The following is a 99493-nucleotide window of genomic DNA, read 5'->3' as shown; positions in this document are numbered from 1 at the left end:
GATGTGCCGCCGTGGGAGGACGATCAGGTCCCCTATGGCGACATGGACGCGCCCATGCCCGAGGACGAGCTCCTCAACGCGCCGGCCGGCCCCGCGCGCTCCTCGCAGCCGCATCCGGCGGGGGCTCCCCGTCCGGCGGCGCGCCCGCAGGCGGCATCGGTGACAGCGCAACGCCCGGCGCCTCCTCAGGTCGGCATGCCGCAGCCTCAGGCTGCGCCGCGCCCCGCGGCCTCCGCGCAGCCTGCTGCGCCTATCTCGGCCCAGCCGGCTCCTGCGCCGCGCCCTCAGGCGTTCGCGGCTCAGCCGGCGCCTTCCTGCGAGGGTGCTCCGCAAACCCCCGACGAGCTGCGGGCCGTGCTGCAGGCGGGCTTCGGCGGCGGCGTGACGTTCGAAGAAGTCAAGGAATAGCGCACATCCGGGCCCGCGCCCGGTACAATGCAATGGTTTGAAACCCGTACATTCGCGATTAGAACAGGAAACGATATGGGACGTAAAGGCGGATTCCCCGGCGGCGGCATGGGCAACATGGGCGCTATGATGAAACAGGCTCAGAAGATGCAGGTCGAGCTTGCCCGCGCGCAGGAGGAGATCAAGGACATGACCTTCGAGGCCTCCGCCGGCGGCGGCATGGTCAAGGCGGTCGCCCAGGGCGACAACAGCCTGGTCAGCCTGACCATCGACCCCGAGGCGGTGGACCCCGAGGACGTGGAGATGCTGCAGGACATGATCACCGCGGCCGTCAACGAGGCGCTACGCGGCGTGGCCGAGCTGGGCGCCCAGCGCATCAACGCCGCAACCGGCGGCATGAGCATCCCCGGCCTGATGTAGGGAAGCGGTTCCGTGCAATCGGCTCCCGCAATCCAAAAACTGCTCGATGAGCTCGAACGCCTTCCCGGCGTGGGCCCGAAATCGGCGCAACGTATGGCGTATTGGATCTTGAACTCCGATCGCGCCACGGCGCTGCGCTTGGCGCAGGCCATCGTGGAGGTGAAGGACACGGTGCATTTCTGCAGCCGTTGCTTCAACTACGCCGAGGACGACCTGTGCGAGATCTGCCGCTCGACCAGCCGCAACCAGCAGCTGCTGTGCGTGGTCAGCGAGCCGCGCGATATCCCGCCCATCGAGCGCACCGCCGTGTTCCAGGGCGTGTACCACGTGCTGGGGGGCGCCCTGTCGCCTATGGACGGCATCGGGCCCGATGACCTTCGCATCCCCCAGTTGATGCAACGTCTGGGCAGCGAGGACATTCGGGAAGTGGTGCTGGCCACCAACCCCAATGTGGAAGGGGAGACCACGGCCGCCTATCTTGCGCGCCTGATCAAGCCCCTGGGTATCAAGGTCACGCGTCTTGCCAGCGGCTTGCCCGTGGGCGGCGACCTGGAGTTTGCCGACGAGGTGACGCTCGGACGGGCGCTTGAGGCAAGGCGCGTGCTGTAGCGCAGTCTTCGTTGCATGCGTTTTCCGTAGCGCCAAAACCCAGGGGAACGAACCGGGCCCCGCAGCCGAACAGCTGCGGGGCCCGCATGTTTCGCCTGATGACGGCGTTTTGGCATAGAAAAAGGGATTCCGCCCCCTCCAAAAAACGGAATCCCTTCTCTTCCTTTTAACGAAGCCGAAGCTATCGAAAAAAGCAAATTCATTATAGCAATCTCTTCACGGAATATCAATAAAATCTATCAATCATAAGCACTTCGTTAGACGGAGCGCATGGAATGCCCGGGTCCGGTCTTGTGCGCGGGGCGTGCGTCGGAAAGCGCGTGCTATACTTTTTCGCACGAAAGGATATGCGCATGATCAAGTTCCCCAGTCCCGCGGTCTCCATCGTCGGGCGTCATAATTCCGGCAAGACAACCCTTATCGAGAAGCTCATCGCCGAGCTGGTCGGTCGCGGTCTGGACGTGGGCAGCGTCAAGCACCACAGCCATGTCGGGTTCGATATCGACATCCCCGGGAAAGACTCGTGGCGGCATCGCCACGCCGGCGCCAGCGAGACGGTTATCGCGGCACCGGGCCAGATGGCGCGTATCCAAACCACCAATGGGGAAGCGGAGTGCGCCGATATCGTGGCGAGCATGCCCGGCCACGACGTGGTGATCGTCGAAGGTTATCGCAAAAGCGGCCTGCCCACCATCGAGATCATGCGTGCCGGCAACAAGGCCGATGCCCGAACTGCCGAGGTGTTCGCCGAGGGCGCTCGCAAGGGCTGGGCGCTCGGCACGGATTTCACCCAGTTCGGACGTGGCTCCATGCCCTATGCGGCAGAGGTCCATCCCGATGATCGCCCCGTGGCGCAGCCTTTAGGCCAGACCGAGGAGGATCGTCTCGCGCGTAGCAATCCCGACCATGCCGACATCTCCAACAAGATGCCCACGGCCGCAACGGTCGCGGTGGTCACCGACATCCCGCTGGCCGCCGAAGCCGCTGGCATGTACGGCATCCCGGCGTTCGATATCAACGATGTGGCAGGGCTCGCGGATTTTCTTCAAGCGAGCTTCGCGCGCCCGCGCGTGTCCATGGTTATCCAAGCCGGCGGCGAGAGCCGCCGTATGGGCCGCAGCAAGGCCACGGTCCCGTTCTGCGGCCGACCGCTCATCTGCCGTTTGATCGAGCGGCTCTCGCCGGTGGCCGACGAGCTCATCATCACCACCAACGAGCCGAAGGAGCTTGCGTTTCTGCAAGAGCAGTATCCCGAACTTGGCATCCGCTTCGAGTCCGACGTCATCAACGAGCGTGGCGCGCTGCCGGGCCTTTACACGGCCCTTCGCTGCGCCCGCAACCCCTATGTGGCGGTTGTGGCTTGCGACATGGTGCTCGCATCGCCGTCGCTCGTGGTCGCCGAAGCGCTCGAGATGACCAGGACGGGGGCGGACGTGGTCGTGCCCGTCAACAAGCACGGCTTCGAGCCGTTTCACGCGATCTACCGCCGCTCGGGCTGCTTGCCGGCAGTGCGAGAGGCGCTCAATGAGGGGGAGAAGCGCGCCCAGGTGTTCTTCAACCAGGTAAACGTGTGCGAGTTCCCGCAAAAGAAGGTGCTTGAGGCCGAGCCTATGGGCGGGTGCTTCATGAACGCGAACACGCCTGACGAGCTGGCAGCGCTCGAGCGCATCATACAAGATCGCATCGAGTGCGAGTAGCGCCATGCGAAGCGCGTGACCGACCCGCGCCGATTTCGCGCAGATTATGAAGCGAAACCGATGTGCGCGCAGCGGTCGTGCGCTAATCTTCGCCGCGGTATATACGCGCGGGAGTAAATGAGGGGGAAGGCGAATGCCGAACATCGCAGACATCATAGAAGTGGCCGAGGAGCTTGAGGACAAGGCCGTCGTGCCGGCTTCGAAGCGCTGCGTGGCCGTGCGAAACCGCAACGCCTCATGCCGCAAGTGCATCGATGCCTGCCCGGCCGATGCCATCAGCGTGCACAACAACGTGCTCAGCGTCGACCACAAGGCCTGCGTGGCGTGCGGCGCCTGCACGGTGGTTTGCCCCACCGAGGCCTTGATTCCCGTTCGCCCTGCCGACGAGGCGCTTGAACAGGCGGCGGCAGAGGCCATGGCCTCCCTTGATGGGCGTGCGGTCATCGCTTGCGCCCGCATCGCGTCGAAGGGCCTGGCCGATCCGCACAAGTTCGCCGAAGTGCCCTGCCTGGCGCGCGTCGACGAAAGCCTGCTGCTCGGCTTGGCGGCGGTCGGCGCCAAGGACATCGTGTTGGTGGACGGGTGTTGCAAAACGTGCAGGTTCAGGGCGACCTCGCCCGGCGTGGACGAAACCATCGCTTCCGCAAACAGCTTGATGCAGGCGCAGGGGGCGCCGGCAATGGTCTCCCGCGCGTCGGAGTTCCCCGAAGGGTTGGCGCTCAAGAACGCGAACAGCCTGCTCGGCGAGGCTCGCCGCGGCTTCTTCACCAGCGCAACTTCGTGGACGGCCAGCGCGGCGGGCAAGACCGCCGAGATGGTCATCCGCAAAAACCTTGGCATGCAGGCCAAGGAAGCCACGCTGCGTGAGCAGCTGGGGGCGGGCGCTTCGGGCACGTTGCCCCAGTTTCAGGAGCGGCGCCGCAGCCAGGTGCTCGATGCCATGGACCGTTTGGGCGAGCCTGTGGTCGAGCAGGTCGAGACGCGCCTGTTCGGCAGGGTTGAGATCGACGCCTCCGTGTGCAACTCGTGCGGCATGTGCGCGGTGTTCTGCCCTACGGGCGCGCTCAGCAAAAGCCCCATCAAGCCCAGCCCCAACGCAGACGGCACGCCCGATGGCGGCAGCTTCCTGGAGTTCTCCTGTGCCGAGTGCGTGCAATGCGGCCTGTGCCTGGATGCGTGCATGAAGAAGTGCATCTCGGTAAGCCCGCAGGTGCGCACCGCCGAGCTGTTCGACTTCGAACCGCGTTTTATTTATCTGCCGAAACCCCAGGCCAGACCGGGAATCTTGTCGAATTTCAAGCGATAGGCGCGCATTCGGCCGCAATTTTTGAAAAAAGTCGTCGCGGATGCCGGATGGTTATGCTAATATATTCCCCGCTGCGAAAGCAGCAATCGGGATGTGGCTCAGCTTGGTAGAGCGCTGCGTTCGGGACGCAGAGGTCGCAGGTTCAAATCCTGTCATCCCGACCATTGCATGGTCAAGGCTCGGTGTTCGCACCGAGCCTTTTTCGTGCAACTGCGCATATCCGTTGGAGTGCTGCGCAAGCGCGTGTGCTTTTCATCGAAGGTGCGTCGGCAAGCTGCGGTTATGTTAAAGTACGCGGCGTTGCATATCAAGGCCCGATGCCCGGGCTGGGACGAGTACTTGGAGGACACATGAAATTTCTGGGAATGGGCGTGCCTGAGCTTCTGATCATCCTCGTGGTGATCCTGCTTATCTTCGGCCCGAAGAATCTGCCAAAACTCGGTAGCGCTCTGGGCAAGACCGTGAAGAACCTGCGCGAGGGCATGGGCGATTCCAAGAAGGCCGAGGAAGAGGCTGACGAAGTCGAGGTCGAGGAAGACGACGAGGACGCCGCCAAGAAGAAGACCACCGCTGCCCGCAAGAAGAGCGAGTAGATCGCAGCTTCACAAGGTTGGTACGCGGTATGCGCAACGGGCTGCGGCCCGGCGCATACCGCTTTTTTCGTATAGATAGGTGAACAACATGGCTGACAACTACATTCTTACCCCCGAGGGCAAGCAGCAGCTCGAAGAGGAGCTGCATTATCTGGAAACCGAGAAGCGCGCCGAGGTGGGCGAGCGCATCAAGGTAGCGCGCGAGTTCGGCGACATCTCCGAGAACTCCGAGTACGACGACGCGAAAAACGAGCAGGGCATGCTCGAGGCGCGCATCGCCGAGATTACCCGCATCCTGGGCGAGGCCACCGTCGTGGCAACCCCGAAGCGCTCCAACTCCGTGCACATCGGCTCCACCGTCACCGTCGACATGGGCGGCCGTGAGCGCGTGTTCACCATCGTGGGCGCCGCCGAGGCCGACAGCCATGCCGGCAAGATCTCCAACGAGTCCCCGGTGGGCGCTGCGCTGCTGGCCCACAAGAAGGGCGACGAGATCGAGACCACCGGCCCGACCGGCCGCGTCATCAAGATGAAGATCGTCAATATCGAGCACTAGCAAATTTGCAAGTCCCGCTTGCCCGCAGGCAAGCGGGACTGCTCGACGTTGCGGCTGTCTGCACCGCGTCGCTTGCGCATTCGGTTTCACGGACAAGGCCACGGGCCTATGCCCGCATGCTTCGGCAGAACCCGGCGTACCGCAGCCGCTCTCGCTTACTCAACCAAATCCCTGTACTTAGAAGGGCTTTCCCATGAGCAATACCCCTGAAGTTATCGAAGACGATCCCATCGAGGTGCGCAAGGCCAAGCGCCAGGCCATGCTCGATGCGGGCCAAAACCCCTATGGCCATGCGTTCGACTACAGCCACCATCTGGCCGAGCTCGAGCAGCTCTACGCGCACCTTGAGGACGGGGATTCCACCGAGGACCTGGTCAAGGTCGCCGGCCGCATCATGTCCAAGCGCGTTCAGGGCAAGATCGCCTTTCTGGGCCTGCGCGACGCCACGGGCGACATGCAGCTGTTCTGCCGCATCAACGAGCTGGGCGAAGAGGCCTTCGGCCGCCTGAAGGATCTTGATGTGGGCGACTGGATCGGCGTCGAGGGCGCTATGATGCGCACGCGCCGCGGCCAGCTCTCGGTTGCCGTCTCGTCCTTCGAGCTGCTCAGCAAGTCCATCCGCCCGCTGCCCGAGAAGTTCCACGGCCTGGCGGACAAGGAGACGCGTTATCGCCAGCGCTATGTCGACCTGGTCATGAACCCCGAGGTCAAGCAGGTCTTCGAGAAGCGCTTCAAGATCGTCGCCGCCATCCGCCGCTACATGGAGGACCAGGGCTTTTACGAGGTGGAAACGCCGTTTCTGCACCCCATCCTGGGCGGCGCGAACGCAAAGCCGTTCGTCACGCACTTCAACGCGCTCGATCGCGACTACTTCCTGCGCATCGCCACCGAGCTGCCGCTCAAGCGCCTGCTCGTAGGCGGTTTCGAGAAGGTGTTCGAGATCGGCCGCCAGTTCCGCAACGAGGGCATGGACCCGTATCACAACCCTGAGTTCACCACCATGGAGGCATACCAGGCCTTCTCCGACCTCAACGGCATGATGGACCTCACCGAGGGCTTCATCAAGGCGGCGGCTGAAGCCGCTTGCGGCACGCTCAAGGTCAGCTACCAGGGCGTCGACATCGACCTGTCCGGCCAGTGGCCGCGCGAGACCATGTGCGGTCTGGCAACGCGCTATGCCGGCGAAGAGGTCTCCTTCGACCGCAGCCGTGAGGACCTGGTGGCCATCCTGGAGAAGAACGGCGGACACGCCGAGGACGCCTGGGGCAAGGGCAAGCTCATCTCCGAGATCTTCGAGGCAGTGGCTGAGGAGAAGCTTATCCAGCCTGTGTTCGTCACCGAGCATCCGCTGGAAATCTCCCCGCTGGCCAAGAAGCTGCCGAACAACCCCGAGCTCACCGAGCGCTTCGAGCTGTTCATCTGCGGCCACGAGTACGCCAACGCCTTCAACGAGCTCAACGACCCGGTCGACCAGGCCGAGCGCTTCCGTGCGCAGGTCGAGGCCAAGGACATGGGCGACGATGAGGCCATGGGATACGACGCCGACTACATCCGCGCGCTCGAGTACGGCATGCCTCCGGCAGGCGGCGTGGGCATCGGCATCGATCGTCTGACCATGCTGCTCACCGATTCTCCGACCATCCGCGACGTGCTGCTGTTCCCGCACATGCGCGACGAGGCCCCTGCCGGCGCCAAGCCCGCCGCACGTTCGGCCGCTCCGGTCGAGCAGCCTGCCGAGGAGCCTATCGACTTCTCCAAGGTGGTCGTCGAGCCGCTGTTCGCCGACGAGGTGGACTTCGACACGTTCAGCAAGTCCGACTTCCGCGCCGTGAAGGTCAAGGATTGCGTGGCCGTGCCGAAGAGCAAGAAGCTGCTGCAGTTCACGCTTGACGACGGCACGGGCGCCGATCGCACCATCCTGTCCGGCATCCACGCGTACTACGAGCCGGAGGAGCTGGTGGGCCGCACGCTCGTGGCCATCACCAACCTGCCGCCGCGCAAGATGATGGGCATCGCCTCCTGCGGCATGCTGCTGTCTGCCGTGCATGAGGAGAAGGTCGACGACGATACCACCGAGGAGCGTCTGAACCTGCTCATGGTTTCCGACCGCATTCCGGCCGGCGCCAAGCTGTACTAAGCCGCGCATCATCGCATAAACACACGAAGGCCCGCCTGGGTGATCCCGGGCGGGCCTTCGTGTGTTTGGAGGCAGATCGGTCGGGGAGGGGCAGTGCTCGAACTGTTCGGGCTTAGCGGATGGGAAAGCGTTAAGGCCTGCGGCCTACGAAGGGTATCTTGGGAATCGTGCCTGCCCGGTTGTCGCGAAAGGCAAGGCGAAGCAGGGCGCGGGGTATCCGATACGCCCCTGCGGCGATGATGCTTCGCTCAACGTCGCTATGCCGAACGCGTCTATTGTGGTACGGTCCCATCTTCGCGCCTCAATGCGTTTTCCGCGTCCTGTTTCGCGAAGTGCTCCATGGCAAGCGTTCGGATCGTGGAGATGACGGGCACGCCCAAAAGCACGCCCAGAAGGCCGAACAGCGATCCGCCGGCGATAACCGCCACGAACACCCAGATGCTCGGCAGGCCCACCGACTGTCCCACCACGTTCGGGTAGATGAGGTGTCCCTCGATCTGCTGGAGGATCACCAGAAACACGATGAACTGCAGGGCTTGAACGGGGTCTTGCGACAAGATCATCGCCGCACCCATGATGCCGCCTATCCATGCGCCGGCGAATGGGATGAGCGACGACACGCCCACGATAAGGCCGATGGAAGCCGCATAGGGGAACTGCAGGATGGTGCCGCCGATGGCGCACAGGGCGCCTAAGATTACCGCCTCGATGCATTGCCCGCGGATGAAGCGCGAGAAGCAGTCGTTGGTGATGCTGCATGCGTGCAGCACGCGGCGGCGCAGGTCCTCGCCGGGGATAAAGCTGGCCGCGCGCATGGCGCCGGCGTGCACGCGGTCCTTGTCAAGCAGCAGATACAGAGCGAACACCATGCCCAGCAAGATCGAGAGCGTCAGATGGGCCACCTCGCCGCTGGTCTGTGCCACGATACGCAGCGCCTGGTCGGTGCCGCCCATGGCGTCCAGGGCCTTTTGCCCGATGGAGTTCCAGGTGGCGTTGTCCAAGATCGGGATGGCCTGCGCACCGGGAAGGTTCGCGATGGCCTGCGACGCCATGGCCGCAGCTTCCGATACGCCGGTGATGATGGCGGCGCCCACGGATTTGAACTCGCCGCCCACGAACGAGGTCAGCGCCGCAAGCGCCAAGGTGACGGCGGTGATGGCCAGGATGACGCAGATGGGGCGGCGGGTTTTGATCGCGAGCGCGTTGTTGGTATGGGGGAACCAGCGCGATTCAAGCGCCGCCGCTATGAAGTTCAGCAGATATGCCAGCACCGCGCCGATGGCCAGGGGCTCAAGGGCGGACCAGACGGTTGAGAAGATGGAGCATAGGCCGTCGAATCGGGCGACGGCCAGCGCCGCCACGGCAAGGGCGGCGACAAGGATAAGGGCGTAGCGTATGGTGTGCCTGTTCATGCGATCCTGTCGGTTGAAGGGGGATGGGTCGCGCTGTTGCGCGTTTCGCAATAAGTATAAGCGTGTGCGTCGGTTAAGGTATCGTGCTTGCGCGCTTGTCGACCTTTCGTGAAGAACCGCTTGCGAAATCCGGGTGAAAAGGGGCAAAAGGGGTCAAATAGCGCTTCCGGTGTGTGCGGATTGCACGTAGCAAGGGCAACGGGCGTTGTGCGGCTCCGGGCTACTTTATTATGTATACGATACGTAAACGGCTTAGCAGTCCATTGACGGGAGTGCTAACATGAATAACCGAGACCATAATCATATGCCGCGAGAATCGAGGCTTCATGTCATTTGAGAAGTTCACGGACAAGGCGCGCAAGGTGCTCGTCTTGGCCCAGGACGAGGCACGCGCCCTGCATCAGCCCTATGTGGGCACCGAGCATATCCTGCTGGGCCTCATCCAGGAAAAGGACGGCCTTGCCGCCCAGGCCCTCGAGCGCCTGGGCGTGGCCTATGACGCCGTGGTGAAGGGCATCCGCGAGGTGGCCTCCATCGACGAGGGCGCCGACGTGTCCGGCCATCTTTCGTTCACGCCGCGCGTCAAGCGCGTGCTCGAGAACAGCCTGCGCGAGGCCATGCAGATGGGGCAGAGCTATATCTCCACCGAGCATCTGCTGCTCGGCATCGTGCGCGAGAACGAGGGCACGGCGCTCGACGTGCTTTCGCGCCTTGGCGTGAAGGGCGACGACATCCGCACCGCGCTCAACGATTTGGTGGGCCAAAGCCCCGTGTACGCGGGCCGCAACCCCTTCGAGGCGGCCGGCACCGTGCCCGACAGCGCCCTGAAGGAGTTCGGCACCGACCTTACGCAGAAGGCGCGCGACGGCAAGCTCGACCCGGTCATCGGCCGCGCCGGCGAGATCGAGCGCGTCATGCAGATCCTCTCCCGCCGTCAGAAGAACAATCCGCTGCTCATCGGCGAGCCCGGCGTGGGCAAGACCGCCGTCGCCGAGGGCTTGGCGCAGCTCATCGTGTCCAACCAGGTTCCCGATATCCTGCGCGGCAAGCGTTTGCTCACGCTCGACGTGTCCGCCCTTGTGGCCGGCAGCAAGTACCGCGGCGAGTTCGAGGACCGCTTGAAGAAGTGCATCAAGGAGGTCAAGGACGCCGGCGACATCATCTTGTTCATCGATGAGATGCACACGCTTATCGGCGCGGGTTCTGCCGAGGGCTCCATCGATGCCGCCGCCATCCTCAAGCCGCCGCTGTCGCGCGGCGAGATCCAGGTCATCGGCGCCACCACTATCGACGAATATCGCAAGCACCTGGAAAAGGACAGCGCCCTCGAGCGCCGTTTCCAGCCCATCACGGTCGGCGAGCCCAACGAGGAGCAGGCCCTGCGCATCATGGAGGGGCTGCGCGACCGCTACGAGGCGCATCATCAGGTGCATTTCACCGACGAGGCGCTTCAGGCCGCCGTCACGCTGTCGGACCGCTATATCCAGGATCGTTTCCTGCCCGACAAGGCCATCGACGTTATGGACGAGGCGGGCGCCCGCATGCGCATCCGCAACATGACCTTGCCCGACGAGCTGCGCGAGATGGACGACAAGCTGCGCCAGATCCGCTCCGATAAGGACAAGGCCATCGCCGAGCAGGACTTCGAGCGTGCCGCCAAGCTGCGCGACCAGGAGTCCGCCGTGAAAGACGAGCGCGCCGCGGCCGAGAAGAAGTGGGCCGAAGATTCCCAGAAATCGGTGCATCAGGTAACGGCGCAGGACATTGCCGACGTCGTCTCCATGACCACCGGCGTTCCCGTGTCCAACCTCACCGAGGCTGAAACCGAGAAGCTGCTGCGTATGGAGGGCGTGCTGCACGAGCGCGTCATCGGCCAGGAAGAGGCCGTGACCGCGCTATCGAAGGCCATCCGCCGCAGCCGCGCCGGTTTGAAAGACCCCAAGCGCCCCGCCGGCAGCTTCATCTTCCTAGGCCCGTCGGGCGTGGGCAAGACCGAGCTGTCCAAGGCGCTCGCCGAGTTCCTTTTCAGCTCCGAGGACGCGCTCATCAGCTTCGACATGTCCGAGTACATGGAGAAGCATTCCGTCAGCCGTCTGGTCGGCTCGCCTCCGGGCTACGTGGGCTTCGACGAGGGCGGCCAGCTCACGAAGGCCGTGCGTCAGCGCCCGTATTCGGTGGTGCTGTTCGACGAGATCGAGAAGGCGCATCCCGATGTGTTCAACATCCTGCTGCAGATCCTCGAGGAAGGTCGTCTGACTGACGCCCAGGGTCGCACGGTCGATTTCCGCAACACGGTCATCATCATGACGTCCAACGTCGGCGCCCGCGAGATCTCCGCGCCCACCACGCTCGGCTTCAGCCCCGAGGGCAAGGCCGGCCTTTCCGACAAGGAGATCAAGTCCCGCGTCATGGGTGAGGTGAAGAAGCTGTTCAGGCCCGAGTTCTTGAACCGTATCGATGAGATCATCGTGTTCAAATCCTTGACGCAGGAGCAGATCGTCGAAATCGCCAAGCTCATGGTGGCCGACCTGCGCGAGCGCCTGATCGCCCAGAACATGACCATCAACCTTACCGATGATGCCTACAAGCTCATCGCGAAGGAAGGCACCGATGCCGCCTACGGCGCCCGCCCGCTGCGCCGCGCCATCCAGCGCCTGCTGGAAGACCCGCTGTCCGAAGAGCTGCTCGAGGGCAAGTGGACGTCGGGATCGGTCATCCAGGCAAACGTTTCCGAGGACGGCGAGAGCCTTGCGTTCGTCCCCGGCACGGGCTCCATCCCTGCGCCGCGCAAGCACGACAACATCGCGCGCGACGCCGAGCTTCTGCTCACGAACTTCGATCTGGGCCACGCCGGCGTCTCCGGCTCGGGCGGGTCGGCAAGCGGCGGCGCTGCGGATTAAGGTTCTGGTTGTTCCCGCTGCGCCCTGCCTGGGCCTGCCGGGGAAAGCCTGCCACGCGCTCTTTTTCCATACAGCGCGTAGCGTGCCTGCGAAAACGCGGCAGTTGCTTTAGAATGTAAGGCGGTCCCGAAAGGGGCCGCCTCATTTGTTTTCGACGGAAAGAGGAAACCATGCCCAAGACCGTTGACCCGGTGTTCTCGTCTTCGGTGCTCGCCGCGGCCGATCTGGCCACGGCGCTCGACATCGATGCGCTCACGCAATCCTTGGCCGGCCTTGAGGGCAAGGTCGACAAGAACCCGAAGACGGCGGCCATCATTTTGGCCGGCGGCACGGGCGAGCGTTTCGGCAAGGAAGGCGGCAAGCAGCTGGTGGAAATCGGCGGCAAGCCGATCCTCACCTGGTCGGTCGAGGCCTTCGACGCCGTAGGCGACATCGGCCTCATCGTCATCGTCTGCCCGGCCGAACGCCAGGGCGAGTACCTGAGCAAGGCCGTCGACCCCTTCTCGTTCGCTACGCCCATCGTGGTCGCCGCGGCGGGCTCCACGCGTCAGGAATCAGCGTTTTCCGGCCTTGAGCTGGTGCCCGAGGAGTTCGAGTACGTGGTCATGCACGACGGCGCCCGTCCGCTCATCTCGGCCGACCTGATCGCCCATACCATCGCCACCCTCAAGGGCAACATCGACGCCGACGGCGCCGTGGTGGCCCATCCCGCCATCGATACGCTGAAAGTCGTGGAAAACGGCGTCATCGTCGGCACGCCCGACCGCAGCGTGTTCTGGAACGCGCAAACCCCGCAGGTGTTCCGTGCGGGCATCTACCGCCGTGCGCACGCCTCGGCGCTCTCCGACGGCTTTGTCGGCACCGATGACAGCTCCTTGATCGAGCGTCTCGGCGGCCGCGTCCTTGTGGTAGAGGGCAAGCGCGACAACATCAAGCTCACCGTTCCGGAGGATTACCTCATGCTCGTGGCCGCCGTGCGCGAGCGTTATCTCAAGCAGAAAGGCGAGCAGGAGCAATGAGCTTGGGATTCAGCGCCCTGCGCATAGGGCAGGGCTATGACGTGCATAAGCTGGTCGAGGGCCGCAAGCTCATCATCGGCGGGGTTGATATTCCGCACACCCTGGGGCTGCTCGGCCACTCCGACGCCGATGTGCTGGCGCATGCCGTGGCGGATGCGCTGCTCGGCGCCATCCGCGGCGGCGACATCGGCAAGCTCTTCCCCGACACCGATCCCGAATGGGAGGGGGCCGATTCCATGAAGCTGTTGGCGGCCGTTGCGGACAAGGTGCGCGAAGAGGGCTACCAGATCATCGACGTCGATAGCGTCATCGCAGCTCAGGCGCCGAAGATGGCGCCGCATCGCCAGCAGATGCGCGAGAATCTGGCAGCCGCCATGGGCATCGCTGTCGACAATGTCGGCGTGAAGGCAACCACCACCGAGCACCTGGGTTTCGAAGGCCGTCAGGAGGGCATCTCCGCCACGGCCGTGGCCCTGCTGGCGCGATGTAGCTAGTTCGGGCGCGGTTTTCGCGACGCCCGGCCCCTTCGCAGCCTTCGTCAACCCGCCGCACCATGCGGCATGCACATAGAACAGGAATGCAAATGCTTAAGATCTACGACACCAAACTTCGCGAGAAGGTGCCTTTCGAGTCGCTCGAGCACGGCAAGATCGGCATGTACGTGTGCGGTCCCACCGTGTACAACTACATCCATATCGGCAACGCCCGTACGTTCGTCAGCTTCGATGTCATCCGCCGCTATCTTTCTTGGCGCGGCTTCGACGTGAAGTTCGTTTCCAACATCACCGACGTCGATGACAAGATCATCAAGAAGGCCAACGAAGAAGGCCGCAGCGCAGCCGAGGTTGCCGCTGAATATTCGCAGGCCTTCCTTGACGACATGCACGCCATGAACGTGCAGGACCCCGATGTGCGACCGCGCGCCACCGAGGAGATCCCCGAGATGATCCAACTCATCCAGGAGCTCATCGACGGCGGCCATGCGTATGAGGTCGAGGGCGATGTCTACTTCAGCGTGCGCAGCTACGCTGATTACGGCGCGCTGTCCGGTCGCAACATCGACGAGATGGAAGGCGGCCATCGCGAGCTGCGCGCCGACGGCCAGGGTCTGGAAGACCGCAAGCGCGACCATCTCGACTTCGCGCTGTGGAAGGCCGCCAAGCCCGGCGAGCCTTCTTGGGAAAGCCCGTGGGGCCAGGGCCGTCCCGGCTGGCACATCGAGTGCTCGGCCATGTCGCGCAAGTACCTGGGCCTGCCTTTCGACATCCACGGCGGCGGCGCCGACCTGGTGTTCCCGCATCATGAGAACGAGCGCGCCCAGTCCGAGGCCGCATGCGGCTGCACCTTCGCCAATCACTGGATGCACAGCGGCATGCTGCAGATCAACCACGAGAAGATGAGCAAGTCGCTGGGCAATTTCCTGCTGTTGCGCGACATCCTCAAGACCACGTCCCCCGATGTGCTGCGTTTCCTTATGCTGCAAACGCATTACCGCAGTCCGCTCGATTTCTCCGACGAGCGTCTCGACGAGGCCGCATCCGCGCTTTCCCGCATCGAGAACGCCGTGCGCAACCTTGATTGGCAGATGAAGAACGCCCAGGATGTGCCCAGCCCGCTTGACACCCAGGCTATCCTGAAGCAGGCGAAGTCCACGCGCGTCGAGTTCGTCCTGGCCATGGACGACGATTTCAACGCTCCGCGCGCACTGGGCGAGGTGTTCGATCTGGTCGGTTTCGCGAACACCCAGATCGCCGACAAGACGCTTTCGCTCTCCGACGTTCCCGCCGTGCGCGATCTGCGTGAGACCATCACCACGCTCATGCGCGTGTTCGGCGTGGAGGTTGCTCCCCAGGATTGGGAGGACGCGCAGGGTGATGCGTATCCGGCCGAGGTCGTCGACCTGGCGAAACAGGTTGCCGGCTACGAGGGCTCGGATGCTCATGAGGCTGTCGACGCCCTGCTCGATGCCCGTGCCACCGCGCGTGCCGAGAAGAACTGGACCGTGGCCGATGCCGTGCGCGATGGCCTTACGGGGCTGGGCTTCACCATCGAGGACACCCCCCAGGGCGCTCGCGTCAGCTACGACCCCTCCGAGGGCAAGTAGGCTGAAACCGACGTTGCGGGCCGCTGCGCCGCTTCGTTCCCATTCTCAACCTTGCGGGCGTGGCCGAAAAGCCGCGCCTGGTCTGGCCTGACGTAAGATTAGTTGCGCCGGGCCTAGGGCAAAAGGTGCCGGACTTGCCGTGCGGCGTCCGGTTGGATGGGCTCGAGGCCGCGCGGCGGCTTTCGTGTTTGTGCTGGATCGATTTCTACGAAGATTGCTGCCGATGACTGACTTTTCAACAATCGAGCTTCTTGCGCCTGCGGGCGGCCGCAGCCAGCTGGAGGCCGCCGTTCGTTTCGGGGCGGGTGCGGTATATTTGGCCGCCGACAGGTTCGGTATGCGCCAACGTGCCGAGAACTTCACGCTTGACGATATCCCGTCCGCCGTCGCCTTTGCGCACGCGGCGGGCGTAAAGGTGTACGTGACGGTGAACACGCTTATGAGCCAAGCCGATATCGCCGCCTTGCCGCCATATTTGGAGGCCCTTGACGCCTCGGGCGCCGACGCACTCATCGTCAGCGACCTTGGTGCGTTTTCCCTGGCGAAACGCTATGCCCCGCATATGGAGCTGCATGTGAGCACGCAGGCTTCCGTGATGAACGCCGAAGCTGCGCGCGCCTGGCACGATCTGGGCGCATCGCGCGTGGTGGTCGCGCGTGAGATGAGCGTGGAAGATATCGCCGAGCTGCGTGCGCAGGCGCCGCGCGATCTTGAGATCGAGGCGTTCGTGCACGGCGCCATGTGCATGGCCTTTTCGGGGCGCTGCATGCTGTCTGCCGCCATGACGGGGCGTTCGGGCAACAAAGGCTATTGCGCGCAGCCGTGCCGATGGAGCTATGCGCTGGTGGAGGAGAAGCGCCCCGGTGCCTATTACCCCATTGAGGAGGATGTGCGCGGCACCTATGTCATGAACGCGCACGACCTGTGCATGATCGAGCATCTCGATGAGTTGGCGCAAGCTGGCGTCAGCTCGTTTAAGATCGAAGGCCGCAACAAGCGCGCGTTCTACGTGGCAACTGCGGTGCATGCCTATCGGTCGGTCATGGATGGCGCCAACCCGTCCACGGTCATGTCCGATCTGCATGCCATTTCGCATCGCCCCTATGGCACCGGCTTCTATTTCGGCCAGCCAAGCCAACGCCAGGAGCGCGACGGCTACGACAAGGATTACTTACATGCCGCCACAGTCACCGCATGCGGCCCGGCAGGGGAGGGCGGGTGGCGCATCGAGGCCACGTGCCATAACCGTTTCCGCGAAGGCGATGAACTCGAGGCGCTTTCTCCGCGCAAGGCTATTGCAACGGCGAAGGTGAGGGGTCTCACCTGGTTGGTGCAGCCAAGCGAAGATCGTCCCAACCCGTCTCCCGAGCCCGTGCCGGTGGCGAATCGCACCATGGAAACCTATGCGTTCACCAGCGATATCGCATTGCAACCGGGCGATTTGCTGCGAATTCGCGTGGATTCCGCCCCCCAGGGTGCTCAGGAAGTGAGGTCGTGAGCGGCTCCGAGACGGCGACGGCACCCGCGGTGGAGGCGCCCAGTCGCGCTCGCGGCAACCTTATGATCTTGGTGTTGGCGCTCAGCTGCTTCGTGTTCGGATGCGCCTACCAGTACATCTTGGGCGTGCCCGATCAGGTCGCGCAAATCGCCGGTATCGATCTTTCCCAGGTCAGCCTCATGATGGGCGTCTATGGCGTGTGCAACGCCATCGGCACGCCGCTTCTGGTCATGGCGCTTACCTCGCGCGGCCCGAAAACATTGCTGCTTGTCAGCCTCGCGCTTATGGCGGCGGGCATGGCCATTTGCGCCGCCACCCCCATCTATCCCGTCATTTTGACGGGCCGCGCCGTCATGGGCGTTGGCAACGGCACCTTCGCGGCAACCGCCTACATCGCGGCAAGCCGCATCGCGGGTCCTTCGCGCGCCGCCTCGGCCATGTCGAATGTGGCGCTGGGCTTCAGCGCATCCTTCGTGTTCGCGCTTCCCGCCGCGCGCATGCTGCGTAACGTCATCACCTGGCAGCAGGCGTATTGGGTGCTCGTCGTCGCGGCGTGCATCGCGTTCGCGGTCATAGCGCTCGTCGTGCGCGTGCCTGAAGCGCCGCACTCGCCGGCAGAGCAGGGTCGTCGCAGCACCGATGCGCTCCGCGTGTTCCGCAACCCTTGCGTGGTGCTGCCCTTGATCTGCACCGTGCTCATGTTCGTGGGGTATGCCTCCATGAACACCTATATCACGCCGTTCATGGAAAGCGTGCTTCCTCAGCCTGAGTGGGTAAGCGGATCTCTGTTCGCGTTCGGGCTGATGAGCATGATCGGCTCGAAGGCAAGCGGCTGGGCAGCCGATCGCTTCGGCTCGGCTTCGGCGGTCATCGGTTGCGTGACGCTTCAGGCGGTAACGCTTGTGGGACTGGGGCTTGTCACGGGGTCGTGGCCCGCGGCGCTGGCGGCGGCGTGTATATGGACAGGCATATCCTGGGGATTCCTGCCGGCACAGAATTCGTTCATCATGCTCAACGCCGGGGATGAGGCGGCGTTTGCCGTCAGCTTGTCGAACTCATCGTTGCAGCTCGGTAGCGCGCTCGGGTCGTTCGCCGCGGGCGTGTTCATCACCTGCATGCCGCTTCTGGCGATGCCGTTCGTCTCCGCTGCCTTTACCGCTTGCGCGGTGGCCGCCGAGATAGCGGCATTGCGCCTGTCCCGAAAGCCGCGCCGCGCACGGTAAGGCGAAAGGTTCCGCTGTTTTCGGTATTCCGCATCCGTTCGGCTGTTTAGCGTGCAAAGCGCGTGCGCGGTAAAGTCGGTAGCTTGGCTCGTGCGATTCCTTTGTCCGTTCGGCGGTTTAACAGACAAGCGGTTTACGCGCCGGTGTAATATATGCTCAACAGATTCGATGCAGGGGTGCCCGGCGGCAACGTCGGCGCTGAGAGGGCGCAAGCCTAACCCTTTGAACCTGTCCAGGTAACGCTGGCGTAGGGAGCATCTCTCGTGCACGGACGAGGGCGCCATCTTCTACGGTAGCGTCCTCGTTTTTCGTTGCATAGGAGAGAATATGATCGAACAGAAACAGCTCGAAGCATCTATCGCGAAAGCTGCCGCCGACGTGCGCGCCAACAATCCCCTCGCCGGGTCCATCACCAACACCGTCACCATCGATTTCGTGGCCAACGCCCAGCTCGCCGTCGGTGGCTCGGCTGCCATGGTTTATCTGCCCGACGAGGGTGAAACCCTGGTTGCCGCAGGCGGCGCCGTGTACCTGAACATGGGCACGTTGTTCCCTATCTACGAGGAAACCATTCCGCGTACGGCGGCAGCGGCGCAGGCCGCCGGCAAGCCGTGGGTGCTCGATCCGGTGGGAATCGGCATCGGCAGCCTGCGCACCAAGCTGCTGTCCGAGCTCAAGCAGCATAAGCCCGCCATCGTGCGCGGCAACGCCTCCGAGATCATCGCGCTCGCCGGCCTGTGGGGTCTCGAGGGCACGGCCGACGATCTTTCGCGCGCCCGCGGCGTCGACACCGCCGATACGGTGGAGGCTGCACGTGCGGCGGCTATCGCGCTGGCTCGCTATACGGAAGGCGCCGTTGTCATCTCCGGCGAGTCCGACCTGGTCACCGACGGGCATTCGGTCGTCATCAGCCATGGCGGCAGCGCGCTTATGGGCAAGGTCACCGGCTTCGGCTGTTCTCAGGGCGGCGTGCTTGCCGTATACGCTACGCAAACTGATCCGTTCACGGCCGCTGTTGCCGCGGTGAACCACTACAATCTGGCGGGTGTCGCGGCTGCAGCCGCCGCCGATGCTCCGGCAAGCTTCAAGGTGGCCTTCATCGACGAGCTGTTCCGTGCAACCCCCGAGGCGATTGCCGGCAACTCCATCGAGATCCAGGAGGCGTAGCATCGTGAACACGCTGGTTGCCGTGGCCATCGCCCCGTTCGGCGTGGGCGATGAGCTTGCACCCGAGGTGGCCGAGGTGGTTCGCGTTATCCGCGAATCGGGTCTGCCCAACAAGACCTATTCGATGTTCACCGAGATCGAAGGCGAATGGGACGAGGTTATGGCCGTGGTTCGCAACGCCACGTTCGTCTTGGCTCAGAAGGGCATCCGCACTGAGGTTATCCTGAAGGCCGATGTGCGCCCTGGGTTCGAGAACATGATGGAGCAGAAGGTTCGAAGCGTCGACGCGATCCTTGAAAGCGACGTCGCCGACGGAGATGCCGAAAAGGGGGAATAGCATGAGCATGCGAGATAATCTGGATATTTCCGCATATCTGGTCCTGGGCCCGGAAAACACCTTGGGTAGACCCGTTGCCGACGTGGTTGCCCAGGCCGTCGCGGCAGGGTTCACGTGCGTGCAGGTCCGCTCGAAGGAGTGTTCGGCTCGCGAGCTCATCTCCTGCACGGCCCAGGCATCCGAGGTTATACGGCAGGCCGGTGCGCAAGACCGAGTGGCGCTGCTCATCGATGACCGCTTGGATGCGGTGTACGCTGCCCGTCAGCAGGGAATAAAGGTTGATGGCGTGCATGTTGGCCAGACCGATATCCCCGTCGAGGCGTGCCGCGCCCTGCTCGGCCCTGATGCGGTGGTCGGCCTTTCCGCTCGCGCGGATGAGATGCTCGAGTACGTGAAAACCGCCGACATGTCGCTGGTCGATTATCTGGGCGTCGGCCCGCTGCATGAAACGCCTACGAAAACCGATTGCGGTTTGGCGGCCGATGGCACCATTATCACGAAAAGCCTTGAGGATTTGGCGGCGCTTCATCAGGCAAGCCCGGTTCCCATCGTTGTTGGCGGGGGAGTAAAGGTGGCTGACATCCCAGCCGTTGCGCAAACCGGCGTCGACGGCTTTTTCGTGGTATCCGCGGTATGCGCCGCGCCCGACCCGCATGCAGCTGCTCAAGAACTCGTGCAAGCATGGAACGCAGCGAAGCAAGCTAGCTAACGCGAACTGGAGCAAATGCAATTAAGGCCCGCTCAATCGAGCGGGCCTTACCTATATATATGCGTTGGAAGCGGTGCGCTCCTTGCGAACGAAATGCCTCTTATCGCGTTAGCGGGGCGTGTGGGTTCAGGCATGAAAGCCAGTGAACCTGTTGCTTTGGTACGATGGCGGGTTTTCCATCGAAAGCGACCGTCTGCTCAGGGCGTTCGGCTTAATCCTGCAGCAGCTTCTCCGCGTACGCCAGCTTCACGCAGCAAACGAACACGTCGAGCGCTGCATCCAGCTCCTCGACGGGCGGCAGGCTGGGGGCGATGCGGATGTTGCTGTCGGCCGGGTCCTGCTTGTAGGGCCAGGTGGCGCCTGCGCCTGTCATGGTGACGCCGGCGTCTTTGGCAAGCTCCACGATCCGCTTCGCGCATCCGGTGGGGGCATCGAACGAGACGAAGTACCCGCCGCGCGGCTTGCTCCAGGTGCAGCCGCCGATATCGCTTAGGCCCTCGGACAGCTTGCGGTCCACCAGCTCGAACTTGGGGCGCAGGATGGCGGCGTGCTTGGCCATATGCTTCGCCAGGCCTTTACCATCGTGCAGGAACTTCACGTGACGCAGCTGATTGAGCTTGTCGTGGCCGATGATCTGCGGGCTCATATGCGCCTTCATGTCCGCGATGTTGGCGCTGCTTGCCGCCATTGCCGAGATGCCCGCACCGGGGAAGGTGACCTTGCTGGTTGAGGCGAACTTGAAGCAGCGGTTGGGGTTTCCGGCATCATCGCAAGCGCGGCGGATGTCGAGCAGCTGATCTTGCTGCGCCGCGTCGTCGCTCAGGTGATGGATGCCGTACGCGTTATCCCAGAAGATACGGAAGTCGTCGGCCGCGCAGGGCATGCCGGCCAAGCGGCGCACCACCTCGTCGGAATAGGTTGCGCCGCTGGGGTTGGAATATTTCGGTACGCACCAGATGCCCTTGATCGAAGCATCTTCGGCAACCAGGCGCTCCACCTCGTCCATATCCGGGCCGTCCTCGTTCATAGCAACGGGAATCATCTTGATGCCGAAGGCCTCGGTCACGCCGAAGTGCCTATCGTATCCGGGGCAGGGGCACAGCCATTTCACTTCGTCGAGCTTGCACCAAGGCGTATGACCCAGCGTGCCGAACATCCAGCAACGAGCCATGGTGTCGTACATGATGTTCAGGCTGGAGTTTCCGAACACCACCACATGTTCGGCGTCATCGTCGAGCATAACGGCCATAAGGCGCTTCGCCTCGGGAATGCCGTCGAGCACGCCGTAGTTTCGGCAGTCCGTGCCATCTTCGGCGGTGCAGTCGTCGACATCGACGATGCACGTGAGCATGGGCATGCTCAGGTCAAGCTGTGCGCGGGAGGGCTTGCCGCGCGCCATGTTCAGAGCCAGCCCCTTCGCCTTGAAAGACTCGTATTCGCGGGTGAGCGCATCGCGCGTTGATTCCAACGCTTCGTGGGCAAGCTCTGCGTAAGCTGGCATCGTGGTGCATCCTTTCGCCGTTTGCGGGGTAAGAACAATCGAAAACACCTACCTGAGGTAGGCAAAGTCAAGTATAATCCCAGCGTCAATGTAAACAATCGACCGGCCGTTAAATGCGTCCGTTTCCCGGATTTCGGCGATGCCGGCTGGAGGGCCGTGCGGTTTGCCTGGGGGATGGGCTTGAAAACGGCATAAGGGGCGGGCACAGAACATGGAATCGAATGATTTGCTGGTCGTTTTGGCCATGGTTGTCTACTTCGTCGTGGTGCTGGCGGTGGGCTTCTCCTACGCCAAGCGCTCGAACTCCTCTACCGATGAGTACTTCATCGGCGGTCGTAAGGTGGGCCCGTGGTTCACTGCGCTTTCCGCCGAGGCCTCCGATATGTCGGGCTATCTGCTCATGGGCATCCCCGGTCTTGCTTACTTCTTCGGCGCCTCCGAGGCCATGTGGACCTGCATCGGCCTTGCTATCGGCACGTATTTGAACTGGCTGTTCGTGGCCAAGCGCCTGCGTCAGTACTCCGAGCGCGTGCATGCCATCACCATTCCGGCCTTCTTCTCCAACCGCTTCCATGATAAGAAGAACATCCTGTCCACGGTTGCAGCGGTCATCATCTTGCTGTTCTTCTGCGTCTATACGGGCAGCTGCTTCGTCACCTGCGGCAAGCTGTTCCACACGCTGTTCGGCATCGACTATGCGGCCATGATGATCTTCGGTGCCGTGGTGGTGTTCGCTTATACGCTGGTGGGCGGGTATCTTTCGGTTGTGGCAACCGACTTCATCCAGGGCTGCTTGATGTTCTTCGCGCTTGCCGTGGTGCTTATCGGCTCCATTGCCTCCGTCGGCGGCGTCGATGTGACGGTGGCCTTCCTGCAGAACATCCCCGGCTTCTTGAACGGCGGGCAGCTCACCACGCCCATTATGGATGCTGCTACGGGCTTGCAGGCGGTCCAGGGTGATCAGCCGCTGTTCGGCGAGCCTACCGATTTCGGCATCCTCACCATCATCTCCACCTTGGCTTGGGGCCTTGGCTACTTCGGCATGCCGCAGGTGCTCGTGCGCTTCCTGGGCATCCGTTCTGCTGAGGAGGTTCGCCAGTCGCGCATCATCGCCGTGGTGTGGGTCGTCATCTCCATGGTGTGCGCCCTGTGCATCGGCTTCATCGGACGCGCCATGCTGCCCACCTATTTCGGCACCAATGCGGCTGCTGAGAACATCTTCATCGTGATCGCCCAAATGATCCTGCCCGCCTTCATGTGCGGCGTGGTGGTGTCCGGTATTCTTGCGGCTTCTATGTCCTCTGCTTCTTCGTATCTGCTCATCACTGGTTCCTCGGTTGCCGAGAACATCTTCCGCGGCATCATCAAGCGCGATGCCACCGATCGTCAGGTCATGATCGTTTCCCGCATCACGCTGGCCGTGGTCATGATCATCGGCATCGTCATCGCCCTTGATGAGAACTCCGTCATCTTCCGTGTCGTCTCTTATGCCTGGGCGGGCCTTGGCGCATCGTTCGGCCCGCTTGTGCTGTGCAGCCTGTATTGGCGCCGCACGAACCTGCCCGGCGCGCTCGCGGGCATGCTCGGCGGTGCGATCACGGTGGTGGTTTGGCATAACCTCATCAAGCCGCTCGGCGGCGTGTTCGGCATCTACGAGCTTCTGCCGGCTTTCATCGTCTCGCTTCTCTGCATCTTCGTGGTCTCCAAGCTCACGGCAGAGCCCTCGCAGGAGATTTACGATGAGTTCGATCACTACACCGAGGCGCGCATGGATGAGGATGTGAATCCTACGGCTGCATAGCCGTACGTGGCGCATATATAGGTATCCAAACGGGGAAGGGGGCTTCAGGTTTCCTTCCCCGTTTCGCGTTTTCGGGGATCTGCGTAAAAGCATACGCATGAACTGGTTTTATGAACGCATGCACACAAGCGTTTTTCCTGCAACCGTTCTCCGTGCTATCATATGCGATGCTAATGCCCGTAATCACAGTACCTAAGCTCAATCTAGGAGGTTCTTGGATGAGCCAATCTATAATCGATCTCAGCAGGCGAGCATTCATCGGCGGCGCAGCAGCGCTTGGCGCCACGTCGCTTATCATCCCCGAGTTCGCGTTTGCTGAAACGGCCGCCGAGAAGCAGGCCGAGGCGGATGCCGTTCGCAATCAGCTGGTCGGCTTGCAGGCCGATCTCGAAACTGCCGGCGAAAACTACTATGCCGCTCTTGACGAGCAGGAAAGCGCCCAGCGCTCCATGGAGGAGCAGCAGGTTAAGATCGACGAGACCACTGAGGAAATCGAGGGTCTGCAAGATCGCCTGAGCACGCGCGCCCGCAGCATGTACCGCTCCGGCTCCACCACGTTCATCGATTTTCTGCTGGGTGCTTCCTCTTTTGCCGAGTTCACGCAGAATTGGGAGCTGCTGAACCAGATCAACGCCAACGACGCTGATCTGGTCGACCAGACCAAGGCCGCTCGCGAGCAGCTTCAGGCGGCTAAAGACGAATTTGCGCGTCAGGAGCAGATCGCTGCCCAGAAGGCTGCGGAATGCAAGCAAATCCACGATGAGGTTCAGGTCAAGGTGCAAAACGCCACCGATCTTATGAACTCCCTTGACGAAGAGGCGCGTGCCCTGCTTGAGCAGGAGCAGGCTGCGGCCGCTGCCGCAGCGGCTGCCCAGGCACAGGCAGAGGCGGAGGCTGCAGCTGCAGCTGCCGGCGGTAACGGCGGCAGCAACCAGGGCGGCGGAAGCAACGATGGCGGCAACCAGGGCGGCGGCAACGATGGCGGCAACCAGGGCGGCGGCAACCAGGGTGGCGGCGGCAATGATGGCGGCGGAAGCACCATCGTCTATCCTGGCGGCGGCTCCGCGGGAGACAATAGCGCCGCGTATTCCTACGCTTGCTCGCGTATCGGTTGTCCGTACGTTTGGGGCGCCGAGGGACCTGATTCGTTCGACTGCTCCGGCTTGGTCACGTGGGCATATCGTCAGCTTGGCATTGAACTGCCGCATCAAAGCGAGGCTCAGATGGCTCGTGCTACTCGAGTGGTATCCGTCAGCGAGGCGCGTCCGGGTGATGTTTTGTGGCGTTATGGCCACGTGGGAATCGCCGGCGGCTACGGCGGAACTCCCTATGTGCATGCTCCCACGTTCGGCGCATGTGTCCGCAATACCGACTCGCTTTCGTGGTCGAACTTTACGAACGCACTGCAGTTCTAGAAGATACAACCTCATGTGCATGCAACCGAGGGAAGGCAAAGGCCTTCCCTCGGTTTGTATTTAGGGTGCATCGTGGACAGGCGATATATAGGAGGAGTAGCCGTGTCTTCAATCGAACCAAAGCAACACCATGCTGAAGGCAACGACCGTCCGCTCGGGTTTTTCGTTCTCCCAACAGTGCCAAGCAGCAACATACCTAAAGCTGAGCAGGGGAAATAGCAAATACCGTGCGAGCAAGGCCGAAGCAATCCTGTAGAAGAAGTTCCATCTTTCAAAAAAAGTTGAAAAAAGGGGTTGCCACAACGTCTACTATCCCGTAATATACTACCTCGCTTGCGGAGCTCACGACAGCGAGCTTCGAAGTGGAACGCCTGCTGGAAAGCCGAACAGCTTACAGCAACGGGTGATAAGTATTCAAAGCTTTGCGAAGGTTTGAAGAGGATACACCCGGGGCCGTGTAAAGGGTTGACACGGTTTCTCAGCTAGCGTATGATTCCACTGCTCGCGCGTTCGGGTTCTCACCGATCCGCAAGCAGGCAGCTTGATAAATGCACATGAATTAAGCAGCGAAACATGGGCGTGTGCCCGAGTGGTTAAAGGGGACGGGCTGTAAACCCGTTGACTCTGTCTACCTAGGTTCGAATCCTAGCGCGCCCACCATCTTTCGCCTGTGTAGCTCAGTCGGTAGAGCACTTCCTTGGTAAGGAAGAGGTCGTCGGTTCAAGTCCGATCGCAGGCTCCAGCTTTTTGGCGGTGTAGCTCAGTTGGTTAGAGCACACGGTTCATACCCGTGGCGTCACTGGTTCGAATCCAGTCACCGCTACCAATACATACACTGCGCCCGATTTATCGGGCGCTTTATTTTAGATTCGTTTCGCGAAAGCGATCCTTATAAGGAGGATGAAACATGGCTAAGGAGAAGTTCGAGCGTTCCAAGCCGCATGTTAACATCGGCACCATCGGTCACGTTGACCACGGTAAGACGACGCTGACTGCTGCTATTTCCAAGACGCTGTCCGAGAACGACGGCTCCCATGGCACCGCTCACGCTGACTTCACCGCCTTCGAGAACATCGACAAGGCTCCCGAGGAGCGCGAGCGTGGCATCACGATCTCCATTGCTCACATTGAGTACGAGACCGATAAGCGTCACTATGCTCACGTTGACTGCCCTGGTCACGCTGACTACGTTAAGAACATGATCACCGGTGCTGCCCAGATGGACGGTGCTATCCTGGTTATCGCTGCTACTGACGGCCCTATGGCTCAGACCCGCGAGCACATCCTGCTCGCCCGTCAGGTTGGCGTTCCCTACATCGTCGTGTTCCTGAACAAGTGCGACATGGTCGACGACGAGGAGCTCATCGAGCTCGTCGAGATGGAGACCCGCGAGCTTCTGTCTGAGTACGAGTTCCCCGGAGACGACATCCCGGTCATCCGCGGTTCTGCTCTGAAGGCTCTGGAGGGCGACAAGGAGTGGCAGGACAAGGTCTGGGAGCTCATGGACGCTGTTGACTCCTACATCCCCACGCCGGAGCGCGACGTTGACAAGCCGTTCCTGATGGCTGTCGAGGATACCATGACCATCACCGGCCGTGGTACCGTTGCTACCGGTCGTGTCGAGCGTGGCGTTCTGCATGTGAACGACCCGCTGGAGATCGTCGGTATTAAGGAGACCCAGAACACGGTCTGCACCGGCATCGAGATGTTCCGTAAGCTGCTCGACGAGGCTCAGGCTGGCGACAACATCGGCTGCCTGCTCCGTGGCATCAAGCGCGAGGACATCGAGCGCGGCCAGGTTCTCTGCAAGCCTGGTAGCGTGACCCCGCACCAGAAGTTCGAGGGCCAGGTCTACATCCTGACCAAGGAAGAGGGCGGCCGTCACACCCCGTTCTTCGATGGCTATCGTCCGCAGTTCTACTTCCGCACCACCGACATCACTGGTGTTGCTCACCTGCCCGAGGGCACCGAGATGGTTATGCCTGGCGACAATGTGACCATCACCGCTGAGCTGATTCACCCGGTGGCAATGGAGGAAGGCCTCCGCTTTGCTATCCGTGAGGGTGGCCGCACTGTTGGTTCTGGTCGAGTGACCAAGATCATCGCTTAGTTTTAAGCTGCAGTGTTTAAAGGGCCCGCTTTCGGGCGGGCCCTTCTTTAAGATTCATGTGTATGCGTTCAAGCTTGTTTGAATACGGCTTATAAGGAGAGTTCATGCGCACGATGGTTACCTTGGCGTGTACGGAGTGCAAGCGCCGTAACTACACGACCAAGAAGAACAAGCAGAACAACCCTGATCGTATCGAGTTGAAGAAGTATTGCAAGTGGTGCCAGAAGCACACGCTGCATAAGGAAACTCGATAGTTTTCAGAGGTTAGCACGGGCATAGGCCAGTAGCTCCAATTGGTAGAGCGGCGGTCTCCAAAACCGCATGTTGGGGGTTCGAGTCCCTCCTGGCCTGCCAGCTCGAATAGCGAGCAGCTTGTAGTCAGGTTGCTAAATTGATCAGCAGCTTGATGCCAGGCTGCTTGTTTGGCGTTTAGAGGTAAAACGATCCCTAAAGGAATCAGATGGCTAAGAAATCAAAAACTCAGCGTGCGAAGGCCTCTGCCGCTCGCGCCGCTCGCAAGGAAGCTCGTCAGGCCGAAGCTGCTGCTGAGGCATTGAAACAAGCTCAGGGCGAAAGCGCTGATACCGAAGCTCCTAAGAAGAAGCTGTTCGGTAAAACTTCTCAGGCTGCTGATTCTGCAAAAGACGCCAAGCAGAGCAAGGCTGTTGAAAAGAAGGCCGAGAAGAAAGCTGCTAAGCCTAAGAAGAAGCGTTTCCAGTTCCTCAGGGATGTTAAGGCTGAGATGAAACGCGTTACTTGGCCCAGCCGTCAGGACGTTCTTCGTTGGAGCGTTGTGGTAGTTGCCGCACTTCTCTTCTTCGGTATTTATGTTGCTGTTCTTGACAATGGCATTATCACGCCGCTGTTGTTTTTGATTTCCGGATTGGGGGCTTAAGGCATGTCGAAGAAATGGTATGTGCTTCACACCTACTCCGGCTATGAGAACAAGGTGAAGACGAACCTTGAAACCCGCATCGAAACCATGGGTCTTGAGAACAATGTCTTCGCTATCGAGATTCCTACGGAGACCGTTACTGAGATTAAAGAGGGCGGTCGTCGTAAGGAAAGCGAAAAGAAGGTGTTTCCCGGTTACGTGCTGGTTCGTATGGAACTCGATGATCGTAGCTGGGCTGCTGTTCGCAATACTCCCGGTGTTACCGGTTTTGTCGGCGCCGATAGTAAGCCCGCGCCGCTTACTCGTGACGAGTACAACAAGATTATGAAGCGTACTAGTCACGAAGCCCCGAAGAAGACCTCAACTAATCTTGAAGCAGGGCAGGCTGTCAAGGTTGTTTCCGGTCCTTTGGCCGAGTTTGACGGTGTTGTTTCGGAGGTTATGCCTGATGCCGGTAAGGTGAAGGTCATGGTTTCGATTTTTGGTCGTGAAACCCCGGTGGAGCTTTCGTTCGATCAGGTTTCCTGCATATAGAATGGTCTCTGCAGTTTTAAGGCGTGCCCGCGTGGACCGGGGCTTCTCATTCCTTAGGCTGTGAAGATATATAGTGCAAAAGCATTTTGAAAGGTAATTAGAATGGCTGAGAAGAAAGTTACCGGCTTCGTTAAGCTGCAGATTCCTGCTGGCGCTGCGAATCCGGCCCCGCCCGTCGGCCCGGCTCTGGGTGCTCAGGGTGTCAACATCATGCAGTTCTGCCAGGCGTTCAACGCTCAGACGCAGGAGCAGAAGGGCACCATCATCCCTGTTGAGATCACGGTGTACGAGGACAAGTCCTTCACCTTTATCTGCAAGACCCCGCCGGCGGCCGTGCTGATCAAGGAGAAGCTGGGCCTGAAGTCCGCTTCCGGTATCCCGCAGCTGAAGTTCGTGGGCACCCTTACCCAGGATCAGCTTCGCGAGATCGCTGAGATCAAGCTCCCCGACCTGAACGCTAACGACATCGATGCTGCTATGCGTATCGTTGCCGGTACCGCTCGTTCCATGGGCGTGCGTGTCGAGGGCGTCGAGATGAAGAAGACCTACGTGCCTTCTAAGAAGCTGGCCGCTATCCTCAGGGGCGAGGCTTAAGAATTTCGCATCGTTTGATGCATTAGATTTTGGACAGTGGAAGGGCTTTGCGTTAGAAGCCGCATAAGCTCGCTACGAACCACGAAAGGAACTATCATGGCAAAGCATTCCAAGGCTTACCGCGCTGCTGTCGAGAAGATCGGCGATGCCACCTACGCTCCGCTTGAGGCGTTTGCAATGGTGAAGGAAGTCGCAACCACCAAGTTCGATCAGACCATCGAGGCTCACTTTCGCCTGGGTATCGATACCCGTCAGGCTGATCAGCAGCTGCGTGGTACGGTCTCCCTGCCGAATGGCTCTGGTAAGACCGTCCGTGTTGCCGTCTTCGCTGAGGGCGCTGCAGCTGACGCCGCTCGTGAGGCTGGCGCTGACATCGTTGGCACCGACGAGCTGACTGCTCAGATCCAGGCTGGCGAGTTCAACTTCGACGCTGCCGTTGCTACTCCTGATCAGATGGGCAAGGTTGGCCGTCTGGGCAAGATCCTCGGCCCCCGCGGTCTGATGCCGAACCCGAAGCTCGGCACCGTCACCCCGAACGTTGCTCAGGCTATCAAGGAGCTCAAGGGCGGCCGCGTGGAGTATCGTGCTGACCGTTATGGTATTGCTCATGTCATTATCGGCAAGGCCAGCTTCACTCCCGAGCAGCTCGCTGAGAACTACGGCGCTGTTTACGACGAGATCCTGCGCATGAAGCCTGCTGCTGCTAAGGGCAAGTACGTTAAGTCCGTCAGCGTTTCCGGCACCATGACCCCGGGTGTTGCTGTCGACTCTTCCGTGAACAAGAACTACACGGTTGCTGCTGAATAAGCATCTCAGCCATTTCAGCTTATAAGGAGCGGTCCTTCGGGGCCGCTCTTTTCGTATACTCAGAACAGTTTAGAGAGGCATGCGCGTTCCTCGATCGGCTAATAACAAATGCAAACATCCCATGCAATGATGATGCCTACGTATATGATGTGCGCCTAGTTACCCATTGTCTACTCTTGTATCGGTTGCTGATTATGCTGGAGATTATTGTCAAGAGGTTTGTGCACAAACTGCATGCATGTGCTGCGAGCTGGATGAGACTAATGAAAGCCTCTATCATTCGAGTGCGGTAGGCGGGAATCGGCAGAGTGCTGGCTTGGGTGCGGATTTGCAGCTCATTGATGAGTCGAGAGTACACGGTTTGAGCCAATACTGTTTTAGGTGCGGCGAGTAGGCTATTAGAAATTTGGTTGCGGGATCATAGCGTTATAGCTAGCAAATAGGTTTGATACCATTGACTTGTTTGCAGATTGCAGATTGCAGATTGCAGATTGCAGATTGCAGCTGTTGAGGCTATTGGGTTAGGAGCATAGGTCATGTCGGTTATCTTGAAGTCTCCTGGTGAGATCGAGGCTATGAAGGCTGCAGGGCAGCTTTCCGCCGAAGTGCTGCGCAAGGTAGGGGAGTTGGTAAAGCCCGGCGTCTCTACTTTGGAGCTTGATGAGTTCGCCGAAACCTATATCCGCGAGCATGGCGGTATTCCGGCATTCAAGGGGTATGGTGGATTTCCGGGGACGATCTGCGCATCGGTCAACGAGCAAATCGTTCATGGCATTCCCTCGAAAAAAGTTGTGCTTCGAGACGGCGATATCCTTAGTGTTGACACCGGTGCAACTGTTGATGGTTGGGTTGGCGATAACGCCTGGACGTTTGCGGTTGGGAAGATCTCCGAGCAAAAACGAAAGCTCCTCAAGGTTACCGAGGAATGCATGTGGGCAGGTTTGGATTGCGCTGTCGCTGGCAACCATTTAGGCGATATCGGCCATGCTGTGCAGTCGATTGCCGAGAATGCCGGGTTCGGCGTAGTTCGTGAGTATGTTGGCCATGGTGTTGGCAGAAACATGCATGAAGAGCCGAACGTCCCTAATTATGGACACAGGCATTTTGGTATGAAGCTGCAGGTTGGTATGGTGCTGGCTATCGAGCCTATGATCAATATGGGAACAAGAAAAGTGCTTCAGGGCAAGGATGGGTGGCTGGTAAGCACGCGCGATGGTATGCCCAGCGCGCACTTCGAGAAGATGGTCGCCATTACCGAAGACGGACCTGTGATTCTCACCACCGAACCAGACCATAGGCGTCCTCTGTAGCAAGTGCCCAAGGTATGCATAGTAAAGGGGTGCAGCGTGCATATGTGCTGCATCCCTTAGCTTTACGGGAAGAGAATTGGCAAGGCCTTCTACTTCAGCTGCTTTCCGTTCGTGTCCCAGTAGAACCGCTTGAACTTGCGAATCTGGTTCAGGTGCATGATCTTCGCCCACATATTGTGCTTGAAGGAATCGGGCGCGTAATGCAGCGGGTAGGGCTCATCGGTGGCCTTCAGGGCTTTCAGCGCCTGAGTAAGGCGCTCCTGGTTATCCATGCTGCGTTTGAGCACGTAGGCAGGCACGCAACAGTACAAGAACGGGTTATAGGCCTCGTGGTACTCCACCGGCTGGCCCATGACGAACTCACGCACGATCAGCTCGACGAAGTTCTGCCCGCCAAGGCTCATGTAGTAGGTGTTGCGCCCGCAGCGAGTGTTCACCTCGAAGAAGCGGAAACTGCCATCACGGCTGTCGTACTTGATGTCGAAATTGGCAAAGCCGCGATAGCCCACATGCGACAGGAAACGCTTGGCGCAAGAGATGATGGCCTCCTCGCGCTCTCCCATGATGCACAGCGGGTTTCCAAGCGCGGTGGGGTCGTGATCCTGCAGGCATACCACGCCACCGGCGACTACGCGCAGGTCGCCGGAGGCGTCCGAGAACGTGGTGAGCGTGCGGATGGCGTCGTCGCCGCCGGGGATGAAGTCCTGCAGCACCAGAAGGTTGTTGTAGTCCGACGTACGGATGATGCGCCAAACCTGCGCAAGTTCTTCGGGGCTTTCGATCTCATAGATCTTTCGCCAGCCTTCGATGGAGGGCTCGGCGTCTTGGAACTGTGCCGAGTTGGAAGGTTTGGCGATCAGCGGGTAGGGGAACTCGCTGACGGGAAGCTCGTCAGGGCCGTTGCCGCAGTCGAAGTACCAGGTTTTCGGGAACGGGATGTCAAGCTCCTCGCAGATCTCGTAGAAGCGCCGTTTCTGCGTGATGTCGTCGAGCAGGGGAAAATCGATGTACGGGACCACGTAGCCAAGGTCCTGCAGGCGTTGCTTGCCCTGCGAGAGCATGCGGGCGTGGCAGTCATCGCAGCCCAAGATGAGCAGCGTCTTCTCCGGATGCGCCCCATGAACATCTTGGGCGATGCGCTCAAGCGCGTTGTATAGGCCTTCCTGCTCATGGATGTGCGGCTCCAGGCGATAGTCCGTGAAACGGCTTTCAGAGAGCATCTTGATGTTTTGCGTGGCGAGCACGATGGTGCTTTCGATACCGAAGGCACGATGCAGCTCGCGCACGTAGCTGTATGCAAGGATGTCGCCGCCTACCACCACCGGTTGCAGCAGGCGCGCCACATCCTCGGTGCGGGTGATAGGTGCGGGATCGACGTGTGCGGTCATGAAATCTCCTTTGAGATCCGATAACGTATGCAGCCTTGCATTATCGCACACGCCGGCAACTGCGCGTAGGCGTGACGCGCGTTTCGTGGAAAGTGCCCATAGGGCGGGTCGGTGGCGTATGATGAGCAAATGCATAAACGCCGGTCGGCGAACCTGTAAGAGAAGGAGCTTTCCAAAGCATGTGCGGATTCGTGGGATTCACCGCCGTTGATTTCGACGAGGGCGTCAATCGCGCCATCGTCAAGGACATGGCGGATCGCATTATCCATCGCGGCCCTGATGATGAGGGCTTTTTCGTAAACGATGATGTGGCTATGGGCTTTCGCCGCCTGTCCATCATCGACCTTGAGGGCAGCCACCAGCCCATGCAGAACGCCGACGGCAGCGTGACCGTCACGTTCAACGGCGAGATCTACAACTTCCAGGAGCTGCGCGCCGAGCTTGAGGGCATGGGCTATCAGTTCAAGACCAACGGCGACACCGAGACCATCGTGCACGGCTACGAGGCTTGGGGCACGGGCGTGTTCGAGCGCCTGCGCGGCATGTTCGCCATCGCCATTTGGGACGCTAAGGAAAAGCAGCTGGTGCTTGCGCGCGATATCTTCGGAATCAAGCCGCTGTACTACCAGCATGAGGGTAATCGTCTGATCTGGGGCAGCGAGATCAAGTCCTTCCTGGCACACCCGCGCTTCAAGAAGGAACTCAACCGCGAGGCCCTGCCGCAGTACCTGTGCTTCGAGTACATGAACGACTCGCAGACCATGTTCAAGGACGTCCATAAGATGACGCCCGGTCATTTCATGGTGCTCAAGGACGGCAAGGCCACCATCGAGTGCTTCTACAAGATCACCTACAAGATCGATTGCTCGAAGGGCCTTGAGGAATGGGCCGACATTATCAAGGACACGTTCGACGAGAGCGTGCGCGCTCATGAGATCGCCGATGTGGAGATCGGCAGCTTCCTGTCCGGCGGCATCGACAGCTCGCTGGCGGCGTACTGCATGGGTCAGCATCATGACGAGGGCGTGAAGACGTTCTCCGTGGGCTACGACATCACCGGCAGCGAGGAGCAGCGTGACAAGGCCGAGAACGCCGGCTTCAAGATCAAGCTGGACGAGCTCAAAGATGCGCGCGAGTTCGCTGAGTGGTCGGGGCTTTCCAACAAGGACGTGCAGGTCACGGCCAAGGAGTTCTTGGATATCGTTCCCACCGAGCAGTATCACATGGATGAGCCGCTCGGTGCGCCGTCGGCCATTCCGCTGTACTTCGTCAGCCAGCTTGCCTCCAAAGAGGTGAAGGTGGTGCAGTCCGGCGAGGGCGCCGACGAGCTGTTCGGCGGCTACTGGATCTACCACGACCAGTACGAGTTCTCCAAGTACTTCAAGGTGCCCCGTGCGCTGCGCGCGGCCGGCGGCGCGGTTGCTCAGAAGCTGCCGCCGTTCCACGGACGTCACTTCGCCATGCGCGGTTCGGGCGGCCCGGAGAAAAGCTATCAGCGCGCGTGCATGAACTATATGTGGGACGAGGTCCCCAACGTGCTGAAGGGTTACAACGGCCCGTGCAAGCCGTGGGAATGGTGCAAGCCGCACTTCGACGAGGCTGCGGTGCAGACGGGCGGCGGCGACGTCATCACGCAGACGCAGTACGTGGACATGGTCTCCTACATGCCCTATGACATCTGCCTGAAGGCCGACCGCATGTCCATGGCGCACTCCCTTGAGCTGCGCGTTCCCTTCCTGGACAAGAAGGTGCTCGATGTGGCCCTGCAGTTGCCCACCGACTGCCGCGTCACCGACGAGCATTCGAAGTACGCGCTGCGCCGTGCGGCGGCCCACCTGGGCTTCCCGCAGAAGGTGGCGGACATGCCCAAGCAGCCGTTCATCACGCCGCTGACCGTGTGGCTGCAGACCGACCTGTATTACGAGCGCATCAAAGAGGCGTTCACCAGCCCCGCTGCGCACGAGTTCTTCAACGTGGACTACCTGATGAAGATGCTTAACGACCATCGCAGTGCCGATTTCAGCACGCAGGAGGGCCGTTCCAAGCTCAAGATGATGCGCATCTGGAACGTGTACTGCTTCCTGTGCTGGTACGAGGTGTTCTTCGGCGAGACGTCGAAACAGTACGCCCCGAAGACGCAGGTGGCGTAAACGGGTCTGCGCGTGAGCGCGTTGATGCGCGGGCGTGCGGGCTCATCGTTGGGAATGGGCAGATAGTGCTACGTCCCCAATGTGTCCATTTGCATAGTGGAATGAGAAACGGCCGCGGATGGTTCCGCGGCCGTTTACGTTATGAGGAGTACGCCCGTTTGAGAAGGGCTATTTGTCCCAGGCGATGAAGGCCCAGGTGATCACGCGGGGGTTGCGCAGACGCAGCGCCTTTTGCACGCCGCCGTGGCCGTCTGGCGATCCGGCGTGCTCGTTGGGCACGAGGTTATCGTTGAGCCAGGCGTGCAAGCGCACGTAGGCGGCTTGGCGCTGCTGCTCGCCGACGACGGCGCCGGCGGCCCCGTCGATCATGCGGCGCAGGCTTTCTGCAGCCTGCTCGGGGGTGTCGAAGGAGTCGTTGCGCTCGGAGCGGATGAAGTCGACCTGGGGGAGGATTCCTTCTGCGGCCAGGATGTTGATGGCGTACAGGTAATCGGGGCACAGCGCGTCCTTGAGCCCGAGGTCTGCCATGATGCGCTCGTCGGTACGGGGACTCGAGCCGGTGGTCAGCGTGATGCACACGCGCCGGCGCGCGATGTCGGTGAGGCGCAGCAGGCTGTCACGCAGGTTGGCGGTGGCGATGCTGCGCGAGGCGGTGCACACGTCCACCATGCCCGGGCGCACGCCTTTGGCCGCCCAATCTTCCTCCCAGCTCAGCTGCATGGGGAAGACCGTGTGGACTTCGGTCTGCTTAAGCGCTTCCGACATGCGGTCGAGCATGCCGCGCGAAAAATCGGCAGCGACCACTTTGTGGCCGGCCAGCCCGAGCGGCACGGCAAGGGCTCCGGTGCCGCATCCCATGTCGAAGACGGTTTCCCTAGGCTGGATATCCGCCAGCTCGATGAAACGTCGAGCGTAAGCGCTGGGTTCGGTGCTGGTTGGGAAGGTGCGGGAGCGGGAGTCCCAGTAGGAGGGGTCGTCGGCCTTGCGGCGCGCCTGTTGCAGAGCCATCCATTCCGCGTTCCAATCGGTGGTGGTGAGCTTCGGGTTGAACGGCTGCACGTTGATGGCGGGTTCGGTGCCGATTTCATTGGCTGGATCGCTCTCGCCGAATGGCCCGGTGGATGCCGGGGCCTGGTCGAGCCGGCTGCTGCCCGTTTGGTCGGCGGATGTGCCCGCGAGGGCGCGGTGGGAGCGCTCCGCCTGTTCGAAGGAAGAGGCGGGTTCGGACGTGTTCTTTCCAGCCATTTTGAGCATCCCTTTCACGAAACGGCCTGGCGGCCGATATATTCGTTAGCATGTATTCCCATAGTATCCGATTGCGGGGCTTGCTATGCGAGGGCCGGGCAATCGTTCTCAGATAAGGAGCATACCATGCACGTAGAGCTGCTCTACCATACCCCTGATCCGGAGCGCGCTATCGCCACGGCCGCGCGCCTGTGCTATGCGCCCGTAGGCGCTGCCGAGCTGATGGAGACCATGCCGCCCGAGCGCATCAAGAGCGTGCTTACCACCATCATGTCCTCGGGGCATTTCAGCACCCTTGAGCATGCAAGCTACACGTTCGCCGTCGACGGCGTGTCGCGAGCGCTCACGCATCAGCTCGTGCGCCACCGCATCGCCAGCTTCAACCAGCAAAGCCAGCGTTATGTGAAGTTCACGGGCGATGTGGCGGTGGTCAAGCCCGAGAGCATCGCGGGCAATGCCGAGGCATCCGAGGCGTTCGACAAGGCAATCCAGGCTGCGGTGGACGCCTACCATGCGCTGCTCGAGGCGGGCGTGCCCGCCGAAGACGCGCGCTATCTGCTGCCCAACGCCGCGGAGAGCAAGATCGTCATCACCATGAACGTTCGCGAGCTGCTGCACTTCTTCAGCCTGCGCTGCTGTAACCGTGCTCAATGGGAGATCCGTGACATGGCGCATCGCATGCTGGAGTTGGCGCGCCCCACGGCTCCGTTCATCTTCGCCGACGCCGGCGCGCCGTGCGTGCGCGGTACGTGCCCGGAGGGCAAGATGACCTGCGGTAACCCGTATCCGAAAGTCACGCGTGAGTAACGTGGCGAAACTTAAGAGCGATCTTTCCCGCGCGTTTTCCGAGGACGGCGCGCGCAAGACGCACGTGGGCGGCCAGGCGCTGCTCGAGGGCGTGATGATGCGCGGCAAGTACAACTGGGCCGTGGGCGTGCGCGAGCCGGATGGCGGCGTGTACGAGGAATCCCATGACCTGGCAAGCGGCCGTGCGAAGAACGGCTGGATGTATTGGCCGTGCGTGCGCGGCTGCCGCGCCATGGTGGAATCGCTGGTGCTGGGCTACAAGGCGCTGGAAATCGCCGCGCTCCATGCGTTCAACGAGGACGAGGAAGACGAGGCCGATTCAGCCTCTACGCAGCGAGCGAAGGCGACCGGCTCTGACCGAATGGCTGCGAAGGCTGCGGCTTGCGAGCCTGCGGCGAAGTCCGACGGAGATGCGGTGTTCGGCAAGAAGGAAATGGCATTCTCCATGGTGCTGGGCCTGGTCATGGGCGTGGTGCTGTTCATCGTGGCGCCGGCGTTCATCACGAACCTGCTGGTGGGCGAGTACGATGCGCACACGCTGGCCTGGAACATCGTGGATGGCCTTTTGCGAGTGGCCGTGTTCGTGTTCTACATTTGGCTGATCGGGCGCATGAGCGATATCAAGCGCATGTTCGGCTATCACGGCGCCGAGCATAAGACCATCCACTGTTACGAGCATGGGCTGCCGCTCACCCCGGAAAACGCGCGGCAGTTCCCGCGGCTGCACGTGCGCTGCGGCACGGCGTTTCTGATCATGGTGATGATCATCGCCATTTTGGTGTACACCGTCACGCCGCTCAACACGCTCATCTCGGCGTGGGGCGTGCCCGACGGCGCCCCGAAGCTGGCGCTCGTCATTGCGGCGCGTATAGCGCTGATGCCGGTGATCGCGGGCATCAGCTACGAGATCACCGTGCGCTGGGCGGGTAGCCATCCGGAAAACCCGCTGGTGAAGGTGGTGCTGTGGCCGGGCATGCAGATGCAGTACCTGACCACCAACGAGCCCGACGACGGCATGCTCGAGTGCGCCATCGCCGCCATGCAGCAGGTGCTTGAGCGCGAGGAGCTTGAGGCAGCGAAAGCCGCTGCCGCTGCCAGGGGTGCTCAGGCGTAGGCGGGACAGGTTGTTATAAGCGAAAGGGAAGGCGGCTTGCGAGGGGATCGCAAGCCGCCTTCTGTATGTTGGGCGATGTTAAGGATGGTCGCCGGCAGCGAACGGGGCAGGTTACGGGAAGCCCCGATACGCAAAGTTGCGTCTGGGAATTTGGTGTTAGGGACCTCCGGCTTCGGCTCGAAGGCGCTCGCGCTCGCGCTCGACCAGGGTTTCGGTTTGTGGGGCGCAGGCTATGGATCTTGAGCGGAAATGCGATGCAGGCAAAAGGAAGGCCCTTCCCAAGATGATGCCCGGGAAGGGCCTTCAAGCTTTCGGTTGCTGCTACTGAAAAGGTTTCGCGCCTTTCATGCTGCGTCTACCGGTTCGCGCAGGCGATGAGCGGGAGGTATTGCTGCGCGGCAGCTGGGACGGCAAGGTCGATGCTTTGGCCGTACGCGCTGATGGTGACGTAACCGGGGTTGTTGTACGTGGTAAGCGTGGCCGGGACGCCCGCGGCGGAACCGGACACGGTGCTAGCGGGCACGGCGTTGGCGGGAAGGTCGGCAACCTGCCAATCCTTGATGTCGAGGTTCTCGATGCAGGTTTGCACTTGCGCAGATGAGATGCCCGTGGCGTTGGCGATGTCCCAGGTGTGGGCCAGAAGCGCATCGGAAACGGCGTCTTTGACGCCCGACGCGTCGATAGCGGAGTTCATGGCGGTGGTTTTGGCGTTGCTTGCGGCGTTGGCAACCGGGGCTGCGGTGGATGTGGCGGGCAATAACGCGTTTGCGCAGCCTATGCCCACGCAAACGACCAGAATGCTCCCAAGGCAAACTCCCAGTGCTTTTCGTACCATGCGACGCTCCCTTTCCGCCCGATGGGCGGCCTCCATGTTGCTACGTACGGGCAGGATGCCGTCGGTGATGCTGTGATACGGCGATTGCGCTGCGAAGATGCGGCGGTTCGACGGCTCCTTGATGCTAAGGTTACGCGAACGCGGGCGGCGGGGGCCTAGGTTCTCGAAACCATCGCGGTTCCTTCGCGCTCTGCCGACGAAATCAACACGCATTCTGCAATTTCGCGGTATCGTGGTGTAGAAGGCGGCGGGTTTTGCGTCGTTTGGGCCGCGTGCGGGCGGCTCGCGCGGAATCGCAAGCTCATCTTCGCCGTCAATCGTGTATAGTACCCCCTGCGCCGACCGCGACGTTTCGCCGCGCGGCGCTACTATCCCCGCACACGTAAAACTACGAATGGGGCAATCGTGTGAACGAGCAGGCCCAAGGGTGGCCGGAGCAGGCAAGGAGGGTGCCGCATGAAGCTGGTGGTGACCGAGAAGAACGACGCGGCGACGAAGATCGCGGCGTTGCTGGGTGTGAAAAAGCCTAAGGCCGACAAGGTGTATTCCACGCCGGTGTACCGGTTCGAAGTGGACGGCGAGGAATGGGTGACCATCGGCCTGCGCGGTCATATCTTAGAGCCCGATTTCACGCCTACTCTTATATATAAGAAGCGCGGCGGTTGGCGTGGCGTCACTGCGCAGGGCGAGGCCATTCCGGCGCAGCTGCCCGCAAGTTTGGCGCGCCCGCCGTTCAAAAAGAAGAAGCCCTTTATCGAGGATGGCGTTGAGCTGAAGGCGTGGAAGATGGGCGCCTTGCCGTATCTAATCTACGCGCCTATCGAGAAGCTCCCGAAGGAGAAGGAGATCATCCGCAGCCTGAAGAACCTGGCGAAGAAGGCGGACTCCATCGTCATCGCGACCGACTTCGACCGTGAGGGCGAGCTGATTGGCTCGGATGCGCTGTCGTGCATCCAGGAGGTCAATCCCACGGCGCCGGTTTCCCGTGCGCGTTACAGCGCCTTCACGAAAGAGGAGATCACGCACGCGTTCTCCAACCTGGTGGAGCTAGACACGAATCTGGCCTCGGCCGGTGCATCCCGTCAGGACATCGACCTGATCTGGGGTGCGGTGCTCACGCGCTACCTCACGCTGGTCAAATTCGCCGGCTACGGCAACGTACGCAGCTCCGGTCGTGTGCAGACGCCCACGCTGGCGCTGATCGTGGCGCGCGAGCGCGAGCGCTTGGCGTTCATCCCCGAGGACTACTGGGTGATCAAGGGCGCCTTCGACGCCGGCGCCGCTGCCGGCCCGACCGCCGGTGACGGCGAGCTTGCCTTCACGGCGCCGCACTCCACGGCCCGCTTCAAGGACGAGGCGGCGGCGAAAGCGGCCATGGCCGCTGTGGCCGGCGCGGCAAGCGCCACGGTGGCGGCGGTGGAGAAGCGCACGCGCAAGCAGCAACCGCCCGTGCCGTTCAACACAACCAGCCTCATGGCCGCGGCATCGGCGGAGGGCCTTTCGCCGGCGCGCACTATGCGCATCGCCGAAAGCCTGTACATGGACGGCTATATCTCCTATCCGCGTGTCGACAACACGGTGTATCCCAGCTCGCTCGACCTGGCCGAAGTGGTGAAGACCATCTCGGGCAACCCGGCGTACGCCCCGTATTGCCAGCAGCTGCTCTCCGCTGGCGAGTTGCATGCCACGCGCGGCAAGAAGGAGACCACCGACCATCCGCCTATCTATCCCACGGCCAAGGCCACGCCCGACGACCTGGCACCGGCCGATTACAAGCTGTATAACCTCATCGCACGCCGATTCCTGGCAACGCTGTCGGATGCGGCCGTAGTCGAGGGCACGAAGGTCACGCTCGAAGTGGGCGGCGAGCATTTCGCGGCAAAGGGCGACGTGCTGGTGACGCCGGGCTATCGCGCCATCTACCCGTACGGCATGAAGAAGGACGAGCAGCTGCCCGCCATGAGCGAGGGGCAGCAGATCGCCTTCAACGGCGCCGAGTGCACCAAGAAGCAGACCGAGCCGCCGGCGCGTTACAGCCAGGGCAAGCTCATCCAGGAGATGGAGAAGCTGGGCCTGGGCACGAAGTCCACGCGCCACAGCATCATCGAGCGCCTGTACACGGTGAAGTACATCCAAAACGACCCCATCGAGCCCAGCCAGCTGGGTATGGCGGTTTGCGACGCCCTTGATAAGTTCGCCCCGCATATCACGCATCCGCAGATGACGGCCGAGCTGGAAGAGGAGATGGACAACATCGCCGAGGGCCGCAACACCAAAGACGCGGTGGTCACCAACAGCCGCAACCTGCTCTCCGAGCAGCTTGCCAACCTGCTGCCGCATTCCGAGGAGGTCAAAGACGCCCTGGCAGACGCCGTGGCGGCCGACGCCTACGTGGGCAAATGCCCCAAATGCGGCAAGGACCTGCAGATCCGCGTGTCCCAGAAGACGCGCGGCATGTTCATCGGCTGCGCCGGCTGGCCGGATTGCGACGTCACCTACCCGCTGCCGAAGGGCAAGGTGGAGGCGCTGCCCGATCCGTGCCCGACGTGCGGCATGCCCCAGGTGAAGGTGACGGCGTTCCGCTCTAAGCCGCGCACGCTGTGCATCGACCCGAACTGCGAGACGAACAAGGAACCCGACGTGGTGGTGGGCGAGTGCCCGAAGTGCGCCGAGGCCGGCAAGAAGGCCAAGCTCATCGCGCAGAAGAACCCGCGTACCCTGAAGCGCTTCATCCGCTGCGAGAACTACGACGAGTGCGGTGTGGGTTACCCGCTTCCGCAATACGGCGCCATCACGGCCACCGATGAGGTTTGCGAGCACTGTGGCGCGCCCATGGTAATCGTCACCACCACGCGCGGTCCATGGAAGCTGTGCCCGAACTTCAGCTGCCCGGGCAAGGAGATCGAGGCCGAGAAGAAGGCTGCGGCCAAGGAGGCCAAGGCGGCTGCGAAGAAGGCGCCGGCGAAGAAGGCCGCCGCCAAGAAGCCCGCGGCGAAGAAGACGACTGCGAAGAAGGCTGCTGCGGCGAAAACCGAGGAGCCGGCAGAATAACGGTTCGCGCATGGAGCGGACGCTCCGCTGAGCCTGGCGTATGACGAGATAGGCCCCGGAACGATGGTTCGTTCCGGGGCCTATTTGCGCTGATGTAGGTTGCGATGTCGGGGGCGGCAAGCCAGCCTAGATATCTTCGCCGTTCTCGATGGCGCGATAGAGGTCGCGGCCAGCCGTGTCGACGGCCACGAAGACAGGGAAGTCGTCGAGCATGATGCGGCGTAGCGCCTCGGTGCCCAGGTCGTCCCAAGCCACGGTCTCGCTTGCGGTGACGTGCTTGGCAAGCAGCGCGGCGATGCCACCGACCGCCGCGAAGTACACGGCGCAGTTTTCCACGCATGCGTCGATGACCGCCTGATTGCGCTTGCCCTTGCCGATGCACGCCGCGATGCCGGCTTGCATAAGCTGGGGCGTGGCGAAGTCCATGCGGCTTGCCGTGGTGGGGCCCACGCTGCCGAGTGGGCGGCCGGCAGCGGCGGGGGTGGGGCCGGCGTAGAACAGCGTCTGGCCCGCCAGCCCGAACGGCAGCTCGCCGGTATGCTCGAGCGCCTCGAGCGCACGGGCATGGCCTGCATCGCGCATGGTGTAGCAGGGGCCGGTCAGGCGCACTTCCTGGCCGGCTTTCAGATTCGCCAGTTGGGATTTGTCCAGCGGCAGGTTCAAACGTACGGGTTCGCTCATTTCCCCTCACCCCAATCGATCAGCTCGATGGATGCGCTGCGCATGGCTGAGCAGCCCATGTTCACCGCCACGGGCAGCGCGGCGATATGGCACGGCGCGGTTTCCAGGTGCACGGCAAGGGCGGTCGCGCCGCCGCCGAGGGCCGCCGGGCCGATGCCCGTGGCGTTGATGGCGGAAAGCAGCTCGGCCTCGCGCTCGGCGGCCCGCGGGCTTGCGGCGGGGGCTCCCACCTCGCGCAGCAGCGCGTGCTTGGCCAGGCCCGCTACCTTGTCGAACGTGGCGCCCACGCCCACGCCCACGATGAGCGGCGGGCAGGCGTTGGCGGCCTTCTCGCGCACGCAGTCGAGCACGACCTTCTTCACGCCCTCCCAGCCGGCGCCGGGCGCGAGCATGACCACGCGGCTTGCGTTGTCCGAGCCGCCGCCTTTGAGCAGCACGTGCAGCGTGGCTCCTCGGCCGGGGCGCAGGGCGATTTCCGCGAAGGCCGGCGTGTTGTCGCCGGTGTTGGTGCGGTCGAGCAGCGCGTCGGCCACGACGCTCATGCGCAGGCGGCCGTCGGTGTAAGCGCGCGCCACGGCGTCGTTGACGCCCGAGAGGATGTTGCCGGGGATGAGCAGCTCCTCGCCGACCTCCAGGCGCACCCAGCAGGTGCCGGTGTCCTGGCAGATGGGCACGCCGTCCTCCTGCCCGATGCGGGCGTTTTCCAACAGGCAGTCCAGTACGGACTGCGCACGCGGCTGCGTCTCGTCTTTGCGGGCTGCCTGCATAGCGGCAAGCACGTCGGGGCGCAGGTGCGTGGCGCAGCGGCGCACGGCGCGGTACACGGCGTCGGCCACGGCGTCGGCGGTGAGCGCGCCTGGCTGGGCCGCGGGCATGTTCTCGTCTTCCACGTTGTTCCTTTCCCTTATGATGCGTGCCCCTATTGTGCGCTATGCGATGGCCCGGTGCGGGAATTCCACGCAATCCGGGGAGCGGGGCGGGGGTTTTCGCGTGATTGCTTGCTGTGAAGGGGGGCGTGCGCCCGTATCGCCGTGAACGAGTGTGAAGCCCGCCGCGTATCGCTTTGCGTTTTCGTTCTCCTCCGTCGTTGCTTTTGCCAGGCGTATCGCGTGTTGCAAATGGCCTGCCGCGCATCGGGCCTTGCGCCGATGACGCGGCCTGAAGGCTTGGCTGCCCTCTTTCCGTATTCGCTTGCCTAATCTTTGCACGCCCCCAGCTCATCGGGCGAAACACACCTCATGGGCGTTTTTCGGGGAGAGTGCGCGCGGTGGGCGGGCGGCAAGGGTCAAGGGGTATAATCCCTAGTTGGACATACGTTTTCGCAAGGAAGCGGGAACGCTCACGCTAAGCGGCGCCGCCGGCGCCGTGCATAGGGAAAGGTGCATGGAGCAGCATGGATATCGCGCAGGAATCGTTGCGTTTGCATGAGCAGTGGCAGGGCAAGCTGGAAACCGTCCCGAAGATGAGGATCGAAACGCGCGAGGACCTGGCGCTGGCCTACACCCCCGGCGTCGCCGAGCCGTGCCGCAAGATCGCCGAGAATCCTTCCGATGCGTACAAGTACACCATGAAGGCCAACACCGTGGCCGTCGTCTCCGATGGCTCGGCCGTGCTCGGCCTGGGCAACATCGGCCCTGCCGCGGCCATGCCCGTTATGGAGGGCAAGTGCGCGCTGTTCAAGACCTTCGGCGGCGTGAACGCCGTCCCGCTGTGCCTTGATACCCAGGACGTCGACGAGATCGTCGAGACCGTCAAACGCCTCGCCCCCAGCTTCGGCGGCATCAACCTCGAGGATATCTCCGCGCCGCGCTGCTTCGAGATCGAGCGCCGTCTGATCGACGAGCTCGACATCCCCGTGTTCCATGACGACCAGCACGGCACCGCCATTGTGGTGCTTTCCGGCGTCATCAACGCGCTTCGCCTGACGGGCAAGCAGAAGGAATCGTGCCGCGTGGTGGTCAACGGCGCCGGCTCGGCGGGCATCGCCATCGCCAAGCTGTTGCTCAACTACGGCTTCAGGAACCTTATCCTGTGCGATAAGTGCGGCATCATCAACTCGCGCTCCGAGGGCATCAACGAGGTTCAGCGCGCCATGCTCGCCACCACCAACCTTAACGATGAGGAGGGTACGTTGGCCGACGCCATGCGCGGCGCCGACATCTTTGTGGGCGTCTCCGCCCCGGGCATCGTGTCCGCCGACATGGTGAAGTCCATGAACTCCGACGCCATCCTGTTCGCCATGGCCAACCCCACGCCCGAGATCTTCCCGGACGTGGCCCGCGCCGCCGGCGCCCGCGTGGTGGGCACCGGCCGCTCGGACTTCCCGAACCAGATCAACAATGTGGTGGCGTTCCCGGGCATCTTCAAGGGCGCCCTGGAGTCGCGCGCCACGCGTATCACGGAGCAGATGAAGCTGGCCGCCGCCGAGGCGCTCGCCGCGCTCGTCTCCGACGATGAGCTGAGCGAGGACTTCATCATGCCCGAGCCGTTCGACCCGCGCGCCGTGGAAGCCGTGGCTGCCGCCGTGGCCGGCGCCGTGCAGGGATAGCAACGTGGCCGATATCCGCAACACGGGCATCGTGAGCGAGGTGCCGATGATGCGCGAGGGCCGTCCAGCTTCGGGCGCCCCGGTGCACCCGGCTGCTCCCACGAAATCCCCCGATCAGGGGCTTTCCGCAGAGCAGGCGCCCGAGCGCGGCGTGTTCGTCACGTTCGAGGGCGGCGACGGCGCCGGCAAGACCACCCATATCCGCTTTTTGGCCAACGCCCTTTCGGCTATGGGCCGTGAAGTCGTGTGCCTTCGCGAGCCCGGCGGCACCGAGGTGGGCGAGCAGCTGCGCGGCGTGGTGTTGAATCCGGCGAACTCCAACATATGCGATGGCTCCGAGCTGCTCATATTCGAGGCGGCCCGTGCGCAGCTGGTCAGCCAGGTCATAGCCCCGGCGCTTGAGCGCGGGGCCGTGGTCCTGTGCGACCGCTTCACCGATTCCACCGTTGCCTACCAAGGCTACGGGCGCGGGCTCGACCGGGCGTTCGTGGAAGCGGCGAATGCCTTTGCGTGCCAGGGCATCGTGCCCGATCGCACCATCTTGCTGGTGGCCGACAGCGCCGCCGAGGGCCTGGAGCGCGCCACGCGCCGCGCCGGGGCCGATCGCATGGAGCGAGCCGGCGAGGATTTTCATGCCCGCGTGAACGCGGCGTTTTTGGAGATTGCGGAAAAGAACCCGCGCCGCGTGCGCCTGGTGCGCTCGAACGGGCGCAAATCGCATACGGCCGTGCAGGTGTTCGCCCAGCTGGCGGACCTGTTCCCGTGGATGGGCGATTTCGTGCGCGCCAACGAGGCCTACTTCGAGCGCCTCGACGTGCACCGCACCCACGAGGGGCGCGTGGATTACCGTGAGGATTCCGCATCGGCGCCTCGCGCGGAGCGTTCGGGCAAGGAGCAGCAGTAGCGCTTATGGCAGACGCATTCGAGAACATCTTGGGCCAGCCGCAGGTGCGCGAGTTCTTGCGCGCCACCGTGGCATCGGGGCGCGTCAGCCACGCGTACCTGTTCTGCGGGCCGGCAGGCTCGAACAAGACGCTTGCGGCGCTCGCCTTCGCTCAGGGCATCCTGTGCCCGAAAGGCCCCAAGGGCCCACGCGGCGGCAATTGCGGCGCTTGCGACACCTGCGGGCGCATCATGCGCAAGAAGCACCCGGATGTGCGCATGTTCGAGCCCGAGGGCGCTGCCGGCTATCTGGTCGAGCAGGTGCGCGGCATCGTGGCCGACACGGCCTTGGCGCCCATCCAGGCAGATCGCAAGGTCTACATCCTCGATCGAGTGGACCTGCTCGGCGTGCAGGCGGCCAACGCGTTCCTGAAAACGCTCGAGGAGCCGCCCGCCGATGTGGTGCTCATCCTGCTCGCGCGCACCCGCGAAAGCGTGCTGCCCACCATCGTCTCGCGCTGCCAGGTGGTGCCGTTCCGCACTATCCCGGTTTCCGAGGCGGCGGGCATCGTGGTGCAGAACTCGGGCGCAAGCCTCGAGCAGGCGCGCGTGGCGCTGCAAGCCTGCGATGGCTCCATCACCCGCGCGGTGGAGTTCCTGAAGTCCAACGAGCGCTTGGAGTTCCGCGCCCGGGTGCTCGAGGTGCTGGCATGCCTGCGCCGCGCCGACGATTGGGACGTCATCGGGTTCGCCGCCGACTTGGTGGTGCGCGTGAAGCTTCCGCTCGACACCGTGCGCGCCGAGCAGGAGGCCGAGCTCGCCGAGAATGCCGACTTCCTGGCGAAGTCGGCCATCCGTCAGATCGAGGCGCGCAACAAGCGCCAGCTCACGGCCAAGACCGCCGAGTCGCTGCGCCAGCTCACCGGCATCACCCGCTCGTGGCTGCGCGACATCATGGTCCAGGCCGCGGGCGCGTCCGATCAAGTGGTCAACGCCGACGTCAGGCCCTCCATCGAGGAAGCCGCGGCGCGTACCGACGCCGCGCGTGCCGCCGCTGCTATCGCGGCCGTGCGCCGCTGCGACGTCGCCATCTCTTATAATGTATCTCCTGAGACGTGCATCGACGCGATGCTGCTCGAGGTTCGCGACATACTGTACGGCCGTGCGCTGCCCAATGCGGCGCCGCGGGCGTATGCCAGATAGAAAGAAGGAGCGCCATGGTCCGCATAGCGCCTGTCAACCTGCCCTACAACCCTAAAACGCTGTGGTTCGATGCGGGCGAGCTGGAACTGCACGCCGGATGCGACGTCGTGGTCCAAACCGCCCGGGGAACCGAGTTCGGCCATATGGGCGAGCCTGCGTTCGAGGCAACGCCCGACCAGGTCAAGAAGCTGAAAACCCCTTTGAAGCCCGTCTTGCGCGTGGCTGATGACGAAGATCGCGCCAAGCAGGCCGAGCTCGAGGCCCGCGCCGCTGAGGCGCTCCCCGTGTTCAAGGAGCTTGCCGCGAAGGCCTCCGAGGAGATGCGCCCGGTTTCGGTGGAGTACCTGTTCGACGGTGACAAGGCCGTGTTCTACTTCGAATCCGAGAACCGCGTCGACTTCCGTGAGCTGGTGCGCACGCTTTCATCGCGCCTGCATGTGCGCGTCGACATGCGCCAGATCGGCGTCCGCGACGAGGCGCGTATGGTGGGCGGCCTGGGCCATTGCGGCCAGGAGCTGTGCTGCAAGCGCCTCGGCGGCGAGTTCTGCCCGGTGTCCATCCGCATGGCCAAGGAGCAGGACCTGTCGCTGAATCCGCAGAAGATCTCGGGCGTATGCGGCAGGCTCATGTGCTGTCTTCGCTACGAATATGATGCCTATAAGGATTTCAAAAGCCGTGCGCCGAAGAAGAACGCCCAGGTGGAAACGCCTGATGGCGTGGCGAAGGTAGTGGACCTGGATGTTCCGCGCGAAGTGGTGTCGCTGCGCATCGAGGGCGAGAAGCCCGTGCGCGTCCCGCTTGCCGACTTCGATGCACCCGAGGAGGGCGCACGTCCGAAGTGCGTGGGGTGCGAGGCTTGGGAACGTGCTTTGAGCGAACAGCCCGGCGATGCCTTCGGCGCCGCCGCAGCGCTGGCCACGCCGCAGCTGTCGGGCAAGGACAAGCTTGCCGACCGCGCTGGCGTGCGTCACGTCCCGGGCGGCAAGAAGGCCGACGGCGCCGGCGAGGCCAAGCCCGGTCGCTCCAGCAGGCGCGGCCGCGGCAAGGGCGAGCGCGCAGAGCAGAAGGCCGCCGAATCGCAGCCCGCGCGCAAGCCACGTCGCCGCCGCTCCACCAAGGTGTCGGGCGGTGCCGCTCAGACCGGGGAGAACCAAGCTCCGCGCACCGATTCCGCCCAAGCCGCAAACGCAGCGCCCGCCGGCAAGCAGCAGGGGCAGGGCGGCAAGCAGCCCAAGGAAGGCCAGGCCAAGCGTCGCGGCATGCAGCCGAGCAAGCGCCGTGGCCAGGGCGGCAAGGACGCCAAGCAGCAGAACCAGGGTGGCAAGCAATCCGGATCCGCCCAGCAGGCGGGCAAGCGCGGCCAAGGTCCCAAGGGCGGTGCCGACGCGCAGCGCGGCGGCAAGCCCGACGGCCAAGGTCCCAAGCCCCGCGTGCGTCCGGGTCAAAAGTCGTCGGGCCTGGCTCAGGCCCCTCGTCCCGACCAGGGCGGCCAGCGCAAACAGCGCGAAGGCGGCCAGGAAGGCCAGGCTCCCGGTCAGCATCGCCGTGCGCGCCGCCGCAGCCATAAGGCCGCAGGCGCCGGCGAAGGCCAGGGTGCCCCGCAGGGCAACTAGCAGCATTTCGCGCCCCCGCTTGGGCAGAAAGCGGGGGCGCCTGCGTCAGGAGGTATCAACGTGCACGGGGAAAACGGCCACGAGCTGCTCACCGATCTGTATCAGCTGACCATGGCACAAGGGTATTGGGAGACGGGGCAGGGCGCCACGCAGGCGTGCTTCCATGCGTATTTCCGCGACTATCCCTTCCGCGGCGGCTACGCCATCGCCTGCGGCATGGACCAGCTTGCCGAGCTCATCGAAGGGTTCGCGTTCAGCGCCGAGGATGTTGAATACTTGGCAAGCCTTGATGCGCCCGGCGGGGGCAGGTTGTTCAAGCCCGCGTTTCTGGAGTACCTGCGCACGTTCTCGCTGCGCGTTGACGTCGATGCCGTGGCCGAGGGCGCCGTGGTCTTCCCGCATGAGCCGCTCGTGCGTGTGATGGGGCCCATCATGGATTGCCAGCTCATCGAGACGGCGCTTTTGAACTGCGTGAACTTCGAAACGCTTATCGCCACCAAGGCCGCTCGCGTGTGCTTGGCGGCTCACGGTCTGCCCGTCGCCGAGTTCGGCCTGCGACGCGCCCAGGGCGCTGGCGGCGGCATGTGGGCAAGCCGGGCTGCGGTGGTTGGCGGCTGCGCGTCCACATCCAACGTGCTTGCGGGCAAAACCTACGGTCTGCCGGTGTCGGGCACGCATGCGCACTCGTGGGTCATGTCGTTTCCCAACGAGCTCGAGGCCTTTCGCGCTTACGCGCGCGAGTTCCCGCGCAACTGCGTGCTGCTCGTGGACACCTACGACGTGGAGCAGGGCATCCGCAACGCCATCACGGTGGGCCTTGAGATGCGCGCCCGAGGCGAGCGCCTGGCGGGCATCCGCATCGACTCGGGCGACCTGGCCTGGTTGGCGAAGATGGCGCGCCGCATGCTCGATGAGGCCGGCTTGGACGATTGCGGCATCGTGCTGTCCAACGACCTGGACGAATACACCATCCAGTCCATCTTGGACGAAGGCGCTCCCGTGAGCAGCTGGGGCGTGGGCACCAAGCTTGCCTGCGCGTTCGACCAACCCACGCTCGGCGGCGTGTACAAGCTTTCGGCGACGCGTGCCCCGGGGCAGGCTGAGTGGGTCGATCGCCTGAAGATCAGCGAGTCAGCGGCGAAGCTGACGGTGCCGGGCGTGCTCGACGTTCGCCGGTACTACAACGAAGATGGCACGATCGCCGGCGATATGGTGTTCGATGTGAACTCCGGTGTGGACGAGGGCCAGGTCATCGTGGACCCGCTCGACTCCATGCGCCGCAAGAAGCTTGCGGGCAAGCGGTTTTCCACGATGCTCGAGCCCCTGGCCCGCAACGGTCAGGTGGTGCTCGACGCAAACGGCCGCAGCGCCATGGAGGCGCAACGGCGGTGCCGCGAAGGCCTGGCCTGTTTGGACGAAAGCCAAAAGCGCATGCTCAACCCCCATACCTATCCGGTGGGCTTGGAGTATGGTCTTTGTGAGCGCCGCCGTGCGCTTGTTGGCAAGCTTCGCGGTATCGCGTAGGGTTGAATGTAATGTACGCGCGCTTCGGTCGCGCTTTCGATAGGGGGATTCATGATCAGGATCATCACCGATTCCGTGTCTTCGATCACGCAGGAGATGGCCGCCCAGCTTGATATCCAAGTGGTCACGCTGTACGTGAACCGCAACGGCAGGGAATACGAGGATGCAACCATGGACTTGGATGCGTTCTATGCCGATATCTACGACATGGTGGATGATATCCCCACGTCAAGCCAGCCTTCCCAGCATTTGCTTGAGGAGGTGTTCGAGGATGCGGCTCGCGCCGGAGACCAGGTGTGCGGCATCTTCATCTCCACGGGCCTTTCGGGCGCCTATGATGGCGCCTTGCGCGCCATCCGAGCGGTGGCCGCGCGCAACATCGGCTTCAAGTGGGAGCTGATCGACTCGCAGTCGTGCGGCTTCGACGAGGCGTTTCCCGTGCTCGAGGCTGTGGCCGCACGCGATGGGGGCGAAGATTTGCGCGGCGTGGCCCAGGCGGCCCTCGATGCCATTGAGCGCACCCGTTTCCTGTTCACGCCGGAAAGCTTGACGTTTCTGCAGAAAGGCGGGCGTATCGGCGGTGCGGCGGCGCTTTTGGGCAACCTCATCCAGCTGGCGCCCGTGCTTACCGTGCGCGATGGGTCGCCGGTCGCCTTCGCCAAAGTGCGCACGCGTAAAAAGGCCTTGGACAAGATCGTGGCGGCCATGAAGGCCGATATCGAGGAGCATGGCTTGCGCGATGTGGTGGTGCATTACATCGGTGATAAGGCCCCGGCGGTGAAATGGGCGCACGAGGTCATCGAGCCCATGCTCGGCCGCAAAGTCAGCGTGTTGCCGGTAAGCCCGGTGGTGGGGCTGCACGTGGGCCCGGCCGTCGGCGTCGCCTATGAATGCGCGCATGCCATATCGGGCAAGCTGACCGGGCCGAAGGCGGCCCTGACCTGCGCTTCCTAGGCGCGAAGCGAAAACCCGTCCACCGCCTGCGGGCGCGGGCGTTCCAACGAAAGGAGATGCATGGAAGCCCAGCCGAAATGCAATCTGATCATCGACTCCTGCTGCGACCTCCCCTTCGAGGTAATCGACCGTCCCGGCGTGCAGCTGCTGGAGTTTCCCTATATCGACGAAAAGGGCGAGCATAGCGACGATCTGTATCGCACTATCACGCCGCATGAGTTCTACGAGGGCATGCGCGCAGGTTCGCAGCCGTCCACGGCGCAGGTGCCTGTGACGGTGTTCCATGACGTGTTCTCGAAGGCCATCGAAAGCGGCGTTCCCACGGTGTATCTGAGCTTCACCAGCGGCCTTTCCGGCAGCTTCAATACGGCGGTGATGATGCGCGACCAGTTGATCGCCGAGCACCCCGAGGCCGAGCTGTACGTGGTCGACACCTATCTGGCATCGGTCGCCGAGGCGCTTCTGGTTTACGAGGCGCTCAACCAGCGCGACAACGGCATGACGGCGCGCGAGCTGGCCGCGTGGGCCGAGGAGGCGCGCTACTTCGTCGACGCCGAGTTCATGGTCGACGATCTGGAATCGCTGCGCCGCGGCGGCCGCATCCCCAGCACCGTTGCCTACGCGGGCGCGAAGCTCGATGTGAAGCCGCTGCTCAACATCAGCATCGAGGGCAAGCTTGCACTGACGGGTGTGGCGCGCGGGCGCAAGAAGGGCATCAGGCAGCTGGCCGAGTACTGCTCGAAGCGCATGACCGATCAAATGCCGGGCCGTTGCGTGGTCATCGGCAACGCCGACTGCCCCAAGGACGCGGCGCGTCTGAAGGAGCTGCTGGCGAAAGAGGACGACAACCTGCTGTTTTTGGAAAGCAGCATCGGGCCGGTCATCGGCAGCCATGTGGGGCCGGGCATGCTGGCCGTGGTGTTTTGGGGAGGCGATAGGCGCGAGGAGCTTTCAGTGGCCGATCGCATCGCCCGCAAGATCAAGAAAGAGGGTTAAGCCATGACGAAGGCTTTCGTGTTCGCTGGAAACGATACGGTAGGGAATATGGTGGTCGATCGCCTGTGCGGCGCGGGCTGGCAGCGCGTAGGCGATGCGGGCGCCGCCGACGCCGTCCTCACCTACTTCACCACGCAAACCGCGCTCGAGGACGCGTACTTCGGCGATAACGGCATCGTCCAGGGCGCGCGCAAGGGCACGCTGCTCATCGACCTTTCGTGCACCACGCCCACCTTCGCACGCGAGCTCAACGCCATGGCCTGCGTTGCCGACCTGGTCGCCGTCGAGGCGCCGCTCGTGGTCACCGACGTAGCCGTGCCCGATGCGTTCGCGGTGCGAGAGAATCTGGGCTGCTTCGTGGGTGGCGAAGAGGACTGCGTCGAGGCGGCGCGCGAGGTGCTCGACCTGCTGGTCGCCCACGTGACTGACGCTGGCGGCCCGGGCTCGGCCCAGCTTGCCCGCGCCGCATACAGCCTGCAGGCGACGGCGCAGCTGGTCGCCGCCGTGGAGGCCGATGCGCTGTACCACGCGGTGCGCACGTCCTCCGACATGGGCGAGATCGCCGGCATGCGCGCCGGCGCGATCACGCCGGCCGGCGATGCGCTGTTGGCCGCCGTCACCGATGGCCGTTTCGACGGCACCTACACGGTGGAGATGCTCATGGGCGAGCTGACCGCGGCCCTGACCACCGCCGACGATGCCGACCTTATCCTGCCGCAGGCAGAGGCCGTCCAGCGTCTGCTGGAGCTTCTGGCCATCATCGGCGGTTCAGACAAGGCTCCCTCGGCGTTGTCGCTGGTCTACCGCGAGGAGGATGCATGCGCGAAGGAGGGTCTGGACTGGACCCGCGCCGAGCAGACGTACGGCGATCATGATCACGACCATGACGATGAAGCCGACTGGGACGACGATTTCGGCGATGCCGGCATCATGGACGACGACGGCATGACGGGCGCCTATCCCGGTTTTAATTAGGCGTCTTGCCCGTAAAGGGCGATCGAATGACGCATGAGGGCCCGCAAGGCGGTGGCCCGGCTGCTTGGAAGGGCGCAATTGCCGACGCATGCTGCCCGTTGCGTGCCGGGTTGCGCATTGCGGGCCCTTTTTGATGGTGTGGACGATTGCGCATTTGCTTGATCTGAGCGATGCCGCAGCCGTGCGCCGCAGAGCCGGGTTGCGCGATGCGGGTCCGTTTCGTCGGCTGGGCGGCTGGGCCGTCGATTGGCGGGGCGAGCGCTACGTCGCAGCAGGCAGTGGCGCGTGCGGGCGGTTTTCGACGCGCAATCGCGTAGAGAAGCGGGGAAGGGTCTGCTATGGAGTTCGAAGAATCGTTGGCTTGCTGCCAGCTGTGCCCGCGGGCGTGCGGCGTCGACCGCGCTGCCGGCGAGCGCGGCGTGTGCGGGGCCCAAGGGGAGCTGGTGGTTGCCCGCGCGGCATTGCACATGTGGGAGGAGCCGTCTATCAGCGGCTCTCGCGGCAGCGGCACCGTGTTCTTCTCGAACTGCCCGCTGCGATGCGTGTACTGCCAGAACCAGGTGATCGCCGATGGGCGCGCTGGCGTGCCCGTTACGGTGGATGACGTGGCGGATATGTGCCTTGACCTGCAGCACCAGGGGGCGTTGAACGTCAATTTCGTCACGCCGACGCACTATTCGCCCCATATCCGTGCTGCCGTAGCCCGTGCCCGTGAGCGTGGTTTGGCGCTGCCCGTGGTGTGGAACACCTCGGGGTACGAGACGGTGCAGGCCGTGCGGGACAACGTCGGCACGGTGGACGTGTACCTGACCGATTTCAAGTATTGCTCGAGCAGCCTTGCCCGCCGTTACTCCGCGGCACCCGATTATCCCGAGGTGGCCATGGCGGCGCTTGAGGAGATGGTGCGTTGCGTGGGTGCTCCCGAAGGCGACGAGGTGGACGGGCAGCCGCGCCTTACGCGCGGGGTGGTGGTGCGCCACCTGATGCTGCCCGGCGCCTTGGAGGATTCTAAGCGCGTGGTGCGCACGATATGGGAGCGTTTCGGAAACGATGTGCTGCTGTCGCTGATGAACCAGTACACGCCGGTGCTCGCCGATGCGGCGCAAGCTGGGGATGCGTGGGTGCAACACCAGCTTCAGCGCTGCCCTGAGCTGGGCGGACGCGTATCTGATGGCGAATACGAGGAGTTGCTGGACTATGCCGATTCGTTAGGCATCGAGGATTATTTCTGGCAGCAAGGGGGTGCGGCGAAGGACAGCTTCATTCCCGCATTCGATTTGACCGGGGTGCCGCGGTAATATCGCACAAACGTTCTTGACCACGAACAAGCGTACGAGTATAGTATGTGTCTACTACACGTACGGATGTTTGTGGAAAGGACTAGCCATGGATGTGCAGGAGAAGCTGGAGATCCTCGCCGATGCGGCGAAGTACGATGTCGCCTGCACGTCGTCGGGGTTGCAGCGCGGTTCGAAGGCCGGCTATGTCGGCAACGCGCTCGGCGCCGGATGCTGCCACAGCTTCACGCCCGATGGGCGGTGCATTTCGTTGCTCAAGGTTCTCATGACCAACGTATGCGTATACGACTGCGCGTATTGCGTTAACCGTTGCAGCAACGAGGTACCCCGTGCAGCGTTCACGCCCGAAGAACTGGCCGATCTCACCATGGCGTTTTACCGCCGTAACTATATCGAAGGGCTGTTCCTCAGTTCGGGCGTCATCGGGTCGCCCGACCACACCACCGAGCTTATGATCCGCACGCTTCAGCTGCTACGCGACCATCACCGGTTTCGCGGGTATATCCACGCGAAGGCAGTGCCGGGTACCTCGCCGGAGCTCATCGATAGGCTTGGCCATCTTGCAGATCGCATGAGCGTGAACCTCGAGCTGCCCAGTCAGACAAGCTTGAGCTTGCTATGTCCACAGAAAACAAAGCAGCGAATCATAGCCCCTATGCGTCAAATCCGAGACAACATGGCGCAGGACCGCGAGTCTCGCGGGATATCGCGTCGAAGCGCAACGTATCTGCCTTCCACCCGTCCGAAGGAGCGGGGGCGTGCGTTCGCGCCGGCAGGGCAGTCCACGCAGATGATCATAGGAGCCACGCCTGAAACCGATTTCCAGATTCTCAACCTGTCGCAGGCGCTCTATAAAACCCTGCAGCTCAAGCGTGTGTTCTTCAGTGCCTATCTGCCGGTAAGCTCCGATGAGCGCCTGCCGCAGAACGTTGGGGTGCAGCTGAACCGTGAGCACAGGCTGTATCAGGCCGATTGGCTGCTGCGCTATTACAAATTCGATGTATCGGAAATCATCAGCGCCAGTGCCCCGAACCTGGAGATGGATGTGGATCCGAAAGCTGCATGGGCGGTAAACCATCTGGATTTGTTTCCGGTGGAGGTGAACACGGCGCCGTTGGAAGTGTTGCTGCGTGTGCCGGGGATAGGGCCACGTGGGGCCCGTTTGATCTTGCGAGCACGACGCACAACCTGTTTGCGGGAAGGGGAGCTTCGAAAGCTGGGGATCGCGTTCAAACGAGCACGCTATTTCATCACCTGCAACGGGAAGTATCAAGGAAACGGGGTGGAGTTTTGCCCCGATGCTTTGCGGGCGCAGTTGGCAAGCCCCATCGAAGGCGGCCGTCATGGCGCTCGCTCCGGCAAGGTGCTGCCCGGTCAGCTCAGCTTGTTTGGGTCCGAGGTCGGGCGCGCTGCCATAGGCGCGGGGGATAAGGCCACCATGCCGGCAGGTGGCGCGATCGGGGCGCGGCAGCTGCAGGGGCCGGCGGCTGCCGAAGTCGCTGCGGTAGCCGACGGGGTCTTCGGCTGGCAGCACGCGTTGCAGGGCCGGCAGAAGGTGCCCGCATGAGCGCGGATGCCATGCTGGAGCCGCTCGGCAATGTCGCGTATGTGCATGACGGCACCACAGAGGGGCTGCTTTCGGCTATTTTTCAGGCGTATGCGCTTCATGAGCAGCCCGAGGACTTTTCGAGCAAAGCAGGGTTGCAGCCTCGGTTGGGGCAAAGCGTGCGATATATCGAAACCGATGCGGCGCTGGCATCGCGCGTTAAGGCGGTAATCGTGCGAAAGGCAGGGCGGGATGCTTGGGATGCGGTGTTGCACGCATCGCTGTCAGATGATCCTTCGGCTGGTGTTGCGGTATACCGGTTCGTTCGGCATGTCATGGCGCGGCCTGCCGCTGCGAATGCCGGTTTGATTCGCAATATGGCTCACCCTATCGCCGGTCCCGTTGCCCGACTTAACCGTTCGGTGATGAATGAGCGGCACCTCATGCTGCAGTTCCTGCGTTTCGAGCACTTTGAAAACGGCATATGGTTCGCAAAATGCAACCCCAAGGCCAATGTGGTGCCGTTGCTCATGGGCTGGTTTGCGGGTCGGTTCAACACCGAGCGGTTCGTCATATACGACGAGGTGCATCAGGTTGCGGGCATCTACGATGGTGCAAATTGGTATATTGCGCAAACCGATGAGGTGCATCTGCCGCAGCATTCCGATGAAGAGGCCGCAATGCAGGCGGCGTGGAAAGGTTTTTACGATGCTATGACCATCTCAGCTCGTTACCACCCGGAGCTTCGAAGGCAGTTCATACCGAAACGGCTGTGGCGAAATATCGCGGAGCTGCATGATGAGGTGGCGGATGGAAATGCGAAAAGCGCATTGCCTGCTGTTGCAATACCTTCGGGAAGACGGCTGTAAACCGCGATCGCACACGTGAACGATTGACCTTCTGCTGTCGTAACGCCTCTGGGTAGGCGCGCGGGAAAGGCGCTCGGTCGGAGGGGCGTTGCTTTCGAGATGCCGCCGATGCCGGTCATCGGCGGCAAGACTCTCGCTACAGTGTACGTGCCGCGTTGTCCGGGTCGATCGACATGCTCTGGAAACGCTCCTCCATATACTGATTGTCGAAGTGATCGTCAATGAAGCGGGAGATGGCGTTATCGGGAGCGACGCCGGCCTCGCGCTGATACCAGCGGTCAAGCGACATCAAGGTCATGCCGCAGTCCACAATCATCAATGCGGCGCATACGGTGGTCAGCGTATACCGCCAGTTCCAAGGGATGCGGTTGACCAGTCGCAGCATCCAGGGAAGGCATAGCTTCACCCAGAACAATCCCAACACGCCCCACATGGCCATGAACATGCCGTTGGTGCGGCCGTCGATGGAAAGGAACGTTCCGGTGTAGTCCCAGGCAACGATGCCGAAGGCGAATTGCATGAACCAGCTGACCGCATATTCAAACGCCCCGCCGATCACGGCGCTCACCAGGAAGATCACGGGAAAAGGCGCTTTGTGGAAGCGGTTGAGCGCCATAGTCATCAGCATCGCGCCCACGCCGTAGATGGGACTAAAGGGCCCGAACAGCAATCCGGCACGGTCCTCGTAAACGCCAGGGTCCACTACCAGCACGTGATACACGGTTTCGATAACAAGACCGAGCACGCTGCACACCACGAATATCCAGAACAGGTTGAAGAAGTTCAGGGTGATGTAACCGCGTCCGGTGGGATCAAGGCCGAGCGTGCCGTCCTCTGCTTGCTCCCTGGTCTCCATGTCGCGCAGCTTGCGGCGCAGCTCACGCTCGCCGGCGAGCGCGGGGTCGAGGTAGGACTGCATGACGATCAAGAACACCGCCACCACGGCATGGGGGATGACGTTGGCTCCCAGGCCGTTGAGCATGATGGAGCAGATGATGATGGCGGCCAAAATGAATATCATGGCCTCGGTGCCATGGGCGGCATGCTTGCGTTTGTTCCGCAGCAAGCGGATGCCGAAGATAGCGAACATGGTTGCTAGCGCCGTGTACAGCATCGTTTCCACCACAAAGATGACCACGGTTGCGGTGGAGGCTTCGACATCAAGGCTGCCGGACGTGAATGCCAGCACCATGGTTACGATGGTGATCGTCAAAAGCACCGCGGTGGCTCCGCCTGCAGCAAGGCACAGCACGCCGAACACCTTCACCGCCAAGGGGAGGCGTTTGCGATCGATGGCGTCTCGGTCGGCTCGGTAGCGCTTTTTCACCATGGGAGAGGGTGTCGCGTTAGGGGAAGTTTTTTGTTCGTCGTTAGTCATGAAACTCCAAAAGGGATATCGCGTTCGCAGGATGGCGGGTTCTTGCCGCGAACCAGTATAACCAGATACCAGCGATAGTTTGACAAGAGCGGTTAACAGTTCGGTTGCGATGCGAATTTAAGACCATCTGTGCTTTTCTCGCATGAGCAATGATAGACACGGGACGGTGGTTCTGCGAAATGTGCAAGAACTTATGGAAGGGAGGTTCTTCCATCTTCTTCTCCTCACATGCGGGCGCGTAACGTGTCCAGCTATATCTTGGCGTTGGTGGTTGTACCTTTTATGGGATAGGCTTTGAGAATCCGGGTTGTTGTCGTACAATGGCCCGACACGCATTTTTGTGTGCCGGCATGACGCAATGGTAGCGTAGCAGTTTTGTAAACTGCCTGTTGCAGGTTCGAGTCCTGTTGCCGGCTCCATCGTTACGTCAAGGCCATCGCTTTCCTGCGGTGGCCTTTTTGCTACACGTTGTTCGAGTGTTAATCCGCGATGACGCGGCGCTGGTTGGGGGGGATCTGGCCCTTATCGTGCTGTTCACGGGGTCGTCGGCGGAAACCATCGCCTATTTCAAAGACCAGGGCGTGCGCGTGCTTGTCATCAGCGGCGATGATCCACGCACCGTTTCCGGCATCGCTGAAAAGGTGGGGGTGGAAGGCGCCGATCGCTACGTCGATGCCACCACGCTGAAAACCGAATCCGAGGTGGAGCGAGCGTTAACGTGCGACAGCGTGTTCGGCCGCGTGAAACCTGAGCAAAAGAAGCAGTTCGTTATAGCGCTGCAGAAGGCAGGTCATACCGTTGCCATGACAGGCGACGGCGTTAACGATACGCTGGCGCTTAATGCCGCCGATTGCAGTGTGGCCATGGCGGCAGGCTCGGATGCCGCGCGCAACGTGGCGCAGCTGGTGCTCGTCGACAACGACTTCGCCAGCATGCCGAAAGTGGTGGCCGAGGGGCGGCGTTCCACGTGCTTTACCTGAAGCTCGACGCGCAACATGCTGCGCGTATCCGCAAGTCGGAATAGGGGATTCCCGGTTGGGGCGTGGACCGTGATGCGCATCGAGCGCGGCGGCTCCTTGCCTGCGGACCATGGAAGCCGCTTTGGTCGAAGCAAGGCGGCGGCATAGGCTTAGCAGCTTGATTTTATGAAGGGCGTGTGCGGACCCTGTGTGCAAATGGGGCGATTCGGCCTGTTAGCGGTCGTATATCGGTGTAAACGCCGCTGTTCGCGCGACAAACGAGCCGCATGCCGCTATACTTCTTTAGGTTTGAAACGTTCCGCTTACAACGAACCTACAACTACAGCACATGCGCGCGGGACGTTGCCTGATGCCGCACGGGCATCTGGGGGCGCCGAAGGCGGCGTCTAAGGTCGGCCGCGAAGCGAGTGCGGCCCGTAAAAGGAGCAAAGGTGCTAGATCAGTTCTTCTCGCATATCTCGTTCGTGGACATATTCAACTTCTGCGTCTTCTTGGCGTTCACCATCTGCTATACGTATCAGCTTTACTACGTGTTCGTGGTGCTCACCCGCAAGCCCAAGCAGCTTGTAGCGAAGAAGAACCACAAGTTCGCCGCCGTCATCAGCGCGCGCAACGAAAGCGCGGTCATCGGCCAGCTCATCCACTCGATCAAGGTGCAGAACTACCCGAGCGAGCTTATCGACGTGTTCGTCATCGCCGACAACTGCACCGATAACACTGCCGAGGTCGCTCGCGAGGCCGGCGCCATCGTGTTCCCGCGTTTCAATACCGAGCAGGTGGGTAAGGGTTACGCGCTCGATTACGGCTTCAACGTCATCCGCAGCCAATATGCCGATCGCGGCTATGAGGCGTATTTCGTCTTCGACGCCGACAACGTGCTCGACGTGAACTACTTCCGCGAGATGAACAAGACCTTCGACAACGGCGCCGTTGCATCCACCAGCTACCGTAACTCCAAGAACTACGACAGCAACTGGATCTCCGCCGGTTACGCCGTGTGGTTCCTGCGTGAGGCGAAGTTCCTCAACCAGGCTCGCCTGACGCTCAACACCAGCTGCGCCGTTTCCGGCACGGGCTTCTTCGTGTCCGCGAAGATCATCGAGCGCAACGGCGGCTGGAAGTGGCACCTGCTCACCGAGGACATCGAGTTCTCCGCCAACTCCATCCTGGAGGGCGAGCGCATCAGCTACACGCCCACGGCCGTGCTCTACGACGAGCAGCCTGTCACGTTCCGCGATTCCTGGAACCAGCGTTTCCGTTGGGCGAAGGGCTTCTACCAGGTGTTCTGGCACTATGGAGCACGACTGGCCAAGGGCATCGCCACCAACCCCAAGGGCAGCCGCTTCGCCTGCTACGATATGCTCATGACCATCGCCCCGGGCATGCTGCTCACCATCATCAGCGTGACGTTCAACGCCATCATCATCGCCCTGGCGGCGGCTGGCCTTATGTCCACGGGCGTCATGGTGGCATCCTCGGTGTCCTCGATCTGCTTTTGCCTCATGAACTACATGGTGTTCATGTTCATGTTCGGCGTGCTGACCACCTTCGTGGAATGGGATTCCATCCACTCCACCACGGGCAAGAAGATCCGCTACATGTTCACGTTCCCGTTCTTCATGCTCACGTACGTGCCCATCGCGTTGGTGGCGCTGGTGAAGAAGTGCAACTGGAAGCCCATCAAGCACTCCATCAACGTGGACGTGCAGGAGTTTGCCGAAAGCGAATCCCGCCGCGAGCGCGCCTAGCGCGCAACGGCGAAATAGCGTACGAAATGGGAAGGCGGCCTTGGGGCCGCCTTCCTTGCGTGGCGGGCGGGATTCAACATGCGCGGGCGCGTTCGCTAGACACGGGCGAACACCAGGCAGTGCAGCTCCACCGCACCCGCCGCGCGCAGGGCGTCGCAGGCCGCGTTCATGGTGGAGCCTGTGGTGCAGACATCGTCTATGAGCAGGATGCGGGCGGGCACCGTGGCGCCCGGCAGCGTCTGGAAGCGCCCCTGCAGGTTGTGGATGCGCCCGCGCCGTCCGAGCGCGCGCTGGTCGAAGGTGCGAGGCCGCGCCAGCGCCTCGACCATGGGGATCCCCGCCATGCCGGCAACGGCGCAGGCGAGTTCGCGGCCGTGGTCGAAGCCGCGCCGGCGGCGTGCGGCGGCGCTCGCGGGTATGGGCGTGGCCGTTGCGCCGGCAAGCCATGCGGGGGGCACCTGGGGAAGCATGAGCCGCGCCATCTCGGATGCCAGTCGTCTTTCCCCGGCGTCTTTCCAGGTGCGCACGATGCGCGCCGCGCCTTCCTCGAACGACACCGCCGCCGCCATGCCGTCGAACGCCGGCCGCGTGCGTCCTTGCGCCGCGAGCATCACCTCGTTGCACTCGCAGCACTGCAAGCGCCCGAACGGTGCACCGCAGCGGGGGCAGGCGCGCCACCAGTCCACGTACGCGAGCGCCATCCGGCAGGAATCGCACAGAACATGCCCAGGCGCGTCGCAGATCGCGCATCGCGTCGGCCATACGGTCTCGGCCAAGGCCTCCGCGGCTTCGGCGGCTATCGGGGCGCAGGCCCCTGCTATGTTCGACAGCATTCCCATGCTTTGAAGCGTAAGCGCGTCGTCTTGCGAAACCCTTGCGGAAAACGCGCCGCGAAACCCTCCGCTCCTTGCGTATCTGATACACTACTAAGGCTTCTTTCGAGTCTGTAGTTGCGGGCTTTCCACGAAGGCCCTAGTCCATGGCAGATGCGGTCGAAAGGATCCACGTAAGTCCCGCGGCGCGTCCGCGAAGGCGAGCACGGCGTATCCTAGAGGTAAGACGCACCCTCCGTTTATACGAGCGGCATACCGTCGCGACGGGGGAGAGGGTGGCGCGAAAGCCAAGCCCCGGTGCGCGAGTGTGGGGTCGAAAACTAGGTCAGTCGGAAGAAGCTTGTTCTCATATGCACGAGATGGAGGAAGTCGGAACATGAAGCATCTCAAGCGCTTTGCCGCATGCTGCGCCGCGGCCGTCTGCTGCGCCGCCATGCTGCTGCTTGCCACCGGTTGCCAACAGCAGCAGGAATCGTATACGCCGCCCGAGGCAACGCCTTCGGTCAGCAAGCCCGTCATCGCCCAGGAAGGCATCCTGCGCGTCGGCGTCAACGCAAACAACGCGCCTTTGGCAGGCCAGCCCTCCTCTTCCACGAAGATCGTCGGCATCGACGTCGACATGGCGGCCGCCCTGGCCGACCAGCTCGGCCTGAAGCTCGAGGTCGTGGACGTTTCCACCGACGCCGCCGGTGCGCTCACCTCCGGCAAGGTCGATGTGGTCATGGGCGTGAACAAGTCCGATTCACCTAGCTTCTGGACTTCCGACACGTACCTGCCCACCGCCGTGGCGCTGTTCGCCCAGTCCTCCAACTCCACGGTGCCGGCGAACTCCGCTTCCACCAAGATCGCCGCGCAGGTGTCCTCCAACAGCGCCTGGGCCGTCACCAATGAGTTCGACAACTCCACCATCACCACCACCGAGGACCTCAAGAGCGCCTTCTCCGCGCTCGAGTCCGGCAAGGTGCAGTATGTGGCAGCCGACGCCGTTGTGGGGTCCTATGTCTCCAACAACGCCGGCATGGACGTTCACATGGTCGCGCTTATGCAGCAGGCCAGCGGCTATTGCGTAGGCGTGCTCGATGGCAACACCCAGCTTAAGCAGGCCGTTTCCAACGCGCTTTCCGCAATGAACTCCAACGGCGTGTCCTCGATCATCCAGAAGAAGTGGCTCGGCACCACAATGGACCTTTCCGGCATCAAGCTGACCGCCGGTGCCTCCGACGATGGGGATGACATGAGCAAGGTGCTCAACTCCGCCAACGCGGCTATCGGCACGCTCACGGGCAACACCGGTTCCAATACCAACAAGGCCGACTCCGACAACAAGACTGCTGGCACGGATTCCGACAGCAAGACCAGCAACTCCGATTCCGCTAGCAGCTCCGCTGATTCCAGCAGCACTAGCGACTCCAGCGCTTCGAACGGCGCCGCAAGCACCGCTTCGAACTAACGGTCGCAAGCTGCAGCCGGCTTCATCTTCAATCAAGGCCCTCGCAATTGCGGGGGCCTTGCTGTACCGGATGGCGCTTGCTCGCGAGGGCCTTGCCGTCCGTAGCGGCGGCCTGCACCGTGCTGGGCCGCTGCCATCGCGAAGCTTTGCGGTGCCGGCCGCGGTCCTCACATGCGCGCCGGCTATCAGGCCAGCGACGTTTTGCCACGCGCCTATGGCGAAAGCGTGCAGCCTTCCAATGGCGCTTGACCTGAAGTTAGCTTCTAGTGCTTCAATGGTTGGGAATTAACGACGGTCCGCGTTTAGCGGGCGGGAAAGGAGCGGGCTTATGGAACCGCAGCAGGTCCTGCACATGCTCGAGCAGGTGGCATCGGGCTCGGTAAGCCCGATCGATGCCCAGCGAAGCCTTGCCGACCAGGGCTATTCCGACCTTGGTTTCGCGAAGGTCGACACCGATCGCGCGCGGCGCACGGGCGCTGGCGAGGTGGTCTACGGAGCCGGCAAGACGGCAGATCAGATCGCCGGTATCTGCCTGGCCCTGCGCGATGCCGGTCAGGCGTGCGTGCTCGTCACCAGGCTTGAAGCGCAGAAGGCGGAAGCGGTGCGGGCTGCGCTGCTCGTTCGCGACCCGCAGGCTGCGGCGGCATTCGAGTATCGACCCGTTCCTCAGCTGGGCTTGCTCGGCGCGCCGGCAAAGCCGACGCGCGATAGCTACATCGCGGTGGCGTGCGCGGGTACCAGCGACCTGTACTGCGCCGAGGAGGCGGCCGTTACCGCCGAGGTGCTCGGATCGCGCGTGGTTCGCCTGTATGATGTGGGGGTTGCGGGCATCCATCGCCTCCTGGCGCATCGGGGGGACATCGCAGGCGCCAGCTGCGTAGTGGCCGTGGCGGGCATGGAGGGGGCGCTTGCCAGCGTGGTCGGCGGGATGGTCGCATGCCCCGTGATCGCCGTTCCCACGTCGGTGGGTTACGGCGCCAGCTTCGGCGGCGTGGCGGCGCTTCTGGCTATGCTCAATTCGTGCGCGTCGGGCGTTTCCGTGATCAACATCGACAACGGGTTCGGCGCGGGATATCAGGCCCATATGATCGAGCGTGCGGGCAGCCAGCATGGAGAAGGAGAACCTGACATGAAAACCCTTAGATGGAACCTTGCCGAGAACGCCACGCGCAACCAGCTTTTGGGCGATACCCTGCTGCAGCTGCCGCCCGATTCTCGCCAGCGTCTTGAGGCGGCGGCCGATGCCGCAGGCGTCCCCGATCGCCATCATCACGATATCGGGGAGGTTCTTGCCACCATCGACGGCTTGGCGGTTTCGCCGGCGGTGCGCGACCATATGCGCGCCATCTACACCATCTTGGCCGAAGCCGAGGCTGCCGCGCACGGCTGCGCGGTCGAGCAAACCCACTTCCATGAAGTCGGCGACGGCTCCCGCATCCGCAACACGCTGCTCGTCTGCCTGGCGGTGGAAGCCACGGGCGCCAAGCGCATCGTGGCCACGGTCGCGCAAACAGGGAAGGGCGAAGTGGAATGCGCCCATGGGACGCTTTCCATCCCGGCTCCGGCAACGTCGGCCATCATCGCCCGCGGCATCCCCGTGAGCGAGCGCACGTTGCCCGGCGAGCGCATGACCCCCACGAGCGCGGCCATGATCTTGCATTTCGTGGACGAGTTCGAATAATCGTCGGCTTTGGACAGAGGCGGCTCGGATAAGCGTTCCCGGGCCGCCACGCGTTCAGCGCAAACAAAAATCGCCGCAGGCACGGTCCCACATCTTGCGCGGGCCTTGCCTGCGGCGATTCGCCGTTTTCAGGGCCTTCGAGCGTTGCCGCGGCTTGCGGCGCTAGCCGTTGAGCAGGTCGATCACGTTCAGGTCGGCTTTCGCGCCCTCAAGGATGGCCTTGTTGCCGAACACGCAGACGGCTTCCTTGCCAAGTGCCCCTTCGATGACGCATGCAAGCTCGCGAAGCTTCTCGGGCGTGGCCCCGATCATCTCCGCTCGCGTCTGCGCGCGCGCCTCGGGCGTGCGCCCGCTCAGGAAGTCGCCGTCCTGGCGGCGGATCTGCATGCGCTCCTTGAGGGGAGCATCGAAGCCGGCGACCGTGCTGACCACGTAGCCGTCCATCTCCTCGGGCGCGGGATCGAACGCGGCAAGCCATGCGGGCGTGCCGTTGAACCGCTCCAACGTCTCGTCCAGATGCGGGTCGCGATACGAATAGAAGCGCACAGTGCCGCTGCGCGCCGCTTGGAAGCCCGCCCCGTAGGCGCCGCCTTTCACGCGCACCTCGTTCCACAGGTAATCATAGGAAAGCACGCGCGCCGCGATCTGCCATACGCCGGTGTAAGGCGCGCCGAGCGAGCGGCGGTCGAAGCCCGTGGAGGCGTAGCACACGTCGGTGGGCACGATGAACGCCTCGTTGCGCACCTTCGGCTTCGGGATCTTCAGCGCGGCAGGGGACTTGCCCGTGTCAGCCGTGATGCCGGCGCATTGCCAGAAGCGCATGACGCACTCGTCGCTGCCGGCGATCGACACCAGCAAGTTCGACCCGTCGAACAGCCTATGCGCCACATCATTCAGGCGTTTCGCCAGCTCATCGGCGCGATCGTCGAAGTTATCCAGCAGCTCTACCAGGAAGCGGTGGAAGTCCACGCCGCCGAGCTGCTGGCGCACCACGCCGGCAGGTAGGAAGTACGACGTCAGGCGTGCCATGGCCGCTGCATGCCCGGCGTTGGCGAAGCTCTGCTCCATGCCGATGCGGCGCTGCTGCAGCGCGTCGCGGATCTTGCCGGTGTCGGCGAAGTCGGTCCGCGCCAGGATCTCGCTCGGCAGCTCGGCCAGCCATTCGACGTTTTCGGCCAAAGCCGATGCGCTTGCCACGAACGTGGGCGTTACGGCATCGGGGTCGTGCTCGTCCTCGTACACCTCGCAGAAAAACGAGCAGTTGCCCAGCTTGCCGTTGGCGAGCGTGTCGATCTCGGCCGCCGAATGCGCATCGGTGCCCAATTTTCCCAGCACGATGCCGAGAACTGCCGCATAGGGCAGGTCCTCGAAATCAAGGCAGCTCATATCGAAGTAGCGGTAGGCGAAGACCAGGCCGCGCGTGGGCAGGTGATGGCGGATGCAGGGAACGGGCGTGCCCTCGGCCAGACCGTAGACGGGCTCGACGGGTGCCGGTCCGATGTCGGCGACCGTCAGCTGAGGCAGCTTCGCCACATCCTCGGGCGCATCCGGCGCCTCTTGCATGCGGCGGAGCAGCACGACCTCGTCCTCGATGCGCTGGAAGTCGTCGTCGGCGAAGCCGGCGGCAAGTTCGGTCAGGCGTCGCTGCCCGGGGTCGTCCTGCTTCTCGACGGGGACCACCTCCACCTCGGCCATATGGGCGCTGTCCAGGAACACCTCGCGGATAAGGTCTTCGAAATAGCCCTCGTCAAGCGCGCGGCGCAGGTAGGCGAAGTCGTCCTCGTAGCGCAGATAGGCTGTGGCAAGATCGTCGTCGTAGAGCCAGCCGCACAGCGAGGTCATGGCAAGCGCCACGCCGTCGGCCATGCCGAAGTCGCGTTCGCGCATGACGAACTCGGCGCGGGAGATGGACGCCTCCACGAGCGCATGGTCCAAGCCGCCCGCGGCCAGGCGCTCAAGCTCGGCATCCACGGCAGGGCGCAAACGCTTCGCGGCATCTTCGCCCAGGTCGCGCACCTGTAGCACGGCGAAGGGCTGCTGCACGGAGTCGGCCAGGTAGGATTGCACGTCCCCGGCTATACCGGAGTCCAGAAGCGCGCGCTTGAGCGGCGCCTCGTTGCTGCCGGCGATGGCGTCGAGCAAGATGTCGGTTGCCACGATGCGCGTGCGCTCGCGCACGTGCCCGATGACCCAGCCCAGGCCCATGCAGGCGTTTTCCGGCGCGGTTGCCATCTCGCGGCGCACGCCCAGGGCGCGCACGGGCCCTTGCACGGGCAAGGTGCGCGGTGCAAGCTCCTCAAGCCCCTCGGCTGCGCGCTGCTCGCGGCGTTTCGCCTGCTCGGCGGCCACGGGCGTCAGGTAGCGCTCATCCAAGAACGCCAGCATGCGGTCAAGGTCCAGGTTGCCGTACAAGACGATGTAGCTGTTGTCCAGGCGGTAGTGCCGCTCGTGTTCCTCGAGGTAGTGCTCGTAGGTGAGCGTGGGGATGGCCTCGGGGGTGCCGCCGGACTCGAACGCGTAGGGGGTGTCGGGGAACAGGCTTGCCTGCAGCTGGTCGTACAGCACGCTGGTGGAATCGGACAGCGCGCCTTTCATCTCGTTGTACACCACGCCGTTATAGGTAAGCTGACGGCCGGTCTCGGCCTGGGCCTCATCGGCGTCGGCCACCTCAAGGTGCCAGCCTTCCTGCTCGAACACCTGGCGCTTGCGGTAGATGTCGGGGTGCAGCACCGCGTCCATGTAGACGTCGGCCAGGTTCATGAGGTCCTGGTCGTTGGTGGAGGCTACGGGATAGAGCGTCTTATCGCCGAAGGTCATGGCGTTCAAAAACGTCTGCATGCTGGTTTTCAGCAGGTTGACGAAGGGCTCCTTGACGGGGAACTTCTCCGAACCGCACAAAACCGAGTGCTCCAGGATGTGGAACACGCCGGTGTCGTCGGCCGGAGGGGTGCGGAAGGCGATGGAGAACGCCTTGTTGCGGTCGTCGTTGCGCAGGTATAGAAGTTTCGCGCCGCTTACCGGATGGGAGAGCGTGTAGGCATCGCCGTCGATCTCGGGCAAGGGCTCGGCCGTGAGCACGGTGAACCCGTGTAGTTCCTGGCCTTGTTCAAGGTTCATGCAAGCCGCCTTTCTCTTTACTGGTTTCGCCCGCTATTGTCGCACAACGGCAGCGGGGCCGGGCAAGGTGCCGGGACTGCTCCGTGGTTTTTCTACCTAGGTGCCGGGGCCTGCTAGCCAATCCTTTATAATCGGTGGCATACACAGCATGGAAACGCACAAGGAGGTACGGTATGGCGCAAGATCGGCGCTTCTCCCATATCACGGTCAATGCCGCCGATGACGATGATGTGGTCATCCAAGCAGGAGCTTACGGCCGCCATCAGGGCGAAGATTTTCTTGAAGAGGCCGTTTACGCAGAACCCGAGCCTCAGGTTGCTCCCGTGGCGGTGCCTGAGCCGCAGCATGCGGCGCAGCAGGTGCCTGCCGGGAACCATGCCGCCAAGCCGCATGCCGCGCACGCCCGCAAGCCGGAAACCGCTGTGTCCGATAGCCGTACGCAGCCTGTCCATCGCGCCGAGCAGACGCTCGAGGACCTGGATGCCGGCCCCATGTCGGGCATGCAGAAGGCGGTGCTCGTCGGCGTTGGGGTCGTCATCATCGCGGCGATCGTCTACTTCGCCCTGTTCATGCGCTGATCGGCTGTTTTCAAGAGAAAGGCCTGACTATGTCCAAGCATAGCTTCAACATCGCCCGCGGCGCCCGCAAGCAGCAGCCTGAGGGCGACGCATCCCTGGGTCTGACCGAGGCGTTCGCGCCTATCGGCGCCGGCGACGCCCTCGAGCATCGCGGCGCGGCCGACGGCGATACGTCGCTCGGCCTGACCGAGGCGTTCGCGCCCGTCGCGGCATCCCACGGCGCGCATGCCGCCGGCTTCAAGTACCAAGGCGACACCTCAGAAGACTATTCCGATCCGGTGGAAAGCCTTGAGCCGCGCGACGAGCCCGTGTTCGGCGACGAGGTCCCCGCCGCCGCGCCCGTCCAGAACTGCGGCCGCCACGGCAAGCCCGATCCGGTGGAGCATCCGCATCTCAAGAAGTCGCGTCGCGTCCGTCGCGTGCTCGTGATCATCGTGGCCCTGCTCGTGGTGCTCGCCTGCGCACTGGGATATTTCGCCTTCCAGCTGTGGAACGAGTCCAGCCGCGCCATGGTGCAGCAGACCCAGGCCCAGCAGCAGTCCACCGATGTGGGCAACCTTTCCCAGGACAACTCCGGTAAGGACGCGGCAAGCGCCACCACCGCCAAGAAGACCGAGGTTCCCAATCTGGTCGGCGCGCTGGGGCAAACCCAGGATGCGGCCGTCACCGCGCTTGCGCACGGTGCCACGGTCACGTCCTCCAAGGACGTCAACGAAGAGGGCAATTCCGTGAAGAAAAGCGTCACGGTGGCCCTGACCGCAGAACCCGCCGATTCCCGTTCGGGCACGCCCACGGTCTATCTCGGCCTTGACGCCGACGGCAAGGTCATTCAGGCCGGCTACTCCGCCGCCACCGCGTCGCTGGGGTACGGCTCGCTCAGCTTCGCCGACGCCGTGAAGAATGAGCACATCGTCGAGAAGACGCTGCGCGAGGCGGGCGTGAACGTGGCAGATGGCTCGGCCAAGCTGCCCACCGACAAGACTTCTTACTCCACGTACGCATCGGACGGCACCACGCTGGTGAAGGAGAACTGCTCGTTCAACGGAACCGTGGACATCAACGGTGCCGCCCGCACCTGGTCGAGCGTGCTCATGTACGACTACAGCACGGCCAACGCTTCGGGCAACCTGGCCGACACCGTGCGCATCATCTATATCTACATCAACGCGTAGCAGGTAACCGGCGGCCGAATGGCCGCCGGTGCTATTTCGACCAGGGACCCGGGGCCGTGCGCTCGGCATGTCGGAACGCAAGGGCCCGGTCGATGGCCTGGGGCTGGAGCTGGGTGGGCCTTCCGCAGCGCGTGTCGGCGATCGGCGAGCCTGGTTCCTGCCCACGGCTTTCGCTTCTTGTGTCCATCTTGTGAACGCCGGCCGGTGAGAAGGGCGGTCCCTTGCGCCGGACGGCGTTCACGCTATAATAAACGAGCTGTTCACAAGCGGGGGCGTAGCGCCTCCCACCTAGTTCGGCGCTTTCAAGCTGCTGATGGGTCGTATGAATACCTGAACATGGTTCATTCATCACGCCCGCATGCTTGAAGCTGTGGGTTTTTTTATGCCATGCGATACCGCATGCAAGGAAGGAAGGTGAGTGCGATAGCCGCTCAAGAGCCTAGGCTCAACGAACAGATCACGGTGCGCGAGTGCCGCCTGATCGGGTTCGACGGAACGCAGTTGGGTATCTACCCGGTTGCCCAGGCGCAGCGCGTTGCTGACGACCAGGGGCTTGATCTTGTTGAAATCGCCCCGAATGCGGAACCGCCCGTGTGCCGCATCATGGATTACGGCAAGTTCAAGTACGATCAGGCCATCAAGGCGAAGCAGGCTCGCAAGAACCAAAGCAAGATCGAGACCAAGGAAATGAAGTTCCGCCCGAAGATCGACGTGGGGGACTACACCACGAAGAAGAAGCACGTGCTTCGCTTCCTCTCCGCTGGCAACAAGGTCAAGATCACCATCATGTTCCGCGGCCGTGAGATGGCCCATCCGGAACAGGGCCTGACCATCCTGGAGCGCCTGGCCGACGACCTGAAGGACATTGCGGTCATCGAGAGCCAGCCGAAGATGGAAGGCCGTAACATGCACATGCTCATCGCCCCGCTTCCCGCAAGCATGGCGGCGAAGAAAAAGAAGGCAAACGACAAGAAAGACGAAGGAAAGGACGAAGGCAATGCCTAAGATGAAGACCCATCGCGGTACGGCAAAGCGCTTCCGCGTTACCGGCTCCGGCAAGATCATGCGTGCTAAGGCCTACAAGAGCCACATTCTGACGAAGAAGTCTCAGAAGCGTAAGCGTAATTTCCGTCACGAGACCGAGCTGGCTGCCGCCGACCGTCGCGTCGTGGCCCGCAACCTCGGCCTTCGCTAAGTTTTAAAGGAGCAGTGATAATCAATGGCTCGTATCAAGCGTGCAGTCAACGCCAAGAAGAAGCGCCGCACCGTCCTTAACCGTGCAAAGGGCTACTATGGTGCCAAGTCCCGTTCCTACACCGCTGCAAAGGAACAGGTCCAGCACTCTCTGCAGTACCAGTACCGCGATCGCCGCAACAAGAAGCGTGAGATCCGTCGTCTGTGGATCACCCGCATCAACGCCGGCGCCCGTCTGAACGGCATGAGCTATTCCGCCTTCATGAACGGCCTGAAGAAGGCCGGCGTGGAGCTGGACCGCAAGGTGCTCTCCGACATGGCCATCAACGACCCCGCGGCTTTCACCGCCATCGTCGAGGTCGCCAAGAAGGCCCTGTAAGCTGTTCTAAGCTTAACAATGTTGAACACCCCGCTTGGGAATCCAAGCGGGGTGTTTTGCGTTAGGTGACCTGTTTCAGGCTGTAGATACGAAAAAAGCGCCCCAAGGCGCTTTCCACGTGCCATGCTATCGCGTAGCGCTTAAAGCGCTTACGATGCCTCCAGCTCTTCGTGCGTTCCGGACAGCGTGCGCCCGATATAGGTGCGGGCGGCAGCGGATGCGGTGCCGGTGTAGCCGGCCTGAACCTCGATGCCGGCTGCTTTCAGGGCCGTCTCCGAGGTCGGATCGATCCTGTTGACGATCATGACGCTGACGTCAAGGTCTTTCAGAACCTGGGCCAGCTGAGCCGGAGGGAACGAAAGGTTGGGCATATTCTGGCAATCGGCGAACATGCCACGGTCAACGCGATAGCACATGAAACTTGAACTGCGTGCAAATCTTGGCGCCACATCAAGCCCCTGGCAAGCTACCGCTATGCGCATGGCGTCCTCCCTCCTAAAGACGATATACACTTTACCGATAGATTACCGGGCGGTTATGCGCCGGCCCCCTAACCGGCGCAATAGCATCTGTTAGCGGCGCCTGTTGCGCTGGTGCGCAACCTGGGCGCGATGGGCGCGTCCAGGGCGGAAATCGCCGCCTTGCGCACCGGATGCGCTGTTGGTCTTGGCGCGGTTGGCGGAAGCGTTCCTAGAGCCGTTGCCGCGCTTTTGCTGCGAGCCGTGATCGGCGTTGCTGTGCTTCCTTGCGGCGTGCGCCGTCCCGCTTGCGGGCTTTTCGGCCGCCTTGCGGCCGCCTCGCTTGGCGCGACGGGTGTTCACCTCTTCGGCCTGCGCGGCCTCGCGCGCCTTGTTCTTCCTGCGCGTGCGGGCGGCCTGCTCCTTCTTAGCTTGCTGGATCTCGGGATCGCGACGTGCCTCGGCGCGCTGTGCTCTGGCAGCGGCCTCGTTTTCGGCTTCATGCATGTCGAAGTTCTCAAGCTCAAGCTCGGGGATGGTGCGCTTGAGCAGCTTCTGGATATCGCGCAGCGCGTCGGCGGTTTCGGGACTGACGAAGCTGACGGCGAACCCGGAAGCGCCTGCGCGGCCCGTGCGGCCGATGCGGTGCACGTAGTCCTCGGGCTGCGTGGGCAGGTCGTAGTTCACCACATATTCCACTTCCTCCACGTCGATGCCGCGTGCGAGCACATCGGTGGCAACCAGCACGTCGGTGGTGCCGTTGGCGAAGTTCTCAAGGGCGCGGCGACGTTGGTTCTGGCTGCGGCTGGAGTGGATGGCCTCGACGGAGTACCCGACCTTCTTCAGGCGGCGGCACGTGGCGTCCGCGCGGCTTCGCGTGCGGCAGAACACGATGACGCGCCTGTGGCCGCGCTCCTTCATGAGGCCCTTGAGCAGCTCGGGCTTCACCGCTTGCTGCACGTGCATGACGTACTGCTCCACTGTGTCGGCGGTCTCGCCCTTGTGGGCGATCTCGACCATGGCGGGGTCGTGCAGCAGCTTGCCGGCCGTGCTCATGATGGTGCGGTCGATGGTGGCGCTGAACAGCAGGGTTTGACGGTTTTGCGGCGTGGCGCCGATGATCTTGCGCATGGCCGGCCAGAAGCCCATGTCGAGCATGCGGTCGGCTTCGTCGAGCACGAGCACTTCCACGCTGCTCAGATGCGCGGCGCCTTGGTCCATAAGATCGACCAGACGGCCCGGCGTGGCGATGAGCACGTCGACGCCGCGGTTGAGCGCCTGGATCTGCGGGTTGTAGGAAACGCCGCCGACTACGGTGAGGATGCGATGGTGCGTGTTCTTGGCGATGGTGCCGCACACCTCGCCGATCTGCTCGGCAAGCTCGCGCGTGGGGGTTACCACCAGCATGAGCGGTCCCTTGTTGCCCTTGGCATGCCCGAGCTTGTCCATGGTGGGCAGGCTGAACGCGGCGGTCTTGCCCGTGCCGGTCTTCGCGGCGGCGATCAGGTCGCGGCCTTCGAGCACCTTGGGGATGGCCTGCTCCTGCACAGGGGTGGGGGTGCTGTAACCCAGCTGGGCCACAGCTTGCAATGCCTGGCCCGAAAGGCCGAGGTCGTCGAAATGCGTCATATAAGGTAGATCCTTTCCAGATGCGCGCGGCGTTATCGCACGTGCGCGGGTTTATGACCCCAATAGAATTGGAGGAAGTGCTTCTTGTACAGCGGGTTTGCCGGGTCTTTCTCAGCATTGGCAAGCTCTATGGCGGCGCACGCTATGTCGCGTGCAGCGTCTGGATGGCGAAGGAAGCTGCCGTTGACCAGCATCGACCGCGCGCTCTCGGGGCTGCGGGAGACGTGTCGCAACGCTTCGAGCAGCTCTCGCCAGGTGGTGACGTGCATGGCAGCGCCGTGGGCGGTGAGGAGCCTGACGTTGGCGTTTTCCTGACCGTACGCACGGCCGAGCAAGATCATGGGCGCCTGCGCGCACAGGCATTCGGTGACGGTAAGGCCGCCGGATTTGCAGATGACCAAATCCGATGCCGCCATAAGGCCTGCCATGCCCTCTACGTACTCGAGCACTGTCACGCAATCGGAGATGCCCAGGTCGCTGCAGGCCCTTCGCAGATGGCCGGCGTACTCGGCGTCGTTTCCCGCGACGAACACGAAATGCAGGGTATCGCTGAACGTGTGCAGATACGGCAGCAGGTTGTCGAGCGCCGTGCGGAAGTGCACGTAGGGCCGGGGCAGATAGGCCCCGGCGAGCGCCAGCACGATACGCTTGTCCTGCGGCAGGTCCAGGCGTTGCCGGGTTTGCTCGCGGTCATAGCTTGCGCGGAAATCCTCGCGCGTGGGGATGCCGGTGATGCGGATGCGCTGCTCGGGCACCAGACGCGGGCGCAGCGTTTCGGCCATGCTTTCCGTGGCCACGCAGAACAGGTCGGTCGACAGATGCGGCCACAGGCCCTCGGTCTCGTAGTCGGTGGGAACGCACACGATGGGGAAGCGCTGTCCGGTGAGCATGCGCGCCGCCACCGCGACGTTGGCTGCGGTGATGTGCGTGCATATGATGGCAAGCGGGCGACGCTTGCGCACCAGTTCGGTGAACTTGCCGTACATCAGGTGCGACCAGATGCTCCCGCCGCCCCATAAAAGCCTGCCGGTAAGCGTAAAACGCCACGTCAGGTCGTATATCGGGCGGGTGGGGCCGGTGAACATGGAAGCGGTTTTGTCGCCATCGAACACCACGCGGCCGTAATCGAGCACATCGAGCACTTCGACCTCAAGACCATCGGGGAGCTTTGGCACAACGGGGAAGGCCTCCGTGGGCTGTTCGCGTCCTTCGGCCTGCTCGGCTTTCATGTATTCGAAGGCTTGGGCTACGGCATTGGCCGCGCTGCGATGCCCCGAGCCCACCGAAGCGTGCATGACGATGACCAGCGGTGCGGCCTGCTCGTTGTGCGGATCGGTTTCTGCGGGGGTAGCGATGATGGTTGCCCTTCCCTTCAAGATAGCGAAAAAGCCGGCAAGCCGGCTTTCACTAATAAGAAGGGCCGGTACTCGACCAGCCCTAGCGTACGAATGGTGCCCCCAACGAGAATCGAACTCGTGTCTCAGCCTTGAAAGGGCCGCGTCCTGACCTCTAGACTATGGGGACGGGTTGCGCTTCCGTGTCGAAAAGCAGCCCGTTTAGTATGCCAAAAAGCAATTCGTTTCGCAAGACCCGATTGCGGGGTTGTGCATATTTCTTACACAACTTTGCCCTATTTCAACATACCGGATGGGCACGCTCGGCGCAAACCCCCGTAAACTGATGATCGTCGATGAGGGCGTGAAACGATCGGGTGCATTGGCCTGCGCTGATGGGGGACGCCCTTCTCGACGGGAAAAGGGGGACACGGGAAGCCGTCGGCCTACTTCGCGGCGCTTGAGCGCCCGTAACGCTCGTAGGCTTCCGTGACCTCGATCTCGTACTGCTTGCGGTTGCCCTTGACCACCGTGTCCAGGATAAGCCCGCACGCGAAGCACAGCAGGCCCACGAACACCAGGCCCACCGCCAGAAGCGCCGTGGGGAGCTTGGGCACCAGGCCCGTGGCGGCGAACTGCGCGATGACCGGCACGCCGGCGACCAGGCCCAGCACCACGAACAGCAGCGCCACCCAGGAGAAAAGCGCCAGTGGCTTGTAGTCCTTGAACAGCGACATGATCATCATGAGCACCTTGAAGCCGTCGGAGAAGGTGGAAAGCTTCGATTCCGATCCCTCGGGGCGGTCGCGGTAGTCGATGGGCACCTCGGCGATGCGCCAGCGCTTGTCGACGGCGTGGATGGAAAGCTCGGTTTCGATCTCGAAGCCCGGCGAGAGCACGGGCATGGTCTTGGCGAACACCTTGTTGTAGGCGCGGTAGCCCGTCATGACGTCGGAGAACTCGAAACCGTAGATGGCCTTGATGAGGAAGCGCACCAGGTCGTTGCCGAAGCCGTGGAAGGCGCGGTCGTTCTCCTCGCCGTAGGTGCCGTTCGAGAGGCGGTCGCCCACCACCATGTCGGCCTCGTCGGCGAAAAGCGGCGCGAGCAGGGCCGGGGCGGCCTCGGCGGGGTAGGTGTCGTCGCCGTCGACCATGAGGTAGGCATCGGCGTCGATGTCGCGCATCATCTGGCGCACGACGTTGCCCTTGCCCTGGCGGCGCTCCACCTTGACGATAGCCCCGTGGGCGCGCGCGATGTCGCCGGTGCCGTCGGAGGAGTTGTTGTCGTAGACGTACACGGCCGCCTCGGGCAGCACGCGGCGGAAGTCGTCGACCACCTTGCCGATGGTGACGGCCTCGTTGTAGCAGGGTATGATGACGGCCACGCCTTTGCCCGTGAGGGCGGCCTTATCGGTTTCAGTCACCGGGCGCTCCTTCGTGAAAGTTGAATGCACAATTACTAGCCATGCTACTCGAAACCGCGCGGTTTCGCTATGTGAATGCCGTGCTTTCCGCAGTATATGCGCGGATGGCGTGGGATTGTTGTGCCGATGGGGCAAGGGGTGCCATAATCGACGGGTTGCGCTGAGAGCGCTTTTCGTCTGCCGCGCGGGTCGTTCGGCCTGCTGCCGGTGCCGTGCTCCGGCATTCAAGGTTGGCGGCGCGTGCGTGACGGCATTTGGGAATGTACCGAGCCGGGCCTTGCTCGAAGGCCCGGCGGATGCGGGATGCCCCCGCTTGCGATGGAGAGGAGCCCTGCGTGAAGAAGCTTATCGCGCAGCTTATGAAGTTCGGCGTGGTCGGCGTGATCGCGTTCATCATCGACTACGGCCTGCTGGCCCTGCTTACCGAGGCGTTCGGCGTGAACTACCTGGTCAGCGCCACCATCTCGTTCACGGTGTCGGTGGTGTTCAACTACGTCGCGTCGATGCGCTACGTGTTCACCCATAAAGAAGGCATGTCCCGTCGCCGCGAGTTCATCATCTTCGTGGTGCTGTCGGTCATCGGCCTGGGTATCAACAACGCGTGCATGTGGGCGGGCGTCGAGCTTCTGAGCGTGCATTACCTGATCACCAAGATTTTCGCCACCGCGATGGTCATGGTGTGGAACTTCGTCACCCGCAAGATCTTCCTGGACGCCGGCGATGGGGCGCAGGGACAGCAGGCTTAAAACGAAGCGGCGCGAGCCTCGACGATGCGACCCTGATCAAGGCTTTCGTCTGGCGGGTGAGTGCGTCCGACGACGAGGTGCTCGTGACGCTGAACTACGACGTCGAAAACAACGAACCCGCCAGACTCGACGTCCTGCGGGTTCGTGCAAAATGCAAATGGTGCCCTAGGCAGGGTTCGAACCTGTGGCCTTCTGCTCCGGAGGCAGACGCTCTATCCAACTGAGCTACTAGGGCGTATCCATCGATTATACGCTACTATCGCCCGAATGGGCCCGAAAAAGAAACGAGTGTGAACATGACCGAAACCATCACCATCGAGCGCATGGGCTACGGCGCCGAAGCGGTCGGACATCTGCCCGACGGCAAGACCGTGTTCGTGGAGGGCGGCGCCCCGGGCGATGTGGCAAGCGTGGAAGTGGTGGAGGACAAGCCCACGTTCGCTCGCGCCCGTATCGCCAAGCTCGAGCAGCCCGGCGCGTGCCGCGTGATGCCGAAGTGGGCCGAGCCCGCGGCAAGCGGCGCGGCCCCGTGGCAGCATATCGCCTACGACGCGCAGCTTGAGGCAAAGCGCGCCAACGTGGTGGCCGCGCTCGCCCGCACGGGCGGCTTCGGCGATGCGGCGGCGGAGCTGGTGGCGCCGTGCCTGCCCTCCAAACGCCAGTGGGGGTACCGCAACAAGCTGGAATTGGGCGCGCAATGGGATGCGAAGGGTACGTTCAACCTGGGCTTTCATCAGGAGGGCAGCCCTGATGTGATGCAGGCGTTGTCCTGCCCGCTGGCGCATGACGCCATCGCCAAGGCGCCCAAGGCGCTGCGCGGGGCGCTTCGCTATCTGCAGGGCTCCGATGACCTGGGCATCTTCCGTGTGGGCGTGCGCACGAGCGTGCGCACCCGCGAGACCGAGATCGCGCTGTGGACGCGCCCGTCGGGCTTCCCGCGCGCGGCGGCCGCCAAGATGCTGAAAAGCTCGCTCAAGGCCACGAGCGTGGTGCGCGTCATCGCCGACCCCGGCAAAGCGCGCAAGATCAAGGGCCTTGAGGTGCTCGACGGCAAGGGCTGCTGGCAGGAGCAGCTGCTCGGCGCGCGCTACGTGGCGCATGCGCCGTCGTTTTTCCAGGTGAACACCGCGCAGGCCGAAAAGCTCATGGAGCAGGCCATCCGCATGCTCGGCGGAAACGTGGGGGAGGACGGTCCGGAGGGGCTCGACGGGTTGCTCGTCGCCGACCTGTACGCGGGTTGCGGCACCTTCGGCGTGGCCATGGCGCGCGCCGGCGCCGACGTGATCGCCGTGGAGTCTGCGGCGTCCTCGGTGCGCGACCTGCGCCGAAACGCCGATGAGAACTACGTCGACATCGACGTCATCGGCGGCGACGCGGCTCGCGAGCTGCCCGAACTGGGCGGCCTTGATGCGCTGGTGGTCGATCCGCCGCGCGCGGGCCTTGCCGACGGCGTGCCGGCAGACATCGCCGCTGCCCGCCCGGGGCGCGTGGTCTACGTAAGCTGCAACCCCGCAACCTGGGCGCGCGACGTGTGCCGCTTCGAGGACGTGGGTTATCGCTTGGAGCGCGTTCAGCCCGTCGACTTGTTCCCGCAGACCTACCACGTGGAGCTGGTCAGCTGCTTCGTGCGCGGCTAAGCGCCAACGCGGTTGCGCCGGGGCCGGGCGGGCGATGCCTGCGCAGCGCCGCGAAGCCGGGCACACGCGGGTTGCAAGTCGCGGGGCCTGGCGGATGCGCGGTCGGCTTGTGCGGGCCGAAGGTTGCTGAGCCCGGGGCTGCGGCTGGAAGGCGGCGAGGCCCGGGTTCGCGCGGAATGCGGGGCGACTGCATGGCGCCTCCGAGCCGCTTGCCGGCGCCCCGGCCCCGTTTGTGCGTTCTACGGTTTTTCCCCGCAGGCATTTTCAGGTTTCGCCGCGCCCGGTCCCAAGCTGCTAAACTACACAACACGAGATTCGTTTAAAGCAACGCCCGCCTTCTGCGCGGGCGTTTTCGCGAAGGCCTCCGGCAAACGTCGGGGCACGCTTGAGAAAAGGAGAAGTCCCATGGCTTTGTACACTCCCGCGTATCAGCCCACCGGCGATGAGATCGCCGTCATCAAAACCTCCAAGGGCGACATCCGCGTGCAGCTGGCGGGCAAGGACGCCCCCATCCACGTCGGCAACTTCGTCGAGCTTGCCACCAAGGGCTTCTACGACAACCTGAAGTTCCACCGCTACGTGCCGGGCTTCGTCATCCAGGGCGGTTGCCCCAACACGCGCGACCTTGATACCGACCAGGTCATCGCCGCCGCCGGTAATCCCTTCGCCGGCCTCGGCACCGGCGGCCCGGGCTACTGCATCAAGGAGGAGTACTCCACCAACCCCAACAACCACCATGCTGACGGCGCGCTGGCCATGGCCCGCAGCCAGAACCCCGATTCCGCGGGTTCTCAGTTCTACCTGTGCCTGGGCGCCCAGCCCATGCTGGACAGCGGCTACACCGTGTTCGGCCAGACGATCGAGGGTATGGACGTCATCGCCCAGCTTCGCGTCGGCGATGTGATCGAGGGCATCGAGATCGAGAACGCCGCCGAATAACCTGCTAACCGCAGCATTCCGAAGCGTACAAGATAGCGAAGGATCCAGATGAACAACCAGTTATTCCAGCAAGCCCGCGCAGCGTATGCGCAGAAGGACTTCCAAGGCGCCTTGGAAGTCTACCAGCAGTGCTTGCAGGACGAGGCCAGCCCCCTCGCCCCCGGCGAGATGGGCCAGCTGTACCACCAGATGGGCAACTGCCTGGTGAAGCTCAAGCAGCCCAACGAGGCAATCCAGGCCTACGGCCAGGCCGTGGCCGACGAGGCCTACGACGCCCGCGGCGGCGTGCATTACAACCTAGGCATGGCCTACGCCGCCCTGCACGACTACGAGGATGCCGTTGCCAACTTCGAGGCGGCCGCTTCCGATGCGAAGTACGATTCCGCCTACAAGGCCTACACGGGCATGGGCAACGCGCTTCTGAAGATGGGCAAGACCGCCGAGGCCGGCGTGGCGTTCCGCAACGCCGCCCTTGACGAGGCCAACCCCGACCCCACCAAGGCGCTGCTGAACCTGGGCGTGTGCTTCATGGCCCTCAATCGCGCCGCCGATGCGGTGTCGTCCTACGAGAGCGCCCTGCAGTTCGACATGCAGCCCGAGATGCGCAACCGCCTGTACGCCAACCTCGGCCAGGCCTACGTCGCAACCGGCCAGATGCAGAAGGCCGTCAACGCCTTCGAGGAGTCCATCGCCGACAAGACGTATTTCCTGTCCGACTCCGCAAGCGTCGATTATCAGCGCGCGGTGGCTGCCGTCGCCCAGGGCACGTCCGAGATCACCCAGGTCATGGCCCCGGTTTCGGTTCCCGGCGGCGCAGCGCCCTCCGATTCGGCGGACCTTTCCGGCATCGATGTGGCAGCCGACGGCTCCGCCATGTACGCCGAACAGGACCCCTACGCGGCCCAGCAGGCCGATCCGTACTATTACGGCGACCCCTACGCCGCCGATGCCGGCCAGTACGGCGCGGCAGCGGGCGATGATCGCTTCTTCAGCGCCTCCGACGAGGAGCTGGAGCAGTGGTCCAAGGGCGTTGCCAAGCGCGATCGCAAGCGCCGCAACGTGGGTCTGAAGATCTTCGTGGTCATCATCCTGCTCGTGGTGGCGGCCTTTGGCGGCGCGCTGTTCATGTACACGCAGGGTTGGGGCTACCCCAGCCAGGACAGCGTGGCAACGCAGCTGTTCGCCGATCCGGATAACGCCTCCGCGCTGTATTCCGCCGAGGTAAGCGACACGTCCGCCGCTTCCATGACCAACTCGCTCGTGAAGGATTCCGCACCCACCATCAACGCCGTGGAGAAGTCCATGACCGATTCCACCGTGTACGTGACCGCTGAAACCGACGGCGGCGGGCAGATGCAGTACAAGCTGTCCATGGTGCGCGACCTCATCGGTTGGAAGGTCAGCAACGTGGAGCTGTACTTCCCCAGCCAGAACTAACGGCTTGACGAGCTGCTGGTTTCGCGTTCGGGCCTGTCGCCAAACGGCTCAATGCGCAGTCAGGCATCGAAGCCGCAACCAAGGTAACCTGCGCCCGTGAAAATGGGCGCTTGGGATAAGAGATAAGAAGAAAGGTACCAATCATGGCTATCCAGAAGACCTACAGCATGATCAAGCCCGACGGTGTGCGCAACGGCCACATCGGCGAGATCGTCAACCGCTTCGAGCGCGCCGGCCTGACCGTCGAGCGCATGGAGCTGGGCATGGTGACGCTTGATCAGGCCAAGGCCAACTACGCCGAGCACGAGGGCAAGCCGTTCTACGACGGCCTCATCTCCTACATCACCTCCGGCCCGGTCGTGAAGATGGTCATCTCCGGCGAGGGCGCCGTCGCCAAGGTGCGCACCCTCATGGGCGCCACTAATCCGGCCGAAGCTGCCCCCGGCACGATTCGCGGCGATTTCGGTCTGATTATGGACGAGAATGTTATTCACGGCTCCGACTCCCCGGAGTCCGCTGAGCGCGAGATCGGCATCTTCTTCGCATAAGCCGACCGGCATCCTGCAACTGTGGAGGCCCTTTGCCCGCTCAAGCGGGCAAAGGGCTTTTTGATTAGGCGGGATGCTGGAATACTGTTCGCGCGTGTTGCCATCGGCACGCTGCCTTAAGGGGGTGGCAGTGCCGCCTGCAAGCGCCCTGCGGGTGCTTGTGATATCGGAGCCCGCAATGCCGTAAGACGAGAAACGGATGAAACATGCTCTATCGAGTTTTCGACGCCGCGGAGCTACCCGCATTGGTGTCGGCATTCATGGATGGCTACGAGGTTGTGGCCCCCGTGAAGCGCGGTGCGCACTATTCGTTCGAGGCCATCAGCTCGCCTGATGAGATGGACCTGGCCTACGACACCACGCTCGCATCGCCGAAGCGCTACTTCCTTCCTCCCACCGAAACGCTCATGCGTTACAACGCCGCCACCAACGAGGTGGCTGATTTCCAGGAGGAAGTGGTCCCGCGCGTGATCTTCGGCGCCCATGCGTGCGACATCAACGCCATCAACCGCTTGGACCTGGTGTTTAGCGACGGGCGTTATCCCGATCCGTACTATAAGGCCCGCCGCGCCGCCACGTTGATCGTGGGCGTGTCGTGCAGCCCCGACTCCGATTGCTTCTGCAACCTGTGGGATGCCGACGAGGCGCGTTTCGGCTATGACCTGTTCCTTCATCGCCTGGGCGATAAGTTCCTGGTCAGCATCTCCAGCGTCGAGGCCGCCAACATCCTGGAGTCCGCCGTCGACCTGCGCGATGCCACCAACGAGGACCGTATCGAGTTCCGCCATGCCACGCGTGCGCGCCAGGCGGCGTTCAATCCTGAAATCCCCGAGATCCAGGACGTGGCCATGCTCATGGACGCGTTCCACTCCGACCCGTTTTGGGAGGAGCTGGGCAGCAAGTGCCTGGCCTGCAACGCCTGCGCCGCCGTGTGCCCGACGTGCTTCTGCTTCGATATCCAGGACGTGCTCGACCCCGACGGGCAAACCGGCGAGCGTCAGCGCATCTGGGATGCGTGCACCTCGCCGCAGTTCGCCGTGGTGGCCGGTGGGCATAACTTCCGACCCACGGGCCGCGAGCGCGTGCGCCATCGCATGTACCACAAGCTCAACGGCTTTCTGGCTACCTACGACCGCATGCTGTGCGTGGGCTGCGGACGCTGCGTGAAGGCGTGCAAGGCCGACATCAACCCCATTCGCGTGCTGGAGTTCTTCGAGAAGAAGGGGGCCGAAGGTGCCTGCTAACACCGATTTCAACCCCGTGGTTGTATCGCCGTATCACGATGAGCCGGCAGCCATGACGGGCCAGGAGCTCATGGCCGCCAATCCGTATCGCCCGTGGCCGGCGCGCATCACGTCCATCACCGAGCTGACGGCAACCGAGAAGCTGTTCGAGTTCCGCCTGATCGACGAGCGCATCCGCGAGGCGTTCCGCCATGAGCCGGGCCAGTTCGTCGAGCTGACCATCTTCGGCGTGGGTGAGGCTCCCATCTCCATTTCGTCAAGCCCCTCCAAACGCGGCTTCATCGAGCTGTGCGTGCGCCGTGCCGGTCGCTTCACCGAGGCGCTGCACAAGATGCAGTGCGGCGACATCGTGGGCATCCGCGGGCCTTTCGGCCGCGGCTTCCCGTTCGAGGAGATGAAGGGCCACGATATTCTGTTGGTTGCCGGCGGCCTAGGCATTGCGCCGCTTCGCAGCCTCATCAACAACATCCACGACGAGCGCAGTGACTTCGGCAAGGTAACCATCATCTACGGTTCGAAGAACCCCTCCGAGGTCATGTTCCGCAACCAGTTCGAGATGTGGCGTCATCGCAAGGACTTCGACCTGTACCTGACCGTCGACAACCCCGACGACACCTGGGATGGCGAAGTGGGCCTGGTCACCAAGCCCTTCGAGCATCTTGAGATCAGCCCGGCGAACACCTTCGGCGCGGTGTGCGGCCCGCCGGTGATGTACCGCTTCGTGGTCGCCGAGATGCGCAAGAAGGGCATCAGCTACGACCATATCTACATGAGCTTCGAGCGCCACATGAAGTGCGGCATGGGTAAGTGCGGCCACTGCCAGATCGGGCATCAGTACTGCTGCATCGACGGGCCCGTGTTCAACTATTGGGAAGCGAAGAACATCCAGGGGTCGATGTAGATGGGAGGCACGAACATGGGATGCGGAAACGACGAGCGCCAGGCGCGCGACCTTTCCCGCGTTGTGGTGATCGGGCTTGCCAGCTGCTTCGGCTGTCAGCTGCAGATCACCAACGTCGAGGAGCACCTGACCGACGTGCTCGGCCAGATCGACCTGCGTTATTGGCAACTGGCTTCCAGTGAGCCCATGCCGGAGGAGTTCGACGTGGCCGTCATCGAGGGTGCCGTGACCACCGAGGAATCCGAGGCCACCGTGCGCAAGCTGCGCGAGCGCGCCAAGTGCGTCATCGCCTTGGGCGCCTGCGCCGCAACGGCGGGCATCCCCGGCATCGCGTCGCGCAACTTCTTCAAGCGCCCGAGCCAGGTGTACAAGGACGTGCCGGCGGCATGCGGCTCCATGGTGGTGCCGCGCCCGGTGGGCGCGGTCATCGATGTCGACTACACGGTGCGCTGCTGCCCGATCGACACCATGGATTTCATCGACGTGCTGCAGCGCGCGCTGTACGGCTCGAACAAATTCGACCGCACGGGCACCATGTGCGGGCAGTGCAAGCGCAACGGCACCGACTGTTTCTTCGACCAGGGCCAGCTGTGCCTGGGCCTGGTGACGGTGGCGGGCTGCGGCGCGAAGTGCGTGAACCTCGGGCGGGCGTGCAACGGCTGCCGAGGGCTTTCCCCCGATGCCAACCTTGAGGCCGCGCGCGCCGCGTGCGAGCGCGCGGGCGTGGACCCGGACGATTTCGACGAGGCGCTGGCGCTGTTCAACCAGGTTGAACGCGTGCAGTCGGCGCGCGAATAGGAGGCGAATCGATATGACGAGGACTGCCATTTCGGTAGACCATATCGCTCGCGTTGAGGGCCATGGCAACGTGCATCTGTCCATCAAAGACGGTGCGGTGGAAGCGTGCGAGATGAACGTGGTGGAGCCGGCGCGCCTGTTCGAGTCCATGGTAGTGGGCCGCAAGTTCGCCGACGTGCCGTATATCGCCAGCCGCGTGTGCGGCATCTGCTCGGCAAGCCATGTGATCACCGACATCCTGGCCATCGAGCGCATCTTCGGCGTGGAGGTCACCGACCGCACGCGCGCTCTGCGCGAGCTTCTGGTTTACGGCAGCTACCTGCAAAACCATGCGTCGCACCTGTTCGTGTTCGCCGCGCCCGACTTTTTGGACATGGCAAGCGTGTTCCCGCTGGCCATGTCCAACCCCGAGCTGTTCGACCAGGCGCTGGGCCTGAAGTCGTTGGGCAACCAGCTGTGCAACCTGGTGGGCGGGCGCTCCATCCACCCGATCACCGCGGTGGTGGGCGGCTTCACCCACGAGCCGTCGCGTGATGAGTACCTGGCCATGGCCGACAAGCTGGACGCCGAGCGCGAGTTCGCCCGCGCGGTGGTGGATCTGTTCAACGGCTTCGCCGTTCCCGATATCGCCACCCAGGGCGACATGATGGCCATGGTGGCCGAGGGCCGCTACCCGGTGGCCGACAGCCGCTGGGCGCGCTTCTTGGACGCGGGCGTCACGTTCGATGCCGATAGGGCCTGCGAACAGGTCGAGGAGTACGAGGTGTCGCATTCCGCGGCGCTGTTCGCCCGCTGCAGGCAGACGGGGAAGACCTACTTCACCGGCGCGCTGGCGCGCATCAACGCATCGTGGAGCGCGCTCTCGCAGGAGGCGAAGGTTGCAGCTGCCAAGGCCGGCCTGCGCCCGCCCGAGCGCAACCCGTTCCTGAACAACGTCGCCCAGGCGGTTGAGGTGCTCGATGCGCTGGGACGTTGCGCCGATCTGTGCCGCAAGCTCGCCGAGCCCGACGGTCCGTTCGAGGGCGGCAGCGCCCCGGTGCCGTTCGAGGTGCGCGCGGGCGTGGGTACGGGCTTCACCGAGGCGCCGCGAGGCACGGTGTTCCATCAGCTCGAGCTCGACGATGCCGGCCGCGTGGTGCACGCCACCATCATGACCCCCACGGCGCAGAACTGCGCAAACCTGGAGGCCGATATGCGCGAGCTGGCCGAAAAGTTCATCGCCGACGGCGCGGAGACGCCGGAGGTGCGCGCCGAGGTCGAGAAGCTCGTGCGAGCCTACGACCCCTGCTTCAGCTGCAGCGTGCATTAAGGAACAGAATAGCACGAACGAAGGCGGCCCGCGGAATGCGGGCCGCTTGGCGCATCGGCGAAGTATGTCGCCAGGCTTTTCCCTCACCGTCCCTAATGCGTACCCCTGATGGATTTCCATGTGCAGGGAAACCGGGTAAAATCGCCTGTGATAGAATCTGGTTTCACTAGAAACGTAGCACAAGGGGTTTGCCTACATGTCATTCTTGGATTTCTTCTCGGGTCTCACCGGTCAGATGTCGTGCGACATGGCCATCGACCTCGGCACCGCGAATACCCTGGTCGCCATTCCCGGCGAAGGCATCGTCGTCAACGAGCCCTCCGTCGTCGCAATCGAGAAAAGCACCCATCGCGTCCTGGCCGTCGGCCACGAGGCGAAGAACATGATCAACCATACGCCCGACGCGTTCTCGGCCGAGCATCCGCTGCATGACGGCGTGGTGGCCGATTACGACGTCACCGAGGCTATGATCAGCGCCTTCATCAACAAGGCCGCGCCGCGCAAGTACCCGTGGCAGGCCAAGCCCCGCATCGTCATCTGCATCCCTTGCGGCGCCACCTCCGTTGAGAAGCGCGCCGTGTTCGAGGCCGCCGTGCAGGCAGGCGCCCGTCAGGCGTACCTGATCGAGGAGCCCATGGCAGCTGCCATGGGCGCCGACCTGCCCGTCACCGAGCCTACCGGCTCCATGGTCGTCGACATCGGCGGCGGCACCACCGAGGTGGCCGTCATCTCCTTGGGCGGCATCGTCACGTCCTCCAGCCTACGCTTGGCCGGCAACCGCATGGACGAGGCCATCGCCATGCACCTGCGCGACCTTCTGGGCATCAAGATCGGCGAGCGTACCGCCGAGATCATCAAGATCAAGATCGGTTCCATCCTGCCGTTCGAGGACGGCCGCGAACGCGACATGATCATCTCCGGCCAGGACGTCATCACCGAGCAGCCCAAGGAAGTCACCATCCAGTCCGAGGATGTCCGTCAGGCGCTCATCGCCCCGTGCGAGGAGATGGTGGTGCACATCAAGGAGACGTTCAAGAAGACCAACCCCGACCTGGCGTCGGACATCATCCAGAACGGCATCCTGCTCACCGGCGGCGGCGGCCTGCTTTCCGGCTTGGACCGCTACCTTACCGATAAGCTGGAAATCCCCGTGTGGGTGAGCGAGACGGCTTTGACGAACGTGGTGATGGGCTGCCTGAAGGTTCTCGAAACCCCGCAGGCGCTCAAGCAGACGCTCATGCGATCGAAATAGGACAGCCTCAACGTTATGGCTCTTAATTTTCAACAACAAAGCTCGGCGCTTATGCGCCGAGCGCTGCTTATAGGCTTGATTGCGGCCAGCATCATCATGGTCACGGCTTATAGTCGCGAAGGTTCGACCGGCCCGCTGCACACGCTGCAGTCGGCGGTGTCGGGCGCCGTCAGCCCGCTGCGCATCGTGGGCGGCTCGGTGGAGGCCGCAACCTCCACGGTTGGCGACACCATGGAGAACATCACGGCCGACCAGAACACCTTGACGGGCTTGCGCGAGTACAACAGCCAGCTTGAGCAGCAATATGCCCAGATGGAAGAATATAAGCAGGAAGCGCAGCGCCTGCAGAAGCTGCTCGATTTGAAGGACAACTACCAGATCGAGGGCACGGGCGCGCGCGTCATCGGCCGAAGCTCCGAGGCGTGGAGCCAGACGGTCATCATCAACAAGGGCACGAACGAGGGCATCTCTACCGGTCAAACGGTTATCGGGACTTCCGGCGTGGTGGGCCAGGTGGTGTCGGCCAGCGGAAGCACCGCAACGGTGCGCTTGCTCACCGACCCGCAATCCGGCGCCGCGGCCATGGTGCAGTCCAGCCGCGCCGAGGGCATCCTGCGCGGCAGCCTGATCGGCCTTCTGTATCTTGAGGACCTGGATGCCGATGCCGAGGTGAACGTCGGCGACGTCATCGTCACCTCGGGTTTGGGCGGAAGCTACGCGCGCGGCCTTATCATCGGCACGGTGGTGAAGGTGGACGCCCAGCAGGGCGATACCAGCCGACGCATCGTGGTTTCCCCGAACGATTCCATCGACACGCTCGAGGACGTGCTGGTGGTCTCCAGCGTGGGCGCATCCGATGACGACGATTCGGGTTCCAGCAGCTCTTCGAGCAGCTCCGCTTCCGCAAACGGCTCCAACAACTCCAGCGGCTCCGGCACGGGAAGTTCGAGCAGCTCCTCGTCAAGTTCGAGCAGCTCCGATAACTCCGGCAACGGCAATTCATCTAACGAAGGGGGGCGCTAGCCATGGGCGAGAAGAACAACCTGGTGCTGGTGGTGGGCGCTATCGCGGCGTTCGTTCTCCAGATCGCCCTGGCCCCGGCCGTGGCGCTGTTCTCGGCACAGCCGAACTTCCTGCTGGCCTATGCGCTGGTCGTGGCCATCGTCATCCCCACCGAGGCGGGTCCGGTGCTGCCGTTTGTCATGGGCCTGCTGTACGACCTCACGGGCACGGGCCCGGTGGGCGGCATGGCGCTTTTGCTGGTCATCGCATGCTTTTTGGCCTCCCGCGTGTTCTCTCTCATGGATAACGACACGCTGTTCATGCCGCTTGCCATTTTCACGGCCTGCGCGCTTCTGGCCGAGCTTTCCTACGGCATGCTGCTCATGGCGTGCGGGCTTGCCGCCAACCCTCTGGAGGCGCTGTTCACCCGCGCCCTTCCGTGCGCGCTGTACGACTGCGCCGTGGGCCTGGTGGTCTACTTCGTCATGGCGCGGCTGCTTGCCGGCGGCGCCCAGGACCGCGGTTTGCGCACGCCGAAATTGCGATAGGGGGCGCGCATGTTCGCAGCTATCGTAGCCGGCTTCGTGGCCCTCTTGGTGGTCGCCGCCATCCTGGTGGCGGTCTATGCGGTGCTTCGCAGCCGGAAGACCGAGAACGTCAGCGTCAAGCGCGACGTTCGCTCCATCCAGTCGGTGGGCGTGAGCAGCTCGCTTCCCGATTCCCACCGTGTGCCGGCAGGCGGCGTCGCCCGCGGAGGAACGCCCGCTCAGCCGGTGGCAAACCCCGGCGATAACCTGAAAAGCCGATTCACCGCCGTGGGCGTTGTGGCGGGCCTTATCTTCGGCACGCTGGCCACGAAGCTGTTCAGCATGCAGGTGCTTGCCGGCGAATCATTCAAGAAGGAGTCCGAGGACAACCAGTACACTACGGTGTACACGCCTGCGCCGCGCGGCTATATCTTGGATGCCGACGGCAACGTCATCGTGAAGAACCGCACGTCGCTGACGGTGCTCGCCGAGCCTGACGTCGCCAACGACCATGACGTGGTCGCCCGTCTGTCCACGGTGCTGGGCGTACCGACCGGCATCGTGCGCAAGCGCATCGCCGATGCGACGAGCGGCGCGCAAAGCCAGCGCGTGGTGGCAAGCGACGCCAGCATGCGCAACGTCGCCTTCATCGCCGAGCATGCCGATGCGTTCCCGGGCATCACCGTGCAAACGCGCACGGTGCGCGATTACCCCCATGGCGCCCTTGCGGCGCACGCGGTGGGCTATACCGGTAGCGTGACCAGCGATGATATCGCAAGCGTGGCCGAAGGCCGCGACCTTGAGCTGGGCGATTCGGTGGGTCGCAGCGGCATCGAGCAGATGTACGACAACCTGCTTGCCGGCGACCATGGCGAGCGCAAGGTCATGGCGGACGCGCAGGGCAACGTGGTGGAAGTGGTCAGCGAAACGCAGCCCGTCAAGGGCTCTGATGTGCATACCACCCTGAAATCGCATGTGCAGTATGTGGCTGACAAGGCGCTCGCCGATATGATCTGCCCCGATGGCGGCGCCATCGGATCGGGCAAGGGCACGGGCGGCGCGGTGGTGGTCATGGACGTCACCGATGGAAGCATCGTGGCGCTTTCCAGCTATCCCACGTTCACGCCCACCACGTTCGTGGGCGGCATCACGCAAGACGAGCTTGACCTGCTGCAATCCTCGGCCGCGTTCAGCCCGCTGCTCAACCGCGCCATCCAGGGTACCTATCCGGCAGCATCCACGTACAAGACGTTCACCGGCTTGGCGGCGCTTGAAAACGGCATGGCCACGGCAACCGAGACTTGGGACTGCTCCGGCAGCTGGGACGGTTTCGGCTCGGGCGATGTTCAGAAGTGCTGGAAGAAGCAGGGCCATGGCACGCTCGATTTCCGCGGCGGCATCGTGAACTCGTGCGACACCGTGTATTACGACATCGGCTACAAGTTCTGGGACGCCGCTGCGAACAAGGGCAAGTCGGTAACGTTGCTGCAGGATTTCCTGAAGCGCTACCGTTTGGACCAAACCACCGGCATCGACCTTAACGGCGAAACCTCGGGTCGTATCCCTACGCCCGAATGGAAGCAGGAATACTTTCGCGACACTCCCGAGGATGCCCAGTGGAAGGGCGGCGACTATACGAACATGTGCATCGGCCAGGGCTACGTGCTGGTCACGCCCATGGAGATCGCGGTAGCCTACGGCGCCATCGCGTCTGGCAACATCGTCAAGCCGCATCTGCTCAAAGAGGTGCGCAACGCCGGCGGCGATGTGGCGCTTACGTATCAGCCGCAGGTTTTGGACACGCCTGACGTCTCCATGGCCGACCTTGCCGTGGTGCGCAATGCGCTTCGCGGAGTGACCACTGACAACGAGGAGATCGCCAAGCTGTTCAACGATCAAGGTATCGACCCGGATACGGTTGCGTGTAAAACCGGTACGGCCGAATACACTGATATGGAGGACACGGCTTGGTTCGCCTGCTATGCCCCCTATGACGACCCGAAGTACGTGCTCGCCTGCGTCGTCGAGCACGGCGGCGGCGGTTCATCGGTAGCGGCGCCGATCGGCGCGCAGGTCATGGCCGCGGCGCTTTCGTCGACCAACGCCTCGGATGGGGAGGTCGGCGATATCGCGGGTTCCTCGGGCAAGTCGGAAGCCGGCGCCGGCAAGGGCACGTCGAGCGGACGTTCGGACTAACGGGAAGGAGGCGCTATGGCGCAGTTACCGCAAATCGATTCGCTTCGCCGTCCCAACGCGGCGGCATCAGCTGCATCCAAGCCGCGCCGTTTCCCGTGGCTGCACCTGCCGCTTGCCATCGTGATCACGTTGCTGGTGGGATACGGCTTGATCATCGTGTATTCCGCGGTCCGCGCGGACGGCGATTACCAGTACAGCCGCCAGCTCGGCGGCGTTGCCGTGGGTTTGGTTTTCATGATCTTGGTGTGGCGGTTCGATTATCGGCGCTTGTCGGATTACACCACGCTGTTCCTTATCATCAATGTGGTGCTCATCATGTCGCCGCACATACCGGGGCTCGGAACCGATGCCGGCATGGGCGCGAGAAGCTGGATTAAGCTGGGCATGCAGATCCAGCCCGGCGAGTTTGCCAAGATCACCGTCATCCTCATGGATGCCGCGGTCATGGCGCGCTACGGCGGCAACCTGGACGATCCGCGCGAGTATGTGAAGGCCTTGGGCATCATGATGGTGCCGTTTCTGTGCATCATGACGCAGCCCGACCTGGGCACCGGCCTGGTGTATCTGTGCATTGCGGCGTTCGCCCTGGTCATGGGAGGCGCTAACACGAAGTACCTGCTGATAACGCTTGGATTGTTCGTGGCCGCCGTCGTGGCGGTGTTCGCCATAGACGAGGTCATCAAATCCTCCACGGGCGAGTACAAGCTGCTCAAGCAATATCAGCGAAACCGCTTGCTCGTGTTCATGGACCAGTCCGGCACGGCAACTACCGATGAGGGCTACAACCTGCAGCAGGCGAAGGTCGCCATCGGCTCGGGCGGCCTGTTCGGCAAGGGCTTGTTCCAGGGCACGCAACATTCGTTGGGCCTTCTCCCCGAGGCGCCCACCGACTTCATCTTCTGCGTGCTTGCCGAGGAGCTCGGATTTTTGGGCGCGCTCGTGCTGCTCGGTTTGTACATCGCGTTGGTTTTGATAAGCTTCCGTATAGCCCGCAGCTCCGGCGACCTGTTCGGCATGGTCATCGTGATGTGCGTCGTGGGCATGTGGTTGTTCCAGATCTTGGAGAACATCGGCATGGACTGCGGCCTGATGCCCATCACGGGCATCCCGTTGCCGTTCATGAGCTATGGATCGTCGTTTATGGTGGTGAACTTCGTCATGCTGGGCATGATCGGCTCGGTGTGGTCCCATAACGCGACGCTCAAGCAGCATTAAGCGAAAGGATGCCCTATGCAGCTTCCTGTTGATATCGGCGCGCTGTTGGAAGAGGCCGTTAGCGTAGAGGCCGCCCGCGCCACGCCGCTTTCGGTAAGCGTCTATGTGGACGAAACGGCGCCGGGCGATGTTGCCGCGCATGTGCGCCAGGCGTTCGCCAGCGCCTCCGATACGGCGCGCGTTTCGCTCATCTACCTGGATGGACGCGAGTTCGCGCCCAGTTCCGGCGACGATATGGCCTGCATTGTCGCGGGCCTGGACGAGAACGTGGGCGCCTATGCCCGCGCTTGCCGCAAGGCCGGGGTGCCCGCGATGGTGGTCACCACGCTCCCGCAGCTGGTGGGGGCTATCGCCAAGGCGGCCGGCTGCGCCATCCCCGAGGCGGACATCGTGGCGCCCAAGCTCACGGCGAAGGTGTACGAGCACGTGTCCACGGCAGCGGGGCAGGGGCCGGCGATCACGGCTTCGTGGGGTGCGCCCAAGCCGCCGGAAAACGGCGATGTGGGCATCTACGAGCCCATCGAGCTCATCGACGACGCGCGGGCCACGCTCGACGCGCGCATGGGCCAATGGGTGTGCGCGGCCTGCCGTGCCAAACGACTAGCGTTTGCGCAGGCCTTCCCGTTCGTTCGCCGTCCGCTGGCTCTTGAAACGGTCAATGCCACGTCCGTGCAGAACGCTGGCGTGGGGCTGCTGTTCCTCATCCCGGGCGCCGACCTTCCCGTGATGACGCTCAACCAGGCCAAGATGCTGCTTCAAATCGCGGCGGCCTACGGGCAGTCCATCGACGCCGGGCGCGTGCGCGAGCTTGCCGCCCTGGTGGGCGGCGCGTTCGCGTGCCGTGCGGTCGCGCGCCAGCTGGCAGCTGCCGTGCCGGTGCTCGGGTGGGCCGTGAAGGCCGCGGTGGGCTATTCGGGCACGCTCGCCATGGGCCGTGCCGCCGTTGAGTTCTACGAAGGCGGCCCTACGGTGGCGAAGTTCGTCGAGTGTGTCTCGGCTGCGCGTGATAAGGCGATCGCCGCCGCCGCGAAGCAAGCGGCGGGCGCCGCAGCCGATAACGGCGCGGCCGCCGTGGAGGCCGTTCGCCAGAAGGCTTCCAACGCCGCCGCGGGCCTGCGGGCCCGTATTTCCCGACGTTAATGTTGTTTCCTAGGGGGTAACAGTGACAGATCTGTGGCCGCGGCTCGAGCCGCTGCTTGCCAGCGCCGAAAGACCGGCGCGTTACCTGAACCATGAGTTCGGCTGCGTGTACAAGCCCGAGGCGGGCTTCCGCTTCTGCATGATGTATCCGGATACCTACGAGCTGGGGCAGGCAAACCAGGCCCTGCGCATCCTGGTGAACGTGGTGAACGCCGTGGACGGCATGGTGGCCGAGCGCGCGTTCCTGCCGGCGGCGGAGTTCTGCGACACCATGCGCGCCGAGGGCCTGCCGTTGTTCTCCATCGAAAGCTGCGCGCCCGTGGCCGAGTTCGATGCGATCGGCATCACGCTGTCCCACGAGCTGGTGGCCACGAACGTGCTTGAGGCGCTCGACCTGGCAGGTATCCCGTTGCATGCGCAGGACCGCGGCGAGGACGACCTGTTCGTCATCGGCGGCGGCCCGTGCTCGTTCAATCCCGAGCCCTATGCGCCGTTCTTCGACATCTTCAACATCGGCGAGGGCGAGGAGGCGCTGCCCGAGTGCCTGCAGGCCATCCGGCGCCTGCGCGCCGAGGGGGCGTGCCGAGCCGACATCCTGCGCGCCATCGCGCGCATGGACGGCTTCTACGTGCCCAGCCTGTATCGTTGGCGCGATGAGGAGCAGGCGCAGCAGGCCGGCAGCTGGATCGAGCCTGTGGAGGAGGGCCTGCCCACGCATATCCAGAAGCGCGTGTTCGAGGGGTTCGCCGAAAGCCCGGGCTGGGAACCGTGCATCGTGCCGTTTACCGAGGTGGTGCAGGACCGCTTGAACGTGGAGGTGCTGCGCGGGTGCGCCCGCGGCTGCCGCTTCTGCCAGGCGGGCATGATGTACCGCCCGGTGCGCGAACGCTCCGCCGACAACATCGTGAACTCGGTGGTGTGCGGCCTTGCGCAAACCGGATACGACGAGGTCAGCCTGACCTCGCTGTCCTCCACCGACCATTCGCAGATCGCCGATGTGCTCACGCGCCTGAACGAGCAGTTCCAGGGTAAGGGCGTGCGCATCTCCGTTCCCTCGCAGCGCCTTGACAGCTTCGGCGTGGACATGGCGGGCCTGGTGGCCGGCCAGAAGAAGGGCGGCCTGACGTTCGCCCCCGAGGCGGGCACGCAGCGCCTGCGCGACGTCATCAACAAGCAGGTGACCGAAGACGACCTGTTCGGTGCCGTGGACGCGGCGTTCGGAGCCGGTTGGCGCCGCTGTAAGCTGTACTTCATGATCGGCCTGCCCACCGAAACCGACGACGACATCAAGGGCATCGCCAGCCTGGTGCAGCGCGCCTACGACAGGGCGAAGAAGGCCGTGCCGGTCGAGCAGCGCGGCAACATCCGCATGTCGGTGTCGTGCGCGCTGTTCGTGCCGAAGGCTCAGACGCCGTTCCAGTGGGATGGCCAGATCGCCCCGGAAGAGGCCCTGCGCCGCGTGTCGCTTCTACGCCGCAGCGTGAAGTACCGCGCCATCGACGTGCACTGGCACGACCCGTCCACTAGCTTCGTCGAGGCCGTCATGAGCCGCGGCGGGCGCGCCGCCGCTGCTTGGGTGGAGTCGGCGTGGCGTCACGGCGCGCGCTTCGACGCATGGACCGAGCACTTCAACGAGCAGGCGTGGCGCGATGCCGCCGAAGAGGTGGGCCTTGATCCTGCCGCTGTGGCGCAAACGTCCTACGACACCGGCTACGTCATGCCCTGGGAGCATATCTCCACGGGCGTGTCCACGCGCTTCCTGGCGCACGAACGTAAGAAGGCCGCGGCGGAGAAGACCACGCCGGACTGCACCTTCGAGCGCTGCGCCGCGTGCGGCGCGTGCCCGGGCCTGGGCATCGACAACCAGCTGGCGCAGCCGCGCATCGCCGGCGGGTCGAACGCCCGCCCGCAACAGGCTGGCGAAGAGGGTGCGGCTGCGGCCGTGGTAGCCGAGCAGGCCGTAAACGGGCAGCCCGCCACCGGTCCGCAAACCGCCGAGGAAGGGGAGTAGCATGGCAGAGCAGCAGACGTTCCGCATGCGCATCACGTTCGCCAAGCAGGGTCGCCTGGCGCTGCTGTCGCACCTCGAGGTGGCGCGCGCCATCGAGCGCGCCGTACGCCGCGCCCAGCTTCCCTTCGCCGTGTCGCAGGGCTTCAGCCCGCACATGAAGATCGCGTTCGGCGCCGCGCTGCCCGTGGGCGTGGGCGGCACGCACGAGATGGTCGACCTGCAGCTTCTGCGCTATGTGCGTCCCGAGGAGGCCCTGCTCGCCCTGCAGAAGGAGAGCGTCCCCGACCTTATGGTGAAGGAATGCGTATACATCGAGCCGAAGGCACCTGCGGCTTCGGCGGCGTTCCCGCTGAGCACGTATCGTGCGCTGCTGTCGGCCGCACCGGCGCAGCTGCCGGTGCCCGAGCAGGTGCATATCATCCGCAAGAAGAAGGAGAAGGTGCTCGATGTCGCCGACTTCCTGGTGGGGGAGATGCTCCTCGAGGGGGCTTCGCTGACGTTCACCTTGGAGCAGAAGCCCACGGGCAGCCTTCGCCCCGACAAGCTGCTGGCCGCGTGCCTTGATCAGGTGAACGTGCCCGATGACCAGGAGCAGGAAGTTCCGCTGGCGTTTCTGGTGGACAACGCCTGGACGCAGTCCATCGAGCCGCCTGCCGATGACCAGCCGCTACGCGTGCTGTCCATGACGCGCATCGATCAGCGGGCGAAATAGGCTGAATAAACGACGAACGCCCTTGAGTCGCCTCCCATTTCTTGTGCATTGCGGGATGGGAGGCGTTCTTGTGCGTATTGCCATGATGAGGGTCGGGCACGCGTTGATGCTAGGGCGGCCGACGCTAGGGCAGTAGCTGGGAGGCTGATCGATGGCGCTAGGACAGCTGCCGATAGGGCGGTCGCCGAGAGGCTGTTCGATTTTCTGCCTGAGTTCGGCTTCCCTACGCGGGTCCGAATCCGCTACGACGTGTCGTTCCGGGTTGAAAACCGCCGGACTGCCAATTTTTTGAAAATAGTACTTGCATCGAATCGCTAACTGCTGTATTGTACTTTCTCGCAGCTGAACGGGGTGTTAGCTCAGTTGGTTAGAGCGCCGGCCTGTCACGTCGGAGGTCGCGAGTTCAAGTCTCGTACATCCCGCCATCTTCTTCAGCAGCGTATGCACCAGTGGGGTGTTAGCTCAGTTGGTTAGAGCGCCGGCCTGTCACGTCGGAGGTCGCGAGTTCAAGTCTCGTACATCCCGCCATTCTTTTAGCACATTACACCTTGGGGTGTTAGCTCAGTTGGTTAGAGCGCCGGCCTGTCACGTCGGAGGTCGCGAGTTCAAGTCTCGTACATCCCGCCATCGATTGTTCAAGCCCAGCCATTTGGCTGGGCTTTTTGTATTCTCGGGTTTGTTCGCTGTAGCCGTTGAGCATTAACCAAGGTGAGGGTATGCGGCCGATGGGCACGTTGCTTGCCTTGACCTCCGAGCATCAATAGGGGTGGGAAACCGTCAGACGACGGGCGCATCGCTTACGTTCGCTCCCACGAACGGAGCTCTCGCCTTGTCGCTTTCCTTCGCTTCCCCAAGCGCCTATGTTTCCGGCAGCTTGGCGGATACGGCATATGGACTTTCCAACATACTTTCAATGCTTCGATTGAAACTCCTTAGCTCGTGCTATGGTTTAGGGGCTAAATATTAAGCACCTAAACAATTCAGTAACGAAAGGAGATTCGCGTGGACGATACCGCAGCTGGATTGCGTCGTCGCTTGTTCGATGCCGCAGCTCGAATGCGAAAGCAACGTCAAGAGCCGCCGGCACCAGAAGGCATCACGTCGACGGAGATGTACGCGATCATGGCGGTTTCCCGCCTTGAGGGCGAGGGGAGAAAGGTCCGATCCGGCGACATCGCCAAGTGCGGACAGGCAACTCCGAGCGCCGTGTCCCAGACCTTGAAATCTCTTGAGGAGAAGGGCCTTATCACGCGTCAACGCGATAAGGGGGACAGCCGTGCGGTCACGGTGCACCTTACCAAGGAGGGCCGTGCCTTCAGCGCACGCGGCCGTGAGCTGCATGAGCAGATGATCGATGGGGTGCTCACGTATCTTGGTCCAGAGGATGCCGAGCATCTGGTGCGCATTGTGGAGCGCTTGGCCGATTTCCCTGCAAGCGAGGCAGTGCTGGCGCAGCAGGGTGGCCGTGCGCAAGCCGGTAGCTCAGCAGCGGGCGCTAACGTAAGCCCCATTTCCGGCGCAGACACCGGTCAAGCGGGTGCGGCCTCATCCCACGCGGTAGGCACGGCTATGGACGCGGGTGCTGCCTTTTCTGCTGCTGACGCCTCTTCGCAAACCGCTTCCGCGGAAGGGGGCGCGCCATGCGCATAATCAAGAACCTTGCCCAGCACAAGCTGGTGGTGCTGATGGTCGTGGTGCTGTTGTGCGTGCAGGCTGCGTGCGACCTGGCCTTGCCCAACTACACCTCCGACATCGTCGATACGGGTATCCAGCAGCAAGGCGTGCAGGATGTTGCCGCCGAGCAGCTTACCGGGCGCACCCATGACCTGGTGGTCATGATGCTTCCCGAATCCGATGAGCAGGTGTTCGCCGACGCTTATGCGCAAAACGAAGACGGCACCTATTCGCTGACGGAATCCGGCAAGCGTGACCGCGCCGCCCTCGATGACGCCATGGCGCTTCCCATGACGGTGACCTGCTATGCCGACCAAATCGCCGAGCTGGACCTTGACCAGGTGAAAGCCGCGTACGATCAGGGCATGGTCGGCAAAGACGACATCCAGGCCATGCTCGACCGCGCGCGCGGATCCATGGGCGATATGGCCGATACCCTTATCGCGCAGCAGGGTTTGGCCGCCGCTCGTGCCGAGTATGAGCAGTTGGGCTATGACCTTGACGCAATGCAGATGGACTATTTGGTGGCAACCGGCGCGAAGATGCTCGGCCTTGCCGCGCTCGGCATGGTCATCGCCGTCATGGTGGGCTTTTTGGCGTCGCGCACGGCGGCCAAGGTGGGCCGCAGCCTGCGCGAGCGCCTGTTCAACCAGGTGGTTGACTTCTCCGATGCCGAGATCCAGTCGTTCAGCGTCGCATCGCTGATCACGCGCGGCACCAACGACGTGCAGCTCGTGCAGATGGTCACCGTCATGCTGCTGCGCATGGTGCTCTACGCGCCCATCCTGGCCATCGGCGGCATCATCATGATTGCGCGCACCGACTTGTCCATGGGCTGGATCATCATCGCGGCGGTTGCCGCCATCGCGGTGATCATGGGCGTGCTCATGAAGGTGGCCATGCCGAAGTTCAAGATCATGCAGAAGCTCATCGACCGGGTGAACCTGGTGTCGCGCGAGTTGCTCACGGGCTTGCCGGTCATCCGTGCGTTCGGTCGCGAGCAGCACGAGGAGGCGCGCTTCGATGACGCCAATACGCGCCTGATGAAGACGCAGCTGTTCACCAACCGCGTGATGACCTTCATGATGCCGCTCATGATGCTCATCATGAACCTGGTGTCGGTGGGAATCATCTGGTTCGGTGGCCACGCCATCGATGCAGGCAATCTGCAAACCGGCGACCTCATCGCGTTCATCACCTACTCCATGGTCATCATCATGGGCTTCCTTATGATCGGCATGCTCTCCATCATGCTGCCGCGCGCCGATGTGGCCGCTCAGCGCATCGATGAGGTGCTCGAATGCAAGCCCTCCATTGCCGACCCCGACCCTGGCAAGGCTAAGGACGCGCTGCTCGGCGCTAACGGGCTGCCGGGCGCGCGCATCGCCTTCGAGAACGTGAGCTTCAGGTACTCCGACGGCGCCGAGTGCGTGCTCGAGGATGTCAGCTTCACGTGCGAGCCGGGCAAGACCACGGCCATCATCGGCTCCACGGGCAGCGGCAAGTCCACGGTGCTCAAGCTGGCGGAGCGCTTCCATGACGTCACGTCGGGCCGCATCACCGTCGATGGCATCGACGTGCGCGATGTCAGCCAGCATGCCCTTCGTACGCAGTTGGGCTATGTGCCCCAGGCGGCGTTTTTATTCAGTGGCACCATCGCCTCCAACGTGGGTTACGGCGTCGACGATGCCGATGAGGACTGCATCCGCGCGGCCGCAGATGTGGCGCAGGCGAGCGATTTCATCGCCGAGCGCCCCGAGGGGCTGGCAACGCCCATCTCCCAGGGCGGCACGAACGTCTCGGGCGGTCAGCGCCAGCGTCTGGCCATAGCCCGCGCGCTTGCCACCGATGCGCGCGCGTACCTGTTCGATGACAGCTTCAGCGCGCTCGACTACAAGACCGACGCCGCGCTTCGTCATGAGCTTTCCAGCCGTTTGGGCGGGAAGACCGTGGTCATCGTGGCGCAGCGCATTTCCACGGTGCTCAACGCCGACCAGATCGTGGTGCTCGATGACGGTCGCGTCGTGGGGGCGGGCACGCACGAGCAGCTGATGGAAAGCTGCCAGGAGTATCGCGAGATCGCCATGTCGCAGCTATCGGAAGAGGAGC

82 protein-coding genes, 11 tRNA genes, 1 pseudogene and 1 riboswitch (1 of these 95 cut by a window edge) are annotated in these 99493 nt (G+C 63.0%); of the genes and pseudogenes, 78 read left to right on the top strand and 16 right to left on the bottom strand.

The features are described from left to right. From SFHG_RS10770 to lysS, 9 genes and pseudogenes are all read left to right on the top strand, one after another. A pseudogene (locus SFHG_RS10770) lies at nt 1–408 on the top strand (hypothetical protein); the annotation flags it as partial. A 75-nt stretch (nt 409–483) separates the two neighbouring features. Beyond that, entirely contained in the window at nt 484–828 is a 345-nt protein-coding gene (locus SFHG_RS05660; protein ID WP_042434781.1) for a YbaB/EbfC family nucleoid-associated protein, read from the top strand. Nucleotides 829–840: 12 nt separating this feature from the next. Then, complete coding sequence (recR, locus tag SFHG_RS05655; protein WP_042434778.1) at nt 841–1437, top strand: recombination mediator RecR; 597 nt, start codon at nt 841–843, stop codon at nt 1435–1437. A 353-nt stretch (nt 1438–1790) separates the two neighbouring features. Beyond that, nucleotides 1791–3134 (top strand): molybdopterin-guanine dinucleotide biosynthesis protein B, encoded by a 1344-nt coding sequence (gene mobB, locus SFHG_RS05650; protein ID WP_042434775.1) that lies wholly within the window; start codon nt 1791–1793, stop codon nt 3132–3134. A gap of 133 nt (nt 3135–3267) precedes the next feature. Then, a complete protein-coding gene (locus tag SFHG_RS05645) occupies nt 3268–4440 on the top strand; it encodes a 4Fe-4S binding protein (RefSeq protein ID WP_042434773.1) in 1173 nt (390 codons plus the stop codon). 87 nt (nt 4441–4527) lie between these two features. Next, nucleotides 4528–4604: transfer RNA gene (locus SFHG_RS05640), tRNA-Pro, on the top strand. A 186-nt stretch (nt 4605–4790) separates the two neighbouring features. Then, nucleotides 4791–5033 (top strand): twin-arginine translocase TatA/TatE family subunit, encoded by a 243-nt coding sequence (gene tatA / locus SFHG_RS05630; protein ID WP_042434766.1) that lies wholly within the window; start codon nt 4791–4793, stop codon nt 5031–5033. An 88-nt stretch (nt 5034–5121) separates the two neighbouring features. Then, complete coding sequence (gene greA, locus SFHG_RS05625; RefSeq protein ID WP_042434763.1) at nt 5122–5589, top strand: transcription elongation factor GreA; 468 nt, start codon at nt 5122–5124, stop codon at nt 5587–5589. 193 nt (nt 5590–5782) lie between these two features. After that, nucleotides 5783–7726 (top strand): lysine--tRNA ligase, encoded by a 1944-nt coding sequence (gene lysS, locus SFHG_RS05620; protein WP_042434760.1) that lies wholly within the window; start codon nt 5783–5785, stop codon nt 7724–7726. 272 nt (nt 7727–7998) lie between these two features. On the opposite strand, the gene SFHG_RS05615 is transcribed toward lysS, so the two are convergent. Continuing rightward, nucleotides 7999–9138, bottom strand: coding sequence for an AI-2E family transporter (locus SFHG_RS05615; RefSeq protein WP_042434757.1), 1140 nt, complete (start codon nt 9136–9138; stop codon nt 7999–8001). Nucleotides 9139–9464: 326 nt separating this feature from the next. Here SFHG_RS05615 and SFHG_RS05610 point away from each other — a divergent pair, with 326 nt between their 5' ends. The 9 genes from SFHG_RS05610 (at nt 9465) to SFHG_RS05570 (ending at nt 20095) form a co-directional block, all read left to right on the top strand. After that, nucleotides 9465–12038 (top strand): ATP-dependent Clp protease ATP-binding subunit, encoded by a 2574-nt coding sequence (locus SFHG_RS05610; protein WP_042434755.1) that lies wholly within the window; start codon nt 9465–9467, stop codon nt 12036–12038. Between the two features lie 170 nt (nt 12039–12208). After that, nucleotides 12209–13057: a 2-C-methyl-D-erythritol 4-phosphate cytidylyltransferase gene (gene ispD / locus SFHG_RS05605; RefSeq protein ID WP_042434753.1), complete on the top strand. Its 849-nt coding sequence runs from the start codon at nt 12209–12211 to the stop codon at nt 13055–13057. Continuing rightward, nucleotides 13054–13551, top strand: coding sequence for a 2-C-methyl-D-erythritol 2,4-cyclodiphosphate synthase (ispF, locus tag SFHG_RS05600; protein ID WP_042434751.1), 498 nt, complete (start codon nt 13054–13056; stop codon nt 13549–13551). The genes ispD and ispF overlap by 4 nt, the downstream gene beginning before the upstream one ends. A gap of 89 nt (nt 13552–13640) precedes the next feature. Continuing rightward, nucleotides 13641–15161 (top strand): cysteine--tRNA ligase, encoded by a 1521-nt coding sequence (gene cysS, locus SFHG_RS05595; protein ID WP_042434748.1) that lies wholly within the window; start codon nt 13641–13643, stop codon nt 15159–15161. A gap of 223 nt (nt 15162–15384) precedes the next feature. Continuing rightward, complete coding sequence (locus tag SFHG_RS05590; RefSeq protein ID WP_042434745.1) at nt 15385–16659, top strand: peptidase U32 family protein; 1275 nt, start codon at nt 15385–15387, stop codon at nt 16657–16659. Further along, nucleotides 16656–17882, top strand: a complete 1227-nt coding sequence (locus tag SFHG_RS05585; RefSeq protein WP_042434742.1) for an MFS transporter — start codon at nt 16656–16658, stop codon at nt 17880–17882. The genes SFHG_RS05590 and SFHG_RS05585 overlap by 4 nt, the downstream gene beginning before the upstream one ends. A 162-nt stretch (nt 17883–18044) precedes the next feature. Further along, nucleotides 18045–18153: riboswitch (TPP riboswitch) on the top strand. 56 nt (nt 18154–18209) lie between these two features. Then, nucleotides 18210–19049 (top strand): hydroxyethylthiazole kinase, encoded by an 840-nt coding sequence (gene thiM, locus SFHG_RS05580; protein ID WP_042434739.1) that lies wholly within the window; start codon nt 18210–18212, stop codon nt 19047–19049. A gap of 4 nt (nt 19050–19053) precedes the next feature. Then, entirely contained in the window at nt 19054–19386 is a 333-nt protein-coding gene (locus tag SFHG_RS05575; protein WP_042434736.1) for a thiamine-binding protein, read from the top strand. A 1-nt stretch (nt 19387) separates the two neighbouring features. Next, complete coding sequence (locus SFHG_RS05570; protein ID WP_042434733.1) at nt 19388–20095, top strand: thiamine phosphate synthase; 708 nt, start codon at nt 19388–19390, stop codon at nt 20093–20095. Between the two features lie 211 nt (nt 20096–20306). Here SFHG_RS05570 and SFHG_RS05565 read toward each other — a convergent pair whose 3' ends face one another. Next, nucleotides 20307–21596 carry an aspartate aminotransferase type Ic gene (locus SFHG_RS05565; RefSeq protein WP_042434731.1) on the bottom strand — a complete coding sequence of 430 codons (1290 nt, stop codon included), beginning with the start codon at nt 21594–21596 and terminating at the stop codon, nt 20307–20309. A 211-nt stretch (nt 21597–21807) separates the two neighbouring features. Between SFHG_RS05565 and SFHG_RS05560 the strand changes: the two genes are divergently transcribed. From SFHG_RS05560 to map, 13 genes are all read left to right on the top strand, one after another. Then, a complete protein-coding gene (locus SFHG_RS05560) occupies nt 21808–23397 on the top strand; it encodes a sodium/proline symporter (protein WP_042434728.1) in 1590 nt (529 codons plus the stop codon). Nucleotides 23398–23615: 218 nt separating this feature from the next. Next, nucleotides 23616–24812: a coiled-coil domain-containing protein gene (locus SFHG_RS05555; protein ID WP_042434725.1), complete on the top strand. Its 1197-nt coding sequence runs from the start codon at nt 23616–23618 to the stop codon at nt 24810–24812. Nucleotides 24813–25387: 575 nt separating this feature from the next. Next, nucleotides 25388–25472 (top strand) — tRNA-Tyr (locus SFHG_RS05550). Nucleotides 25473–25478: 6 nt separating this feature from the next. Next, nucleotides 25479–25554: transfer RNA gene (locus tag SFHG_RS05545), tRNA-Thr, on the top strand. 7 nt (nt 25555–25561) lie between these two features. Continuing rightward, nucleotides 25562–25638 (top strand) — tRNA-Met (locus SFHG_RS05540). Between the two features lie 81 nt (nt 25639–25719). Beyond that, nucleotides 25720–26922 carry an elongation factor Tu gene (gene tuf, locus SFHG_RS05535; RefSeq protein WP_042434723.1) on the top strand — a complete coding sequence of 401 codons (1203 nt, stop codon included), beginning with the start codon at nt 25720–25722 and terminating at the stop codon, nt 26920–26922. Between the two features lie 104 nt (nt 26923–27026). Continuing rightward, nucleotides 27027–27176: a 50S ribosomal protein L33 gene (gene rpmG / locus SFHG_RS05530; protein ID WP_042434722.1), complete on the top strand. Its 150-nt coding sequence runs from the start codon at nt 27027–27029 to the stop codon at nt 27174–27176. Nucleotides 27177–27199: 23 nt separating this feature from the next. After that, a tRNA-Trp gene (locus SFHG_RS05525) sits at nt 27200–27276 on the top strand. 106 nt (nt 27277–27382) lie between these two features. Further along, the gene (secE, locus tag SFHG_RS05520) at nt 27383–27817 is read left to right on the top strand and encodes a preprotein translocase subunit SecE (protein ID WP_042434720.1); all 435 of its coding nucleotides are present in this window, start codon (nt 27383–27385) and stop codon (nt 27815–27817) included. 3 nt (nt 27818–27820) lie between these two features. Next, nucleotides 27821–28351, top strand: a complete 531-nt coding sequence (gene nusG, locus SFHG_RS05515) for a transcription termination/antitermination protein NusG (RefSeq protein WP_042434717.1) — start codon at nt 27821–27823, stop codon at nt 28349–28351. Nucleotides 28352–28453: 102 nt separating this feature from the next. Next, nucleotides 28454–28945, top strand: coding sequence for a 50S ribosomal protein L11 (gene rplK, locus SFHG_RS05510; protein ID WP_042434714.1), 492 nt, complete (start codon nt 28454–28456; stop codon nt 28943–28945). Between the two features lie 96 nt (nt 28946–29041). Continuing rightward, nucleotides 29042–29752 carry a 50S ribosomal protein L1 gene (gene rplA, locus SFHG_RS05505; RefSeq protein ID WP_042434711.1) on the top strand — a complete coding sequence of 237 codons (711 nt, stop codon included), beginning with the start codon at nt 29042–29044 and terminating at the stop codon, nt 29750–29752. Nucleotides 29753–30288: 536 nt separating this feature from the next. Continuing rightward, the gene (gene map / locus SFHG_RS05500) at nt 30289–31062 is read left to right on the top strand and encodes a type I methionyl aminopeptidase (RefSeq protein WP_042434709.1); all 774 of its coding nucleotides are present in this window, start codon (nt 30289–30291) and stop codon (nt 31060–31062) included. 89 nt (nt 31063–31151) lie between these two features. Here the strand turns inward: map and SFHG_RS05495 are convergent, their stop codons facing one another. Then, nucleotides 31152–32450 (bottom strand): carboxylate--amine ligase, encoded by a 1299-nt coding sequence (locus SFHG_RS05495; protein WP_042434707.1) that lies wholly within the window; start codon nt 32448–32450, stop codon nt 31152–31154. A gap of 179 nt (nt 32451–32629) precedes the next feature. Here SFHG_RS05495 and asnB point away from each other — a divergent pair, with 179 nt between their 5' ends. Further along, complete coding sequence (gene asnB, locus SFHG_RS05490) at nt 32630–34600, top strand: asparagine synthase (glutamine-hydrolyzing) (RefSeq protein WP_042434705.1); 1971 nt, start codon at nt 32630–32632, stop codon at nt 34598–34600. Nucleotides 34601–34768: 168 nt separating this feature from the next. Here the strand turns inward: asnB and SFHG_RS05485 are convergent, their stop codons facing one another. Further along, nucleotides 34769–35845, bottom strand: coding sequence for a methyltransferase domain-containing protein (locus tag SFHG_RS05485; RefSeq protein ID WP_202898109.1), 1077 nt, complete (start codon nt 35843–35845; stop codon nt 34769–34771). A gap of 126 nt (nt 35846–35971) precedes the next feature. Between SFHG_RS05485 and thyX the strand changes: the two genes are divergently transcribed. Both thyX and SFHG_RS05475 read left to right on the top strand, forming a co-directional pair. Next, entirely contained in the window at nt 35972–36652 is a 681-nt protein-coding gene (gene thyX, locus SFHG_RS05480; RefSeq protein WP_042434702.1) for an FAD-dependent thymidylate synthase, read from the top strand. Nucleotide 36653: 1 nt separating this feature from the next. Continuing rightward, on the top strand, nt 36654–37766 hold the full coding sequence (locus SFHG_RS05475) for a DUF1385 domain-containing protein (protein WP_042434699.1): 1113 nt from the start codon (nt 36654–36656) through the stop codon (nt 37764–37766). 355 nt (nt 37767–38121) lie between these two features. On the opposite strand, the gene SFHG_RS05470 is transcribed toward SFHG_RS05475, so the two are convergent. After that, entirely contained in the window at nt 38122–38601 is a 480-nt protein-coding gene (locus SFHG_RS05470; protein ID WP_042435272.1) for a hypothetical protein, read from the bottom strand. Between the two features lie 456 nt (nt 38602–39057). Here SFHG_RS05470 and SFHG_RS05465 point away from each other — a divergent pair, with 456 nt between their 5' ends. Further along, the gene (locus SFHG_RS05465) at nt 39058–41652 is read left to right on the top strand and encodes a DNA topoisomerase I (protein ID WP_042434696.1); all 2595 of its coding nucleotides are present in this window, start codon (nt 39058–39060) and stop codon (nt 41650–41652) included. A 126-nt stretch (nt 41653–41778) separates the two neighbouring features. Here SFHG_RS05465 and SFHG_RS05460 read toward each other — a convergent pair whose 3' ends face one another. Both SFHG_RS05460 and SFHG_RS05455 read right to left on the bottom strand, forming a co-directional pair. Continuing rightward, entirely contained in the window at nt 41779–42333 is a 555-nt protein-coding gene (locus SFHG_RS05460; RefSeq protein WP_042434693.1) for a FumA C-terminus/TtdB family hydratase beta subunit, read from the bottom strand. Then, complete coding sequence (locus SFHG_RS05455; RefSeq protein WP_202898108.1) at nt 42330–43223, bottom strand: fumarate hydratase; 894 nt, start codon at nt 43221–43223, stop codon at nt 42330–42332. The genes SFHG_RS05460 and SFHG_RS05455 overlap by 4 nt, the downstream gene beginning before the upstream one ends. A 503-nt stretch (nt 43224–43726) precedes the next feature. On the opposite strand from SFHG_RS05455, the gene SFHG_RS05450 reads away from it, so the two are divergent. From SFHG_RS05450 to SFHG_RS05400, 11 genes are all read left to right on the top strand, one after another. Next, complete coding sequence (locus SFHG_RS05450) at nt 43727–44881, top strand: NAD(P)-dependent malic enzyme (protein WP_042434690.1); 1155 nt, start codon at nt 43727–43729, stop codon at nt 44879–44881. Nucleotides 44882–44885: 4 nt separating this feature from the next. After that, on the top strand, nt 44886–45785 hold the full coding sequence (gene tmk / locus SFHG_RS05445; protein WP_202898107.1) for a dTMP kinase: 900 nt from the start codon (nt 44886–44888) through the stop codon (nt 45783–45785). Between the two features lie 5 nt (nt 45786–45790). Then, a complete protein-coding gene (locus SFHG_RS05440) occupies nt 45791–46966 on the top strand; it encodes a DNA polymerase III subunit (protein ID WP_042434687.1) in 1176 nt (391 codons plus the stop codon). Nucleotides 46967–46980: 14 nt separating this feature from the next. After that, nucleotides 46981–48579, top strand: coding sequence for a regulatory iron-sulfur-containing complex subunit RicT (locus SFHG_RS05435; protein WP_042434684.1), 1599 nt, complete (start codon nt 46981–46983; stop codon nt 48577–48579). Nucleotides 48580–48639: 60 nt separating this feature from the next. Next, nucleotides 48640–50103: a nicotinate phosphoribosyltransferase gene (locus tag SFHG_RS05430; RefSeq protein WP_238318276.1), complete on the top strand. Its 1464-nt coding sequence runs from the start codon at nt 48640–48642 to the stop codon at nt 50101–50103. A 51-nt stretch (nt 50104–50154) separates the two neighbouring features. Further along, on the top strand, nt 50155–51057 hold the full coding sequence (locus SFHG_RS05425) for a DegV family protein (RefSeq protein WP_042434678.1): 903 nt from the start codon (nt 50155–50157) through the stop codon (nt 51055–51057). A 60-nt stretch (nt 51058–51117) separates the two neighbouring features. Beyond that, the gene (locus SFHG_RS05420; RefSeq protein WP_042434675.1) at nt 51118–52053 is read left to right on the top strand and encodes a DegV family protein; all 936 of its coding nucleotides are present in this window, start codon (nt 51118–51120) and stop codon (nt 52051–52053) included. Nucleotides 52054–52056: 3 nt separating this feature from the next. Next, complete coding sequence (locus SFHG_RS05415) at nt 52057–53028, top strand: NAD(P)-binding domain-containing protein (protein ID WP_042434672.1); 972 nt, start codon at nt 52057–52059, stop codon at nt 53026–53028. Nucleotides 53029–53366: 338 nt separating this feature from the next. Next, on the top strand, nt 53367–54326 hold the full coding sequence (locus SFHG_RS05410; RefSeq protein WP_042434668.1) for a radical SAM protein: 960 nt from the start codon (nt 53367–53369) through the stop codon (nt 54324–54326). An 88-nt stretch (nt 54327–54414) separates the two neighbouring features. Continuing rightward, nucleotides 54415–55893, top strand: coding sequence for a putative DNA modification/repair radical SAM protein (locus tag SFHG_RS05405; protein WP_042434665.1), 1479 nt, complete (start codon nt 54415–54417; stop codon nt 55891–55893). Continuing rightward, the gene (locus tag SFHG_RS05400; protein WP_042434662.1) at nt 55890–56741 is read left to right on the top strand and encodes a TIGR03915 family putative DNA repair protein; all 852 of its coding nucleotides are present in this window, start codon (nt 55890–55892) and stop codon (nt 56739–56741) included. The genes SFHG_RS05405 and SFHG_RS05400 overlap by 4 nt, the downstream gene beginning before the upstream one ends. Nucleotides 56742–56877: 136 nt before the next feature. Here the strand turns inward: SFHG_RS05400 and SFHG_RS05395 are convergent, their stop codons facing one another. Next, nucleotides 56878–58119, bottom strand: a complete 1242-nt coding sequence (locus SFHG_RS05395; protein ID WP_238318275.1) for a putative ABC transporter permease — start codon at nt 58117–58119, stop codon at nt 56878–56880. 344 nt (nt 58120–58463) lie between these two features. Here SFHG_RS05395 and SFHG_RS05390 point away from each other — a divergent pair. The 3 genes from SFHG_RS05390 to SFHG_RS05380 all read left to right on the top strand — a co-directional run bounded on the left by SFHG_RS05390 (nt 58464) and on the right by SFHG_RS05380 (nt 60847). Next, nucleotides 58464–58538 (top strand) — tRNA-Thr (locus SFHG_RS05390). Between the two features lie 57 nt (nt 58539–58595). After that, entirely contained in the window at nt 58596–59099 is a 504-nt protein-coding gene (locus SFHG_RS05385; RefSeq protein ID WP_042434656.1) for an HAD-IC family P-type ATPase, read from the top strand. 431 nt (nt 59100–59530) lie between these two features. Beyond that, the gene (locus SFHG_RS05380) at nt 59531–60847 is read left to right on the top strand and encodes a glycosyltransferase family 2 protein (RefSeq protein WP_042434655.1); all 1317 of its coding nucleotides are present in this window, start codon (nt 59531–59533) and stop codon (nt 60845–60847) included. A 95-nt stretch (nt 60848–60942) separates the two neighbouring features. On the opposite strand, the gene SFHG_RS05375 is transcribed toward SFHG_RS05380, so the two are convergent. After that, nucleotides 60943–61680 carry a ComF family protein gene (locus tag SFHG_RS05375; RefSeq protein WP_202898106.1) on the bottom strand — a complete coding sequence of 246 codons (738 nt, stop codon included), beginning with the start codon at nt 61678–61680 and terminating at the stop codon, nt 60943–60945. Between the two features lie 376 nt (nt 61681–62056). Between SFHG_RS05375 and SFHG_RS05370 the strand changes: the two genes are divergently transcribed. Next, entirely contained in the window at nt 62057–63130 is a 1074-nt protein-coding gene (locus SFHG_RS05370; RefSeq protein ID WP_052297813.1) for a substrate-binding periplasmic protein, read from the top strand. A gap of 328 nt (nt 63131–63458) precedes the next feature. Beyond that, complete coding sequence (larB, locus tag SFHG_RS10405; protein ID WP_081468945.1) at nt 63459–64811, top strand: nickel pincer cofactor biosynthesis protein LarB; 1353 nt, start codon at nt 63459–63461, stop codon at nt 64809–64811. 162 nt (nt 64812–64973) lie between these two features. Here the strand turns inward: larB and SFHG_RS05360 are convergent, their stop codons facing one another. Further along, entirely contained in the window at nt 64974–67928 is a 2955-nt protein-coding gene (locus SFHG_RS05360) for an insulinase family protein (RefSeq protein ID WP_042434651.1), read from the bottom strand. Between the two features lie 173 nt (nt 67929–68101). Between SFHG_RS05360 and SFHG_RS05355 the strand changes: the two genes are divergently transcribed. The 5 genes from SFHG_RS05355 to rplT all read left to right on the top strand — a co-directional run bounded on the left by SFHG_RS05355 (nt 68102) and on the right by rplT (nt 71251). Next, nucleotides 68102–68506 carry a hypothetical protein gene (locus SFHG_RS05355; protein ID WP_042434647.1) on the top strand — a complete coding sequence of 135 codons (405 nt, stop codon included), beginning with the start codon at nt 68102–68104 and terminating at the stop codon, nt 68504–68506. 29 nt (nt 68507–68535) lie between these two features. Continuing rightward, nucleotides 68536–69678: a histone-lysine N-methyltransferase gene (locus SFHG_RS05350; RefSeq protein ID WP_042434644.1), complete on the top strand. Its 1143-nt coding sequence runs from the start codon at nt 68536–68538 to the stop codon at nt 69676–69678. A 414-nt stretch (nt 69679–70092) separates the two neighbouring features. Next, nucleotides 70093–70683 carry a translation initiation factor IF-3 gene (gene infC, locus SFHG_RS05345; RefSeq protein ID WP_436976887.1) on the top strand — a complete coding sequence of 197 codons (591 nt, stop codon included), beginning with the start codon at nt 70093–70095 and terminating at the stop codon, nt 70681–70683. Further along, entirely contained in the window at nt 70676–70873 is a 198-nt protein-coding gene (gene rpmI, locus SFHG_RS05340; protein WP_042434638.1) for a 50S ribosomal protein L35, read from the top strand. Before infC ends, rpmI begins: the two co-directional genes overlap by 8 nt. Nucleotides 70874–70897: 24 nt before the next feature. Continuing rightward, entirely contained in the window at nt 70898–71251 is a 354-nt protein-coding gene (gene rplT / locus SFHG_RS05335) for a 50S ribosomal protein L20 (protein WP_042434636.1), read from the top strand. Nucleotides 71252–71400: 149 nt separating this feature from the next. Here the strand turns inward: rplT and SFHG_RS05330 are convergent, their stop codons facing one another. From SFHG_RS05330 to SFHG_RS05310, 5 genes are all read right to left on the bottom strand, one after another. After that, nucleotides 71401–71733, bottom strand: a complete 333-nt coding sequence (locus SFHG_RS05330; RefSeq protein ID WP_042434633.1) for a NifB/NifX family molybdenum-iron cluster-binding protein — start codon at nt 71731–71733, stop codon at nt 71401–71403. Between the two features lie 90 nt (nt 71734–71823). Then, nucleotides 71824–73338, bottom strand: a complete 1515-nt coding sequence (locus SFHG_RS05325; protein ID WP_042434631.1) for a DEAD/DEAH box helicase — start codon at nt 73336–73338, stop codon at nt 71824–71826. Nucleotides 73339–73370: 32 nt separating this feature from the next. Then, nucleotides 73371–74714, bottom strand: coding sequence for an MGDG synthase family glycosyltransferase (locus SFHG_RS05320; RefSeq protein WP_238318274.1), 1344 nt, complete (start codon nt 74712–74714; stop codon nt 73371–73373). Between the two features lie 73 nt (nt 74715–74787). Continuing rightward, nucleotides 74788–74862: transfer RNA gene (locus SFHG_RS05315), tRNA-Glu, on the bottom strand. 256 nt (nt 74863–75118) lie between these two features. Next, nucleotides 75119–76096 (bottom strand): glycosyltransferase family 2 protein, encoded by a 978-nt coding sequence (locus SFHG_RS05310; protein ID WP_042434628.1) that lies wholly within the window; start codon nt 76094–76096, stop codon nt 75119–75121. Nucleotides 76097–76431: 335 nt separating this feature from the next. Here SFHG_RS05310 and SFHG_RS05305 point away from each other — a divergent pair, with 335 nt between their 5' ends. Beyond that, nucleotides 76432–76842 (top strand): GtrA family protein, encoded by a 411-nt coding sequence (locus tag SFHG_RS05305; protein ID WP_042434626.1) that lies wholly within the window; start codon nt 76432–76434, stop codon nt 76840–76842. 158 nt (nt 76843–77000) lie between these two features. On the opposite strand, the gene SFHG_RS05300 is transcribed toward SFHG_RS05305, so the two are convergent. Continuing rightward, a tRNA-Arg gene (locus tag SFHG_RS05300) sits at nt 77001–77077 on the bottom strand. Between the two features lie 61 nt (nt 77078–77138). On the opposite strand from SFHG_RS05300, the gene rlmD reads away from it, so the two are divergent. The 21 genes from rlmD to SFHG_RS05195 form a co-directional block, all read left to right on the top strand. Continuing rightward, a complete protein-coding gene (gene rlmD / locus SFHG_RS05295) occupies nt 77139–78479 on the top strand; it encodes a 23S rRNA (uracil(1939)-C(5))-methyltransferase RlmD (RefSeq protein ID WP_042435256.1) in 1341 nt (446 codons plus the stop codon). Nucleotides 78480–78884: 405 nt separating this feature from the next. Beyond that, nucleotides 78885–79418 (top strand): peptidylprolyl isomerase, encoded by a 534-nt coding sequence (locus SFHG_RS05290; RefSeq protein ID WP_042434623.1) that lies wholly within the window; start codon nt 78885–78887, stop codon nt 79416–79418. A gap of 48 nt (nt 79419–79466) precedes the next feature. Then, a complete protein-coding gene (locus SFHG_RS05285; RefSeq protein WP_042434621.1) occupies nt 79467–80855 on the top strand; it encodes a tetratricopeptide repeat protein in 1389 nt (462 codons plus the stop codon). A 143-nt stretch (nt 80856–80998) separates the two neighbouring features. Continuing rightward, on the top strand, nt 80999–81403 hold the full coding sequence (ndk, locus tag SFHG_RS05280) for a nucleoside-diphosphate kinase (RefSeq protein ID WP_042434618.1): 405 nt from the start codon (nt 80999–81001) through the stop codon (nt 81401–81403). A gap of 206 nt (nt 81404–81609) precedes the next feature. After that, complete coding sequence (locus SFHG_RS05275; protein WP_042434616.1) at nt 81610–82647, top strand: 4Fe-4S dicluster domain-containing protein; 1038 nt, start codon at nt 81610–81612, stop codon at nt 82645–82647. Then, nucleotides 82637–83548, top strand: a complete 912-nt coding sequence (locus SFHG_RS05270) for an FAD/NAD(P)-binding protein (RefSeq protein WP_042434614.1) — start codon at nt 82637–82639, stop codon at nt 83546–83548. The genes SFHG_RS05275 and SFHG_RS05270 overlap by 11 nt, the downstream gene beginning before the upstream one ends. Before the next feature lie 15 nt (nt 83549–83563). Beyond that, complete coding sequence (locus SFHG_RS05265; RefSeq protein ID WP_187364751.1) at nt 83564–84346, top strand: NADH-quinone oxidoreductase subunit B family protein; 783 nt, start codon at nt 83564–83566, stop codon at nt 84344–84346. Between the two features lie 13 nt (nt 84347–84359). After that, the gene (locus SFHG_RS05260; RefSeq protein WP_042434608.1) at nt 84360–85655 is read left to right on the top strand and encodes a Ni/Fe hydrogenase subunit alpha; all 1296 of its coding nucleotides are present in this window, start codon (nt 84360–84362) and stop codon (nt 85653–85655) included. A 205-nt stretch (nt 85656–85860) separates the two neighbouring features. Beyond that, nucleotides 85861–86907 carry a rod shape-determining protein gene (gene mreB / locus SFHG_RS05255; protein WP_374047757.1) on the top strand — a complete coding sequence of 349 codons (1047 nt, stop codon included), beginning with the start codon at nt 85861–85863 and terminating at the stop codon, nt 86905–86907. A 15-nt stretch (nt 86908–86922) separates the two neighbouring features. Next, nucleotides 86923–87930: a rod shape-determining protein MreC gene (mreC, locus tag SFHG_RS05250; RefSeq protein ID WP_042434602.1), complete on the top strand. Its 1008-nt coding sequence runs from the start codon at nt 86923–86925 to the stop codon at nt 87928–87930. Nucleotides 87931–87932: 2 nt separating this feature from the next. Next, on the top strand, nt 87933–88457 hold the full coding sequence (gene mreD / locus SFHG_RS05245; protein WP_042434599.1) for a rod shape-determining protein MreD: 525 nt from the start codon (nt 87933–87935) through the stop codon (nt 88455–88457). A gap of 9 nt (nt 88458–88466) precedes the next feature. Then, complete coding sequence (gene mrdA, locus SFHG_RS05240) at nt 88467–90632, top strand: penicillin-binding protein 2 (protein ID WP_042434596.1); 2166 nt, start codon at nt 88467–88469, stop codon at nt 90630–90632. A gap of 15 nt (nt 90633–90647) precedes the next feature. Continuing rightward, nucleotides 90648–91847 carry an FtsW/RodA/SpoVE family cell cycle protein gene (locus SFHG_RS05235; RefSeq protein WP_042434594.1) on the top strand — a complete coding sequence of 400 codons (1200 nt, stop codon included), beginning with the start codon at nt 90648–90650 and terminating at the stop codon, nt 91845–91847. A 15-nt stretch (nt 91848–91862) separates the two neighbouring features. Further along, nucleotides 91863–92987 carry a hypothetical protein gene (locus tag SFHG_RS05230; RefSeq protein ID WP_042434592.1) on the top strand — a complete coding sequence of 375 codons (1125 nt, stop codon included), beginning with the start codon at nt 91863–91865 and terminating at the stop codon, nt 92985–92987. Nucleotides 92988–93009: 22 nt separating this feature from the next. After that, complete coding sequence (locus SFHG_RS05225) at nt 93010–94998, top strand: TIGR03960 family B12-binding radical SAM protein (protein WP_081468944.1); 1989 nt, start codon at nt 93010–93012, stop codon at nt 94996–94998. A gap of 1 nt (nt 94999) precedes the next feature. Continuing rightward, nucleotides 95000–95710: a TIGR03936 family radical SAM-associated protein gene (locus SFHG_RS05220; protein ID WP_042434589.1), complete on the top strand. Its 711-nt coding sequence runs from the start codon at nt 95000–95002 to the stop codon at nt 95708–95710. 348 nt (nt 95711–96058) lie between these two features. Further along, nucleotides 96059–96135, top strand: a tRNA-Asp gene (locus SFHG_RS05215). Between the two features lie 26 nt (nt 96136–96161). Beyond that, nucleotides 96162–96238 (top strand) — tRNA-Asp (locus SFHG_RS05210). Nucleotides 96239–96260: 22 nt separating this feature from the next. After that, nucleotides 96261–96337, top strand: a tRNA-Asp gene (locus tag SFHG_RS05205). 375 nt (nt 96338–96712) lie between these two features. After that, nucleotides 96713–97360, top strand: coding sequence for a MarR family winged helix-turn-helix transcriptional regulator (locus tag SFHG_RS10100; RefSeq protein ID WP_052297811.1), 648 nt, complete (start codon nt 96713–96715; stop codon nt 97358–97360). Beyond that, nucleotides 97351–99493, top strand: partial view of an ABC transporter ATP-binding protein gene (locus SFHG_RS05195; RefSeq protein WP_042434586.1) — the 5' portion only. It continues 23 nt past the right edge of the window; the window shows 2143 of its 2166 coding nt (coding positions 1–2143); it begins with the start codon at nt 97351–97353; its stop codon lies off the right edge, out of view. Before SFHG_RS10100 ends, SFHG_RS05195 begins: the two co-directional genes overlap by 10 nt.

This window comes from Senegalimassilia anaerobia JC110 (genome assembly GCF_000236865.1).
In the GTDB taxonomy this organism is placed as follows: Bacteria; Actinomycetota; Coriobacteriia; order Coriobacteriales; family Eggerthellaceae; genus Senegalimassilia; species Senegalimassilia anaerobia.
Note: the sequence above shows the minus strand (reverse complement) of the source record. Positions and strands in the feature narration are given on the sequence as shown.

What these genes read in the sequence shown, in the direction of transcription:
- SFHG_RS05660 (WP_042434781.1), top strand. Translation starts at nt 484, where the DNA reads ATGGGACGTAAAGGCGGATTCCCCGGCGGCGGCATGGGCAACATGGGC.
- mobB (WP_042434775.1), top strand. Translation starts at nt 1,791, where the DNA reads ATGATCAAGTTCCCCAGTCCCGCGGTCTCCATCGTCGGGCGTCATAAT.
- SFHG_RS05645 (WP_042434773.1), top strand. Translation starts at nt 3,268, where the DNA reads ATGCCGAACATCGCAGACATCATAGAAGTGGCCGAGGAGCTTGAGGAC.
- tatA (WP_042434766.1), top strand. Translation starts at nt 4,791, where the DNA reads ATGAAATTTCTGGGAATGGGCGTGCCTGAGCTTCTGATCATCCTCGTG.
- greA (WP_042434763.1), top strand. Translation starts at nt 5,122, where the DNA reads ATGGCTGACAACTACATTCTTACCCCCGAGGGCAAGCAGCAGCTCGAA.
- lysS (WP_042434760.1), top strand. Translation starts at nt 5,783, where the DNA reads ATGAGCAATACCCCTGAAGTTATCGAAGACGATCCCATCGAGGTGCGC.
- SFHG_RS05615 (WP_042434757.1), bottom strand. Translation starts at nt 9,138, where the DNA reads ATGAACAGGCACACCATACGCTACGCCCTTATCCTTGTCGCCGCCCTT.
- SFHG_RS05610 (WP_042434755.1), top strand. Translation starts at nt 9,465, where the DNA reads ATGTCATTTGAGAAGTTCACGGACAAGGCGCGCAAGGTGCTCGTCTTG.
- ispD (WP_042434753.1), top strand. Translation starts at nt 12,209, where the DNA reads ATGCCCAAGACCGTTGACCCGGTGTTCTCGTCTTCGGTGCTCGCCGCG.
- ispF (WP_042434751.1), top strand. Translation starts at nt 13,054, where the DNA reads ATGAGCTTGGGATTCAGCGCCCTGCGCATAGGGCAGGGCTATGACGTG.
- cysS (WP_042434748.1), top strand. Translation starts at nt 13,641, where the DNA reads ATGCTTAAGATCTACGACACCAAACTTCGCGAGAAGGTGCCTTTCGAG.
- SFHG_RS05590 (WP_042434745.1), top strand. Translation starts at nt 15,385, where the DNA reads ATGACTGACTTTTCAACAATCGAGCTTCTTGCGCCTGCGGGCGGCCGC.
- thiM (WP_042434739.1), top strand. Translation starts at nt 18,210, where the DNA reads ATGATCGAACAGAAACAGCTCGAAGCATCTATCGCGAAAGCTGCCGCC.
- SFHG_RS05570 (WP_042434733.1), top strand. Translation starts at nt 19,388, where the DNA reads ATGAGCATGCGAGATAATCTGGATATTTCCGCATATCTGGTCCTGGGC.
- SFHG_RS05565 (WP_042434731.1), bottom strand. Translation starts at nt 21,596, where the DNA reads ATGCCAGCTTACGCAGAGCTTGCCCACGAAGCGTTGGAATCAACGCGC.
- SFHG_RS05560 (WP_042434728.1), top strand. Translation starts at nt 21,808, where the DNA reads ATGGAATCGAATGATTTGCTGGTCGTTTTGGCCATGGTTGTCTACTTC.
- SFHG_RS05555 (WP_042434725.1), top strand. Translation starts at nt 23,616, where the DNA reads ATGAGCCAATCTATAATCGATCTCAGCAGGCGAGCATTCATCGGCGGC.
- tuf (WP_042434723.1), top strand. Translation starts at nt 25,720, where the DNA reads ATGGCTAAGGAGAAGTTCGAGCGTTCCAAGCCGCATGTTAACATCGGC.
- rpmG (WP_042434722.1), top strand. Translation starts at nt 27,027, where the DNA reads ATGCGCACGATGGTTACCTTGGCGTGTACGGAGTGCAAGCGCCGTAAC.
- secE (WP_042434720.1), top strand. Translation starts at nt 27,383, where the DNA reads ATGGCTAAGAAATCAAAAACTCAGCGTGCGAAGGCCTCTGCCGCTCGC.
- nusG (WP_042434717.1), top strand. Translation starts at nt 27,821, where the DNA reads ATGTCGAAGAAATGGTATGTGCTTCACACCTACTCCGGCTATGAGAAC.
- rplK (WP_042434714.1), top strand. Translation starts at nt 28,454, where the DNA reads ATGGCTGAGAAGAAAGTTACCGGCTTCGTTAAGCTGCAGATTCCTGCT.
- rplA (WP_042434711.1), top strand. Translation starts at nt 29,042, where the DNA reads ATGGCAAAGCATTCCAAGGCTTACCGCGCTGCTGTCGAGAAGATCGGC.
- map (WP_042434709.1), top strand. Translation starts at nt 30,289, where the DNA reads ATGTCGGTTATCTTGAAGTCTCCTGGTGAGATCGAGGCTATGAAGGCT.
- SFHG_RS05495 (WP_042434707.1), bottom strand. Translation starts at nt 32,450, where the DNA reads ATGACCGCACACGTCGATCCCGCACCTATCACCCGCACCGAGGATGTG.
- asnB (WP_042434705.1), top strand. Translation starts at nt 32,630, where the DNA reads ATGTGCGGATTCGTGGGATTCACCGCCGTTGATTTCGACGAGGGCGTC.
- SFHG_RS05485 (WP_202898109.1), bottom strand. Translation starts at nt 35,845, where the DNA reads ATGGCTGGAAAGAACACGTCCGAACCCGCCTCTTCCTTCGAACAGGCG.
- thyX (WP_042434702.1), top strand. Translation starts at nt 35,972, where the DNA reads ATGCACGTAGAGCTGCTCTACCATACCCCTGATCCGGAGCGCGCTATC.
- SFHG_RS05470 (WP_042435272.1), bottom strand. Translation starts at nt 38,601, where the DNA reads ATGGTACGAAAAGCACTGGGAGTTTGCCTTGGGAGCATTCTGGTCGTT.
- SFHG_RS05465 (WP_042434696.1), top strand. Translation starts at nt 39,058, where the DNA reads ATGAAGCTGGTGGTGACCGAGAAGAACGACGCGGCGACGAAGATCGCG.
- SFHG_RS05460 (WP_042434693.1), bottom strand. Translation starts at nt 42,333, where the DNA reads ATGAGCGAACCCGTACGTTTGAACCTGCCGCTGGACAAATCCCAACTG.
- SFHG_RS05450 (WP_042434690.1), top strand. Translation starts at nt 43,727, where the DNA reads ATGGATATCGCGCAGGAATCGTTGCGTTTGCATGAGCAGTGGCAGGGC.
- SFHG_RS05440 (WP_042434687.1), top strand. Translation starts at nt 45,791, where the DNA reads ATGGCAGACGCATTCGAGAACATCTTGGGCCAGCCGCAGGTGCGCGAG.
- SFHG_RS05435 (WP_042434684.1), top strand. Translation starts at nt 46,981, where the DNA reads ATGGTCCGCATAGCGCCTGTCAACCTGCCCTACAACCCTAAAACGCTG.
- SFHG_RS05425 (WP_042434678.1), top strand. Translation starts at nt 50,155, where the DNA reads ATGATCAGGATCATCACCGATTCCGTGTCTTCGATCACGCAGGAGATG.
- SFHG_RS05420 (WP_042434675.1), top strand. Translation starts at nt 51,118, where the DNA reads ATGGAAGCCCAGCCGAAATGCAATCTGATCATCGACTCCTGCTGCGAC.
- SFHG_RS05415 (WP_042434672.1), top strand. Translation starts at nt 52,057, where the DNA reads ATGACGAAGGCTTTCGTGTTCGCTGGAAACGATACGGTAGGGAATATG.
- SFHG_RS05410 (WP_042434668.1), top strand. Translation starts at nt 53,367, where the DNA reads ATGGAGTTCGAAGAATCGTTGGCTTGCTGCCAGCTGTGCCCGCGGGCG.
- SFHG_RS05405 (WP_042434665.1), top strand. Translation starts at nt 54,415, where the DNA reads ATGGATGTGCAGGAGAAGCTGGAGATCCTCGCCGATGCGGCGAAGTAC.
- SFHG_RS05400 (WP_042434662.1), top strand. Translation starts at nt 55,890, where the DNA reads ATGAGCGCGGATGCCATGCTGGAGCCGCTCGGCAATGTCGCGTATGTG.
- SFHG_RS05395 (WP_238318275.1), bottom strand. Translation starts at nt 58,119, where the DNA reads ATGACTAACGACGAACAAAAAACTTCCCCTAACGCGACACCCTCTCCC.
- SFHG_RS05375 (WP_202898106.1), bottom strand. Translation starts at nt 61,680, where the DNA reads ATGCTGTCGAACATAGCAGGGGCCTGCGCCCCGATAGCCGCCGAAGCC.
- SFHG_RS05370 (WP_052297813.1), top strand. Translation starts at nt 62,057, where the DNA reads ATGAAGCATCTCAAGCGCTTTGCCGCATGCTGCGCCGCGGCCGTCTGC.
- larB (WP_081468945.1), top strand. Translation starts at nt 63,459, where the DNA reads ATGGAACCGCAGCAGGTCCTGCACATGCTCGAGCAGGTGGCATCGGGC.
- SFHG_RS05360 (WP_042434651.1), bottom strand. Translation starts at nt 67,928, where the DNA reads ATGAACCTTGAACAAGGCCAGGAACTACACGGGTTCACCGTGCTCACG.
- SFHG_RS05355 (WP_042434647.1), top strand. Translation starts at nt 68,102, where the DNA reads ATGGCGCAAGATCGGCGCTTCTCCCATATCACGGTCAATGCCGCCGAT.
- SFHG_RS05350 (WP_042434644.1), top strand. Translation starts at nt 68,536, where the DNA reads ATGTCCAAGCATAGCTTCAACATCGCCCGCGGCGCCCGCAAGCAGCAG.
- rpmI (WP_042434638.1), top strand. Translation starts at nt 70,676, where the DNA reads ATGCCTAAGATGAAGACCCATCGCGGTACGGCAAAGCGCTTCCGCGTT.
- rplT (WP_042434636.1), top strand. Translation starts at nt 70,898, where the DNA reads ATGGCTCGTATCAAGCGTGCAGTCAACGCCAAGAAGAAGCGCCGCACC.
- SFHG_RS05330 (WP_042434633.1), bottom strand. Translation starts at nt 71,733, where the DNA reads ATGCGCATAGCGGTAGCTTGCCAGGGGCTTGATGTGGCGCCAAGATTT.
- SFHG_RS05325 (WP_042434631.1), bottom strand. Translation starts at nt 73,338, where the DNA reads ATGACGCATTTCGACGACCTCGGCCTTTCGGGCCAGGCATTGCAAGCT.
- rlmD (WP_042435256.1), top strand. Translation starts at nt 77,139, where the DNA reads ATGACCGAAACCATCACCATCGAGCGCATGGGCTACGGCGCCGAAGCG.
- SFHG_RS05290 (WP_042434623.1), top strand. Translation starts at nt 78,885, where the DNA reads ATGGCTTTGTACACTCCCGCGTATCAGCCCACCGGCGATGAGATCGCC.
- SFHG_RS05285 (WP_042434621.1), top strand. Translation starts at nt 79,467, where the DNA reads ATGAACAACCAGTTATTCCAGCAAGCCCGCGCAGCGTATGCGCAGAAG.
- ndk (WP_042434618.1), top strand. Translation starts at nt 80,999, where the DNA reads ATGGCTATCCAGAAGACCTACAGCATGATCAAGCCCGACGGTGTGCGC.
- SFHG_RS05275 (WP_042434616.1), top strand. Translation starts at nt 81,610, where the DNA reads ATGCTCTATCGAGTTTTCGACGCCGCGGAGCTACCCGCATTGGTGTCG.
- SFHG_RS05265 (WP_187364751.1), top strand. Translation starts at nt 83,564, where the DNA reads ATGGGATGCGGAAACGACGAGCGCCAGGCGCGCGACCTTTCCCGCGTT.
- SFHG_RS05260 (WP_042434608.1), top strand. Translation starts at nt 84,360, where the DNA reads ATGACGAGGACTGCCATTTCGGTAGACCATATCGCTCGCGTTGAGGGC.
- mreC (WP_042434602.1), top strand. Translation starts at nt 86,923, where the DNA reads ATGGCTCTTAATTTTCAACAACAAAGCTCGGCGCTTATGCGCCGAGCG.
- mreD (WP_042434599.1), top strand. Translation starts at nt 87,933, where the DNA reads ATGGGCGAGAAGAACAACCTGGTGCTGGTGGTGGGCGCTATCGCGGCG.
- mrdA (WP_042434596.1), top strand. Translation starts at nt 88,467, where the DNA reads ATGTTCGCAGCTATCGTAGCCGGCTTCGTGGCCCTCTTGGTGGTCGCC.
- SFHG_RS05235 (WP_042434594.1), top strand. Translation starts at nt 90,648, where the DNA reads ATGGCGCAGTTACCGCAAATCGATTCGCTTCGCCGTCCCAACGCGGCG.
- SFHG_RS05230 (WP_042434592.1), top strand. Translation starts at nt 91,863, where the DNA reads ATGCAGCTTCCTGTTGATATCGGCGCGCTGTTGGAAGAGGCCGTTAGC.
- SFHG_RS05220 (WP_042434589.1), top strand. Translation starts at nt 95,000, where the DNA reads ATGGCAGAGCAGCAGACGTTCCGCATGCGCATCACGTTCGCCAAGCAG.